Here is an 82,248-nt window from a genome sequence, read left to right as displayed (position 1 = left end):
AACCTGACGATCGTCTCGTCCCGGTCGGCCTGGGTGGCCTGGTCCATGCCGGGGGCGAAGTGCAGCGCGTAGTAGAGCACGGCCGGGATGATGCCGGCGGCGCCGTTCGTGGGGGCGGTGACGACGCGGCCGCCGGAGGCGTTTTCCTCGTTTACGGCCAGCGCGATCAGGTTGACCCATTCCTGCCAGTACTTCGGGTCCCGGTAGTCGGGGTCCTGTCCGCGGGTTTCCTTCATGAGCCGTTCGTGCCAGTCCGGGGCCCGGCGGCGGACCTTGAGCCCGCCGGGCAGCAGCCCGGTGCGTTTGAGGCTGACCTCGACGCAGCCTTCCATCACCGAGTAGATGTGCAGCAGCCCGTCGCGGATTTCCGCTTCGGTGCGGGAGGCGCGCTCGTTGACGAACATGATCTGCCCGATCGAGAGGCCCTTGGACTGGCAGCGGCCCAGCAGTTCCGCGGCCGTGCGGAACGGCAGCGGCAGTTCCTTCTTCGACTCGTCGAGTTCCTTCAGGGCCGCGTCCTCCTCGCCCTCGCGGACAATGAAGCCGCCGCCGACGGAGAAGAACGTGGCGCGGTGGAGGACTTCGCCTTCGGCGCCGGAGACCGTGAACGTCATGCCGTTGGTGTGCCGGGGCAGGATGGTCAGCGGCCGCAGGATCATGTCCTTCACCCCGTACGGCAGGGCGACCGAGCCGGCCAGCTGCAGAGTGCCGGTCTCAGCGATCGTGGCCAGCCGTTCCTCCACTTCCTCGGGCAGGATCAGTTCGGGGTGGAAGCCTTCCAGGCCGAGCAGGATCGCGGTCATGGTGCCGTGCCCGTGGCCGGTGGCGGCCAGGGAACCGTACAGGTCCACGCGCAGCGACGCTACCTTCTCCAGGTTCCCGGAGGCCTTGAGTTCCTCGGCGAAGAGGGCGGCGGCCCGCATGGGCCCCACGGTGTGTGAGCTGGATGGCCCTATTCCGATGGAAAAGAGGTCGAAGACTCCAACAGCCATTGTCGGTTCCTAACTAGGTCTTGCTGTGGCCCGGCAGAGGGTCCTGCCGGAAGGCGCTGCGGGCGCTGGTTGGCGGCCGCATGCCGGATGCACGACGCCGGGCGGCGGCTTGTGGCGGCAACCCGGCGTCGTGATCTGTACTGCTGTTAGTTCTGTACTGCTGCTACTTCAGTCTTACGTCGCCTGGGCGAGGTTTTCAACCGAGGGGTAGAGCGGGTGGGCGGCGGCGAGGGCCTCCACCCGGGAACGGAGACCGGAGAGGTCCGCGCCGGCGTCGGCGATCAAAGCCTCGGCGATGATGTCGGCAACCTCGGCGAAGGCCGCCTCGCCGAAGCCGCGGGTCGCCAGCGCCGGGGTGCCGATCCGCAGCCCGGAGGTGACCATCGGCGGGCGCGGATCGAACGGCACAGCGTTGCGGTTGACGGTGATGTCGATCGCCGCGAGCCGGTCCTCGGCTTCCTGCCCGTTCAGCTCACACTCGCGCAGGTCCACCAGGACCAGGTGCACGTCGGTGCCGCCGGAGATCACGTTGATGCCCTTGGCGGTCACGTCCGGCTGGACCAGGCGCTCGGCGAGGATCCGGGCGCCGGCCAGGACGCGTTCCTGGCGCTCCCTGAACTCCTCGGACGCGGCGATCTTGAACGCCACGGCCTTGCCCGCGATGACGTGCTCCAGCGGCCCGCCCTGCTGGCCGGGGAACACCGCGGAGTTGATCTTCTTGGCGATCTCGGCGTCGTTGGACAGGATGATGCCGCCGCGCGGACCGGCAAGGGTCTTGTGCGTCGTGGAGGTGGTGACGTGCGCGTGCGGGACCGGGGACGGGTGCAGCCCGGCCGCGACCAGCCCGGCGAAGTGCGCCATGTCCACCATCAGGTAGGCGCCCACCGAGTCGGCGATCCGGCGGAACTCGGCGAAGTCCAGCTGCCGGGCGTACGCGGACCAGCCGGCAACGATCAGCGCCGGCTTGTGCTCCAGGGCCAGGGCCTCGACCTCGGCCATGTCGATCCGGTGGTCCTCCTCACGGACCTGGTACGGGATCACGTTGTAGAGCCGGCCGGAGAAGTTGATCCGCATGCCATGCGTCAGGTGCCCGCCGTGCGCCAGGTTCAGGCCCATGATGGTGTCGCCCGGCCGGATCAGGGCATGCATCACGGAGGCGTTGGCCTGCGCGCCGGAGTGCGGCTGCACGTTGGCGTACCCCGCGCCGAACAGGGCCTTGACCCGATCGATCGCGAGCTGTTCGATCACATCAACGTGCTCGCAGCCACCGTAATAGCGCTTGCCCGGGTAGCCCTCGGCGTACTTGTTGGTCAGCACGGAGCCCTGCGCCTGCATCACAGCCTTGGCGGTGTGGTTCTCCGAGGCGATCATCTCCAAACCGTCCCGCTGCCGGGTCAGTTCGGCGTCGATCTTCGCGGCGATCTCCGGATCCAGCGCGGACAGGTCCGCGTCCAGGCTCGGCGAAACGACCTGCTCAAACGCCAGCGTCTGGGTGCCCGCGGCCGCCGTTGCGCCGCTCACAGCTCGCCACCGTTCTTGGACGCGTACTCCTGGGCAGAAAGCAGCGGGCCGTCGGACTCGGCAGCGACCTTGAAGAGCCAGCCGGCACCGTACGGGTCGCTGTTGATCAGCGCGGGGTCATCGACGACGGCGGGGTTGATTTCGGTGACCTCGCCCGTGACCGGGGCGTAGAGGTCCGAGACGGACTTGGTCGATTCGACCTCGCCGCAGGTCTCCCCCGCGGTCACGGCGGAGCCGACCTCCGGCAGGTCAACGTAGACGATGTCGCCGAGGGCATCCGTGGCGACGGCGGAGATGCCGATGGAAACAACGTTTCCGGCCTCGCGGGCAACCCACTCGTGCTCGTCGGAGTACTGCAGTTCAGGGGCAACTTTTGCCATGTGTTTTTCCTTTACGTTTGAAAAGTCGTGGGCCACAACAATTGTGGTGGGTTGGGTGGCGGATGAGGCAATTCCTCCGCGTGCTCGCTCGTCCCTCGCTTAGACGCACGCTTCCGGAATCCCCTCACCCGGCGCTATTCAGTTCAGTTTTTGGGGCCAGCCGTTTCCCCGGAAGAAACAGTGGCTTTTCGATATCTTCCAGAGCCGGGGTGCTCCGAGGCTTCAAGGGTGTCATCAAGCTCAACCCCCAATGATCGGGCTTGGGACAGTCCTACCCCGCGGCAGGCGCTACATCCCCCAGCACTTTTGCTTTCGAAGGCGCCCCAAACGACGCTTGGAACTCGAGGTGAGTTGAACCCGAGGTGAGCTGCAGGGCCCCTTCGGGCCCGACATCCGGGAGCATGCGTCTAAGGGAGCGTTACGTCCGCTCAGCGGGCGTCTTCGCGACCGAGCATGCAGAGGATGCCGGGTCCGACGGGCTGACGCAACCACAGTCACGCAGCCCCCGGGACAGCTTCGGCTACTTTTGGCGCTTGTAGAAAGGCAGTGCGACAACTTCGAAGGGTTCGGCCTTGCCGCGGAGGTCGATGTCCAGTGCGGTGCCGGGCTCGGTGAATTCGACGTCGACATAGGCCATCGCGACCGGGTAGCCGAGGCTCGGGCTGGGCTGGCCGGAGGTGACTTCGCCGACGACGTTGCCGTCCTTGAGGACCGGGTAGTGGCCGCGGCCGGCCCGGCGCCCGAGGCCCTTGAGCCCGACGAGCTTGCGGCCCGTCGTGGCGCCGGCGCCGGTTTCCTTCTTGGCGGCCAAGGCGGCCTTGCCGATGAAGTCGCCTTCCTTGGACAGGGCGACGACGGGGCCCAGGCCGGCGGCGAACGGATCGCCCTCCAGGGAGAGCTCGTTGCCGTAAAGCGGCATGCCGGCCTCGAGACGGAGCGAATCGCGGGACGCGAGCCCGGCGGGGGTCAGCTCGCCGTCCTCTGCGATGGCGACGAGCGCCTGCCAGAGGGCGGCGGCGGCGTCGTTCGCGACGAAGATCTCGAAGCCGTCTTCACCGGTGTAGCCGGTGCGGGCCAGCAGGAGGTCCTGGCTGGCTCCAGCGAACATGAACGGGACGTCCACGGCGGCGTAGTACTTCAGGCCGGTGACGAGCTCGTGCTGCGCGGCGGGGACCAGGCGCAGCAGGATCTCCTGGGCCTTGGGTCCCTGCACGGCGATCAGCGAGGTCTCAGCAGAGGCGTCCTGGACGGTGACGTCGAATCCGCCGTCCTTTCCGGAACCGGCGCGCTCGGCCAGGGCCGCGGCGACGACCTTCGCGTTGCCGGCGTTGGGGACCACAAGGAATTTCTGGTCGCCGCGGCGGTAGGTGATGAGGTCATCGATGATGCCGCCGTCCTCGTTGCAGATCAGCGAGTACTTGGCCTTGCCAATGGCCATCGCCGAGATCTTGCCCACGAGGGCGTAGTCCAGGAAGGCTGCGGCGTCGGGGCCGGTGACCCAGACTTCGCCCATGTGGGAGAGGTCGAACAGGCCCGCGGACTTGCGGACGGCGTGGTGCTCGGCGAGTTCGGAGCTGTACTTCAGCGGCATCTGCCAGCCGCCGAAGTCCGTGAAGGAGGCGCCGAGCTTCTTGTGCTCTTCGTAAAGTGCCGTGTAATTCTCATTCATCGGTGGCTGTCCCTAGCTGTCAGAGTCGGAGTTGGCGGAGTCGTCGGAGTGGACTGCTGTGTCTTCTTCGAAGGCCTCGAGGGGCGGGCACGAGCAGATCAGGTTGCGGTCCCCGGCTGCGCCGTCGATGCGGCCGACGGGCGGGAAGTACTTGTCCTGCTTGAGCGTGTGGACCGGGAAGACGGCCTGCTCACGCGGGTACTCGCGGGTCCAGTCGGTGCTGATCACGGCAGCGGCGGTGTGCGGGGCGTTGCGCAGCGGGCTGTGCTCCACGGTGAAATCGCCGTTGGCCACCTGGTCGATCTCGGCGCGGATGGCGACCATGGCCGTGATGAAGCGGTCGATCTCGCCCAGGTCCTCGGATTCGGTGGGCTCCACCATCAGGGTGCCGGCCACCGGGAACGCCAGGGTGGGGGCGTGGAAGCCGTAGTCGATCAGGCGCTTGGCCACGTCCTCGGCGGTCACGCCGGTCTTGGCCGTGAGTTCGCGCAGGTCCAGGATGCACTCGTGGGCCACCAGGCCGCCTTCGCCGGTGTAGAGCACCGGGAAGGAGTCGTTGAGGCGGGCCGCGATGTAGTTCGCCGCGAGCAGCGCGGACTTGGTCGCCTCGGTGAGGCCGCGGCCGCCCATCAGCTTCACGTAGGCCCAGGAGATCGGCAGCACGCCGGCCGAGCCGTAGCGGGAGGCGGAGATCGGGGTGCCGTCGGCGCCGTTGGCGGGATCAGCAGCGTTGCCCGGCATGAACGGGGCCAGGTGCGCCTTGGCCGCGACCGGGCCGACGCCCGGTCCGCCGCCGCCGTGCGGGATGCAGAAAGTCTTGTGCAGGTTCAGGTGCGAGACGTCGCCGCCGAACATGCCGGGCTGGGCCAGCCCGACCAGGGCGTTGAGGTTGGCGCCGTCGATGTAGACCTGGCCGCCGGCGGCGTGGACCGCGTCGCATACCTCGCGGACATCGGCGTCGTACACCCCGTGCGTGGACGGGTAGGTGATCATGATGCAGGACAGCGCATCCTTGTGCAGCTCGATCTTGGCGGTCAGGTCCGCGTGGTCGATCGTGCCGTCCGAAGCCGTGGCCACGACCACGACCTTCATGCCGGCCAGCACGGCGGAGGCGGCGTTGGTGCCGTGCGCGGAGGCCGGGATCAGGCAGACGTTGCGCTGGGCATCGCCGCGGGAGAGGTGGTAGCCGCGGATCGCCAGCAGCCCGGCGAGCTCGCCCTGGGAACCGGCGTTGGGCTGGATGGAGACCTGGTCGTAGCCGGTGATCTCGGTCAGCTGGCCTTCGAGGTCCTCGATCAGTTCACGCCAGCCGGCGGTCTGGGATTCCGGGGCGAACGGGTGGATGGAGGCGAACTCCGGCCAGGAGATGGCTTCCATCTCGGCGGTGGCGTTCAGCTTCATGGTGCACGACCCCAGCGGGATCATGGTCCGGTCCAGGGCAAGGTCGCGGTCCGAGAGGCGACGGATGTAGCGCAGCAACTGGGTCTCGGAACGGTGCGTGTTGAACACCGGGTGCTGCAGGTAGTCGGAGGTGCGCTCGACGGCGGGGTCCAGGCCGAACGCAGTGTCCGTGCCTGCAGCCGCGGCAGTCACGGACGCGCCGAACGCGGCTATGACGTCGGCGACGACGGCAACCGTCGTGGCCTCGTCGGCGGAGATGCCGACGGTGTCGGCGTCGATGGCGCGCAGGTTGACGCCCTTGGCGTCGGCTGCCGCGATGATCTCAGCTGCCCGGCCCGGCACGGAGACGGTGATGGTGTCGAAGAAGGAGGTGTGCAGCACATCCAGGCCGGCGGCCTTCAGGGAGGCGGCGATGGTCTTCGCGTGGACGTGGACCGACTGGGCGATTGCCTTCAGCCCGTCCGGGCCGTGGTAGACGGCGTAGAAGGAAGCCACGATGGCCAGCAGGGCCTGGGCGGTGCAGATGTTGGAGGTGGCTTTCTCGCGGCGGATATGCTGCTCGCGGGTCTGCAGGGCCAGGCGGTAGGCGGGAACGCCGGCGTTGTCCTTGGAGACACCCACGAGGCGGCCGGGCATGGAGCGCTCGAGCCCCTTCTGGACGGCCATGTAGGCAGCGTGCGGTCCGCCGAAGAACAGCGGCACGCCGAAGCGCTGGGCGGATCCGACGGCGATGTCAGCGCCCTGCTCGCCCGGGGACGTGATCAGGGTCAGGGAGAGGAGATCTGCCGCGACGGTGACGAGGGCGCCGCGTTCCTTGGCGTCGGCGATCACGGCGGTGTGGTCGAACACGCGGCCGGAGACGCCCGGCTGCTGCAGGACGACGCCGTTGATGACGCCGTCGGGCAGGCCCTTGGAGAGGTCGGCGACCTCGACCTCGAAGCCGAGGGCCTCGGCGCGGCCCTTGACGATCGCGATGGTCTGGGGCAGGCAGTCGGCGTCGAGGACGGTCTTGCCGTCGTGCGCCGTCTTGTTCTTATTCGCGCGGCGCATCATCAGCACGGCCTCGGCCACGGCGGTGGCTTCATCCAGCAGGGAGGCGTTGGCGATCGGCAGGCCGACCAGGTCCTGGACCATGGTCTGGAAGTTCAGCAGCGCCTCCAGCCGGCCCTGGGAGATCTCCGGCTGGTAGGGCGTGTACGCGGTGTACCAGGCCGGGGCTTCGAGGATGTTGCGGCGGATCACCGGCGGGGTGAGCGTGTCGTAGTAGCCCTGCCCGATCATCTGCACGGCAGTCTTGTTCTTCGACGCCAGCTTGCGCAGCTCGGCGAGGACTTCGACCTCGCTCAGGGCCGCGGCGAGCGCGAGGTCGGCGTCCTGGCGGATGTCCTTCGGAACGGCGGTGTCCACCAGGGCGTCGACGGTGTCGTAGCCGACAGCCTTCAGCATGGCGTCGACGTCGGCCTGGCGGCGCGCGCCGATATGCCGGTCAACGAAGGACGTGGAGGCTGGGGTAACAGTCACAAGGAACTCCATAACTCAGGCGGCGCAGGGTACGCCACATTGATTCGGGTTCCTCCCCGCTCTGTATTGGACCTGAGAGTTTCCGCGCAGCCCGCGTTTCAGGGCTCCGCTTGCACCGTCGGTGAGCACAGCATGTCCGGGACACGCCTGCTACTTTCCAGAGATGCCTTGCCGCGGCGGTACATGGGCCTGAGAGATTCCTGGGGAGGGTTTGCTCCTACGGCGCCTGCTTGTACCTACTTGCAGGACTCTCCCGCCGCAGATCAAAGGCGTATTTAATTAGGTGTTCAATCGGGGGTGACTACAGTCACAGCTCTCATTGTCCTATGCCGGGCGCGCGTCCGCAAACTCCCTCCCGGCGGCGGACCCAGGTTACGGGCCACGAGCCACCCGGCGGCGAATCCGGCGGCGCGAATTCGCCGGAAAGCCCCGGAGTCGCCGCAACTTTCCGGCGTACTCGAACGCTTCCGGCGAATTCGGCGGGGAGTAGAGGGTCGGAGGGGGTGGGTGTGGGCTTCAGCCGCGCAGGCGCTCGACGGCGGCCAGGAGGCTCTGGACGTCCGCCTCGACTTCCGGCGGCGGCCCGCCGGGACCCCGCGCCAGCATGGCGTTGAAGTACAGCCCGTCCCCCATGCACAGGACGGCCTTCGCCATGGCGGGCCCGACGTCGGCCGCCAGCAGTTCCAGCCAGCTCGCCTGGCCGGCGGCGAAGCGGCGGAGCGTTTCCCCGTGTGCCACCTCGGCGAGCCGCGTGGCCGCCACGAAGACCCGGTCCATGGGCGTGTCCGCCCACACCGAGGACTTGATGAAGTACGCCGCCGCCCCTTCCGGGGCTGCCGCCATGGCCGCAACATCGGCAGCCAGGAGCCGGTCCAGCCGTTCCAGCAGGACCGCGATCATGGCCTCTTTCGTCGGAAAATGGTAGAGCAGGCCGCCCTTGGAGACGCCGGCCCGGCGCGCGACGGCGTCCAGCGTCGCGGCGCGTTCACCGACTTCGATGAGCAGGGATTCGAAGGCATCGAGGACGGCCTCGCGGGCGACGGGTTTCCTGGGCATGCCTCCCATCATGCCTGTCCGCGAGCGCATTTCTTAACTGTACCGTCCAGACGGTACAGTTATCCTTATGAGCATTTCATCGATCACCGTAGCCACCAGCACTCCTGCGGCCACCGGGCCCCGGGCACCGTGGCGTGACTGGGTGGCGCTGGCCCTGCTGATGTTCCCCGTCCTGCTCGTGGCCGTGGACAACACCGCGCTCACGTTCGCCCTGCCGGCCATCGCCAGCAGCCTGACCGCCTCCGGCGTCGAACTGCTCTGGATCGTCGATGCCTATCCCCTGGTCTTGGCCGGACTCCTGGTCGCGATGGGTTCCCTGGGCGACAGGATCGGCCGGCGCCGGCTGCTGTTCGTGGGCAGCGCAGGCTTTGCCGCGGTGTCCGCCGTGACGGCGTTCGCGCCGAGTGCGGAATGGCTGATCGCCGGCCGCGCCGGGCTTGGCCTGTTCGGCGCCATGCTGATGCCATCCACGCTGTCGCTGATCCGGAACATCTTTCCGCAGCCCAACCGGCGCAGGCTGGCGGTGGCGATCTGGGCCGCCGGCTTCTCCGGCGGCGCCGCCCTCGGCCCGATTGTCGGCGGCTGGCTGGTGGAAAACTTCTGGTGGGGCGCCGTCCTGCTGGTCGCGGTGCCGATCATCCTGCCGCTGCTGCTGCTCGGGCCGGCGCTGATCCCGGAATCCCGCGATCCGAAGCCGGGCCGGGTGGACGTGCCCAGCATTGCCCTGTCCCTGCTGGTCATGGTGCCGGTGGTCTACGGGATCAAAGCCCTTGCCACCCACGGGCCGGCTCCCGAGGCCTTCGCGAGTATCGGAACCGGCCTGCTCATGGGCTATGTGTTCATCCGGCGGCAACGCGCGCTTGCCCGTATCCACAGGACAGACCACAGCACCGCGCCGATGCTCGACGTCAGCCTGTTTGGCAACCGGATCTTCAGTACGGCCATTGTGGCCAACGTCCTGGCACTGTTCTCCTTCAACGGCTTCATTCTCTTCCTGGCCCAGCACCTGCAGCTGCTGGAGGGCCAGTCCCCCTCGGCCTCCGGCGTCGCCATGGTCCCGGCCCTCATCGCCACGGTTGTAGCGGGGCTGCTCGTGGTCCCGCTGGTGCGCAAGGTGCGGCCCGGCTTTGTGGTGGCCGGCGGCCTGCTGCTGAGCGCGGCGGGCTATTTCGTGGTGGCATTCGGCGACCACAGCCAGGGCCCGTCGCTGCTCCTTGCCGCCCTGCTGGTGCTCTGCCTGGGGGTGGGGGCCGCGGAGACGATCTCCAATGACCTGATCCTGGGTGCGGCGCCCGCCGACAAGGCAGGGGCAGCCGCCGCTATCTCCGAGACGGGCTACGAAGTGGGGTCCCTGCTGGGTACGGCGATTCTCGGCTCAATCCTGACGGCCTCCTACCAGGGCAACCTCCGGCTTCCCGCGGGCGTGTCCGAACTCGCCCCGGCGGCGGCCACCAGCCAGGCCGGTGAAACCCTGGCCGGCGCTGTGGATCTGGCCCGGATGCTTCCGGCGCCCCTGGCCGAGGCGGTGACGGCGGCCGCGCGCACCGCCTTCGACTCGGGCGTGCACGTCACTGCGTCCATTGCACTGGTCCTGATGTCCGGGGCCTGCGTCCTGGCCGCCGTCGTCCTGCGGTCGGTGCCGAAGGCCCAATAGGGCTCAGCGGCCGCCGTCAGCGTCACGCCGTCGTCAGCACGAAGGGGTTCCAGCCCATAAACAGCAGCGTCCGGCGCCGGGTATCCTCCCGGCGCCGGACGCTGCTGTTTCTTGGGGGGCTGGTGGGAGCCGGTCCCTACTTACTGTCCGGGGTGGTCACGCTGGCGGTGGCCCGCATGGTCTCGGCATTCACCATCCAGGCGTACTGCTCAAACTTGGCGATGAACTCGTGCAGCAGATCCGCGGTGGTGGGATCTTCCTCGTCCACTTCGTCATGGACCTTGCGCATGGTGCCGACGGCCGCCTCAAGCGCGGCGACAATCCGCTCGATGGCGTCCTTCGTGTTGATCAGGCCCTTCGGGAACTCGGCCAGTGCGGTGGACTTGGAAACCGTGGAGCTTCGGCCGTCCGGGAGGGCGTGGAGGGCACGCATGCGCTCGGCAAGGTCATCCGCGAATCCCCGGGCGGCGTCGATGATTTCATCCAGCTGGAGGTGAAGGTCCCTGAAGTTGGTCCCGACGATGTTCCAGTGTGCCTGCTTGCCCTGAACGTGGAGTTCGATCAGGTCCACCAGTACTGCCTGCAGGTTGGTCGTCAATGTTGGTGATGCTTTCATGAATCCTCCTCGATAGAACCGGTGCCGTGCGGGCCGCGCATGCCATTGCTGGCACCCCGGCCGATGCTTCCGACGCTACCGCAGCGCGGCGCCGGGCCGCGATGCTTCTGGGAGGAATTTCTCGGTCAGCTTACTAAGTCGGCTTACTAACCGTTTTGGGGGCGGTTTAGACGGCCTCGTTGAGGATGGGCCCACGCGGGAACACGGCCCGTGTGATGCCGCCGGAGGTGGATTCGGACAGCTGGGTGAGGTAGTCGTTGCGCCGCCTCGGGGTAATCCTGGACTGGGGCTGGAACGGCTGCTCGGGGTCGTCGGCGTAGTGGGCGCTCAGGCCGTCGCGCATGAGCCGGATGGCTTCCGAACGCTGCTGGGACACCGCTGCGTGCGTGGATCCGAGTTCCGCGGCCAGGTCTTTGACCGTGCGGTCTCCGAAATAGATCTCCTCCACCACGTAGCGCATCCGTTCCGGAAGGGATTTCACGGCGGCCCGAAGGTACTGGAGCCGTTCGTCCGCGAGCACGGAGTGTTCCGGGGTGAGGGTTTCGGCGGCCAGGGTGTCCACCACGGCCTCGTCGAGGGGCGTCAATGTGCGCGAGGCATCCGCGAGCGCGGCCTCCACAACGCTCTGCTGGACGCCCAGGGCAGAGGCGATCTCGTCCACTGTGGGGGTGCGGCCCAGGGCGGACGCCAGGGTTTCCTGCACGGACATGGTTTCCTTGATCCGGCGGCGGGCGGATCGGGTGGCCCAGTCGCTGGCCCGCATCTCGTCTGCGAAGGCGCCAAGGATGCGCCGGCGCGCGAAAGCGCCGAACGGCACCCCGAGGCCTGGATCGAACGAATCGGCCGAGGTAATCAGGGCAATAGCGCCGGCTGACGCCAAGTCATCGCGAGAAAGGTGTGACGCCTTCGAGCACAAATCTGAGACGAGATACCCCACCAGCGGAAGGTGCTGCGTGACCATCTCGTTGCGTTCCACGCGATTCAATACTGTGTCCCCCCATGAGACCGGATCCGAAGGGTCCTCGACCCTTAAAACGCCGAGAGCCGCACCCAAAACCGACCGGTGCTCCCCCCCATTGGAGTCAGCGTTCGCAAGTAGGGCGCAGCACCCATGGAGGAAACCTATCACCTGTTCCAAGATCTGCGTGTACCCTCAGGGAAAAGCTGTGCGAAAAATGCGGTGACCGCCCCGAAGCTGTGATTCACGGGGCGGAAAGAGAATGGGGCACATGAGCGCAAGTGATCTCTCCGCGGCACTGTGGCAGGAGCGGCGGCAGCTGGAGCTACTCCTCTTCAGGCTGGAAACGCAGCGCCTGCACGTCGTGGCCGGGAATCTGGAATGGCTGAGCTTCATGGCCTCCGAGATTGAAACCGTGCTGGACCGCCTGCGCTTCGAAGCCCTGGCCCGGAGCGTCGAGTCCGCTGCCGTGGCGGCCCAATGGGGCCTGCCGGCACAGACCACGCTCGTCGAACTGATTGCGGCCGCGCCCGCCGGGCCATGGCCCGAGATCCTGCGCGAGCATCTGGACGCCCTGCACGCACTCCTGGCCCGGCTGGGCGAGGCTTCCAGCGTGAATGAGGACGCGCTGCGGAGCCTCCCGATGCCGGGACGCGCCGGCCCGGCGGGTACGGCCGGGCTTCTGGACCAGCTGACCATGGGAGGAAACCTGGAGCGGTCCCTCGCCGTGCTCCGGCGTTCAGCCCAGCCGCTCCTGGCCCAGTATCTCGGCGGGGACCATGTCTGATCCGGTGCGGGTCCTCAGCCGTCGGCGGGAGTGGCGCGCGGCGGCATGAGGCCGCGCAGCGCTTCCTCGGCGTCCGGGCCCGCTTCCGCCGCCGCGAGGTTCGCCGCCGCGATGGCTTCGATGACTTCCCGGCGCTGGATCGGCACACCGCGGGGCGCCTCAATGCCTATCCGAACACCGTCGCCGCGGCCTTCCAGAACAGTGATGACGATGCCGTCGCCGATCATGATCTGTTCGCCCGGCTTGCGTGTAAGTACCAGCATCCTCTCAATCTACCCTTCAGTCCGGGGAGCATCGTACGATTCCCGCCGGTTCTGCCATGTCGGTTCGGGCCCGGCGGGGCGCCCGTCGATCCAGCCCACGGGCAGTCCCAGGCCATTGACGCTTTCAGGCGACCCGGTCTCCGAGGCGCCGACCACCGCTACCGCGGTCACGTTGAGCTGGGCGGACAGCACGCCGACCCAACGCGCCGTGTCCTCGTGCTTGCGTCCGGCATCGACCACAACCCAGACCTGGTCGGCGGAGAGCGCCGCCACGGACGGCACCCGGGCCAGGGCGTTGCGGGCTTTGCCCAGTCCGAACGCCACCAGGACGGTGCGCTCCGTCACCACGGCATGGGCGCGCGCGGCCGTGGCACTTTGGCGTCCGTCGACGTGCAGGTGGCCATAGGCGGAGAGCTCACCGGCGGTGCGCACATCGGCACCTCCGGAGGCCATGGACATGGCCAGGGCGGTATCCATCGCGTCCTCCCCCAGCCCGATCAGGAGCACGAGATCGCCGACGCCGGTCAGCGGACCCGGAGCCGGGGCACCCGCAGCGTTGCCCGGCGCGACGGCGGACGGGTGCACGACGGCGCCGGCAACGGCCGCCGCCGGGTGCGCGGGGCTCCCGACGTCGGCGGCGGGCGCTGCGGCGGGCGGATCTGTGGGGGTCCGGAGCCCGGTACCGAGCTGTTCCAGCAGCTCGGCGAAGTCCCGCGATTCGGTGGACACACCGGCAGGAGCGGGCCGGTGCAGGCTCAGCTCGGCGGCGTCCGCCTCCTCCAGGAGTGCGGCGATGGCGGCGCCCTGCAGGTGATGGGTCGGGGCGGCGGGCCGTGCCGGCCCTCCGGCCGGGCCCGCCTGCGCTGCGGTCCGGGCCGCCGGCGGGGCCGGTGCTGCCGCCGCGGCTCCGGCGTCGTACTTCCCGGCGGGGGTCCCGGCGCCCGGAACGGTGCCCGGAACAGTGCCCGCGGAAGCCGCCCCGGCGGTGGTCTCCCCGGCGGTGGTCTCCCCGGCGGGACCACCAGTCGCCGGGCCGGAATCGGCCCCGGCCAGGATGTCGGCGTCAGGCACTACCTCGCCGGTGACGACCTCGTGTTTGGACTGGAGCTCGATCATGGCCTCGTAGCGGTCCTGGGCGAAGAGGCCGGCGATTCCGGGGCTGCTGACGCGTTCGGCGGACACGATCCGGGCCGCCGGACCGTACAGCTGTTCCGCCTTGCGGCGGATTTCCTCGAGCGAGGCTCCCTTAAGCCGATAGCGGTTCGGCATGGCGCACCACTCCTACTGTTTCGATCCGGACGTTGGCGGAGGTCACCTCGCGGTAGGACAACACGGGCACGGATCCCGGCTGCGCCCCGACGAGGCGGTAGATGGCGGGCCGGAGCGCGGGTGCACAGACAAGCACGGCCTGGCGGTTGGCGGCGGCCGCGGCGTCGACGGCGGACCGCACCGAGCGCAGGACGGCGTCGAGCCGTTCCTGCCCCATGACGATCTGGCTGCCGCCCTCCGCGGGCCGCATGTCCTCGAGCATGTGTTGTTCCAGGACGGGGTCGATCATGATGACGTTGAGCACCTCGCCGTCCATGAACTTGGCCGTGAGGGCGGGGCCCAGGGCCTGCCGGGCGGCTTCCACGAGCGATTCCGGATCCGTGGAAATCTTGGCGCGGAGCGTGAGGGCCTCGTAGATCCGGGCGAGGTCGTTGATGGGCACCTGCTCATCCAGCAGGCCCTGGAGGACGCGCTGCAGCTCGGCGAGGGATAGCAGGGCCGGGGTCAGTTCGTCGACGGCGGAGGGGCTCTGCTTGCGCACGCCCTCGGTCAGCACCCGGACGTCCTCGCGGGACAGCAGCCGGGCAGCGTTCGCCGCGACGATCGAGGACAGGTGGGTGACCAGGACGGAGACCCGGTCGATCACTGTGGCACCTGTCATTTCGGCGTTGTGGCGCATCTCCCCCGGAATCCATTTCCCGGCGAGCCCAAACACGGGTTCGATCATCGCCGGGCCCGGGAGCGAGTCCAGGTTCTCGCCCAGGGCGAGCATCTGGCCGCTGGGGGCCGTGCCGCGGCCGGCTTCCACGCCGGCAATCCGGATGGCGTAGGTCGCCGGCGGCAGGTCTACACTGTCCCGGGTGCGCACCGGCGGGATGACCAGGCCAAGTTCCATGGCGATCTTGTGCCGCAGGGACCGGACCCGGGCCAGGAGGTCATCGGAGGCGCCGGAGACCATATCCACGAGGTCAGGTGCGAGCAGGATCTCCACGGGGTGGATGCGCATGTCTTCCAGCAGTTTCTCGTTCGGATCCTGTTCCGGGAAGTTCAGCGCGGTCGACTCAGCCTCCCGGGCCGTTTCCGCCAGCTGTTGGCTTGCCGCGGTCCGGCGGGAGGCGATGAACAGGCCGGCGCCTACGACGACGAACGGAATCGGGGGCATACCGGGGATCAGTGCCATGGCGACGGCGGCGACGCCGGCGATCATGAGGGCGTTCGGTGACTGCAGCAGCTGGGTGGAGGCCGTCCGCCCCATGTCGGACTCGGCGTTGGACCGGGTCACGATCATGCCGGTGGAGACGGCCATGAGCAGTGCCGGGATCTGGGTGACGAGCCCGTCGCCCATGGTCAGCAGGCCGTAGGTGTTCAGGGCGTCGCCGATTTCCAGGCCGCGCTGGACCATGCCGATGGCGATGCCGCCGACGAAGTTGATGATGATAATGATGATGCCCGCGATGGCGTCGCCCTTGACGAACTTCGAGGCGCCGTCCATGGCACCGTAGAAGTCGGCCTCGGCAGAGACTTCGGCCCGCCGCTCCCGGGCCTGGGTGTCGGTGAGGAGGCCGGCGTTGAGGTCGGCGTCGATCGCCATCTGCTTGCCGGGCATGGCGTCGAGGGTGAAGCGCGCGCCCACCTCGGCCACGCGCTCGGCGCCCTTGGTGACCACGACGAACTGGATCACCACGAGGATGAGGAACACGACGGCGCCGATGATCATGGAGCCGCCGACCGTCACCTTGCCGAAGGCTTCAATGACCTGCCCGGCGTATCCGTTGCCCAGGACCAGGCGGGTTGAGGCGACGTTGAGGCCGAGCCGGAACAGCGTGGCCACCAGCAGCAGGGACGGGAACACCGAGAAATCCAGCGGTTTCTTGACGAACATGCTGGTCAGCAGGACCAGCAGTGCCAGCAGGATGTTGCAGACGATGAGGAAGTCGAGCAGCGGCGCGGGAACGGGAACCACCAGCAGGAGCACGATCCCCACGATGCCGATGGGCACCACCAGCCGGTTCAGCCTGTTGTTCATGGTGCTGTCCTTTCACAGACGCTGATTCCCGAAGATTTCGTGCCGTGTTGCACGCTGTGGAGCCTGCCGTGTTTCATACGGTGGCCACCGTGGTGGTCATGCGGTGCATCCCGGCGGCGGCGCCCCGGGCCTTGAGTGCCATGACGAACGCGAGGACGCCGGCCACCGCCCGGTAGAAGTCCACCGGGATCTCGTCCCCCAGCTCACAGGCCCCGTGGAGGGCCCTGGCCAGCGGGATGTCCTGGACCATGGGCACGTTCTTTTCCTCGGCTTCTTCCCTGATCCTCGCAGCCACGTGGCCGGCGCCCTTGGCAACGACGCGGGGTGCGGATTTTCCGGGCTCGTATTTCAGGGCCACCGCCACGTGCGTGGGGTTGACCAGGACGACGTCGGCGTCCCCGATCGCCGCGATCATGCGGTTGCGGCTCATAGCCATCTGGCGCGCCCGGCGTTGGGACCGGATCAGCGGATCGCCCTCGCTGTTCTTGTTTTCGTCCTGGATTTCCTTCTTGGACATCCGCGTCTTCTTGCGGTTGCGCCGCATCACGACGAAGAAGTCGGCCGCGGCCAGCACGATGCCGGCGGCCACCGCGAACTGGACCAGGGCGGCTATCCCGCCGGCGGCGGCCTGCACTACCCCGGCGACGGGCAGTCCGCCGGCGGTCAGCAGCACCGGAACCAGTCCCTGCACGACGGTGTAGAGCACCAGCCCCACGACGCTTGCCTTGAGCAGCGCCTTGAGGCCGCCCCACACGGCCTGCGCGCCGAACAGCCGCTTGATCCCGGCGAGCAGGTTGAAGTGTTCGAATTCGAGCCTGAATTTCTTCAGGTGGACACCGCCCTGGAGGGCCGAGCCGGCGAGGACGGCCAGGAATACGACAACCAGCAGGGGTCCGACGATCCCGGCGATGGACGCGAAGCCGGCTTCCAGCGCCCGGACGGCTTTGCCGGGGTCCGGGGCGGACACGATCCCGCGGATGCTGAAGAGCTGGTCCGTGGCGGCGTTGGCGGCCCGGTCCACCGTGCTGGGCAGCATCAGCGCGGCGGCGCCGACGCCGAGCCAGGCGGTGAGGTCCTGGGAACGGGACAGCTGGCCCTTGGAGCGGACCTCCCGCATTCGTTTCTCGGTGGCTTGCTCGGTCTTTTCCTGTGAATCCGCCATCAGCCCACCCCCAGTACGGCTTTGGCGGCCTGCCCGGCGAGGCTGGAAACGAGTCGGGGCAGGGCCAGGAACATGAAGCCGGCCAGCGTCAGGGTGAGCAGGATCTTCAGCGGGAAGCCGAGGGAGAAGGCATTCAGCGCCGGGGCCACGCGGGTCAGCAGGCCGAGCCCGACGTCGGCAAGGAACAGGACCACCAAGAGGGGGCCGGCGATCTGCACGGCGGCAAGGAACATGCCGGACACCGCCGCGATCATGGCCTGCACCGGCTGGGCCAGGTCGATCCCCCCGGCCAGCGGCAGGGCGGCAAAGCTGCCGGTGAGGCCGGTGATGACGAGCTGGTAGCCGTCGGAGGCGAAGAGCAGGGCCAGCGCCGCCATTTGCAGGAGACGGGTGAACTGTGCGCCGTTGACCATCATTTGGGGGTCGTAGGCCTGGGCCATCTGGAACCCGCTGAAAAGGTCGATCAGGCTGCCGGCGGACTGGATGGCGGAAAAGATGACGAGGACCAGGAAGCCCAGGACCAGCCCGGTGACGAGCTCCAGGACCACACCGGTGACGAACCCGGCGGTGTCCCGGGGCATGTAGCCGCCGGCCAGGCGCTGCGTCACCGCCAGGCCCAGGCCCAGCCCCAGCATGGCTTTGACGCGCCCCGGAATGGCGTGGTGCGAGAAGGGCGGTGCCACGACCAGGAAGGCGGTCATCCGGACCGTAGCCAGCAGCAGGACTTCAAGCCAGGCCGGGTCGATGGGGATGCCCACCTCACAGGCCTCCGAGCAGGGACGGAATCTTCGCGAAGAGGTCGTTGGTGAAGCCCACCATCTCCGAGATCATCCAGTGTCCGCAGACAATCAGGGCCACGGCCACCGCGGCAGCCTTCGGCACGAAGGACAGCGTGGCTTCCTGCAGCTGCGTGATGGACTGCAGCAGGGAGATGGCCAGGCCCACCACCAGCGCCGTGACCAGCACGGGCGCGGAGAGCTTGGCGGCCACGATCATGGCCTGGAGGCAGATGTCCAGGACCGCGTTGGCGTTCATCCTGAACCCGCATAGCTCTGGATGAGCGCGGTGATGATCAGGCCCCAGCCGTCCACGAGCACGAAGAGCAGGATCTTGAAGGGCAGCGAGATCATGACGGGCGGGAGCATCATCATGCCCATGGACATCAGGGCCGCGGACACCACGAGGTCAATCACGAGGAACGGGATGAAGATGACGAAGCCGATGATGAACGCGGCACGGAGTTCGGAGATCATGAACGCCGGGATGAGGGTCTGCAGCGGCACGGCCTCAGGCGTGGCCGGGTTCTCGGCTCCGGCGGCACGGGACATCAGGGCGATGTCCTCCTCGCGCGTGTGGGCGAGCATGAAGTGCTGCAGCGGACCCGATGCGGCGCTGACGGCACCGTTGAAGTCCAGTGTGCCGTTGAGGTAGGGCTGGACGCCGAGGGTGTTCATCTCGTTGATGACGGGCCACATCACAAAGATCGAGAGGAACAGAGCCAGCCCGGCCAGGACCTGGTTCGGCGGGATGGAGGGCAGGGACAGCGCGTTGCGGGTCATTGCCAGGACCACAAAGATCTTGGTGAAGGACGTCATCATCAGCAACAGCGAGGGCGCAACGGCCAAGAGGGTGATGCTGATCAGGGTCAGGACAGCGGAGGAAGGTTTCCCGTCCATCCCGTTGATCTGGATGTTGATGTTCCCGCCGTCGGGATTGGCAGGGTCGGCCGGGGGCACCGGCGCAACAGGGTCGATGGGTGCGGCGTGGCCTGCCGAGGCGTTGAGCCACAGCAGGAGGACGGCAAAGAGCACGGCGGCGAGCCCCAGGGCCAGGAGCCTGAGGGGTCTTGCGCCAGCTGGTCGCGGGCGGGTGGTGCTGGTGGGGAGCGGGAAGATCAATTGCGGCGTCCGCTCCTGAGCGCGGCGGCAGCCTGCTTCCAGGTGGAGCCGGACAGGATGGAGCCGTGCAGCGGCGGATGGGCCGACCCGCCGCCGGCGCTGACGCGGCCGGCGTGGCCGCGGGCCGCGGAGCCGCGGTGAAGGGAGCTGCGGCGGGACGGCGGCAACTCCCGGACACCGTTCTGACCGTCGGCGAAATCGTCGGCGTCGACACCGTCCGCAAAATCGTCGCCGTCAGCGGCGGCATCACCTGCCGGCATGGCCGGCTGGCTGCTGAAGTGGTTGCCGGCGAGCGGGCTGGCGTCAGCGAGGATCCGGGCGAAATCGCCCAGGCCGCGGCTGGTGCCGGGGACCGCGACTTCTTCGGGTTCGGGCGGAATGTCCCCGGTGTGCAGGACGTTGACGGCGTGCTCGGTGACGCCCAGGAGGAAGCGCTGCCCGGCGGCGTCGACCACCACCACGGAGGCTTTTTGTCCGAGGCTCTGCCGGCTGACGATGGTCAAGGCGCGGTCAGCCCGGCGCCGTCCGGTGCCCTTGCCCAGCCGGTGCTGCAGGAACCACATGAGGCCAAGCACCGCGCCCAAGGCCACGACTACCCGCAGCCCGAGGATCAGTGCGTCCATTCAGCTGAGCCCCTCGGCCACGTCGAGGATCCGGGTGATCCGCACCGCGTAGTCCTGGTCGAGGACCACGACTTCGCCGTGCGCGATCAGGCGGCCGTTGAGCAGGACGTCGGCCGGGGCGCCGGCGGAGCGGTCCAGTTCGATGATCTTGCCCGGTTCCAGCGACAGGACGTCCCGGACCGACATCCGGGTGCGTCCGATCTCCACGGTCAGGGCCATTTCAATGTTGTTGATCCGGCCGAGCCGGCCGGCCACGGTGTCCCCGCCGGCGAACAGGTCCCCGCCGCGTTCCTGGCTGTTGCTGTGTTCGCGGAGCCGGACGGCGAACCAGGCCGCAGCGTTGCTGCCGTCGGAGAGTTCAAAGACGGCCGTGTCGGGATCCGAGAGGAGCCCTGAGACGTCGGATTCACGCAGGTCGGACAGGACACCGGCCCCAAAGACTGAGCTGGCGCTTTCCATCGCGGGGCGCAGCACGTCGGTCACGGAGACGTGGCCCAGCTGGGACCCCGCGCCGGCGGCCTCGTCAAGGAAGGTGCGGTCGCTGAGCATGAGGGCGAGGTCGGCGGTCACCGCGCCGACGAAGGTCGCCGTGACCGCCTGCCGGGCGTAGGCCGCCGCGGACCGGGCAGGCACCAGCGCGACAACCTTCAGGGCCACCGGGCTCGGGAGCTCCTCGACGAGCCGTTCCGCCGACATTTCGTGCTTGGTCAGGGTGATGCTCATCGTTGGTTCTCCTCGATTGTGACAATTACTGCGGCCGCGCGGGAGCCGTTGCGGGCCGGGGCGGCAGTGGCCAGCCGGGTTCCGTCCAGGGTGAGGTCAAAGGGCCGGTTCTCCAGGTGCGGCAGTGTCAGGACGTCACCGACGGCGAGACCCAGGACCTGGCTCGGGGTAACGAACGACGTCGAGAGCCGTACGGACAGTTCCACCGGGACCTGCTCCAGTTGGGCGCTGACGCGGGCGGCCGCGTCTTCGCGGGAGTCGGTCGGGTTGACCTTCTTGAGCCGTCCCAGCAGGATTCCGGCCGGAACGGCCAGGGTGGCGGGCGCGTTGACGTCGCCGACGCTCATGGTGAAGGAGGCAACGATCATCAGTTCGCTGGGTGCGGCGGCCTGGGCGAACTGGGAGTTGTATTGGATGGTGTCCACCCGGACGGCCTCGCTGAGCAGCGGGCCCAGGGAATAGCCGAGGTCTTCGAGGGCCTCGTCCATCAGGCCCTTGATCAGCGCCTGCTCGATCTGGGTGAACTTGCGGTCCGGCATGGGCGAATCGTTGGTGGCGCCGAGCATGCGGTTGACCCAGCCGAGGGCGGCCGGGCCGGGGAACTGCACCACGAGCTTGGAATCGTGCGCCTCCACGGTGCACAGGACCATGGCGGTGACGGCGGGCAGCGAGGCGGCGTACTCGTCGTAGCTGAGCATGCTGACGTCTTCCAGGCGCACCACGGACTTGACACGGACCTTGGCGGTGAGCTGGGTGCCCCACTGGCGGGCGAAGGTTTCGAAGGCGAGCTCCAGCACCCGGCTGTGTTCGCGCGCGAGCGTCGCAGGACGGCGGAAGTCATAGACGCTGACGGTCCGCTCCCGTGCCACTTCCCGCTCATCCAGAACACTCACGGTTGCCACTATCGGCATGGGAACTCGTGGCGTAAGCAGAACGCCTTAGGCAAAACACAGAGGCAAAAATACAGGCAAAACTCCGGCAAAGAACCCAGGCGATCCGCCGTAGCCCCGAACGGCTACTTCTCGCTGAGTTTCAAGGCCTCCGGAATCAGTGCCCGGACGACGTCGGGCTTGTCGGAAATGACCACGATGTCCACCCGGCGGTTTCGCTCCATGAGCGCCGGCGTGGAGTCGTCGTTGACCTGGCGGGCAGAACCGAACGCGACGGCACCGATCGTGCCGGGGGCTATGCCGCCGCGGTCCACCATGTACCGCAGGACATTGACGGCGCGCGCCGAGGACAGTTCCCACGTCGAGGGGTAGGCCGTGATGCCGTTCGCGGCGTGGCCTTCGACCATGATTTCCATGCCGGCCGGTTTGAGGACCGGTGAGATGACCTGCAGCACCCGGGAGGCCCGGGAGGTAAGCTCGGGCCGGTCAGGTTCGAAGAAAGCCTGCGATCCGACGAGCTTGACCGTCAGGCCGCGCTGGTCGATCTGGAACTCGACGTTCTCGCTCAGCCCGGCTGCCGCCAGGCCGGCCTGCATTTTCTGCTGCAGCGCCTTGAGTTTGTCCACTTCCTTGATCGCTTCAGCCATATTCTCGGGGGATGCGGTGGCCGCGCCCTTGACGGCGGCGAACGCCTCGAGGTCCTCTTTCACGAGTTCCGGCGGCACCACTGTGCCCGACGCCGTATCCACCGTTTCCGTCGCGACTGCGCCGAATCCCGTGGCCAGGGAGTTGCGGAGCTTTTCAAACTTGTTGGCGTCCACCGTGGACATCGCGAAGAGGACGATGAACATGCACATCAGCACGGTGACCATGTCCATGTAGGACGCCATCCAGCGTTCGTCGACGTGGTGTTCTTCCGGCTTCTTCCGCCCGCGCCGCCTCGGGCTCACGCTGCCTCGTCCATCCTGTCGGACTTGTCAGCGCCGGCCTTCTTGCCGGAGCTCTTGAGCTGGTGCTCGGGGACCATGGCGCGGAGCCGTTCGGCCAGCAGAAGCGGCTGGGCACCGGACTGAACCGACAGCATGCCTTCCATGAGCAGCGTCATCCGTTCGATGTCCAGTTCCGAGAGCCGGGCCATCCGGGCGCTGAAGGGAAGCCAGATGAAGTTGGCGGACAGCAGGCCCCACAGGGTGGCGACGAAGGCTGCCGCGATCATCGGGCCGAGGTGGTCCGGGGTGGAGAGGTTTTCCAGGACGTGGGTCAGGGATACCACGGTGCCGATGATGCCCACGGTGGGGGCATAGCCGCCGAGACTCGCGAAGAATTTGGAGTTGGCGTGATCGCTCCGGGACTTGGAGTCGATCTCGTCCTCCATGAGCATCCGGAGGTCCTCGGCGTCGGTGCCGTCGGCGATGTTCTGCAGGGCACGGGCAAGGAAGGGGTCCTTGACGCTGGCCGCTTCCTCTTCCAGGGAAAGCAGGCCCTCGCTGCGCGCCTTTTCGGCGAAGCGGACCATCTGGTCAATGCTTTCCTGCGGCTTGGCGGTTTTGCCGAGGAACATCTTGGGGAGGGCTTTGAAGGCCTGGACGACGTCTTTGAGGGTGTTTCCGGCGATCCCGACGGCGAGCGTGGCGCCGAAGACCAGGATCATGGGGGCCGGGAGGAGCAACGCCGACAGGCTGGCGCCCTCGAGCGACACCATGGCGATAACGGAGCCAAAGGCGAGGAGCAGTCCGATGACTGTTGCGGGATCCATCGTTACTTTCTGGGTTGCGCGGGCGCCGTGGGACCGGCGCCGTCGTCGTAGGGGTCGTCGTCCGGGTCTTCAGTCCGGACCAGGCTGAGGGGATAGCCGGTGATGGCCGGAAAGTCCCGGGCTTTGCTCAGGATGTAAGCCCGGTACTCTGCGATGAGCTCGACCACCTCGGCGAGGCTTTCGAGCACCACGTAGGCGGCGCCGTCGAGTGTCACCAAGTGCGTATCCGGGCTCTCGTGGATGCGTTCAATGAGGTCCGGATTGACCGCGAAGCGCGTTCCGTTGAGGCGTGTGACGACGATCATGGGCCGATTCTGCTCTGTGAGGGGAAGGGTGTTCTCCTCCGTACTGTCGGCAGCCGGGGCCCCTTCGTTAGGCGCCGTCGTCAGGCGCCTTGTCAACGTGCCGGTGCCCGGGGGCGGCCGGCGCAGCAACATTCCCCGTGCCAAGGCCGCCCCGCGGTATTAGGGTGGGATCTGACGGGGCCACCCGGCCCGCCCCGTTGGACGTCTGCTCCACCGCAGTTCGTCCCGTGCAGTTGGCCCAGTGCCAGGAAACGACGGCCGCCCGCCTCATCAGGAAGGCCAGCCATGGCGTCATTTCCGGATTTTGAGCAGCCGTTGAACCCGTTTCCCCGCTACGCAGCCATGCGGGACAGTGAACCCGTTTTCCAGGACCCGGACACGGGCGTCTGGCACGTGTTCCGCTACGACGACGTGCAGCGGGTCCTGTCCGAGCACGCCACTTTTTCTTCCCGGATGGGCGGGGACAACCCCTCCGAAACGGGCCAGCTCTTCGCCGCCAGCCTGGTCAACACGGACCCGCCGCGGCACCGCCAGTTGCGTTCGCTCGTGACGCAGGCGTTCACACCGCGGGCAGTCGAAGCGCTCGCCCCGCGCATCTCGGAACTGACCGGCGAGTTGCTGGAGCCGGTGGTGGCCGGCGGCGCCACGGACCTGATCGAACAGCTCGCCTATCCGCTTCCGGTGATCGTGATCGCCGAACTCATGGGCATTCCGGCCTCTGACCGGGACCGGTTCAAGCTGTGGTCCGACGTGATCGTGAGCCAGACCCGCCCGGGCGCCGACGATTCCGTCCACACGGCAGCCAACCGGGAAATGGCGGAGTACTTCATGGCCATGATCGAGGAGCGGCGGCACCGGCCGGGCAATGATTTGATCAGCGCGCTCCTCGCGGCCGAGATCGACGGGCAGAAGCTCAGTCCCATCGAGTTGCTGGGATTCTGCAGCCTGTTGCTCGTGGCGGGAAACGAGACCACCACCAACCTGATCGGCAATGCGGTGCTGTGCTTCACCGAATCGCCGGGCACGGCGGAACGCCTCGTCGCCGAGCCTGCCCTGCTCCCGCACGCCATCGAAGAGGTGCTGCGCTACCGCTCCCCCGTCCAGTCCATGTACCGGCTCTCAGCCGTCGACACGACCGTGCGCGGCCGCACCATCCCGGCAGGCTCGCCGATCATTGCCTGGATCGGCTCGGCGAACCGCGACGGGGAGCAGTTCCCGAGCCCGGACGAGTTCGACGTCGAACGCTCACCCAACCGTCACCTCGCCTTCGGGCAGGGCATCCATTTCTGTCTGGGGGCGCCCCTGGCGCGGCTGGAGGCCAGGATCGCGCTGGAGGCCGTGCTCTCACGGCTGCCGGGGCTTGCTGTGGACCCCGACGCGCAGTTGGAGCGGATGGAAAGCATGATCGTCTACGGGGCGAAACAGCTTCCCGTGACCTGGCAGGCTGCCTGACGGCGGGCACGGCGTCAGGGGCGGCGATCGTGACCGTCTCCGGTGGCCTCGAGGGCGGCCCCGAACCATGTCGGCAGGTGGCGGAGCAGGTCGTCCTGGTCGTCGCCGATCCATGCGACGTGGCCGTCCGGCCGGAGCAGGACCGCGGGCGCGTCCAGTTCCCCGCTGGTGTCCGCGACGTGGTCGATCCGGTCCGCCCATCCTGCCACGGAGAGTTCGCCGGTCTGGTCCAGCAGGAGCCCGCGGCCTTTGCGGGTGAGTTCGTAGAGACGGCCCCGCGACAGAGGAATGTCGCGCAGTCGCCTGCCGAGCAGCTCGGGTCCTTCGCCGAAGTCGTAGCGGACCCCGATCGCGGTAATCTTCTCGGCCAGGAAACGGCTGACGTCCTCGAAGTCCATCAGCTCGCTCAGCAGCCGCCGCACGGCCTGCGGGCCGGGCTCGGTGGACAGCAGCTCGCTCTGGGCGCGGGTGATGGTCAGCACGCCTTCGGCGACCGGGTGACGCTCGTCGTAATAACTGTCCAGCAGCCCGTCCGGCGCCCACCCTTTGACCTCGGCGGCGAGCTTCCAGCCGAGGTTGAAGGCGTCCTGGATGCCGAGGTTCAGTCCCTGCCCTCCCAGTGGCGGGTGGACGTGCGCCGCATCGCCGGCGAGCAGAATGCGGCCCACCCGGTATTGCTCGGCAAGCCGGGTGGCGTCGCTGAAACGGGACAGGGAGCGTGGTGAGTGGACGCCGAAGTCGGTGCCTGCGAACGCCCGCAGCTGCGTCCGGAACTCCTCCAGCGTCGGCGGGACCGAGCGGTCCTCGGCCACGGCCGCCGCGGGCACGACGGCGCGGTACAGGCCGTTTCCGGCGGGGCCGATGCCGAACCCCTTGTGGGTCTTGCGCACCTCCTCGGCCACCGCGGCCAGCTGGTCCGGCGCCGCGGTCACCTTCACCTCGCCCAGGAGCCACTCGGTCTTGGCCGGCTCGCCGGGGAAGCCGATGCCGAGCAGTCTGCGCACCAGGCTGCGTCCGCCGTCGCAGCCGACCAGCCAGCGCGAGCGCAGCCGTGTGCCGTCAGCGAGTTCGACGCTCACCGCGTCCTCGTCCTGCTCGACCCCTGCCACCTCGCAGCCGCGGCGGATCTGGGCGCCGAGCTCACCGGCGCGCTCGGCCAGCAGGCGATCGGTGACCGGCTGGGGGATGCCAAGGACGTAGCCGTGTGCGGTGTCCAGGTTCACCGGCCGGGGCTTGTCGATCCCGGCGAAGCGACCCACGCCGCCGGGATACTGTTGCCCGTGGGCGAGGAACCGGTCCAGCAGCCCGCGCTGGTCCATGATCTCGATGCTGCGCGGGTGCAGGCCGAGCGAACGGACCGCCTGGCTCGGCTCCGCGTCCCTCTCCAGCACGAGCACGTCCACGTCGTGCAGCCGCAACTCGCTGGCCAGCATCATCCCCGTCGGGCCGCCGCCGCTAATGATCACGTCGAAAATATGGAACCCCAATCCCAGGAACTCACTTCCCGGATTGCCCGGCTGCGTCCCGCACCCTGAAATGCGGGGGTGAGCCCGATCAGTACTCGCCCTTGATCACGAAGTAGGAGCCGCGAATAACGCCCGCCAGCTTCGACTTTTGGCGGGCGAACTTGAAGCGCGGCGCCAATTCCTCCGGAACTTCCATGCCGTCGGCAAGTTTGAACCCCACCGCTCGCTTCCCGCCGTCCTCGATGCTGTACATGACGTTGACCGACAGCCCCGACTCGTAAAAAACATAGGCCATCCGCAAACCGTCGACTTCGAAGGCGGTCGCCTCCAGCGGGCGGGAGCCGATCACGATCTCGCGTTCGTCCCGGAGGATGCGGCTCACCCGGTCAACCACGTCAGGAACTTCGCCCGCGGGGCTCACGGTGAAGGCGTGGCCGTACTTATTCCGGTAATAGCGGGCCTCGTTGGCGCGCAACCCGGCGAGGGCCTCGGAGACGGGGGATGATTCCAAGCCGACGGTAGAAACGGTCTCGAAGTCAACGATGTACGGCATGTGCCCTCCTGGACAGACGTGTTGGGACCAATGCTAACGCGACGACGTGCTGCCGGACGCCGGAACGCAAACGCCCCCTGAGGGTGTGATCCGGGGAGACAGCTCCGGGTCCGGCAATACCGGGAACCCGAAGCTGTCCCCCGAATCCTTAAGGGACAAGCATGATTCCGCTCATTAGCGCTTGAGCTGGGTCAGTTCCTGGAGAACCTCATCCGAGGTGGTGATGATGCGGGCGTTGGCCTGGAAACCGCGCTGCGCAACGATCAGGTTGGTGAATTCCTGGGACAGGTCCACGTTCGACATTTCCAACGAGCCGCCGGTCAGGGTGCCAAGGCCGGGGTCGCCCGCAGCACCGAGCTGCACGCCGCCGGAGTTTCCGGTTGCGACGTAGGAGGAGCCGCCGGCCTTCTCCAGGCCGCCCGGGTTGGTGAACTTGGCGAGGGCGATCTTGGCGAGGACCTGCTTGATGCCGTTGCTGAACGACCCGACCAGGGAGCCGTCGCTGCCCAGCGTGTAGGACTCGAGCTTGCCGACGGGGGCACCGTTCTGGCCGCTGACGGTCAGCGAGCTCATGGCGGCGTAGCCGGAAACCTTGGAGACATCGATGGTGATGCCGTTGACGGTGACGTTGCCGCCGGCGGTGGGCTTGCCGTTCGTGTAGGTCACAGACCCGGTGGCTGTGGTGCCGTTGTCGTCGGCCGCGATGTTCCAGGTGCTTCCGGCCTTGGTGAAGGTCATTGACACACTGCGTTCGGTGCCGGCGGCGTCGTAAACCTTGACGAGACGGTCCAACTTGGTGCCGTCGACGGCGTCGCTGGGCAGGTTTCCGTCCAGCGTCACCGAGTCGGTCTTCTTGGCCACCATGGTGTTGGGGTTCAGCGTAATGTCGCCCACGGGGCCACCCGCGTTGATCACACCGTTGGTGGCGGTCCAGCCCTGGAGGATGCCGCCGTCGGGGCTTACCAGCTGGTTGGCTGCGTCCGGGCTGAACGCGCCGGCGCGGGTGAAGAGCTGGCTGCCGCCCTTGCTGGTGACGAAGAAGCCGTCACCGGAAATCATCAGGTCGGTGGCCCGGCCGGTGCTCTGCGATGAGCCCTGGGAGAAGTTGGTGGTGACGCCGGCAACCCGGACGCCCAGGCCGATCTGGGCGGGGTTGCTGCCGCCCGTCGCGGCCTGCGGGCCGGTGGCGCCCTGCTGCAGCTGGGACAGGGTGTCCTGGAACTGGGTGGAGGAGGCCTTGAAGCCTGCGGTGTTGACGTTGGCGATGTTGTTGCCAGTAACGTCCAGCATGGTCTGGTGGGCGCGGAGGCCCGAGATTCCGGAGTACAGCGAGCGGAGCATGGGAACTGCCTTTCTACGGGTGAAGAACTGGTTAGGAAGCGGCCGGAGCGGTAAGCCCGGTGATGGAGTCGAGGGGAACGGAAAGGTCGCCGATCGTGACGGACGGAACCGATCCCGCATAGCTGACGGAACTGGCGACGCCGGTCCCGGTGGTGCCGTCCGCGAGGGTGTAGCCGACCGAGTGTCCGATCAGCTGGGCTGCCGCCGTCCGCATCTGGAGGGAGAAGCCCTCCTTGCTGTTGGTGGTCAGTTCGGTCATTTTTTCCATCATGGAGAGCTGAAGGGTCTGGCTCATCATCTGGTTGGTGTCCATGGGCGCGCTCGGGTTCTGGTTCTTGAGCTGCGTCACGAGCAGGGACATGAACACGTTGGCATCCATGGTCTGCGAGGGTGTCCGCACGGCAGAGGCCTGGGTGGCCTCCCCCGCCGCCGTTACCGGCTGGGATGCGATCGGCTGAATCGTCATAAGTCGCGTTCCTTCGTGTCAGACAAGAATGTCGAGGGTGGTCTGGGGGCCGTTCAACAGCCTGGCGGTGCGTATGGCTTGATCATCGGCCAGCGCATCCCAGCGGTTTCCGGGCCGCGGCCCGTTCCGGTCGCCCGGGCCGGAGCCGCTGCCGCCGGGGCCCGAGCCGCTGCCGCCGGGGTCCCGGCCGGTGCCGAACTGGCCGCCGGTCCCCGTCCGGTCCTGGCCCGTGCCGTGCTGGGCCCCGTGCTGCCCGAAACCGGGACCGTTGTGGTCTGAGAGGTCAAGGCTGGCCGCGAATCCGGCGCCGTGGAGTTCCCTGCGGAGTTCGGGCAGGATTCCGCGGACGGCTTCACGTCCCGCATCGCCCGGGGCGAACAGCTCAATCCGGACGCCCGCTGCGTCGATCTGGGCCCGGACCGTCAGTGGACCGAGATCTTCCGGACTGACCTTGAGGGTCATGATGTGCTGGCCCTGGGGTGCCCCCACGAGGGTGAAAAGCGGTTTGGCCAGCTGGGACTGGAGGGGCGCCGCGAAATGGGGTACCGGCGGGGACGCCGACTGGAACGCCGGCTGCGCAGCGGCCTGGGCAGCCGGCTGGGGCACGGCCTGGGCCACGGTTGCCGCCGCGAGAGTCGGCTGGACGGGGATGGTGGCCGCCGCGGGGGCTTCGCTTTCCGGATTGGACCGAGCCTGGGCGGCGTTGGGCACCGGTGCCGCGACTGGTTCCGTCAGGACGCCGGCGTGGAAAGGAGCGGGGGCGTGTGCGGGTGCGGTGCCGGTTCCGGGTCCGGTTCCGGGTCCGGTTCCGGGTCCGGTTCCGGTGCCGGTTCCGGTGCCGGTTCCGGTTCCGGTTCCGGTTCCGGTTCCGGTTCCGGTGGACATGCTGCCGGAGGATCCGGTGCCGGCTCCGGGGCTGCCGGATGGCGCCGGACCGGACGGGGGCGTGCCGGGTGAGGTGGTCGGCGACGTCGGCGCTTGTCCGGGCGCGGAGGGAGCGACGGCGGCGACGTCTGATCCGTTGACCGCCCGCGCGGACACAGCCGCGGTGGTGGCCGCCGGCGACGCACCATGACCAGACCCAAGTCCCTGGGCGGTCTGCGCCGCCGCTGCCGCGCCCGGTGCCGCGGCGGCGGCCGGAGGTGTGGCGCCGGCCTGAACCGGGACTGCCTGCGTTGGCCCGGCAGGTGCAGCAGCCTTGGGTGGGCCACTGAGCACCGGAACGGGACCGGTCGCAGGGGTGGTCCCCGCGGCGCCGGTGGCAGTCGAGGCCAGCGGCGCGGCCGCGACAGTAGCCAGCGGCGCGGCCGCGACAGTAGCCGGTGCGGCGGCCACGGCGTCGACGGGCGCAGCCGTCGGGGCAGGATCGTTCCCATTGACCGGCCGGTTGACCGGTCCGCCGGCGGCGGCCTTGGGCCCGGCCAGCGGGACCGCGCCCGCCGTCTGCGAGGCCGCAGCGGCGTTCGGCTTACCGTCCGGCGTGGTCCCAGCGGGGACGGCGGCCACAGTCTGGCGCCGCGTTGCGGCCAATCCCGGGGTCTCGACGGCCGGGGAATGCGCGGCGGCGGCCGGCAACTCGTCGGGAAGGACCGCCGAGGCCGCGGACGCAGTGATGGCCGGGGCGGCAGTACGGGAACCATCGTTGCTGTCCGACGGCGGGGCAACCGCCTGCGCCGACTGTCCGGGCAGCGCAGCCTGACCAGCCTGACCACGTTGTGTATAGGAGACAAACTGGGCCGGCGGGAATTCGGCCGTGCCGTACTGGGCCGGCGGGAATTCGGCCGTGCCGTACTGGGCTGGAACGTGCGGGGCCGGAACGTACGGGGCCGGAACGTACGGGGCCGGCCCGGGGCTGGTGATACCGGACGAAGCAGCGTCGGTCCGCGGCGCGGTCCCGGAAGCAACGTCGGTCCGCGGCGCGGTCCCGGAAGCAACGTCGGCCCCCGTCACAGTGTTCGCAGCGGTGCCGCTCAGCGAAGCGGGGTCCGTGGCGCCGTCGGGCTGCGGCAGTTCGGCCGCCGTGTCATCGGCCGCCGGTACAGCCTTAGCGGCGCCAGGCTCTGCCGCGGTGCCGTTGCCCGCTGCGCCCTGGACGTCGTTGAGGACTGCGTCGAAGGACGCGGCGGCTGTGTTTCCGTTTTCGCTGCCGGGCCGCGGGTCCGCGCCCTGCCGGGCCGCCCGGACAGTCGCCCCCAGCGCGGCCGCAAGCTCCATCGATGCCGCCGCCTTCATGATGCAGCCCCTGCGGGAACGATGCGCCGGATGGAGGTCAGGTTGGACTGCTGCTCCCAGGCGTCGCGGATCTGGATGGTCTTGCCCGGCACGGGTGCGTCAATCGCCTTGCCGTTGCCCAGGTAGATGGAAATGTGGTTGCCGCCGAAGCTCACCAGGAGGTCTCCGGGTTTCGCTTCTGCGAGGGACGCCACCGGGGTGCCCTGGCGCATCTGGTCGCTCACCACACGGGGAAGCTCCACGCCGAGGTCCTTGAAGACCCGCTGGGTGAAGCCGGAGCAGTCCATGCCGGAGGCCGGATTGGTGCCGCCCCACACATAGGGAACACCGATGTACTTCTTCGCCACGGCCACCACGTCATTGCCCGTCGCGGCCCCACCGGTATGTACGGTTCCGGCTGCCTGGGCGCCGGTGAGCGCGGCCGTCCCGGCCGCCGCAGCGCTACCTGGTCCGAATGTGCCGCCAATGCCCAGTGACGTGCCCAGTGAGGAGCCCAGGCCCAGGCTGTCCGTGAGGGAGGCGGCATCCGTTGCGCCACTGCCGCCCAGTGCCGCGGCAAGTGCCTGGGTGAACGTGGCGGAGTCGCCGGTGCCGGTTGCGGACGCGAGCGAGGTAGCCGCAGCCTTGGCAGCGGCTGCGCTGGTTTCCGTGGCCGCAGGCCGGCTCAATTCCGCGATCATCGACTGGATGCCCTGCATCCGGCCGATCGCTTCAGTCATGCTCATGGCTTCACCTGCTGCTCATCGCGGTGCCAGAGCGTCGAGGCGATCTCGTCGAGGGCCGACTGCTCGGCGCGCAGGTCCGCGGAGTTGACCTCGGCGTCGTGCCGGGCTTGCAGCTTTTCCAGCCCCACGGACCGCGTGCGGGCAGCGATGAACTCGGCCCGGGCGTTGGCTTCGTCGGCCTCGGCCAGGTGGGTGAGGTTTTGCAGGTCCGCGAGCATGCTGTGCGCGGATGACCGGGCGGCCGCCACGGCGCGCAGTGAGGCCGAGCTGGAGATGGGGTCATCCGTGGCGGCAAGTTCGCGGCGGGCGGCGGCTTCGCGGACCCGGACGGAGCTGGAACGTGAGCGGGCGCGCGCCAGCCCGGTTGCCGCCTGGTCCTGCTGGAGCTGGCGGAGGCGCAGGAGGCCGGCCAGTGAGAATTCGCGGTTCATGCTGCTGCTCCCAGGATCGAAGTGAGGTGGCCGAGCCGTTGCCAGGACTCGGGGTGGGCCGTGGATTCGTCCATCGGCTGCTGGAGGAAACCGCTGACGTCGTGCTCGTGGTTCAGCGCAGCGTCCACCAGCGGGTTGGTCCCGGCCTGGTAGGCGCCGACGTCGATCAGGTCCTGTGCCGCCTTGCGGGCCGCGAGGACCCGGCGGAGCGTTGCGGCGGCGTCGAGGTGTGGCCGGGAATTGACCTTGCTGGCCACCCGGGACACGGATCCGAGCACGTCCACGGACGGGAAGTGCCCGGTGACGGCGAGTTTGCGGTCCAGCACCACGTGGCCGTCCAGGATGGAGCGGGCGGCGTCGGCGATGGGCTCGTTATGGTCATCGCCGTCCACGAGCACGGTGTAGATGCCGGTAACGGAGCCGGTCTCGGCCGTGCCGGCACGCTCCAACAGCCGGGCCAGGATGGAAAAGGTCGACGGCGGGTAGCCGCGGGTGGCAGGGGGCTCGCCGGCCGAGAGGCCAATCTCGCGCTGCGCCATGGCCACCCGGGTCAGGGAGTCCATCATGAGCACCACATCCTGGCCCTGGTCGCGGAAGGACTCGGCGATGCGGGTGGCGGTGAAGGCCGCGCGCATGCGCATCAAGGCGGGTTCGTCGGAAGTGGCGACCACCACCACGGAGCGCGCCAGGCCGGCGGCGCCGAGGTCGTCTTCGAGGAACTCGCGGACTTCGCGGCCGCGTTCGCCAACGAGGGCGATCACCGAGACTTCGGCGTCGGTTCCGCGGGCGATCATCGAGAGGAGGGAGGATTTGCCGACCCCGGAGCCGGCAAACAGGCCCATGCGCTGGCCCTTGCCGAGCGTGGTCATGGTGTCCAGGACGCGCACGCCGGTCTGCAGCGCGGTGTCGATGCGGGCGCGTTTCATGGCGTTCGGTGCCTCGTTGTCGATCGGCACGCGCGGCCCGCTGAGCAGCGGACCCTTGCCGTCGATCGGGCGTCCCAGGCCGTCAAGGACCCGGCCGAACAGGCCCCGCCCGGTGGGAACCAATACCGCGCTGCCTTTGGCGCGCACCGGGTCACCGGCAGCCACGCCGGCCAGTCGGCCCAGCGGCATGCAGCGCACGGAGCCGTCCAGCGCCGCGACGACTTCGGCGTCAAGGCCCGGGTTCCCGCCCACGGTCACGAGGTCACCAAGGGCGCAGTCCAGACCCGACACTTCCAGGCCCAGCCCGATGACCGAGGTGACGACGCCGACCCGTTGCGGGGCGGCCGCGGCCAGCGCGGCGGCATAGTCGGCGCCCTTCGGCCGCCACTCGGCGATCATGCGTGGCCCCGGTAGGCGCCGGCACCGAATTCGGCCCGGCCGGATTCTCCCGGCACGGTGTCTCCCGGCACGGCGTCTCCCGGCACGGTGTCTGCCACCAGTGCATCTCCCAGCGGGCCCTCTGCCGACGCTGCCTCTCCCAGCAGCGCCATGCGGGCACGTCCCAGGGCGGTGCGGAGGCTGGCGTCGAACCAGCCCTGCTGGTATTCGACCTTCGCGTCGCCGCGGCCCAAGGCGGGGTCCGCGATGAGCGGCAGCCCGGCTGGCAGTTCCTGGCCTTCCCGGCTGAGGACGTCGATGTCCGCCGGGTGCAGCCGGATTGCCAGTACCGTGGCGGAGTCATTCCCGGAGAGGGCGCGGGCCAGGGCGGCCCGGGCGGTCCGGGTGCCTTCGGCCAGTTCGTAGCCGAGGATGGCCTCGGCCAGTTCCAGCGCCGTGCGGGCCAGGATTTCCTCGGCGTCCTGCAGCGCCTGCACGTTGCGGTGCGCAAAGTCTGTCCTGGCGACGGCGAGGGCGCGCACGGCACGGTCCAGGTCCTGCTGTCCGGCGGCCAGGGAGGCAGCCTGCTCGGCGGCCATCCGGTCCCGCCAGCGGCGCTGCTCTTTCGCTGCGGCGCGCACACCGGCGGCGTAGCCCGCGGCGTGGCCTTCGGTGTAGCCGGCCTGTTCGGCGGCCGGGCCGTTGGCCCGCAGTGACGGGAAGACGACGCGCGCCGGGGCGTTGGCCGCGCCGTTGTCAGTAGACATAGTCTTCTTCGTCCCCGCGCTGGATGGTGATCTGGCCTTCGGCCTCGAGCTCGCGGATGGACCGGACGACGGCGGCACGGGCCTCTTCGATCTGCGAGGCACGCAGGGGTCCCAGGGCGGCGATCTCGGATTCGAGGATTTCCAGGTTGCGCCCGGAGACGTTGGTGGTGATGGTTTCCAGGACCGGCTCGGAGGCACCCTTCATCGCCATCGCCAGGACGGCCGCGTCGAGTCCGCGCAGCACCAGCTGCACGTCGCGGCGTTCCAGCTTCACGATGTCGTCGAATGTCACCATCTGGGCCCGGATCTCCACCGCGAGGTCGGGATCGAGCAGGTCCAGGCCGTCCAGCACGGACCGTTCCGTGCCGGCGTCGGTCCGGTTGATGATCTCCAGCAGCGGCTGGATGCCGCCCACCACCTTCGAGGCCTGCTGGGACACGGCGGCGCCGCCGCGGAGTTTGAGGGTGTCGGCGACGATCCCGATCGCCTCGGGCGCGCCGGATCCCATGGTGGCGATGCTGAGCGCGACGTCGGCGCGCAGCGAGCCGGGCAGCCCGGACATCACGGCCGAGGCCTTGCGCGGGCTGAGGTGGGCGAGGACCAGGGCGATGGTCTGCGGCAGTTCGCCGTCGATCAGGGCCAGGATCTGCACGGGTTCGATGTCTTCGAGGAACTCGAAGGACTTGCCGGCCATATTGACGGTCAGGCGGTTCATGAGCCCGGCGGCCCGTTCCGAGCCGAAGGAGGCCTCCAGCAGGCCCTCGGCGAGTTCCCGGCCGCCCCGGGCCTGGCGCGTGGTTGTCATCGCGGCCTGGTGGAAGTCCTTCATGATCTGCTCGGTGACGTCAGAGTCCACCTTGCGGAGCTTGACGATCTCCCCGGCAATCTCCTCCGCCTCAGTGTCCGTGAGCTGGGCCATGACCTTGGCGGCGTTCTCGGGGCTCATCTGCATCAGGACGACGGCGGCGCGCTGGGTGCCGGTCAGGGGCGTATCGGCGGGTTTCATGCCGGTTGCCTGTCATCCATGAGGCTGCGCAGGTAATCGGCGGCCCGTTCCGGGTTGGCGGCGACCATGTTGTCGATTTCAAACCGGCGGCGCTCGGATTCCAACTGTTCGGTGCTCGGGCCCGGAAGCGGGGGCAGGGCGGTGATCGGGATCGCCGACGTCGCCGGCGGAAGCGCCACCACAGGCGGGGCCACCGGCATGATCTCCAGGTCCAGGCGTTCGCCGAGGTCCACGGGCTCGCGCTTCTGGCGGCGCCGCAGGATGATCGTGACCACCAGGGCCAGGATCAGCAGGCCCAGCAGGATACTGCCTGCGGTGACGAGGGTTCCGAAGAACGCGGCCTGCTTCTCGGCTTCGGCGTTGGCCTGGGCCTCGGCGAGCGCCTTGGCGGCGTCGTCGGCGGCTGCGGTGCTGAACGGCACAACCTCGACCGTGACAATATCGCCGCGCGCGGTGTCGGCCCCGGCTGCGGAGGTGACGAGGTTCTTCAGCGACGCCAGGTTCAGGCCGCCGGCGGCGGCCTGGCTGACGGCGACGGAAATGGTCTGCCGCTTGATGGCACCGGCCGGGATGGTCCGGTCCTCGGTGACCTTGTTGACCGCGTTGTTCTTGGTTTCGGTGGAGGAATCGAAGTTGCCGTTGCCGCTCGTGCCGCCGGGAACAGCGATGTTGTCCGGACCGAGGACGCCCGCGGCGCCTCCCCCGGTTCCGGTGTATTTCTCGGTCTTGGACGATTCACTCAGCGGCAGGGCGCCCTCGGCATTGGAGAAAGTCTCGCTCTTCTGCTGCGCCGATTCGCCCGTCACGTCGGCGGCGACGGCGACCGTGGAGTTGCCTGGGCCCACCACGCGGTCCATGACCGCGCGGACGGCGTCCGAGGTGCGCTGCTGGTAGTCGCTGGCCTGCTTGGTGGACGATCCTGCGGTCCCGCCGCCGACGGTGGAGAGCACGTTTCCCTGCGAATCGACCACGGAGACGTTGGAGGGCTTGAGGTTTTCGATGGCGGCGGAGGTCAGGTGGACGATCGCCTGCACCTTGTCACCGGTCAGGGCAGCGCCGGCGTCGGTCTCGATGAACACTGAGGCGGTGGTGTCCGGGGCCTTGGACACAAACACTGTTTTCTCGGGGATGGCGAGCCGGACGGCGGCGGTCTTCACGCCGTCCATGGCGGAGATGGTGCTGGCAAGTTCGCCCTCGAGGGCGCGCTTGTACGTGACGGACTGCTGGAATTCCGAGGACGTCACGCCCATCTTGTCCAGCAGGGAGTAGCCGGTGGCGGCGGCAGTCGGCAGGCCCGCGGCCGCTGCCTTGAGGCGCTCGTCGTAGACCTTGTCCTGCGGCACCAGGATGGTGGATCCGCCGTCGCTGAGCTCGTACTGAACGTTGTCCTTGCGGAGCTGTTCGACGATGCCGTTGGCGTCGGTGGTCTGGAGGCCGGAGAACAGCGGGGTCAGCACCGGGCGGGTAAGCCAGGCGGACAGGGCAACAATGCCCACCACCAGCAGGGCAGCGCCGATCACGGCGATGGTGCGCTGGCCGGCGGTGAAGCTCTTCAGGCCCGCGCCGAAGCGCTGGAAGAAAGCGTTAATCTGCGGAGGCATCAGGCCTGCATCCTCATGATCTCGTTGAACGCGTCAACGCCCTTGTTGCGCATGGTGGCCATGAGCTCCAGCGTCACCTGCGCCCGGGTCGCGGCAAGCGTGGCGTTGTGGATGTCATCCAGGTTGCCGGTCACGGCGGACACAGCCAGCTGGTTCGACGTCGACTGCAGCTGCTGGAGGTTATCCACCGCGCCGGTGAGGGAAGTGGCGAAGGCGGAGCCGTCAGTGCCGGCCACGGGTGCCGCTCCGGCGCCCGTCACATAGTTTGTCGGCAGGACGCCCTGGACGGGGGCGATGGGGGCGACAGTCATTAGGAGCGTCCAATCTCAAGGGCGGCCATGTAGGTTTCGCGGGCGCGATCCACCACCTGCGCGTTGGCCTGGTAGCCGCGCTGGGCGATGATGAGCGCACCCATCTGTTCGGCCATGTCAATGTCCGGGTACTTCACGTTGCCGTTGGCGTCCGCCAGCGGGTGATCCGGCTGGTAGACGACCCTGCCCTCGGCGTTGCCGAGCTGGGTGCTCTTGACGTACACGCCCGAGCCCTGCGAGCCCTCCGCGGCCTCGACGTACCGGGCCTGGAAGGCGGGGCCGGACGTGGCGGAGGCGTTGTTCATGTTGGCGAGGTTGTCCGAGACGGCATCGAGCCACTTGCGGTGGACGGTGAGGGCGGAGCCGGCGATGCCGATCATGTCGAAGGTCATCAGCTGGTCCTCAGGGCCGAGCGCACGGCGGTGAACTCGGTGTTGACGGCGCGGGCGGCGAACTGGAAACGCAGCACGGTGTCGATGTTGGACAGGGTCTCGGTGTCCAGGTTGACGTTGTTGCCGTTCAGCTGCGTGGGCTCCAGGGACTCCGCCGTGGTTGCCTGGACGCGGCCGTTCCCGGACTGCACCGACGCCGCGAGGGCGTCCTCAAAGCTGACGCGCTTCGCGTGGTAATTCGGCGTGTTGACGTTCGCGATGTTGTTCGCGATGGTCCGCTGGCGCAGTGCCAGCCCGTCCATGGCGCTGGCCAAGGCGGCGGAAGTCACGGATTCGAGCACAGAGTCCTGCCTGGGAAAGGTGGGGGTGGCCGATCCGTGGCCGGTAGTCGAGCGATCCGTGCTCTTACAGTGGTTATCGGCACTGGTCAGCGCCGCGTTAGGCGAAATCAAAAAGACTATTTCAGATGTTTTGGAACCTAGGATTCTTAGCCGTTGACATCCAGGTACAAGGCGCCGGCGGACTCTCCCACCCCGGGCACGGAAGATACCGCCTGCAGCTGACGGGCTACTCCCAGCCGCGCCTCTTCCAGCCGGAGTGCAACGCGTTCCTGGGCCGCCGCCAGTGCGACGGCGCGACGCCGGGCGGTCGCCGGCAACGGCCCGGTCATCGAAGGCGGTGACCATCGCTTTTCCGGCCGGGGTTCCGCCACCGATCCCGCGGGCGCGGACAGCGGGCCCAGCGGATCCTTCAGGGTCCGCTCGGCGGCCTGCACCGCCATTTCGAGCACATCCAGGACGGCCATCCAAGCGGCCAGGGTGGTGTCTTCAGGGATCTTGCCGGGAAGGGATGAAGCGGCGTCGTTGGATCCGGCTCCCCCTAAGCCGATATCCGAGTAGGCCTGTTCAGCCAAAGCCGAGACTCCCGCCGCCTGTTCCGGGCCCGGTATTCCAGGCCCCTGCTGCCGGGAAACCGGCTGGAGCTGCGGCGGGAAACGCCGCGGGGGTTGCGGGCACCGGTACCGCGGCGGCGGCCTCGTGCCAGGTCTGCCGCAGGGGTTCCAAGAGTTCAATCGCTTCCCGGGTCAGGGCCACGTCCCGCTGGATGTTCGCGTTGATCAATGCCGTGGAGACGTAGTTGTAGACCCCCAGAAGCCCGTTGGCACCGTCCCATGCGTCGACCTTCAGCGAGGAGGACAGCTCGGCCACAATGGCCTGGGCGTGCAGCAGGTTTTCCGATGCCGTGGTCCAGTCGGCGGCGTGCTGCGCCGTTTCCGCCCGGCCCAGGTCCAGCAGGAGGCGGTCGTAGAGCATGGTGAGGAGGCGTGCCGGCGGAGCCGACAGGACCGAGTCCGCGAGGTACTGGTTCCGCTGGCCGGCATTGCCGTAGCCGCCGCCGAAGGAGGTCAGAGTCATGATGAAGAGCTTCCTGAGGAGAGTCCTGCGAGTTGGGAGGACAGCCAGGACGACTGCGCTTTCATGCCGCTGAGAGCAACTTCCAGCGCGGAGTAGGTCCGCTGCAGCGTGGTCCGACGCATTTCCAGGCGGTCGTCCCAGTCGGCGATCTGGTCGGTGTAGTCCTTCGCGGTGGATTGCTGTCCCTTGATCTTGGTGCTGAGCAGCCCAGTGGCGGGATCGGAGGCCTGCTTGGCGGCGTCCGCCACCCGGCCCGCGATGGTGGCCACGGCCGCCATTGTTCCGGCCGGGTCCTTCGCCAAGGCATCGCCGAACTTGGTGGCGTCGAATTCCGTCGTCCCGGTCTTGGTGACGCTGATGCCAAGCTCAGACGGCGACTTTCCGTTCAGGGGCTGGGACGCGGCGGCGAGGATCGCGGCGTTGACGTTGCGGATGGTGCTGTCTCCGGTGAACACGCCGCCTGAGGTGACGGGGTTGCCGGAGGCGTCGGTGCTGCTGACCACGGCGCTCTTGGTGGCGATCTGTGCCAGGACTCCGTTGACGGAGCTGACCAGGTCAGAGGCGGCCTTGCTGATCTGGGCGTTGTCACGGGCGACGGTGACGCGTGTGGGATTGGCAGAGACCTCGGAGACGGTGATCGAGACTCCGCTGAGGACATCCGCGAAGGTGTTGGTGGCGGAGCTGAGGGTCGCTTCGGCAGCTGTTCCCGCCCACAGCTTGATCTGCGCGTCCTGCGCAGGCTGCACTTTGGTCAGCCCGGCGGTGCCGTCCGGATCGGCGATGCTGAACCCGCCGGCGACGCCGGTCTTGGACGAGGCAAATTGCAGCCGGTACTCTCCGCCGCCGACGGAAACTTTCGATGCGACAATGCCGGCGCCGGAGAGGTTCACGGCGGAAACGACGTCGTCCAGGGAGGAAGTGAGCGGAGTGACTGTGATGGCATGGCCGCCTTCACCGGTGACGGTCATGGTGGTGTAAGGCCAGGCAGCTAGGTTCTTGCTGACGGAGACCTGGGTCTGGGCCAGCTGGGAGACGGTGAAATCAACAGCACCGGGTTTCGCCCCGGTACCGACTGTGGTGGTGACTTTGGCGGAGCTGCTCGAGGCCGAATACAGTTCCAGGCTTTTGGGGTTGGAGAGCTTGCCGGCCTTGGTTGCGAGGTCCGCGACGGCGGTATTGAGTCCTTGCAGGGCCGAGATGCGGGTTTGGACAGTTGCGGCCTTGTTCTTGATGAGGCTTTGCGGGATTGCTTCCACGGCCATGAGGGAATTGATCAGGGCAGTGGTGTCCAAACCGCTGGAAAGTCCGTCGATAGAAAGTCCCATGCCTACAACTCCTTAGAACAATGGCCGGCTGAATCAGTAATAGCTGGTGGTACTGCACAGCGCCCGGGGAGAAGATTTCCCTCCCCGGGCGCCACGTGCAGGCTGAACTACCTAGCGGAAGTCACCGGAGTGATCGCTTCCCGCTGTGGTTTAGCGCAGGAGCTGCAGTACACCCTGGTTGGACTGGTTTGCCTGGGCCAGCATTGCGGTGCCGGCCTGGGACAGGATGTTGTTGCGGGTGAACTTGACCATTTCCTCAGCCATGTCCGTGTCGCGGATACGGGAGTTGGAAGCCGTCAGGTTTTCCTTGGCCACGTTGATCGTCTGCACAGCCGACTCGAGGCGGTTCTGGGTTGCACCCAGATCTGCACGAGCCGTGGAGACCTTGGTGATCTGAGCATCGATCAGCTTGATCGACGCCTGCGCGTGGTCTGCGCTGTCGAACTTCAGACCGCCGGTCAGCGCTGTGCCAGTGCCAGCGGCAACGACGCCAGCAGCGGCGTCGGGGTCGCCAACGGCCGCATTCACCGTGCCGCCATTCAGAGCAGAAACCACGATGCCGACACCGGCCCCGTTGGCATCCTTAGTGACCGAAACGCTGAAGTTGGCAGCAAAGTTTGAGTCAGCGCGCAGGGCAGAGGCATATTCGTCGACGCTCTGGAAACCGGTGCCATTCGGGTTCGCAGCCGTGTCTCCGATCTGGTCTTTCAGAGCGGCCGTAGTAATGGCCGTCGTCGTCACGGCGCCCGTCGCATCGGTTACGGTTTTCGTAAACGTTGCCGGACCCGTGCCCAGGGCGGTGAGGTCTGCAATGTCGAAGCTCGATCCCGTGATGGACAGGTTTCCGCCGGCGAGGTCGCTGGCGATAGTCTTCACGTTGGCGGCGCCGACGTTTACGTCGATCCTGCTGTTGGCGTCCGAGTTGGCGCCGACCTGGAGGCTCACCTTCGAGTTGGAACCGTCCAGCAGCTGAGCGCCGTTGAAGTTCGTGGAGCCGGCGATGCGGTCCAGTTCCTTGACCAGGCTGTCGGCTTCGGTCTTGATGGCCCCGCGGGACTCAGCGTTGTTCGTATCGTTGGCTGCCTGGACGCCCAGGTCGCGCAGACGCTGCAGGATGGAGTGAGCCTGGTTCAGGCCGCCTTCAGCGGTCTGGACAAGGCCAATGMCGTCCTGGGCGTTACGGGAAGCAACCGTGAGGCCGCCGATCTGGGACTTCAGGCCCTCGGAGATCGCCAGGCCGGCCGCGTCGTCACCGGCGCGGTTGATGCGCAGGCCGCTGGAAAGCTTCTCCAGCGACTTGGACAGGTCGGTCTGGGTGTTGCTGAGGCTGCGGTAAGCGTTGTTCGCAGCCATGTTGGTGTTGATCTGCATTCCCATGATGTTTCCTCCATGATTGGGACGATGTGCGATGGCCCATCCGTGGGCCTTCAGAAGTAGTTATCGCCATTTGGCCAGCACACGTAAGGAAGATTCCAAAAAGAGTTTTCAGTTCAACGCCCCATCTGGTCCCGACTGTTATCAGCCTTATTGCCGCTAACGAATCCTGCGCCCCTGCCGATAGTTTCTACGAACCCTGCTGGAGGCTTAATCGTCCGCACGATGAAATCGACGCCCCGGCACCACCGCACCAGTCATTTGCACCATTCACACATGAGGGAGCCGTCCGGACCATGGCCATCCACGAACTTTCAGCCCTGCTGTGGCGGGAGCGTGAACTCCTGGACGTTCTCACCTTCAAGCTGGAGGAAGAGCAACTGCTGCTCACTGCCGGCAAATCCCGCTGGCTTCCCCACGGCACAAAGGAAGTCGAGCAGGTTCTGGAACACCTCTCCAAGGCGAGCCTCGCCCGCACCATCGAAGCCGCCGTCGTGGCCGAAACCTGGGGACTGCCCACTGACGCGTCCCTGGGTGAACTCGCCGCTGCCGCGCCGGAAGGCGCCTGGTCCGAAATCCTCACGGCCCATCTGACGGCCTTGACCCACCAGACGGCCCTGATCAAGGAACTGCGCGACTCGAACGAGCAGTACCTGCGCACCGCGGTCCGTTCCACCCAGGAATCCCTCGCCGATCTGCGGCCCACCGCTGCGGCCGGCACCTATGACGCCCAGGGCAAGACCGGGGAAACTGCAGCCTCGCGTATTTTCGACAAGCAATTCTAAGGAAGCGACCATGAGTACCTTCGGCGCGCTGAACACCGCCTACCGTGGCTTGACCGCCGCCCAGCAGGGCATGAACGTGGCCGGGCAGAACATCGCCAACGCCGCCACCGAGGGTTACACCCGGCAGCGCGTCCAGCAATCGTCAATCGTGGCTCCCGCGCAGGGCCTGTTCGGTTCGGGCCGCCCCGAAGCCGGGAATGGCGTCTCCGTGGACGGCATCGCACGCTTGGGCAGCAGCTTCCTTGACGGAAGCGTCCGCTCGACGGCGGCCCAGTCCGGCTACGCCAGCGCCCGGTCCTCGGCGCTCCAAGGGATCGAGGGCATCCTTCAGGAACCCGGCGAAAACGGCATCTCCACCGCGCTCCAGGGCTTCTGGTCGGCCTGGCAAGGCGCCGCCAACCACCCCAACGACTCCGCCGCCAAGGGGCTGGTCCTGCAGGCCGGCAACGACCTCGCCAGCAAGGTCTCCTCTTCCTACCGCTCCCTTGAGGGCCAGTGGAGCAGCGTCCGCGGCCAGGCCCAGGGCGCCGTGGACGCCGTCAATGCCGCCGCCACGCAGGTGGCCGCCTTCAACACCAGCATCCGCTCGACCCTCGCCGCGGGAGGATCGGCCAACGAGCTGATCGACGCGCGGGCCAAGCTCACCGAGACCATCTCCCGGCTGACCGGCGGCACCGTCAGGGAACAGGCCGACGGCACCGTGGATGTCCACGTCGGCGGAAACGCCCTCGTGATGGGCAGCTCCGTCCGGGCACTCGCCCTCTCCGGAAGCCAGACTGCGGACAAGCTCGGCACAGCCGTGCAGCTTGAGTGGGCGGACCGGCCGGGCGCGGCAATTGCCGTCGCCGATGGGGAAATCGCCGGCGCGTTGTCCGTCCTGGCGCCTGCCGCGAACGGCGGCGCCATCGATTCGGCCGCACAGTCACTGAACAAGTTCGCCGGCGACCTGCGGGATGCGGTCAACGCCCTTCACTTCGGCGGACGGACCTCTGACGGCTCCTCCTCCGGCAACTTCTTCAACCCTGCCGCCGCAGGCCCCGCCGCCCTCGCTCTCGCCGTTGTGCCCAAGGCCGCCGCGGAGATCGCGGTCGGCGTGGCGGGTGCGGGGAACCTGGACGGCAGCCTCGCCGACAAAATCTCACAGCTTGGCACCGGGCCGGGGTCTCCGGACAGCGCCTGGGCAAACATCGTCACCGGGATCGGTGTGCAGTCACGCGGCGCCCAGCAGCATGAAGCGTTGAGCTCGGCAGCGGAAATCTCCGCGCAGTCCAACCGCTCCTCGCAGGCGTCCGTCAGCCTGGACGAAGAAAACGTCAGCCTGCTCACCAACCAGCACGCATACCAGGCCGCGGCCCGCGTCATGACGGCTGTGGACGAAGCCCTGGACGTCCTGATCAACCGCACCGGACTGGTAGGAAGGTAGACATGCTGAACCGGGTAACCAACCTGACCATGAGCACAACCGCCCAGCGGACCCTGCAGGCCCAGCAGTCCAAGCTGGCCCAGCTGCAGGAAAAGGCGACCACGCTGGACAAGATTTCGCGCCCGTCTGACGATCCTGCCGCCACGGCGCAGGCTCTCGATACGCGCGCGCGGCTCGCCGCCAACGCCCAGTACGGCAGGAACATCGACGACGGCGCCAGCTGGCTCAACGCGGCCGACTCCGCCCTCAGCCAGGCCACCAACGTCATGAACCGCATCCTCGACCTCACGGTCCAGGCCGGCAACGGCGCGCTCAACCAGGCGGGCAAGGACGCGATCGCCGTCGAGCTCGAAGGGCTGAACAAGGATCTGCTCTCAACCGCCAACAGCAAGCACCTTGGCCGGAACATTTTTGCTGGAAGTTCGGACGCGGCCACGGCCTTCAGCCCAGCCATCCCGGCCGACCCGAGCATCCCAGGAGACACCGGAACTCCCCCGGTCTTCAACGGCGTCGCCGGCGGCTCAGTGGAACGGCGCATCAGTGCCGACAGAACCGTCCGGGTCGACGCCGACGGCGCCGCGATCTTCGGCAGCGGCTCCGGCTCCGTCTTCGACGCCGTCACCAAGACCATCGAGTCACTGCGCAAGGGCGAGGATGCCACTGTGAACCTCACCAACCTGCAGGCATCTTTCAAGAACATCGTCAGCGGGCGTGCTGAAATAGGAACACGGCAGGTGCAGCTGGAACGCGCCGGCAACGTCAACACCGAACTGGAGGCCACCTTGGATGCACAGAAGATGGGCATTGAAAAGGCAGATCTCGGCAGCGTCATCATGGACCTGAAGCTTCAGGAAACCAACTACCAGGTGGCCCTCGCGGCGACGGCCCGGGTGCTTCAGCCCACCCTGATGGACTTCCTGCGGTGAGCACCCCGGTCATGGACACTCCGGTCGCCATCCTGCCCCTCACATTCACCGCACCCATGCCTGGCTTCGAGGAGCTGCACGATTTCGCGCTGCGGAGCGTCGAGGGCGCGGCCGGACTGTACGCCCTGGAGGCCGGTTCCAGCCCGGTGCGGCTATTCCTGGCCGATGCGGCCGTGTTTGCACCGAGCTACTCTCCGCCGATCGCGGCAGCCTCGCTGGAGGCCCTCGAACTCGACGGGCGGGACGCCGCCCAGGTACTGGTCGTGGTGAACCACTCGCCCGGTTCCACGACCGTCAACCTCATGGCCCCGATCGTTCTGAACCGTGCCACCGGGCGCTGCACGCAGCTGGTGCTGGACGGCCGGGACTTCCCGCTCCGGGCCGAGCTCGGCTCGCTCTAGCCGACCCGCCCGGCAAGGCGCGCAGCCCTGCCTTGCGACCGGCTCCACCAGCTTCACCAGAAATGGGCCACGTCCACCACGAGCCGGGACCCGGTGCCCGGCCCGGGCAGGGCCAGGGCCCGGAACGGCAGCCGGGCGCGGACCCCCAGGCCAATGGTCGAATAGCCTTCGAAGCTGCCCGCCCACGCCACCTGCCGGAAGGTCTGGTACCCAGCCACGTCAGCCAATTCATTCTTGTTCGGCGGGTTGTAGGTGGGATTGCCGGCGTCGTCATATGCGGGAGCATTGACCGTGAGCTGAATGAAGGCCTGGCCCCGCAACGGGACCGGCAGGCCGGACCCGTCCTGCACCACCGCGGGTACGTAGCGGACGCTGTAGCCTGCCACGGGGCCGTTGAGGTCAATGACCAGCCGGTCAAAGCAGTAGTGCTGACCGGTGCGGACGTCGACCACCTTGGCCTGGCTCATGGCCGGATCCATTTTGCTCAGCGACCCCCAGGCCAGTCCGCAGTACGGGTCTGCGGCGGCCGGCGCCGGCGCAAGAATCCCGAGCGCGGCGGCCATCAGAACAGCCGCGAGCAACGCGTTGACCTTTTTCAACTGGATCTTCTTCAACTGGGTCTTCTTCAAGGCCGCCACCCCCTGGTGCTGCCTGACCCTTGGGCTGGCGGAACAGTCAGCGCAGGTCAGACGCTTTCAGCGTAGGCGGGCCCGGCCCGGCGGGCGAGGTCCTCCACAGTTTCGGCGCCCAACCGTTAGCGTGGCCCGCTGCTGGTCACGGACGGATTGCACGGACCCTGTTCGTGAAGGTCGTTCACGAACAGATAACACCGCCAGCAGCAGGCCTGGCCGGGAACGGCGAAGCGCCGGCACCCTCGCGGGTCCGGCGCTTCGTACGGCCTGTCTGTTGCCGGAAGGTTTTAGCCTTCGCAGTCGCGGCAGTACTTCATGCCGTTCTTCTCAAGGGCCACCTGGGACCTGTGACGGACCAGGAAGCAGGAGGAGCAGGTGAATTCATCGGACTGCTCCGGAACAACAATGACCGTCAGCTCTTCGCCGGACAGATCCGCACCGGGAAGATCAATGCCTTCAGCGGTGTCGTTCTCATCGACGTCGATCACAGCGGTCTGCGCGCCGCCGCCGCGGGACGCCTGAAGGGCCTCCAGCGACTCAGCGGGAGATTCTTCTTCTGTCTTGCGTGGGGCGTCGTAATCGGTAGCCATATCGGGGTTCACTTTCGTTGCTGCGCAGCGCCATTTCAGGCACCTCAGTGAAGCAGTTTAGGACATTATGCATGGAGTAGAGCAATAGTGTGGCCTATCAGACAGAATGAGTCGGACGGGCCCTGGAAACCCGGGCAGCGGCCCCCGGCCGGGGCCCCTCCGCGCGGCGGCCGGGCAGTGCAGGTGCGGCATTTCAGTCGACCGGCCAGACCACGAGCGTCTGCCACTTCGCTGGATCGGGTTCGACGCCGGGATCGGTAAGGTAGTACTCCCACATTGCTGCTCCCGGGCTCGCGCCGTCCTGCCGCATCCGCGCCATGATCGCGCCGTAAGTACGCTGCAGTGATTCGTAGGGACCGATGTGCATCGCCTCGTAGGCCTGGCCTGCGGGGAGGGTGCCGGCGACAACCGCCGTGTCCGCGCCACTGGGGTTCGTGAAAGGCGCGGCGAGGGGGAACCCCGCTTCGACGTCGACGACGTCGGTCGGCATGCCGCGGTACAGCGCGAACGGGGGTCCGGCCAACTGGACATGCTGCTCCTGCACCGCACCCATGACGGCGGCGAAGGCACGGCCGAAAAAATCCCGCAACGCATTCATCGGGACTGTCTCATGCACCACCGCCGTGGGCTGTTCCTTGAGTTGGGCGGCCCTGATGTCCGGGGCCGGCCCCGGGTTCGTTTGAGTCATACCCCAGACTCTGCCGGGACTAATCCACGGTCTAGGGCCTTACGGCCCGCAGGGGAGGTCCGCGCCGTGGTCCAGTAGCGGTCCGGCTGCCGGCCCGGGGACGGCGCGGGTTCCACCCCGAATAAATAAATGAACTTTATTCATATTAGGTCTTGCCCCGTGCGGCCATCACCCTCAAACTAAATGAACAACGTTCATTAATGTGACGCCCGTCTCACTGGAGTAGCCATGATCGAAATCACGTCCCTCGACACCCCGCCCTCCCTCGCCCGCACGCTGCCCTCCAGCCGGCCGGCTCTGCGGATCGGCGTCGTGCAGCATCGCTGGCATCCTGACGCCGCGGCCCTGCACGCCGAACTGGACGAAGGCATCGGGCGCGCCGCCCGGCTGGGAGCAGCCGTCGTCTTCCTCCCCGAGCTCACGCTGTCCCGCTATCCCGCGGACACGCTTCCCGAAAATGACGCCGCCCGCGGCGGGACCACGCGCCCGCGGCCCTCGGACATTGCCGAGGATCTGTTCACCGGCCCCACGTTCCGGTTCGCGGCGGACGCGGCCCGGAGGCACGGCATCTGCGTCCACGCTTCGCTGTACCAGAAGGCGGAGAACCCGGACGGCACAGACGACGGCCTGGGCCTGAACACCGCCGTCCTGGTGTCCCCCGGGGGCGAACTCCTGGCCCGCACCCACAAGCTCCACATTCCCGTCACGGCAGGCTACTACGAGGACAAATTCTTCCGCCAGGGCCCGGACGGCGACGATGCCTACGAGGTCCACTCCCCCGCCGAACTCGGCGGCGCACGGTTGGGCATGCCCACCTGCTGGGACGAGTGGTTCCCGGAGCTGGCGCGGATCTACTCCCTCGGCGGCGCGGAACTCCTGGTCTACCCCACAGCCATCGGCTCCGAGCCCGACCACCCCGACTTCGACACCCAGCCGTTGTGGCAGCAGGTCATCGTCGGCAACGGCATCGCCAACGGGCTGTTCATGGTGGCCCCCAACCGCTGGGGCAGCGAAGGCACGCTGAACTTCTACGGTTCCTCCTTCATCTCCGATCCCTACGGCCGGATCCTCGCCCAGGCACCGCGGGACGAATCCGCGGTGCTCGTCGCGGACCTCGACCTCGACCAGCGCCGGGACTGGCTCACGCTTTTCCCCTTCCTGGCCACCCGACGCCCGGACACGTACGGGCGGCTGACCGAACCGGTACGCCCCGACGCCCCGCTCGGCGCCGACACCAGCAAGGCCACCGCATGAGCGCGTGGCGGATGCCGTCCGAAACGGCGCCCCAGGACCGTGTCTGGATGGCGTTCCCCACCGGCGGCTACACCCTGGGCGAAACAGCGGCAGAAGCCCACGCCGCCCGCTCCGTCTGGGCCGCCGTCGCGAACGCCGTCGTGGAATTCGAACCGGTCACCATGCTGGTGGCGCCGGCGGATGTGCAGACCGCGGCGGACTACCTCCACCCGGATATCGAGGTGGTCCCCGCCGCGCTGAACGACGCCTGGATGCGGGACATCGGCCCCACGTTCGTCCTCGACGACGGCGGCCGGCTCGGCGCCGTCGACTGGGTCTTCAACGGCTGGGGCGGCCAGGACTGGGCCGCCTGGGACAAGGACGCGCTCGTGGCGTCGGCCGTCGCGGCCCGCTCGGGGGCCAGCCACCTTGTCTCGCCGCTGGTGAACGAGGGCGGCGGCATCCACGTCGACGGCGAAGGCACCGTCCTCGTCACCGAGACGGTCCAGCTCGATCCGGGCCGCAACCCCGGGCTCAGCAAGGCCGACGTCGAAGCCGAGCTGGGCCGGACCCTGGGCGTAAGCCACGTCGTCTGGCTTCCCCGCGGCCTGACCCGGGATTCGGAACGGTTCGGCACGCGCGGCCACGTCGACATCGTTGCGGCCATCCCGTCCCCGGGCACCGTGCTGGTCCATTCCCAACAGAACCCGGCACACCCCGACTTCGAAGTCTGCCGGGCCATCATCAGCCACCTCGCCACCACCCGGGACGCGGCCGGCCGCGAATGGAACATCATCGAGGTCCCCGCCCCGGAAACCCTGACGGATGAGGAGGGGTTCGTCGACTACAGCTACATCAACCACCTGGTGGTCAACGGCGGCGTCATCGCCTGCACCTTCGGCGACCCGATGGACGAAAAAGCCTTGCGCATCCTTGGCGACGCCTACCCCGGCCGCAGGGTAGTCGGCATCGACGCCCGCGAGCTCTTCGCCCGCGGCGGCGGCATCCACTGCATCACCCAACAGCAACCATCCGTCCCCCAGAAAAAAGGTCAGCAATGAGTCAGACTATCGGCCGCGAAGACGGCACCATCACGCACGACGTCGTCGATCCGGCCGGTTCCAAGCACGGCATCTCGGGCAAGGGACTCAAGGGCGGCCAGCTGGGCCTTCTCGCCGTCGTCGTCCTCGGCATCTCCTCCGTGGCACCCGCCTACAGCCTGACCAGTTCGCTGGGACCCGCCGTCGGCGCCGTGGGCCTGCAGCTGCCGGCGATCTTCATTGTCGCGTTCATCCCGATGATCCTGGTGGCGTTCGCCTACCGTGAGCTCAACGCCGATTCACCGGACAGCGGCACCACTTTCACGTGGGCCACGAAGGCGTTCGGCCCGTTCGTCGGCTGGATGGGCGGCTGGGGTCTGCTGGCCGCCAACATCATCGTCCTGTCCAACCTGGCCGGCGTCGCGGTGGACTTCTTCTACCTCTTCCTGGCCCAGGTGTTCAACAACCCGGACCTCGCGGACCTGACCTCCAACACGGCCGTAAACATCGCGACGTGCCTGGTGTTCGTGGCACTGGCCGTCTGGGTCAGCTACCGCGGCCTGCACGCCACCAAGCTGGTGCAGTACACCATGGTCGGATTCCAGGTCCTCGTCCTGGGCATCTTCGTCGTCATGGCACTCACCCACGCCGCCTCGGGCGACTCGGGCACCGCGATCGCCTTCAGCTGGGACTGGTTCAACCCGATGAAGATCGGCAGCTTCGAGCAGTTCGCCGCCGGCATGTCACTGGCCGTCTTCGTCTACTGGGGCTGGGACGTGTGCCTCACCGTCAACGAGGAAACCAAGGGCGGCAAGGGTACCGCCGGCCGGGCAGGAACCACGACGGCGGTCGCCGTCCTGGCCCTTTACCTCGTCGCGATCGTGGCCACCATGATGGTTGCCGGCACCGGAACCGACGGCATCGGCCTGAACAACCCGGACAACCAGTCGAATATCTTTGCGGCACTGGCTTCCCCAGTCATGGGTCCGCTGGCCATCCTGATGTCCCTGGCCGTTCTCTCCGGCACCGCGTCGTCCCTGCAGTCCACCATGGCCTCTCCCGCACGCAGCCTGCTGGCGATGGGCCACTACGGGGCACTGCCGCCGCGCTTCGCATCCGTCAGCAAGCGGTTCGGGTCCCCCGGTTTCGCAACGGTGATTGCCGGTGCGATCTCCGGCGGCTTCTACGCCGTCATGAAGGTAGTCAGCGAGAACGTCCTCAATGACACCATCATGGCCCTGGGCCTGATGATCTGCTTCTACTACGGCCTCACGGCCTTCGCCTGCACCTGGTACTTCCGGCACAGCCTGTTCTCCAGCGTCCGCAACTTCTTCATGCGGCTGCTGTTCCCGGTCCTGGGCGGCCTGGTCCTCACCGTGGTCTTCTTCCAGACCGCCGTGGACAGCTGGGCACCGGAATTCGGCAGCGGCTCGGAGGTCTTCGGCGTGGGCCTGGTGTTCATTCTGGGGATCGGCATCCTCGCCCTCGGCGTCGTGATCATGCTGGTCGCCGCGAAACTGCATCCGGGCTTCTTCCGGGGCGAGACCATCCGGAAGGACACCCCCGCCCTGGTGGTTCCGGAGTAGCCTCCCAGCAACGACCCGCCGGCCCGAATGAGCTCGGAGCCGGCGGGTTTTTGCGTGCGTCCGTCGCCCGCGTAGCTGCCAGACATGTTGAGGAACACCTCCCCGTGCTAGATTCACGCTGTCTGCATTTCCGCGGGCTCTAGCGCAGCCTGTTCCGGGCGCGGCAATTTGGGGGAAATTTTTATGCTGCTATTCGACCGCGTCCGGCCTCTATCAATTCCGTTGTTCCTTGGTGTGGTCATGATGCTTTCCCTGACACCGCTTGCCCCCGCATCCGCCGCGCCGGATACGACGACGGCGGTCAGTGCAGCGTCCGCCGAGCCGTTGACGACGGCCCCCGTGCCGACGGTCAAGGGCACAACAAAGGTCGGCTACACCCTGACCGCGGTCCCGGGCATCTGGGGTCCGGCACCCGTCACTCTGACGTATCAGTGGAAGGCGAACGGCGTCGTCATCATTGGCGCGACCGCCGCCGCCTACAAACTGGCCGCGGCGCAGGCCGGCAAGGCCCTTACCGTCACCGTCACCGGAACCAAGACCGGCTACACCACCGCCGCGAAGACCTCGACCCCCACCGCAGCCATCGCCGCCGGCTCGCTCGGGCCGGCCCCGGTGCCGACGATCACCGGAATGACAAAAGCCGGCTACACTCTGACCGCAGTCCCGGGCACGTGGGGTCCGGCTCCCGTCATCCTGAAGTACCAGTGGAAGGCGAACGGCGTCGTCATCATTGGCGCGACCGCCGCCACCTACAAACTGGCCGCGGCGCAGGCCGGCAAGGTCGTCACCGTCACCGTCACCGGAACCAAGACCGGCTACACCACCGCCGTGAAGACCTCGGCCGGCACAGCGGCAGTCACGCCCGCAGGACCCGGCGTCGACGTGTCCTGGCCGCAGTGCGGCAAACCGCTGCCCAAGGGCCAGAGCTTCGCGATCATTGGTGTGAACAACGGCCTGGCGAACAACACCAACTCGTGTCTGGCCACCCAGCTGTCCTGGGCCGCCACGTCCACCGGCGGGACCGGGCAGCCTCTCGTGGCCCTGTACGTAAATACCGGGAACCCCGGGACGGCCGGCTCCTGGTGGCCCACCAGCAACACCTATGCCGGGAAGACCGTGGCCAACCCGTACGGCACGTGCACCAAGGGCTCGGTCGGTTCGGCGTGCTCCTATATGTACGGTTACGCCAAGGCCTACGACGACGCCATCATCCGCGGGGTCAAGAACCCGGCCTCCTACACCTGGTGGTTGGACGTCGAGACCGAAAACTCCTGGTCAACGAACAAGGCCGCCAACAGAGCTGATCTGGAGGGCATGGCCGCCTACTTTGCCAGCATCGGAGCCAAAACCGGGCTCTACTCGACCGGCTACCAATGGGCACAGATCATCGGCACGGTGCCCTCGACAAGCAACCTTTACGCCCAGCGAAGCTGGCTCGCCGGCGGGAGCTCCTTCCAAAACGCCAGCAGCATGTGTTCGGCAGCGCCGCTGACAGGCGGCGGGAAAGTCACCATGGCCCAGTACATCTCGGGCGGCTTCGACTACAACAAGTCCTGCATCTGAGTTCCAGCCTCCGGCCAGCCCGGATTCAGTAGTCCGGATAGAGCTCCTCGGACGCTGTAACTGGATTGAGGGGCCCGGCAATCAATGCGGGGTCACCGAGTGCCGCTTCCGCGAGCGCTTCGCACGTCGAGAAGCGGACATCGCCTCGTTCCAGCGCAGTTTCGATCACGGTCCGCAGCGCCTCCAGCCGTCCTGCCCGCCCAGTGAGGAACGGGTGGCAAGTGAGCATGAAAAGAGCACCATGACGTCGCATTGCGTCGATCTCATGAATCCACATGTCCGCCACGACAAGTGGCGACTGGATGATTTCACCGATCTTGGGTTCCGGAAGGAAGGCATACTGCTCCCAGTCATCCAGACTCCAATGTGGGGGGAGCTCCGCAACTGTGCCTGCGGGGGTTTCGATGAGATAGGGGACGTCCGCGTCCATCAGGCTGGAATCGTATTTCAGCCCGTATTCAGCCACCAACGACGGTGTCTGCCACGAGGGCTCCCACAGTGCGGCGCGATGCCCCTTTGGAGAAATGCCGAAACGCCCGAGTGCAGCTAGCGCCAGATCGAAGTCGGCGCGTTCGTCGTCGAAACTCATGTTCACCGCGGTGCGGTGAGTGTGTGAGTGGTGCGCGATCTCATGACCCGATTCCAGGACCTGTTCCACCATGCGGGGATACCGCTCCGCGGTTACTCCTGGAATGAAGAATGTCGCCGGCTGCTGCACATCCTTCAACATCTGGAGAATCCGGGGAACACCCACCTTGGGTCCGAACGCCTGGTGGGTCATCGCCATCGCATTGTCGGCGTAGCGCCGGCCGGCGGCCAGGACGGGCGACTCGGCGTCGACGTCGAAAGTCAACGCGGCAACGCAGGCCGCCCCCTGCCTCCAGCCGCTTTTATCGAATGTCATGTTCGTCCCTCTTCGAAGAAATGGGTTGGAAGAAATGAGTCAGAAGAAATGAGTCAGAAGAAAGGGGTCAGAAGTCATGGGTGGAGAGCCAGTCGGCATAGTCGCCGAGGGCCCGATGCAGCGGCCAGACCGATTCGTAGCCGAGATCCGCGGCTGCGGAAGCGATGCTGAAGTGGCCCTGCAGATCCAAGGTTGGATCCGTCCCGGGCCCGATCTCCACGGAGGCGTCCGGGAATGCGATTCGAACTTCTTTGACGACGTCGCTGAGTGTCCAGTACTCGCTGCCGGAGATGTTGTAGGCCAGGGGCCTGGCCCGGGCCGTTTCTGGTGCCTGGACTGCCGCCAGGACGGCAAGAGCGACGTCGCGGACGTAGACAAGGTTGTAGCGGTGGTCGGCCCCGTGGTCCTGTGAGAATGAACCGTCGCGGACTACGCCGCGCATAATGTCCCGCATGACTTCATCCATGCGGTTTCCGGGTCCGTAAACCTGGCCGATGCGCAGGGAGATGACGTCGACTCCATACCTGTCGCCGTAGACCTGTCCGAGCCATTCCCCGGTAACCTTCGTCACGGCGTAAGGCGTCGTCGGATTTACTGGCTCCGATTCGAGAACCACCGGTGCTGAGGTCTTTCCGTACACGCACTCGGAAGAGAAGTTGATGATCCGTTTGACGCCGTGGAGTCGTGCCGCCTCGAAAACCGCCACCGTTCCCTCGACGTTGGCAGCAAACGTAGCCAGGGGAAAGCTCAGGGAATAGGTCGGGTGGGATATGGCGGCGGTATGGACGATGGTGTCGACGTCGTGCTCCTTGAATACTTCGAGGAGACGGGGGATATCGAACAGTTCGCCCTGGACGGAAACGACGTCGGGGCGTGGCGCCTCGATGAAGTCCCGGTTGTAGCTGACTGTTTGATGGCCGGCGTCGGCGAGTTCGTTGACGATGTGGCGTCCGGTGAATCCGGCACCACCTGTGACCAGAACAGAGCTCATGTGATGTTGCCTTTCACTAGGTGCGTTGGATGTGGGATTCAATGTCCGAGTGGGAACGTCGTGGTCCGACCACCATCGACAACAAGGTTTGTTCCCGTGACATACGAGGATTCAGGACCCAACAGCCACAGCGCCGCGGCTGCAATCTCCTCGGGCAGGGCGAACCGGCCAAGCGGCACGGACACTTCGTCCCGGGCGCGTTCTTCTTCGTTCGCGAACTCGGCCGCAAGCATCGGGGTATCTGTCGTGCCCGGCGACAGTGCGTTGACCCGGACGCCGGCCGGTGCGAGTTCGGCGGCCAGTGACCGCATCATCGACAGCACGCCGCCCTTGGTCGCGGTGTATGCGGTGTAGCCTGCCTGGCCGACGAGTGACAGCTCGCTGGCAGTGCAGACCAGCGATCCACCGCCGTTGGCCGAGAGCGTCCGCGCCGCTGCCCGGGCGAAGTGGAAAGTGCCGGTCAAGTTCACCCGGATCAGTCTCTGCCACAGCTCGTCGGATGTTTCGGCGATGGGCGCAACACTGGAGATTCCTGCGGCGTTGAAGGCCCCGCTCAGGGGCCCGAGTTCTGCTTCCGCCCGGGCGAAGGCCCCATCGACCTGTTGGGACTCAGATACGTCGGCTTCGATGAAGATCACAGCGCCCGAGACTTGGCTTTTTGCGTCTTCAAGCAGACGGTCCGGGAGACCGACCGCTGCAACCTTTGCCCCTTGCGCCAGAAGGGCCCGGGTGGTCGCGAGACCGATGCCGGAGCTGGCTCCGGTGACAAGGTAGGCCTTGTCCTGAAAATGGCTCATGTCTCCTCTTCCCCGTTGGATGTGGAAAGGCGGGCAGCATGCCCCCGGTCACGATTCGGGGGCATACGCCGGATTTGCCGGTTTAACCTTGATGGCTGATTTAGCCAACGAGCGCACGAGTGTGGTCGTTAAGGAACATGCCGCGGGGGTCGAACTCCCGGCGTATCTGGATGAAGGTGTCAAGCTCCGGGTAGAGACGCTCCAATCGGCTCCTCGTCATGAAATGGATCTTTCCCCAGTGCGCGCGGGGCTCGAATTCCTGCAGCACCGCATCCGCATCCCGGAAGAAGGGCCAGTAGTCGGTCCCGGGTTCGGTGGTCAGGGTGATAACGGTGGTGTCGCGTCCTTGGAACTGGGACATGTAGCCTTCGTCGGCTTTCACCCAGCGGACCTCAACGGGGTACTTCTGGTCGGAATGCTTGGTGCGGATCAGCTCCTGGACAGCCTGGACGGCCGCCAGGCCGTGTTCGCTGGGAACGAAGTACTCCAGTTCATGGAACGGTGTGGTGAATCCGCCCGGGTAGATGCGGTACGACCGGTCCAGCCGGGCACCTTCCGTGCGGGAAATTTCACGCTCGTCCTGGACCTGGGCGACGTTGTACCGCTTGGTGTAGCTGCGGTTTGCCATGCTCTGGCCCGGCGAACCGGGCAGGTCCAGGAGCTCACAGGAATCGTTGTCCGGGCACCAGAGGAACGAGTAGTGCCGGTTCCCGTCGATGTCGGCCTGCCAGGTTGCCGCGGTTTCCGCCCACGTGGGATAGGTAATCTCCTCCTGCAGGTAATAGCGGTCCTCGACCGCCAGTTCGACCTCCAGGAAGATTCCGAGCGTCCCCAAGGCGACCTGGGCGGCCCTGAGTTCGCGGAGTTGCCCTTCGCCGATTTCGACGATTTCGCCGTAACCGTTGATCAGCCGGACCCAGCGCAGTGCCGATGAGAAGCTGCCCAGGTTCTTTCCGGAGCCGTGGGTGCTGGTCGCGAGTGCCCCGGCGATCTGCTGCTTGTCGATGTCGCCCTGGTTGCCCAGTGCCAGCCCCTGCTCCCACAGCGGATCGCCAAAGGCGTTGATGGTGGTGCCGGCCAGGGCCCTCGCACGGCGCCCCATGAGGTCGGTTCCGGTGATGGCCGAGAGTGCGGACATGTCCATCAGGACTCCGCCCGTCTGGACAAGCGGTGAGGACGAATGCCCTGAGCCGACTGCACGTACGGGGAGGCCTTCGCGGATGGCGAACCGGACGGCGTCGAGCGCCTCCTGTTCGTTCCGCGGCCGGACGGTGAAGGCCGGCGTGGCGCTCTGGTTGCCGCCCCAGTTGGTCCAGGTTACGTCTGTCCCGAACGGAGCGGACGGGGTTGCGGCGCGCGCCGACGACGCGGAGTGGGGATGATTCGTGGTGGTCATTGCTGGGCTCCGATGCTGTTCTAAACGCTCATGCGCCGTGGTTGATCATGACGTGCTTGGTCCGGGAGTAATCGTCCAAGGCATACAGCGAGAGGTCGCGTCCGTAGCCGGATCCCTTGAATCCGCCCCACGGAACCTCGCAGGCCAACACCAGGTGTGAATTGACCCAGACGGTGCCGAAATCGAGCTGCTTCGGAATGCGGAGCGAGAGGCTCGAATCCCGGGTCCATACCGAGGCGGAAAGCCCGTAGGGACTCTCGTTGGCCCGGGTGATGGCCTCTTCAGTGGAGCTGAAGGACTCGACGGTGACCACTGGGCCAAAGATTTCGTGGGTAGCAATATGCGCCCCGGCCGGGACGTTGCTGATTACAGTGGGTTCAATGAAGTAGCCGGGGCCTTCCAACGCCGAGCCGCCGATGGCCACCTGAAGGCCCGCAGCTTTTGCCTCGGCAAGCGCTTCCTTCACGCGTTCGAAGTGCGGGCGCGAAATCATGGGACCGATTTCCACATCTTCCCCTGCGCCCGGAGCGCCGACGACGAGCGTGCTGACTTCGCGTACCAGGTGTTCGGTGAACTCCTCGGCCACGGACTCGTGCACGAGCACACGGCAGGCGGCGCCGCAGTCCTGGCCGGCATTCCAGAAGCCGGCGTTTCGCACGCCGGCGGCGGCCGCGCGGAGGTCGGCGTCGGGGAAGACAACAACCGGGGCCTTGCCGCCGAGTTCCAGATGGACGCGCTTGACGGACCTGGCCGCGGTCTCCGCCACTGCCTGTCCGCTGACGACGCTTCCCGTCAACGCAACGAGGGCGACATCAGGGTGTTCGGAGAGTCGCTGCCCAACGGTTCGGCCCTTTCCCGTCACGACGTTGAGGATGCCGTCGGGGATGCGTCCGGCGACAAGTTCTGCCAGCTTCAGCGTCGAGAGCGGCGTCTGTTCCGAGGGTTTGAGGACGATGCTGTTTCCGGCGGCGAGGATGGGCGCGATCTTCCAGGCAGCCATCAGCAGCGGGTAGTTCCAAGGGGTGATGACGCCGACGACGCCGACGGGTTCCCTGAGGATGACCGAGGTGTGTCCGGTGGCGTAGTCGCCGCCTGCCATGGAGGTCAGTGTGCGGGAAGCCCCGGCCATGAACCGGAAGGTGTCGATGGTGCTGGAGACATCGTCCTCCGCGACGGTTCGCGGTTTGCCGGTGTTGGCGGACTCGATGATTTCGAAGGCTTCACGGTTGGCTTCAATGATGTTGGCGATCAGGGAGAGCACCTCGGAGCGTTCCTTCGGTGTCGTGGTGCCCCAGGACTTCTGGGCCGCCACGGCTGCTTCAACCGCAACGTCCACATCCGCGGCCGTGCCGGCAGGAACCGATGCGATGACCTGTTCCGTGGTGGGGTCGACGACGTCGATCAGCCGGGTCGCGGAACCGGAAACAAACGTTCCGCCGATGAAGTGCCCCGCCGGAGGCAGGAAGCTGGCGCAGCTTTGCTCCTCGGAGGAACGTCGGACTGTGAACTGCTCGGTGTCAGTGAGTGTCATGATATTTCGCCTTTGTTTTCTGCGCCGATCGCGGCGCCGGGAGTTTGGTGTGGGGGCGGGCGGTCTGTGCCCGGGGTGCGCGGTGTGCCGGAGCGGGCGTTACGCCCGCGGCGCCTCAATCAGGTCACCTGCGAATGCGGGCGACTGAAAGGGGGCGGCTTCCGGCGTTTTCCGGAACATGCGTGCCGCGAAGTAGTACAGGGGTGCAACAACCACCAGGCCGACAATCCAGGAGAGGTCCACGCCGTTCATCGCTGCGGCAGCGGGGCCCGTGAACATCGCTGTCGCCGAGAACGGAACCTGGATCAGTGCGCCGGCAACATAGGCTCCGATCGCCACCCAGTTGAACCTTCCGTACACTCCGCCGTCGCGCTTGAAGAAGTCTTCAACCCGGTAGTCGCCGTGCCGCAGGAGGTAGTAATCGACCAGGTTGATGGCCGTCCAGGGAACCAGGACGTACATCAGGAAGGAGAGGAAGTTCGTGTAGAAGAAGATGAAATTGTCACGGGCGAACAGCGCGATCATCAGGGCTAGGGTGAAGAGGAGGATTGACGCAATGGTCCGGGTCTTGGCGTGGGGCAACCAGGCCGGCCTGAACGTCTGCCCAATGGTGAGGGTGCACAGGACCCCGCAGTAGAGGTTCATGGCGTTCGACGCCGCAACGCCAAGGCAGAAGATTCCGATGATCACCATGGTCCATGGCCCGAGCAGGGCTCCCAGGCTCCCTACTATTTCGACGCTGCTGCCATCGTTGATCAGCGCCAGTGCGAGCGTTCCCACCAGGGCACCCAGGACCATCGGGAAGAGTGTTCCCAAGACGCAGCCTGAATAGGACGCCCAGAACGCCGGGGCCGAGCCGGTGCCCTGAGGCATGTAGCGGGAGTAGTCCGAGACGTAGGGAGCGTAGGCGAGCTGCCAGAGGGCGGAGACGGAGATAGTGGCCATGAAGCCGACCCAGTTGAAGTTTCCCTGGTCCAGGAAGCTGGCCGGCAATCCGTGGACGGCCAGGATCCAGACGAAGGCCAGCACCAGCGCCAGACCGGCCACGATGCTCAAGATGCGTGCATAGGCGTGGATGAGCCGGTAGCCGAAGATGGTGGCCACGACGCTCACGACGCCAATGACAATGATGCCTGCATCGACGCTGATGCCCGGGGTGACTGCGGCCAGCGCTTGGCCGCCAAAGACGAGGTTCGCCGCAAAGAACCCGATGTACATGACCACCACGATGACCACGATCAGCAGTGCCCCGTACGAACCGAACTGGCCGCGGGTCTGAATCATCTGCGCCACGCCCAGCTGCGGGCCCTGGGCCGAATGCAGTGCCATGAAGATGCCACCGACAACGTTCCCAATGATGATTCCGACGATTGCCGGCACAAAGCTGAGCCCGAACACCGTCGTCGCGAGTCCCCCGGTCACGATGGTCATGATCATGATGTTGGAACCGAACCAGATGGTGAAGAGGTCCCGGGCCTTGCCATGGCGTTCGTGGGCCGGGATGGGTTGAATGGTCTTGTCCTCGAGCCGGGGTACTTCGGCTGTGACGGCGTGAGTGGGTCGAGCGTTCATGATGCGTTCCGGGAGTTCATGGGAACCTCTTTGTTCTGTCCCGGCGCTTCGTCGAGCACGGGATCTGATGTATCAATCATTCGTGACTTTTGTCACAGTGGTAATCCGGCGATTGAATAGTTGCCGTAGACCTGTTCATACATATGTATAAATCAGGCGCGAGAGCCCAGCAGTTGTGGTCAGACGGTGGCCGCTTGCAGCTCCTCAGTGACGTTGGCGGTGGCCTTGCTGCGGTTCACCATCAGGGCGAGGAGGTCGAAGACCAGCGTCGCCGCGGCGACTGTGGTGATGTCTGCATGGTCGTAGGCCGGAGCGACCTCGACGACGTCGGCGCCCACGATGTTGATGCCGTTCAATCCGCGGAGCAGCGCCAGCAGTTCGCGGGAGTGGAGCCCGCCCATTTCCGGAGTGCCGGTGCCCGGGGCGTAGGCCGGGTCCAGGACGTCGATGTCGATGGAGACATAGACCGGGGTGTCGCCCAGCCGGTCCTTGACGCGCTGGATCGCGGCCGGAACCCCGATGACGTCCAGGTCCGAGCAGCGGATGATCTGAAAGCCGAACTCGTGGTCGCGAAGGAAATCGTTGCGGTCATAAACCGGGCCGCGGATGCCGACGTGCATCGACTTGTCCTCGACCAGAAGGCCTTCCTCGAAGGCCCGGCGGAAGATGGTTCCGTGCGTGACCGGCTGGTCGAAATAGGTGTCCCAGGTATCCAGGTGTGCGTCGAAGTGGAGCAGGGCGACGGGGCCGTGGACCTTGTTCAAGGCCCGCAGCATCGGGAGCGCGATCGTGTGGTCGCCGCCGATGGAGATGAGCCTCTTGCCGGAGCCGGCGTCGCCAAGGAGCGGGAGGGCCTGTTCCTCGATCTCGCGGACTGCGCGGGCGATGTCGTAGGGGGTACAGGCGATGTCGCCGGCGTCCACAACCTGGGCTTCGTACACCGGCTCAACGTCGAGCTCAGGGTGGTAGCCGGGGCGCAGGAGCCGCGACGCTTCACGGACAGCGGCCGGACCGAAGCGGGCGCCGGGGCGGTAGGAGGTACCGCCGTCGAACGGGACACCGACGATCGCAATGTCGTAGTCCGGAACCCGGTCAATCTGAGGAAGCCGGGCAAAAGTGCCCAGGCCCGCATAGCGGGGAACTTTTGTTGCGTCGACGGGGCCGATTGGCTTGTGCGTGGTCATGACTGGGGTCCTCCGGTTGCTGTGGTTTCAGTCGGCCTGGCAATTTCTTCCTGCGCCGGTCGAGGTCTATGCCTTAACTATTAGTGATCGGCGTCACGCGGTACATCCGCCGATTGACTACAAAGAGCCGAGAGGCTTATACATATGTATAAGCGGCCTGGGGGCGGCCCCCGGACTCATGAACAGGAACCGCGCATGGCGATCACCGTGGCCGAACTGCTTGCCGAACCCCAGCTGGGACTGAGCCTTCTGGCGGGCTCCGCCGGTCTGGGCAACCGGGTCACCTGGGCCCACACCTCCGACCTGCCGCGCCTGTGGGAATGGGTCACCGGCGGCGAGCTCATGATGACTAACGGGCTCTCCATTCCGGCCGATCCCGAGGGGCAGGTTGAGCTTGCCGAGGCACTGGTGAACGCAGGTGCCAGTGCACTGGCGATCGGCGAGCAGATGCATGCCCCTGAACTCTGTCTCGAGTTCCTCGATGCCTGTGACCGCTTGCCGTTGCCGCTCATCAGCATCCCCTACCCGCTTCCGTTCATCGCCATCGCACGTTCGGTCGCTGAGTCTTCGTTGCTCGAAGAGTCCCGCAGGCTGCGCCAGACGGCCCGTATTTATGACCTGCTGCGGCTGGCGGGGCCATCTGAGGGCAACTGGCTGGGACTGATCCTGGGTATCGAAGCCGAACTCGATGCCAGCCTCTTCGTCATTGATCGACGGTGCCTGCACGCTTGGCATCCCGGAGGCCAGCCGCTGCCACCGGGCCTCAAGCAGCAACTTGAACCGCTGACCAGCAAGTCACCGGTGGCCAGCAAGAAGTTCCAGTGGCATCGGTTGGGGGAAGGCCACCTTCTGATGATGGATATTCCGACTCACGCCAACGCGCTTCTGGTGGTGCTGCCGAAATCCGAACCGCTTCCGGACGCGGTAGTGCTGCTCCATGCGGCCACAGTCCTGGGACTCGAGCTGTCGCGGACGGTGCTGTCTCTCGAGAACCAGCGCCGGCTGGGTGCGGAGTTCCTTTTGCAGGCCTTTGACGGGCGCCTGGGCATAGCCGACATTGAAAGCCGACTGCCTGAGTTCGGGATTTCGTCACGGGAATTCCTCATCATCTCTATGTCCAGCGACGACGGTGAGCGCCTGGCAGGGATCCACGTTGATCTCTGGCGACACGGCTACCCGACGGCGTGCCAGCGCAGATTCGACACAATCCATTTGGCTGTCGCAGCAGACTGCACCGATGATCTGCTGCGACACACGGTCCCCCTGGACGTCAGGATCGGGATCAGCCGGCCGTCCGCGGCCGCTGGTGTGCAGAGAGCTCTTCAGGAATCGATGTGGGCACTTGGGACGGCGTCAAGCACGGGCGAGCGGTTGGTCCGCTATGCCGAGGGACCCTCGTGGCTCGGGCTCACCAGCTTTGAGGAAGGCCACGCCCTGGTCCAGCGGCTCCTCGGACCCATTTTCGAGTATGAACAGCGGGAAAACGGGGACCTCATCGTCACGCTCAAGACGTTCCTCGACACGCAACGGTCCTGGCAGAAAACGGCAGCCGCCCTGTTCGCGCATCGGCAGACCATCATCTATCGAATCCGAAAGATCAGCGAGCTGACGGGCCTCGATATGACCGAAACCTCCACTCTGGCGCAACTGTGGTTTGCCCTGCAGATCCATGAAGCCATGGACCTCCACGACAATCCGCGGCGCCTGCCGTCGGCTGAGGTCAGCACTCCACGACGGCAGTACCGCTGACCACGACGCTCACCATCACGTGTCTGCCTCACCACGGAACCGGGCGGACCATGCGCACGGCCGCCCAGCTCAGTCTGCTCGGCTACACCGTGGTCCCGCACATCGCGGCCCGCAGCCTGGCGGATCGCACCCAGCTGGCCGGCATCATCCGGGAATGTGCTGGGTACGGCATCCCGGAAGTGTTCGCGGTTGGCGGTGACGCCCCGCAGCCCGCGGGTCCCTTCGCCGATGGCGGCGAGCTGCTGCGCGAGATCGCCGAAATCAGCGGCGGCCAGATGGCCGTTGGGGTCGCCGGGTATCCGGAGGGTCATCCCGGCATCGGCCCGCTGCAGCTGCTCGAATCATTGTTGGCCAAGCAGGAACTTGCCTCCAACGTCTTCACGCAGATGTGCTTCTCGGCAGACAGTATCCATAGCTACACGGCGATGCTGCGTCGCGAGGGAGTCATGCTTCCGGTCCTGGCCGGGGTTGCCGGGGCCGTCCCAAGAACCAGGCTGATTGCACTGGCAACGAAGATCGGCGTCGGAACGTCCCTTCGGTTCCTTAGCCGGAAACGACCGCTCGCCCGCCGCCTCCTGAGCGGCGAACGCTACTCGCCCGGCACTCTCATCAACGAGCTGACCGCCCAGCCTGTCGTCGACGGCATCCATCTCTACAGCTTCAATTGTTTTGACGAGTTACCCGGTACCGTCGCCGCTTCGTCGACGTAACCCTCCGCCACCGGGCTGGAAACGTTGACTGGAAATGCGTCGCCCGGCTAGTCGCCTGTTTTAGGACATAAGAAAACCCCTCCGTCCCGGCCAAATTCGCCGGAGCGGAGGGGTTCGTGGGGCCCCCTGTCGGATTCGAACCGACGACCCCCGCTTTACAAGAGCGGTGCTCTGGCCAACTGAGCTAAGGAGGCATTCCTGCTTCCCGACACAACTCCGGGCCACAAAATGGCGCGGATGCCAGGACGCTAGACAAGATTAGCCCACCGACGCCCGGTGAGAAAAACCCAGAGAAAAACGCGCAACGCCCCTCCCGCCCAGCGAAGGCCACAGCGAAGGCCGCAGCGAAGGCCTGAAGCGACGACTAAAAGCAATGGCCCGGCCCCGGAACGATCCGGGGCCGGGCCATCAACTTGTGGCCTTCAACTGCGCGCCTTCAACGGCATGTGCCCTTGTGCGGTTACTTCTTGGCGTCGACCGCGGCCTGCAGGTACTGGTCGAACGGGGTCTGGGCGCTGTCGCCGACACCCCACTGCTTGCCTTCAACGAACACGGTGGGCGTGCCGGTGATGCCGATTACCGTGGCCTCCTGGGTGGTGTGCTTCACCCACGGACGGTAGGTCTTGCCATCCACGCACGTCTCGATGCTCTTGGCCCCGGCGTCGGTGGCCAGCGTCTTCAGCTCGTTGTCGGAGAGTCCGGCGCTGCCTTCGGCCGGCTGCTTGGCGAACAGCAGGTCGACGAAGTCCGAGTACTTCTCCGGGGATTCGTTGACCACGCAGGCTGCGGCGTTGGCCGCGCGCGAGGAGTAGTTCGTGGTGGACCGGCTGTCAAGGAATCCGAGCGGGCGGTACTCCACGGTGATCTTGCCCTCGTTGCGCAGCTTGGTGAGCGTCTCGTTGTACTGCGCCTCGAAGTTCTTGCAGACGGGGCAGATGAAGTCGATGTAGAGGACCACCTTGACCGGCTTGCCGGCCTCAGCCTCGGCGCCCGGGGCCGTGACCGGAGACAGCGGCGTGGCCGGAGCGGACGGGAGGTCGGACAGCTTCACGGTTGCGGGATCGGTCTTCGCCACCTCGGTGTTCGCCAGCAGGGTGACACCGCCGTGGATGTTGCCATTGGCCGGCGTGGGTCCCTCGTCTGCAACCGGGGCGTTGTTCTTGATGTTGGAGGTGACAACCAGCGCGACGATCACGATGATGGCGACGACGGCGGCAACGATGCCCCAGCCGATCAGCAGCTTGTTGCGCTTCTCCTTCTTCAGCTGCGCATCGCGGATCTCGCGGGCTTTCTCGCGCGCCGCGGCAGTGCGCTCTGCCTTAGACAGTCGGGGTTCGTTTGCGGGGCTCATTGGTTCCTCGGGTCGTTCGGCCAGGGACGGTCCACTCAGTGGCAACGTCATCATTTTAGGGGAGAAACCCGAGAACTTGCGCTTTCAAGTTTCCCTTCCGCCTGCCCAACGGACGAATAGCCCGGAAGATTCCGGGCGGCTAGGGTTGATGAAGAGCCACGAGCGGACCCCAGGGGGCACCAATGGAAGCAACGGACAGCGCCGGCCACGGCACACAGAGCACCACTGACGCGGCGCAGACCGCCACAGACGGCGCCGCCACGGGTGCCGCGGCAGGGGATCAGTTCGACTTCATGGTGGTGTCCAACCGGCTGCCCGTCGACCGCTGTTCTGCCGACGAGGCCGGCTGCGAGGATGGCTGGCGCCGCTCCCCCGGCGGACTCGTGACAGCCCTGGCCCCGATGATGACCAAGACCGACGGCGCGTGGGTGGGCTGGCACGGGGCCCCCGATGAGACGGTCAAGCCTTTCAGCCACGGCGGCATCGACCTGATCCCCGTCCAGCTGAGCACCGAGGACATCGAGCTTTTCTACGAGGGCTTTTCGAACGCCACGTTGTGGCCGCTTTACCACGACGTGATCGCCCCGCCGGAGTTCCACCGCACGTGGTGGGATTCGTACCGGAAGGTCAACCGGAGGTTCGCCGACGCCGTCATCCGCCATGCGGCCGAGGGTGCCACCGTCTGGGTGCAGGACTACCAGCTCCAACTGGTTCCCAAGCTGCTCCGGGAGGCCCGGCCGGATCTGAAGATCGGGTTCTTCAACCACATCCCCTTCCCGCCGCCGGAGATCTTTGCCCAGCTCCCGTGGCGCCGTGCGATCATCGACGGCCTGCTGGGCGCGGACCTGGTGGGCTTCCAGCGCAGCAGCGATGCCGGAAACTTCATGCGCTCCGCACGGCGCTTCCTTGGCGCGAGCGTCAAGCAGCAGCAGGTCCATGTCAGGGGCGCCGATGGCGAGACCACCCACATCGCGAGGGCCCAGGCGTTCCCGATCTCCATTGACGTCAAGCAGATCAGCGAGCTGGCGAAGAAGCCGGAGGTAATCGAGCGGGCGCAGCAGATCCGCCGGGACCTCGGCAACCCCAAGACCATCCTGCTCGGCGTCGACCGGCTCGACTACACCAAGGGCATCCGGCACCGGCTCAAGGCGTACGAGGAACTGCTGCAGGACGCCAAGGTCACCGTCGAGGACGCGACCCTGATCCAGGTGGCCAGCCCCAGCCGTGAGCGTGTGGAGCAGTACCGCCTGCTCCGCGAGGAGGTCGAGGGCACAGTGGGCCACATCAACGGCACCTTCGACACCATGGAGAGCACGGCCGTCCGCTACCTGCACCACAGCTACCCCATCGAAGAGATGGTGTCCCTGTACCTGGCCGCGGACGTCATGCTGGTCACCGCCCTGCGCGACGGCATGAACCTCGTCGCCAAGGAATACGTCACGGCCCGGACAAACAACGACGGAGCGCTGGTACTGAGTGAGTTCGCCGGCGCCGCCGACCAGCTCAAGCAGGCCCTGCTGATGAACCCGCACGACATTGACGGCCTCAAGGACACAATCATGAGGGCCGTCAACATGCAGCCGGCCGAGGCATCACGCCGCATGCGGGCCATGCGCAAGCAGATTCTGGACCACGACGTCGACCTCTGGTCCTCCGACTTCCTGAAAGCCCTCGCCGAAAAGGTTGTACGCGATGACTCCTGACGCCGCCGGAACCCACGACTCAGAGACCAACACTCCAAACCCGGCCCCACTCTCACTCTCCCCTGAGCTGCTGACAGCCGTGCGCCGCGTCGCCGGCACCGGGCACCTGCTCGTGGCGATGGACTTCGACGGCACCATGTCACCGCTCGTGGACCATGCGGCCGACGCCCGTGCGCTCCCGCGCTCCGCCGCCGCCTTCGCGGCCCTGGCGGAACTTCCCTGGACGACGACGGCGCTCATCTCCGGCCGGGCGCTGGACAGCCTGCGGGCCGTCGCCTCCCCGCCGGAGGAGACGCTGCTGATCGGCAGCCACGGCGCAGAGGTCTGGATGGGGCCCGGCTCCTCGGAGCTCCTGCTCGACGACGCCCAACGCGAACTCCTGGCCGAAGTCCGCCAGGAGCTTGAGGGAATCGTGGAACAGGCCCCGGGGACCCTTTTGGAAGACAAGCCGGCCGGCGTCGTCCTGCACACGCGGCTCGCGGCGGACGACGTCGCCGAGGACGCCGTCGCCGCGGCGCGGGCGGTCCTGCAGGACCGCAGCGGCGTCTACCTCAAGTCGGGCAACCGCGTCCTGGAGACCTCCGTCGTGAACGCCTCCAAGGGCGAGGGCATTGCCTTCCTGCGGCAGGCTGCCGGAGCGACGGCTGTGGCTTTCGCCGGAGACGACACCACCGACGAGGACGCCCTGGCCAGCCTCGTCCCGGGCGATCTCGGGGTAAAGGTGGGGCTCGATTTCACCCAGGCCGAGTTCCGGGTGGAGGCGCCTGTGCACATCTGCGAACTGCTGGAGGCCCTCCTGCGGGAGCGGAAGAAGGCCCTCGGCTCCGGGAGCTAACCCGGGCCTACGGAGCGGTCAACCGGGCGTCGGTCACGACTCAGGTTCGTAGCCGATCAACCAGTGCAGTCCGTGACGGTCGAGGACCTGGCCATCTGTTGCGCCCCAGGGCTTCGGGGCAAGGGGGTCGATCACCCGGCCGTCAACGGCGAGCCTGTCGAACCACTCGTGGAGAACTGCCGGTTCGGCGGTCCCCAGCAGCGAGAGCATGAGGCCTTCGAACCGGACGCTTTTCTCCCCGGCGGCCGCATCCGACCCCGCCAATGCGACTGCGCCGTTCAGCTGTCCGTGGGCAATGGCATCCGGCGGGCCATCGCTGCGGTTGAACTCCTCGTAGGTGAACAAGGCAAGCTCTCCGCCGAAGACGTCGGCGTAGAAGCCAAGTGCTTCACGCGCCGTGCCGGGGAAACTGACATAGATCTGCAGTGCCGTCATGCGCACAGCATACATACCCACTTCTGGCGCCATGTGACTGACCCCACGTGTGACATCCGTAACTTTTTAACCCATTTGGCATATATCTGACATACTCTGTTTGTGATGTGGCGCACAACTACCGTGCGGCGTCACTGGATACTCCTCGGCTTCGGCCGAGGAGTATGCGTATGAAATCCCACAATTGAATTAACAACTGCATAAAACGACCATTCACTACGGATCGTCCGGCACGTACCTGCCGGTGAAGGGATTGATAACTGTGGCTACAGTTACTTTTGATAACGCAACACGTCTGTACCCGGGCACCGAGAAGCCCGCTGTTGACAAGCTCAACATTGATATCGCCGATGGCGAATTCCTGGTCCTCGTTGGACCCTCCGGCTGCGGAAAGTCGACCTCCCTGCGCATGCTTGCGGGTCTCGAGGACGTCAACTCCGGCCGCATCCTCATCGGCGACCGCGACGTCACGGACGTCCCGCCGAAGGATCGCGACATCGCCATGGTGTTCCAGAACTATGCCCTGTACCCGCACATGACCGTGGCGGACAACATGGGCTTCGCTCTGAAGATCGCCGGCGTCAGCAAGGAAGAGCGCGCCGAGCGCGTCCGTGAGGCCGCCAAGCTGCTCGACCTCGAACCGTACCTGGACCGCAAGCCGAAGGCCCTCTCCGGCGGCCAGCGTCAGCGCGTTGCCATGGGCCGCGCCATTGTGCGTAACCCGCAGGTCTTCCTCATGGATGAGCCGCTGTCCAACCTTGATGCCAAGCTGCGCGTGCAGACCCGCACCCAGATCGCGTCCCTGACCCGCCGCCTCGGAGTCACCACGGTCTACGTGACCCACGACCAGGTCGAGGCCATGACCATGGGTGACCGCGTCGCCGTGCTGAAGGACGGCCTGCTGATGCAGGTCGACACCCCGCGCAACCTGTACGACAAGCCCAAGAACGTCTTCGTGGCCGGCTTCATCGGCTCCCCCGCCATGAACCTGCTCGAACTCCCCGTTGTCGACGGCGGCGTGCAGTTCGGCGGAACCGTTTACCCGGTACCGCGCGACGTCCTCGAGGAAGCCCACGGCCAGACCGTGACCCTCGGTTCCCGCCCGGAAGACCTTGAGACTGTTGCCCAGGGTGAAGGTCTCCAGGTCGAGGTCGACGTCGTCGAAGAACTCGGCGCCGACGCTTACGTCTACGGCCACACCACGCTCGACGGCCAGAGCCACGACATCGTGGCCCGCGTCGACGGCCGCCGCCCCCCGATGAAGGGTGAGTCCATCTGGGTCCGCCCCCAGTCGGGCCACGTACACCTGTTCGACACCAAGACCGGCCTGCGCCTCGGCGACTAGTCCCCACCGGCTCCCTAACCTCGCTTCGCGTCGGTCAGGGAACCCTTCCGGCGTGGGCCCACCCACCGGCTCCCTAACCTCGCTTCGCGTCGGTCGGGGAACCCTGCCGGCGTGGGCCCATCCACCGGCTCCCTAACCTCGCTTCGCGTCGGTCAGGGAACCCTGCCGGCGTGGGCCCACCCACCGGCTCAGCAGACGGCGGTCCTCCCCAGTGGAGGGCCGCCGTCGGGCGTTAACAACCCTGCTTTAGGTGCGGCCCGCCAAATACGGAAGAATTGATTCATGACCGAGGAAACCCCATGACCGAGGAAAACAGTGCCCAGTGGCACGACGAGCCCACCGACTACGGTCAGATCGGGAAACTGCCCCGGTTCGAGGCCGCCAGCGCCAATGACCAAAAGGCCGCGATGGTGTCCAGCTCGCTGAGCATCACGGCCGCCGCCACCGAGCCCGAGCTGCTGGACCTGCCCTGGCACATTGCCCTCGAGGACTGGCCGGCCGAATATCTGGCAGCCCTCCCCCGCGGCATCTCACGGCACATCGTGCGCTTCGCCCACCTCGGCGGCTCCGTGATCGCCATCAAGGAAACCTCGGAACACGTGGCCCGCCACGAATACCACATGCTGCGCAAGCTCGCCCGGCTGGACGTTCCCGGCGTGGAGCCGGTGGCGGTCATCACCGGACGCACCACCCCGGAGGGCCGGCCGCTGAACCCGGTGCTGGTCACCCGGCACCTGAAGTTCTCCATGCCCTACCGTGCGCTCTTCTCCCAGATGCTGCGCAAGGACACCCTGACCCGGCTCATCGATGCCCAGGCCCTGCTGCTGGTCCGGCTGCACCTGATCGGCTTCTACTGGGGCGACGTGTCGCTCTCCAACACCTTGTTCCGCCGCGACGCCGGCGCGTTCGCCGCCTACCTGGTCGATGCCGAGACCGGCGAACTGTACCCGGATTTGTCCACCGGCCAGCGCGAGTACGACCTCGAAATCGCCCGCGTCAACATCGCCGGGGAACTCATGGACCTCCTCGACGGCGGCCTGATCGAGGAGAAGGTGGACCCCGTGGCCACCAGCGAGCTGATCATGGACAGCTACCGGCGGTTGTGGACCGAGCTGACGGCAAAGGAATCGTTTGAGATCGGGGAACGCTGGCGCGTGGCAGCCCGGATCCGGCGGCTCAACGAGCTGGGGTTCGACGTCGAGGAATACGCGATCAAGACCACGCAGAACGGCTCGACCATCCAGCTCCAGCCGAAGGTCGTCGACGCCGGGCATCACCAGCGCCGGCTGCTGCGCCTGACCGGCCTGGACGCCCAGGAAAACCAGGCCCGCCGGCTCCTGAACGACATGGACTCGTTCCGGGCGGACAACAACCCGGGCATGGACGAGGAATACAGCGCGCACCTGTGGGTCAGCCAGATCTTCGAACCGATCGTCCGGGCCATCCCCCGCGACCTCTCCGGCAAGCTCGAGCCGGCCGAGGCGGTGCACGAGGTCCTGGAGCACCGCTGGTACATGTCCGAGAAGGAGAACCGGCACATCCCCCTGGCGGAGGCCGTCCAGTCCTACATCGACAACGAACTCCGCCACCGCCGGGACGAGGCCGCGATCATGCTCAACCCGGACACGGGGTTGCTCAAGATCCTTGAGGTGGAGACCGAGGAATCACGCTACGGCGCCGACGAATCAGTAGACGAATACCCCGACTCCGACGACTAAGCCGCGCGCCGGGCATGTTGTGGCACGCCCGGGCTAAATCGCCTTCAGCTAAATCGCCTTGCCGGGGTTCAGGATCCCGGCCGGATCGAAGAGTTCCTTGATCCGGCGCTGCAGCTCCCGCACGGGTTCCTTCTGCTCCAGGCCAAGCCAGCGCAGCTTGTACTGCCCGATCCCGTGTTCGCCGGTGATCGTGCCGCCCATGGCCAGGGCCACGGCAATCGACCGGTCCAGGGCGGCGCCCAGGCGGGCCATGGCATCGGGGTCCACGGAGTTGTCCACCCGGTCGACCCAGAAGGTGGGGTGCAGGTTGCCGTCACCGGCGTGCGCCACGACTTTGAGCTGCACCCGGTGCTCCGCCGCCATGGACTCAAGTTCGGCGACGTAATCCACCAGCCGCGATCGCGGCACGGCCACGTCCTCGCCCACCCGGTATTCGTCGTCCACCTCGGTCCCTCTGCTGTTGCGGCGCAGTTCGACAAGCTCCTCTGCCTCCGCGTTGGCCTCCATGGTCACCACCGCTCCTCCCGCCACCAGGACCGGGCGGATGGCCGCGGCTTCCGCTGCCGCACCGAAGCCGTCGGTCTGGATCAGCAGCAGGGATGCCCCGCGTGCGGCCAGGTCCGAGCCGTGGATCTCGTCGAGTTGGGCGAGCGAGCCGCCGTCGAGCAGTTCCACGATGGCCGGCTGCACACGGGCCCTCCCCACGGCTAGGACCCCGGCCGCGGCGCTGCGGAAGTCCGGGTAGAAGGCGGCGATGGTGTGAACGTCGCGCGGCAGGTACTTCAGCCGTACGGTGACACCGACCACGATCCCCAGGGTCCCCTCCGAGCCGACGAACAGCCCGGTGAGGTCATAGCCGGCGACGCCCTTGAAGGTCTGGTGGCCGGTATGGATGAGGGAGCCGTCCGCGAGGACGACGTCGAGCGCCAGGACAGAGTCGCGGGTCACCCCGTACTTCGCGCAGCGCAGCCCGCCGGCGTTGGTGGCCACGTTGCCGCCGATGGTGGACATCTTGAAACTTGCAGGATCCGGGGCATACATGAGCCCGTGCACGGCGGCGGCCGCATTCAGGTCGGCGTTAATGACGCCGGGTTCCACGACGGCGGTCTCGTCGTCCGGGTTGAGGTCCAGGATGCGGTTCATCCCCTCGAGCGTGAGCACCACGCAGCCCGCGCTCGCGTGGGCGCCCCCGGAGACCCCCGTACCGGCCCCGCGCGCCACAAGCGCGACGCCAAGGTCGGCGCAGGCACGCACAGTAGCCTGCACGTCGGCCACCGATTCGGCGCGGACCACCGCCTGCGGGAGCTGATAATCCAGGACGGGAGCCTGGTCCACGGCATAGGCGGCCAGGGTGGTCGCGTCCACGGCAATTTTCGCCGCGCCCAGGGCGGTGGTCAGCTCGTCGATGATGCTGCGCATGCGGTCTCCAGTTCGGTCGAATCCGGTTCCCAGTCTAAGACTGCGGGAGCGGCAGCCGGGTCCCGGGCAGCACCCATGCGGCAGCGGCCGGACCCCGGGTGCGGATCAGGGCGGATCGGGCGGCCTCATCCGCCCTGATCTTCCCGGCAGACGCGTCCGGCGATGGCTCCGGCGCCCCGCCCGGTTCCCCGCGCGGCTCCCGCCGCAGTTCCACCATGACCTCGCCCGCCGCGTAGGCAGGCCGCCCGGCGAGGGCCGCGAACTGGCCCCCTGAGAGTGTTCCGGGAGCCAGTTCCGCCTCCGCCCCGGCCCGGGCCACCACCACGAGCACGGCGCTCTTCCCTGTTTCACGCACGAACGCCAGGACGTCCCCGCGTGCGTACAGCCAGCGCACGCCGCCGCCCGTCAGTGCGGGCTGGTCCCGGCGCAGCGCGGTGAGGGCTGCGTAGTCCGCCGTCAGGTCGGTGAGGATGCGGTTGGGGTCGTCCCAGGGCATGGGCGTCCGGGAGGACTCCCCGTTGTCGCCTTTGAGTCCGAACTCGTCGCCGGCGAACACCACGGGAACGCCCGGCAGGGTGAACATCAGCAGCGCGCCGAGCCGCTGGCCGCCGTCGATCATCACGGTGGCCGCCCGCGCGGTGTCGTGGCTGTTCAGGGCGTTCATGTTCTGCTGACGGACATCCCAGCTGAACGCGGAAGCGAGGTCCAGGTGCGTGGCCAGGAAGTCCTCCGCGGCGGTCCGGTTGGGGCCGGGCAGCGGGGTTCCAAAGAAATTGACGTGTCCCGCGTCCCCTGCGAGCCAGGACCACAGCGGGCGGGTGAAGTTGGAGTAGGTCATGGCACCGTGCCAGTGCTCGCCGCTGAAGTCGGGTGCCGCGTCATTCGTGGCCTCGGCGAGCAGAGCCGCCTCGGGGTTGATCGAACGGACGCGGTCCGCGATCAGCCGGGCGACGTCGTAGTTCAGATCGGTGCCGCCGAGCCTGCCGGTCATGTTGCCGACGTCGATCCGCCAGCCGTCCAGGTTGAACGGCGGCCGGAGCCAGAGCGCCACCGGGGAATCGTCGTCCAGGACGAATTTCTCGCGCAGGCCCGGGGAGGCCCAGTTGAGCTTGGGCAGCGACCTGACGCCGTACCAGGACTCGTACGCCGTGTGGTCGGCATTGAAGTAGTAGTACCCGGCTTCCTCGGAGGCCGGGTCGGCCAGGGCGCGCTGGAACCATTCGTGGGCGTCGCCGGAATGATTGGCCGTGAGGTCGCCCATCACCCGCAGGCCGCGGGCGTGGGCGGCCTGGACGAGTTCCACCAAGGCCTCGTCCCCGCCCAGCAGCGGGTCCACCATGGAAAAGGTGGCGGCGTCGTAGCGGTGGTTGGAGCGGGCCGGGAAGAACGGCGTCAGGTAGATGACGTCGGCCCCGAGCGCCTGGATGTGGTCCAGCCGCTCGGTGATGCCCCGGAGGTCTCCGCCGTAATACTGGTACGGGGTCTGCGGACCGAAGCCCTCGACCTCGGTGGTGTCCCACCCGCACGGCACGGCCCAGTCCGGGAACGCCTCGTCCGGGGAAGTCTTTTCCGGCGCCGGCTGCGACGGCGTGGAGCGGGCGAAGCGGTCCGGGAAGATCTGGTACATCGTTCCCCGGCGCAGCCATTTGGGGGCGGGCCGGAACGTGGTGAGGCGGAAGTCGGCGTAGTCGGAGACGTCCCGGCTGAATAGGCCCTGCGCGTTGAGGGTCCAATACCGCGGGCCGACCTCGATCAGGAACCGGTAGCGGGCCACCGGGTTGGTCACCACCATCGCAGCCTCCCACCAGGCCCACCCGTCGACGTCGCCAAGGTTCCTGGCCGGATCGTAGCGGGGTTCCCCGTCGTGGATGGACCGGAGCCACACCCGGGCGGGCCGCCCCCAGACGGCCGGCACGCGGAGCCGCAGCCGGACGTCCGCCCCCGGTTCCACGTGCCGGGGCGCGTGGAGTGCCGAACCGTCGTGGTGCGGCAGCGGGCCGGCGCTGCCTGGCAGCGTCATGCCTAGCCCTTCACCGAGCCCGCAGTGAGCCCGCTGACGATGTAGCGCTGCAGGAACAGGAACAGGGCCATCACCGGGATGGCGCTGAGCACGGCGCCGGCGGCGAAGACGCCCCAGTTCTCCGAGCGCTGCTGCGCCACGAAGGAGTACAGCCCGACGGCGAGGGTCTGGCTGTCCGGGTCCGTGAGCACCACGGAGGCGATCACGAACTCGCCGGAGATGCCGATGAACGTCAGGAGGCCCACCACCGCCAGGATCGGCGTGACGAGCCGCATGATGATGCCGAAGAAGATCTGCGCGTGGCTGGCGCCGTCGATCTTCGCCGCCTCGTCCAGGGACTGCGGCACGGTGTTGAAGAAGCCGTACATGAGGTAGGTGTTCACGCCCAGGGCGCCGCCCAGGTACACCATGATCAGGCCCAGCTGGCTGCCCAGGCCGAGGGCCGGGATGACCTCGGAGATGCCGCTCAGGAGCAGGAAGATGGCGACGACGGCCAGCAGCTGCGGGAACATCTGGAGCAGCAGCAGGCTCAGCAGGCCGATCCGGCGCCCGGTGAAGCGCATCCGGGAGAAGGCGTACGCCGCCATGGCGCCCAGGAACACGGTGGCCGCGGAGGTCACGCCGCCCACCACCATGGTGTTGCCGAACCAGCGGGCAAAGGGCCGCGAGGGCATGTCGAACAGGGCGGTGAAGTTGCCAAAGTCGATCCTGCTGAACAGCGCGTTGGAACCCACCAGGGTGCCGGTGGAGTTGAGCGCTGCGGAGAGCACGTAGAGCAGCGGGAAGACCGCGAAGACCGTCACGATGCACCCCACCAGGTGGCGCCATCCTTTGTCCTTGAACCAGACGCCGAACGGGCGCCGGCGCTGCAGCGACTTGAGGTATTCGACGTCGGTCGCACCGGTGGTGATGTTGCCGGGGCCGGTCCCTCCAGCCTGCCGGGTTTTCTCTGCCGGAGCGGCGGTGCGCGATGCTGACCCGTTCATGCGTTCACGTCCTCGAGTGCCTTGGTCTGCTTGAAACTGATGGCCGAGACAGTGGCCACGATGATGAAGATGATGATCGCCAGCGCGCTGGCGAGGCCGTAGTCACGGCCAGTGCCCTGCCCGAATGCCACCTTGTACACCAGGGTGATCAGGATGTCGGTGGCTCCGATGTCCCGGTTGGTGTCCTCGAAACGGGGTCCGCCGCCGGTGAGCATGAAGATCACGTTGAAGTTGTTGAAGTTGAAGGCGAAGGAGGAGATCAGCAACGGCGCGATCGAGACCAGCAGCAGCGGGAGCTTGATAGAGCGGAACACCCGCCACGGGCCGGCACCGTCCATCCGGGCGGCCTCGTCCAGCTCGCTGGGCAGCGACTGCAGCGCGCCGGTGCAGACCAGGAACATGTAGGGGAAACCCAGCCAGAGGTTGACCACCAGCACGCTGATCTTGGCCAGGAACGGGTCGGTGAGCCAGCCGATGGATGCCCCGCCGAACAGGTTCTGGTTGAGCCACCCGAATTCCGGGTTGAGGATGCCGGACCAGACCAGGCCGGTGAGGAAGGCGGGGAAGGCGTACGGCAGGATCATCAGGATCCTGTAGACCTTCTTGCCCCTGAGGTCCTCGCGGTTGAAGGTGATGGCCAGGAACAGCCCCAGCGCAAAGGTCAGAGCGACGGAAGCCAGGGCGAAAGTGAAGGTCCAGAGGATAACGCCGAGCAGCGGGCCGCGCAGGCTGGCGTCGGTGAAGGCGCGGGCGAAGTTTTCCATCCCGACGTCGATCTTCCAGCCGGTGGAGAGCGTCTCGCCGTTGCCTGCCGCGAAGGCGCCCTTGCCGTTGTCGCGGTAGACGGCACCGGAGGCGGTGTCCGTGAAGGTGTCGGCAGCGGCGTCGTACTTCAGCGACGGCTTGAACTGGTAGGCGTTGCTGCCGTCCGCGGTGCGCAGGGTGCCGTCGGCCGGGTTGGCGGACACCGGGACGGTGATGTCCAGGATGCTCTGCTGGTTGGCAACGATCTCCTGGAAGTTCAGGGTTCGGTAGCCGGCCAGGGCGTTGGCCTTCCCGGTCGAGTCCTTGCCGGCGCCGGGGGCTTCCGCGAGCGGCGTCTCGGTGTTACCGAGCGAGACCTTGCCCTGCGGGTCGGTGAAGAGAAGGTAGAAGGAGTTGTCCTTGGTGAGCACGGCGGCCTTGTAAGCCGGCGACTCGGGCACCCGCTTCTGCGCGGTGAGCTGGATGGCGGCGATCGCGTCACCCTTGGTGCTGTTGTGGCCGTCGCCGTAGTTGGTGAACGCGATGTAACCGCTGAACATGACCACGAAGACCTGGAATACGAGCAGGAAGAGCACGCCCGGGGCCAGGTACTTGGCGGGCAGGCCGCCCTTGCGCAGGTAGATCCAGTTGATCACGAGCACGACGGCGGCGGAGACTCCCAACGCCAGCCAGGACTGGCTCAGGAAAAGCATCATCAGGATGTAGACAGCGAGGGCGTCCACGAGGCCCAGCAGCACGATCTTCGCGATGGTTCCCTTCACCCCCTCGGGGCCGCTCCGGCGTGGGTGGGCGCTGCCGGCCCGCCGGGCTGAGGTTGTGGGGGCGGCGTCCGGGGCGGACGACAATGCGGGGTCTATGTCCTCGCGGAGTTCGGTATCTGACATGGCTGTCTACAGTCCTTGGGAGAAGCTGGGGTGATGCAGGAACGGGCCGGGCGGCCTCACGGCCGCCCGGCCCGGTGCCGCCGGTTACTGGCGCTTGGGGAAGCGTCAGGAACCGGCGCGGGGACTAACCCTTGATCTTGCTCTTGATGCTGGCGGCCATCTTGGCCCAGTCAGCGGCGGGATCGCCCTGGCCCTTGATGAGGGCGAGCTCGGTGGCTCCCCAGTCGGCCCAGACGGCACTCATTTCCGGGATGGCCGGCATCGGGACGCCGTTGGCGCCGATCTTGCCGAAGGCGGCGACAACCGGGTCGCTTGCTGCCTTCTCGAAGGAGGCCTTCAGTGCCGGCGGGCGGCCACCGGCCTTGTACATGGAGTCCTGTGCGGCCCCGGAGGTCAGGTAGTTGGTGACGAACTCGTTGGTGGCCAGGGCGTTGGCGCTCTTGGCGCTGATGAAGAAGCCGTTGACGCCGATGAACGGCTGGGCCGGCTGGTCGCCGGTGGTCGGCAGCTCGTCGACAGCGAACTTGATGCCCTTCTTCTGCACGTCCGGCACGTTCCACGGGCCGGTCAGGTAGTACGGGGACTCGCCGGCCAGGAACTTCTCCTTGGCGATGTCACCGGTGATGTTGGAGTTGATGATCTTTTCGCCCTTGTCGCCCCAGGCGGCCAGCTTCTTGGCGAACTCGACGCCGGAGGCGTCGCCGATCAGGAGCTGCTTGGGGTCGTAGCCGCCGTCGGCTGCCTTGCCGAAGACCTGCGAGCCCATTGAGGCCTGCAGCGGGTAGAGGTGGTACGGATCGCCCTGCTTCGGGTCCATGCCCACGAGGAACGGGAACTTTGCCTTGCCGTCGGCCACGGCCTTCTTGCCGTTGGCGACGACCTCGTCCAGGGTCTTGGCGCTCTGGGCAACGAGGTCCGTGTTGCGGAGCAGGGCGATGTTCTCGATCGCATACGGGACGCCGTAGACGGAGCCGTTGTAGGTCATGGCCTTGATGGAGGAGTCCTGGAACTCGGACTTCTTGTCCCCGAGCTCCACCGGAGCGATCACGCCGTTCTGGACGAACTTGCCGACCCAGTCGTGCGGGCCAACGATCAGGTCCGGGCCCTTGCCGGTCGGGACCTGGGTGATGAAGTCGTCGCGGACAGCGGCGAAGTCCTTGACGACGAGCTTGACCGCGATGCCGGTATCGGTCTGGAACTTGGCCGTGATGTCCTTCAGCGCGGGCGCGCGCTCGGCATCGACCCACATGGTGATCGTGCTGGCGCCGGAGGCCTTCAGGTCAGGCTTGGCCGTCGCGGTCGCGGGTGCGGTGGCTGCGGCGCCGCCGCACGCGCTGAGGGCCAGTGCGGCCACTACGGAAATAGCGCCCGCGGTGAATACGCGGCGGCTCGTTCCGTTCGTGAGGGTGTTCTGCACCTTCATTGGTGTCCCTTTCATAAATTCCTGCATCCACGCGTAAGGCCCTGGAAGTCCATTCCAGAGCCCCGTGGCATCGTCGGTGATGTGGCTCACAACTGCAAGCGCTTCCAAAGTACACGCTAGGTACCACTTTGAAAAGTCACCGCACCGGCCCGGGGCGAGGGGCTTCGCTGGCTGGCCGGACGCCGGGCCGGGACAGTCCAACGACTGGCCGAAACTGCCCGATTCGAATGTGACTGGAAGCGTTTTCATTTTCCCGGTGTGGGACTTACGATTACCGTCATGTCCGTTGATTCAGTTCTCCTCTCCCCCGCCGCGCAGGCCGGCCCCCTGACGGGTCCGCTGACCCCGGTGCACGCCGCAGACCACATCCCGGGATGGTGGCGGTCCGCCGTCATCTACCAGGTCTACCCTCGCTCGTTCCGGGACCTGAACGGCGACGGCATCGGCGACCTCGCCGGAATCACAGCCGAGCTTCCCCGGCTCGCCGACCTGGACATCGATGCCGTCTGGCTTTCGCCGTTCTACCGGTCTCCGCAGCGCGACGCCGGCTACGACGTGAGCGATTACTGCGACGTCGACCCCCTGTTCGGCACGCTGAACGACTTCGACGCCATGATTGCCGAGGCCGCGCGGCTGGGACTGCGGATGATCGTTGACCTGGTGCCCAACCATTGCTCGGACCAGCACGCGGCCTTCCAGGCCGCCCTGGCCGCTCCCGCCGGCAGCCCGGAGCGGGACATGTTCATCTTCCGCGACGGCAAGGGAACCTTCGGCGAAGAACCGCCGAACAACTGGCAGTCCCACTTCGGCGGGTCGGCGTGGACTCGGATCACCGAACCCGACGGGACCCCGGGCCAGTGGTACCTGCACCTCTTCGACTCCTCCCAGCCGGACTTCAACTGGGACAACCGCGCCGTCCACGTGGAATTCGAGCGGGTCCTGCGCTTCTGGCTGGACCGCGGCGTCTCCGGTTTCCGGGTGGACGTGGCGCACGCCCTCGTGAAGGCCACCGGCCTGCCGGAGTGGGGCGGCCGCGCCGACGGCAGCAGCTCTGACGGCTTCCCCGGACGCGACGCTCCGATGTTCGGCCAGCCTGCCCTCCACGACATCTACCGCCAGTGGCGGCTGATTCTCGCCGAGTACGGCCCCGACCGGATCCTCTGCGCCGAGGCAAACGTTGACCCGCTCCCCCGGCTCGCCGACTGGGTGCGCCCGGACGAAATGCATCAGGCCTTCAACTTCCCCTACCTCCATGCCGGCCTGGACGTGCATCGCATGCGCCACGTCATCACCGAGTCACTGACGTCGCTGGACGCCGTCGCCGCCCCCAGCACGTGGGTGCTCTCCAACCACGACGTCGTCCGCCACGCCACCCGCTTCGGATACAACGGGCAGGCGCCGCGCGACGGTGACGGAATCGGCACCTGGGATCCGCAGCCGGACGAGGACCTCGGACGCTCCCGCGCGGCAGCGGCGTCCCTGTTCATGCTCGGGCTGCCCGGCGGGGCTTACCTCTACCAGGGCGAAGAACTCGGCCTCCCGGACGGGATCGACATCCCGGACACCCGGCGCCAGGACCCCACCTTCGCCCGCACCGGCGGCGCACGGCTGGGCCGCGACGGCTGCCGCGTCCCGCTGCCCTGGCGGGCCGGAGAACTCCACGCAGGATTCGGCCACGGGCAGGACCCCTGGCTGCCGCAGCCGGAAAGCTTCGCCCGGCTGGCGCGGGATGTGCAGGCCGCTTCGCCGACGTCGCACCTAAGCCTCTACAAGCGCATGCTGGAGCTCCGCCGCCGGCTGGACCTGGGCCGCGGCTCACTGTCCTGGTACGAGGACCTGTGCACGGACACGAGCCTTGCCTTCCTCAACGGCTCCACGCTGGTGCTGCTGAATGTGGGGTCCGAGCCCTTGGAACTGCCCACCGGGCGGGTGCTGCTGCGCAGCTCAACGTCACCGGAGGCCGGCTACGACGTTGGGGGCATGGACAGCGCCGGCGATCCGTTAAGCTCAGGTGAAACTGTTTGGCTGGAAATCTACATCGAGGACACGGAGGGCTAGGCATGCCCGGCATCAAGGACGTCGCGGAACGGGCCGGCCTCTCCATCGCCACCGTTTCGCGCGCCTTGAGCGGCAAAGGCAACGTTTCCCCGCGAAGCCGGGAACGCGCCCAGACCGCCGCCGCTGAGCTTGGCTTCGTCCTGTCCTACCACGCCTCCAGCCTGGCCTCCGGGCGCAATCACAATGTCGGCCTTGTTGTCCCCTCGGTCCACCGGTGGTTTTTTTCCTCGGTGGTCGAAGGTGTCTCTGCCACCCTGCTGGACGCCGGCTACGACCTCACGCTGTACAACGTCAGTGGGGGGCAGGAGCGCCGGCACAGTGTTCTGAACGACTTCCTGCTGCGCAAACGCGTGGATGCTGTGATCGCAGTGTCCTTGGAGCTCTCCGAGGCCGAGATCGACCAGCTGCTGGCCATCCACCGTCCGATCGTCGGGATCGGCGGCCCGTTGCCTGGCGCGTCGACCATCCGCATCGATGATTCCGGCATCGCGGAGGCCGCAGCCCGCCACCTGATCCAGCTCGGCCACAGCAAAATCGCCCATATGACCGGCGATGCCGCCTACGACCAGGATTTCCGCCTTCCCGGGACACGCCAGGCGGGCTTCAAGAAAGCCATGCGCGACGCCGGGCTGACGGTCCGGCCGGAGTGGCAGATCTCCGCCGATTTCACGATCCAGGGCGCCTATGCCAACGCCCGTACGCTGCTCGGCACCTCACCGGAGCGCCCCACGGCCGTCTTTGCCGCCTCCGACGAGATGGCGATTGGGACGATCCTCGCTGCCCGGGATTTCGGCCTGCGGGTGCCGCAGGACCTCTCCGTCATCGGCATCGACGGCCATGAACTTGGTGAGGTCTTCGGGCTGACCACGTTCGATCAAGACGCGCGGGGCCAGGGCGCGCTGGCCGTGCGGCGCTTGTTGGCCAGGCTCGACGGCGCCGGAGACGCGGCGGCCCCGCACACCGAATACCCTACGCGCTTTGTCATCCGGTCCAGCACCGCTGTTCCGCCCCTTGACCAAGGACCGACCCGCTAGTCTCCGGCTATTTTCTCCGTGGCGGCGTTCCTGCCCAGTTCCTCGCTCCATGGCCTGGCCGTCTGCCCAGAACGGCCCGGAAAGCCGGGGAGGCCCCACGGGTTCTCCGCCCCGGTCCTCCGAGCAACTGGGAAGCAACGCCTCGATCCGGCCCACAGGCCAAGCAAGCTCAGGCGCCGGCGCCGCCCATGAAGCGAACAAAACGGTCCAGGACGCCGGGCCAGCCGGCCGCGTAGTCTGCCCGGGCGGCCGCGGGATCCTCGGCGCCTTCCCAACCGCTGTGAACCAGGCGGAGCTCTGTTCCCTCGCCGACCGCTTTGAAGGCCACCCGGAGCTCAGTGGACCATATGGCAGTGGTCCCAGGGTGCCAGCTGGCATGGAAGGACAACGGCGGCTGCCAGTCGTCAATGGATCCCCACACGGCTGTCCGGCCATCATCAGCGGTCTCCATGATGAGGCTCTCCTCGAACTCCACGTAGGAGCCGGCGCCATAGACGCTGTGGTCCTCCAGCGGCCACCAGAGGTGCGTATGTTCGGTGAATCCCACAAAGGCCCGGGCGACGGCGCCGGGTACCACCACCGTGTAGACAACCGGCTCCAGGCCGTCGGCTACCTCCGGCTCGGGGCCATCAGAAGGGTCAACGGGAGCATGGCTGAAGAGGTTATCCATGGGCAACAACTCTACCCGCGCCGCCCAACCGGGCCCGCATGGGGTTTCGGCTTGAGTATTTCGTATGGGTCGTTAAATGCGGGAGGACCCCCACCTTGTGGTGGGGGTCCTCAACCGTTAATGGTGTTCCGGCGGTGACCTACTCTCCCACACCCTCCCGGGTGCAGTACCATCGGCGCTGTGGGTCTTAGCTTCCGGGTTCGGGATGGGACCGGGCGTTTCCCCCACGCTATGACCGCCGTAACCCTTGCTCCGCCACCGTGCCCGCTG

76 protein-coding genes, 1 tRNA gene, 1 rRNA gene and 2 riboswitches are annotated in these 82,248 nt (G+C 67.0%); of the genes, 19 read left to right on the top strand and 59 right to left on the bottom strand.

Features of this window, described 5'->3' with window-relative positions; translation table 11 throughout:
• From AC1DKN_RS19400 to AC1DKN_RS19375, 6 genes are all read right to left on the bottom strand, one after another.
• On the bottom strand, positions 1-992 hold a 992-nt coding region (locus tag AC1DKN_RS19400), incomplete at its 3' end, for an L-serine ammonia-lyase (protein ID WP_476872229.1).
• A 174-nt stretch (positions 993-1,166) separates the two neighbouring features.
• Positions 1,167-2,513, bottom strand: coding sequence for a serine hydroxymethyltransferase (gene glyA / locus AC1DKN_RS19395; RefSeq protein WP_476872228.1), 1,347 nt, complete (start codon positions 2,511-2,513; stop codon positions 1,167-1,169).
• Positions 2,510-2,893: a glycine cleavage system protein GcvH gene (gene gcvH, locus AC1DKN_RS19390; RefSeq protein ID WP_230007215.1), complete on the bottom strand. Its 384-nt coding sequence runs from the start codon at positions 2,891-2,893 to the stop codon at positions 2,510-2,512. The genes glyA and gcvH overlap by 4 nt, the downstream gene beginning before the upstream one ends.
• Before the next feature lie 520 nt (positions 2,894-3,413).
• On the bottom strand, positions 3,414-4,562 hold the full coding sequence (gene gcvT, locus AC1DKN_RS19385; protein ID WP_476872227.1) for a glycine cleavage system aminomethyltransferase GcvT: 1,149 nt from the start codon (positions 4,560-4,562) through the stop codon (positions 3,414-3,416).
• A 12-nt stretch (positions 4,563-4,574) separates the two neighbouring features.
• Positions 4,575-7,496 (bottom strand): aminomethyl-transferring glycine dehydrogenase, encoded by a 2,922-nt coding sequence (gene gcvP, locus AC1DKN_RS19380; RefSeq protein ID WP_476872226.1) that lies wholly within the window; start codon positions 7,494-7,496, stop codon positions 4,575-4,577.
• 39 nt (positions 7,497-7,535) lie between these two features.
• Positions 7,536-7,650, bottom strand: a riboswitch (glycine riboswitch).
• A gap of 1 nt (position 7,651) precedes the next feature.
• Positions 7,652-7,750, bottom strand: a riboswitch (glycine riboswitch).
• A 250-nt stretch (positions 7,751-8,000) separates the two neighbouring features.
• Complete coding sequence (locus tag AC1DKN_RS19375; protein WP_079555622.1) at positions 8,001-8,540, bottom strand: TetR/AcrR family transcriptional regulator; 540 nt, start codon at positions 8,538-8,540, stop codon at positions 8,001-8,003.
• Positions 8,541-8,607: 67 nt separating this feature from the next.
• Here AC1DKN_RS19375 and AC1DKN_RS19370 point away from each other — a divergent pair, with 67 nt between their 5' ends.
• A complete protein-coding gene (locus AC1DKN_RS19370; protein WP_476872225.1) occupies positions 8,608-10,194 on the top strand; it encodes an MFS transporter in 1,587 nt (528 codons plus the stop codon).
• A gap of 136 nt (positions 10,195-10,330) precedes the next feature.
• Here the strand turns inward: AC1DKN_RS19370 and AC1DKN_RS19365 are convergent, their stop codons facing one another.
• Positions 10,331-10,810, bottom strand: coding sequence for a Dps family protein (locus tag AC1DKN_RS19365; protein WP_028275324.1), 480 nt, complete (start codon positions 10,808-10,810; stop codon positions 10,331-10,333).
• Positions 10,811-10,976: 166 nt separating this feature from the next.
• The gene (locus tag AC1DKN_RS19360) at positions 10,977-11,795 is read right to left on the bottom strand and encodes a sigma-70 family RNA polymerase sigma factor (RefSeq protein WP_026538956.1); all 819 of its coding nucleotides are present in this window, start codon (positions 11,793-11,795) and stop codon (positions 10,977-10,979) included.
• Between the two features lie 244 nt (positions 11,796-12,039).
• Between AC1DKN_RS19360 and flgN the strand changes: the two genes are divergently transcribed.
• Positions 12,040-12,555, top strand: coding sequence for a flagellar export chaperone FlgN (flgN, locus tag AC1DKN_RS19355; protein WP_476857540.1), 516 nt, complete (start codon positions 12,040-12,042; stop codon positions 12,553-12,555).
• Between the two features lie 14 nt (positions 12,556-12,569).
• Here flgN and AC1DKN_RS19350 read toward each other — a convergent pair whose 3' ends face one another.
• The 13 genes from AC1DKN_RS19350 to AC1DKN_RS19290 all read right to left on the bottom strand — a co-directional run bounded on the left by AC1DKN_RS19350 (position 12,570) and on the right by AC1DKN_RS19290 (position 23,470).
• Positions 12,570-12,818 carry a carbon storage regulator gene (locus AC1DKN_RS19350; RefSeq protein WP_026538957.1) on the bottom strand — a complete coding sequence of 83 codons (249 nt, stop codon included), beginning with the start codon at positions 12,816-12,818 and terminating at the stop codon, positions 12,570-12,572.
• Positions 12,819-12,827: 9 nt separating this feature from the next.
• Positions 12,828-14,087, bottom strand: coding sequence for a hypothetical protein (locus AC1DKN_RS19345; RefSeq protein ID WP_476872224.1), 1,260 nt, complete (start codon positions 14,085-14,087; stop codon positions 12,828-12,830).
• The gene (locus AC1DKN_RS19340) at positions 14,065-16,113 is read right to left on the bottom strand and encodes a flagellar biosynthesis protein FlhA (protein WP_476851538.1); all 2,049 of its coding nucleotides are present in this window, start codon (positions 16,111-16,113) and stop codon (positions 14,065-14,067) included. Before AC1DKN_RS19340 ends, AC1DKN_RS19345 begins: the two co-directional genes overlap by 23 nt.
• A 73-nt stretch (positions 16,114-16,186) precedes the next feature.
• Positions 16,187-17,275 carry an EscU/YscU/HrcU family type III secretion system export apparatus switch protein gene (locus tag AC1DKN_RS19335; protein ID WP_476872223.1) on the bottom strand — a complete coding sequence of 363 codons (1,089 nt, stop codon included), beginning with the start codon at positions 17,273-17,275 and terminating at the stop codon, positions 16,187-16,189.
• The gene (locus AC1DKN_RS19330; RefSeq protein ID WP_476872222.1) at positions 17,275-18,033 is read right to left on the bottom strand and encodes a flagellar biosynthetic protein FliR; all 759 of its coding nucleotides are present in this window, start codon (positions 18,031-18,033) and stop codon (positions 17,275-17,277) included. Before AC1DKN_RS19330 ends, AC1DKN_RS19335 begins: the two co-directional genes overlap by 1 nt.
• Position 18,034: 1 nt before the next feature.
• The gene (gene fliQ / locus AC1DKN_RS19325; RefSeq protein ID WP_079555610.1) at positions 18,035-18,310 is read right to left on the bottom strand and encodes a flagellar biosynthesis protein FliQ; all 276 of its coding nucleotides are present in this window, start codon (positions 18,308-18,310) and stop codon (positions 18,035-18,037) included.
• Positions 18,307-19,173 carry a flagellar type III secretion system pore protein FliP gene (fliP, locus tag AC1DKN_RS19320; RefSeq protein ID WP_476872221.1) on the bottom strand — a complete coding sequence of 289 codons (867 nt, stop codon included), beginning with the start codon at positions 19,171-19,173 and terminating at the stop codon, positions 18,307-18,309. The genes fliQ and fliP overlap by 4 nt, the downstream gene beginning before the upstream one ends.
• Entirely contained in the window at positions 19,170-19,796 is a 627-nt protein-coding gene (fliO, locus tag AC1DKN_RS19315; RefSeq protein ID WP_476851541.1) for a flagellar biosynthetic protein FliO, read from the bottom strand. Before fliO ends, fliP begins: the two co-directional genes overlap by 4 nt.
• On the bottom strand, positions 19,797-20,519 hold the full coding sequence (gene fliN / locus AC1DKN_RS19310; RefSeq protein ID WP_028277087.1) for a flagellar motor switch protein FliN: 723 nt from the start codon (positions 20,517-20,519) through the stop codon (positions 19,797-19,799).
• Positions 20,516-21,412, bottom strand: coding sequence for a flagellar motor switch protein FliM (locus AC1DKN_RS19305; protein ID WP_223914317.1), 897 nt, complete (start codon positions 21,410-21,412; stop codon positions 20,516-20,518). The genes fliN and AC1DKN_RS19305 overlap by 4 nt, the downstream gene beginning before the upstream one ends.
• 122 nt (positions 21,413-21,534) lie before the next feature.
• On the bottom strand, positions 21,535-22,359 hold the full coding sequence (locus AC1DKN_RS19300) for an OmpA/MotB family protein (protein ID WP_079555607.1): 825 nt from the start codon (positions 22,357-22,359) through the stop codon (positions 21,535-21,537).
• Complete coding sequence (locus tag AC1DKN_RS19295) at positions 22,356-23,165, bottom strand: motility protein A (RefSeq protein WP_028277084.1); 810 nt, start codon at positions 23,163-23,165, stop codon at positions 22,356-22,358. The genes AC1DKN_RS19300 and AC1DKN_RS19295 overlap by 4 nt, the downstream gene beginning before the upstream one ends.
• A gap of 2 nt (positions 23,166-23,167) precedes the next feature.
• Positions 23,168-23,470: a flagellar FlbD family protein gene (locus tag AC1DKN_RS19290; RefSeq protein ID WP_018775806.1), complete on the bottom strand. Its 303-nt coding sequence runs from the start codon at positions 23,468-23,470 to the stop codon at positions 23,168-23,170.
• A gap of 285 nt (positions 23,471-23,755) precedes the next feature.
• On the opposite strand from AC1DKN_RS19290, the gene AC1DKN_RS19285 reads away from it, so the two are divergent.
• On the top strand, positions 23,756-24,922 hold the full coding sequence (locus AC1DKN_RS19285; RefSeq protein WP_476857546.1) for a cytochrome P450: 1,167 nt from the start codon (positions 23,756-23,758) through the stop codon (positions 24,920-24,922).
• 14 nt (positions 24,923-24,936) lie between these two features.
• On the opposite strand, the gene rox is transcribed toward AC1DKN_RS19285, so the two are convergent.
• The 18 genes from rox to AC1DKN_RS19195 form a co-directional block, all read right to left on the bottom strand.
• Complete coding sequence (gene rox / locus AC1DKN_RS19280) at positions 24,937-26,397, bottom strand: rifampin monooxygenase (RefSeq protein ID WP_476872231.1); 1,461 nt, start codon at positions 26,395-26,397, stop codon at positions 24,937-24,939.
• 79 nt (positions 26,398-26,476) lie between these two features.
• Positions 26,477-26,941 carry a phage tail protein gene (locus tag AC1DKN_RS19275; RefSeq protein ID WP_223914319.1) on the bottom strand — a complete coding sequence of 155 codons (465 nt, stop codon included), beginning with the start codon at positions 26,939-26,941 and terminating at the stop codon, positions 26,477-26,479.
• A gap of 174 nt (positions 26,942-27,115) precedes the next feature.
• Entirely contained in the window at positions 27,116-28,282 is a 1,167-nt protein-coding gene (locus tag AC1DKN_RS19270) for a flagellar hook protein FlgE (RefSeq protein ID WP_028277079.1), read from the bottom strand.
• Between the two features lie 31 nt (positions 28,283-28,313).
• Entirely contained in the window at positions 28,314-28,748 is a 435-nt protein-coding gene (locus tag AC1DKN_RS19265; RefSeq protein ID WP_018775811.1) for a flagellar hook assembly protein FlgD, read from the bottom strand.
• 18 nt (positions 28,749-28,766) lie between these two features.
• The gene (locus tag AC1DKN_RS19260; protein WP_476872220.1) at positions 28,767-30,980 is read right to left on the bottom strand and encodes a flagellar hook-length control protein FliK; all 2,214 of its coding nucleotides are present in this window, start codon (positions 30,978-30,980) and stop codon (positions 28,767-28,769) included.
• Complete coding sequence (locus AC1DKN_RS19255) at positions 30,977-31,705, bottom strand: C40 family peptidase (protein WP_476872219.1); 729 nt, start codon at positions 31,703-31,705, stop codon at positions 30,977-30,979. Before AC1DKN_RS19255 ends, AC1DKN_RS19260 begins: the two co-directional genes overlap by 4 nt.
• Positions 31,702-32,136 (bottom strand): flagellar FliJ family protein, encoded by a 435-nt coding sequence (locus AC1DKN_RS19250; protein ID WP_026538968.1) that lies wholly within the window; start codon positions 32,134-32,136, stop codon positions 31,702-31,704. The genes AC1DKN_RS19255 and AC1DKN_RS19250 overlap by 4 nt, the downstream gene beginning before the upstream one ends.
• Complete coding sequence (locus AC1DKN_RS19245; RefSeq protein WP_223914323.1) at positions 32,133-33,461, bottom strand: FliI/YscN family ATPase; 1,329 nt, start codon at positions 33,459-33,461, stop codon at positions 32,133-32,135. Before AC1DKN_RS19245 ends, AC1DKN_RS19250 begins: the two co-directional genes overlap by 4 nt.
• Entirely contained in the window at positions 33,458-34,207 is a 750-nt protein-coding gene (locus AC1DKN_RS19240) for a FliH/SctL family protein (RefSeq protein WP_476872218.1), read from the bottom strand. The genes AC1DKN_RS19245 and AC1DKN_RS19240 overlap by 4 nt, the downstream gene beginning before the upstream one ends.
• Positions 34,197-35,213 (bottom strand): flagellar motor switch protein FliG, encoded by a 1,017-nt coding sequence (gene fliG, locus AC1DKN_RS19235; protein WP_028277075.1) that lies wholly within the window; start codon positions 35,211-35,213, stop codon positions 34,197-34,199. Before fliG ends, AC1DKN_RS19240 begins: the two co-directional genes overlap by 11 nt.
• Positions 35,210-36,814, bottom strand: coding sequence for a flagellar basal-body MS-ring/collar protein FliF (gene fliF, locus AC1DKN_RS19230; protein ID WP_028277074.1), 1,605 nt, complete (start codon positions 36,812-36,814; stop codon positions 35,210-35,212). The genes fliG and fliF overlap by 4 nt, the downstream gene beginning before the upstream one ends.
• Positions 36,814-37,125: a flagellar hook-basal body complex protein FliE gene (fliE, locus tag AC1DKN_RS19225; protein WP_028277073.1), complete on the bottom strand. Its 312-nt coding sequence runs from the start codon at positions 37,123-37,125 to the stop codon at positions 36,814-36,816. Before fliE ends, fliF begins: the two co-directional genes overlap by 1 nt.
• Positions 37,125-37,517, bottom strand: a complete 393-nt coding sequence (locus AC1DKN_RS19220; protein ID WP_028277072.1) for a flagellar basal body rod protein FlgC — start codon at positions 37,515-37,517, stop codon at positions 37,125-37,127. Before AC1DKN_RS19220 ends, fliE begins: the two co-directional genes overlap by 1 nt.
• The gene (gene flgB / locus AC1DKN_RS19215; RefSeq protein WP_028277071.1) at positions 37,517-37,858 is read right to left on the bottom strand and encodes a flagellar basal body rod protein FlgB; all 342 of its coding nucleotides are present in this window, start codon (positions 37,856-37,858) and stop codon (positions 37,517-37,519) included. Before flgB ends, AC1DKN_RS19220 begins: the two co-directional genes overlap by 1 nt.
• Positions 37,859-38,004: 146 nt before the next feature.
• Positions 38,005-38,430 (bottom strand): hypothetical protein, encoded by a 426-nt coding sequence (locus AC1DKN_RS19210; RefSeq protein ID WP_051533238.1) that lies wholly within the window; start codon positions 38,428-38,430, stop codon positions 38,005-38,007.
• The gene (locus tag AC1DKN_RS19205) at positions 38,423-38,932 is read right to left on the bottom strand and encodes a flagellar export chaperone FliS (protein ID WP_476872217.1); all 510 of its coding nucleotides are present in this window, start codon (positions 38,930-38,932) and stop codon (positions 38,423-38,425) included. Before AC1DKN_RS19205 ends, AC1DKN_RS19210 begins: the two co-directional genes overlap by 8 nt.
• Positions 38,929-40,257: a flagellar filament capping protein FliD gene (gene fliD, locus AC1DKN_RS19200; RefSeq protein WP_476872216.1), complete on the bottom strand. Its 1,329-nt coding sequence runs from the start codon at positions 40,255-40,257 to the stop codon at positions 38,929-38,931. Before fliD ends, AC1DKN_RS19205 begins: the two co-directional genes overlap by 4 nt.
• 150 nt (positions 40,258-40,407) lie before the next feature.
• The gene (locus tag AC1DKN_RS19195) at positions 40,408-41,634 is read right to left on the bottom strand and encodes a flagellin N-terminal helical domain-containing protein (protein WP_476872215.1); all 1,227 of its coding nucleotides are present in this window, start codon (positions 41,632-41,634) and stop codon (positions 40,408-40,410) included.
• A gap of 293 nt (positions 41,635-41,927) precedes the next feature.
• Here AC1DKN_RS19195 and AC1DKN_RS19190 point away from each other — a divergent pair, with 293 nt between their 5' ends.
• From AC1DKN_RS19190 to fliW, 4 genes are read left to right on the top strand one after another with little or no spacing between them, the layout of a single operon-like run.
• The gene (locus AC1DKN_RS19190) at positions 41,928-42,416 is read left to right on the top strand and encodes a flagellar protein FlgN (RefSeq protein WP_476857557.1); all 489 of its coding nucleotides are present in this window, start codon (positions 41,928-41,930) and stop codon (positions 42,414-42,416) included.
• A gap of 10 nt (positions 42,417-42,426) precedes the next feature.
• Positions 42,427-43,839 carry a flagellar hook-associated protein FlgK gene (gene flgK / locus AC1DKN_RS19185; protein WP_476872214.1) on the top strand — a complete coding sequence of 471 codons (1,413 nt, stop codon included), beginning with the start codon at positions 42,427-42,429 and terminating at the stop codon, positions 43,837-43,839.
• Positions 43,840-43,841: 2 nt separating this feature from the next.
• Entirely contained in the window at positions 43,842-44,765 is a 924-nt protein-coding gene (gene flgL, locus AC1DKN_RS19180) for a flagellar hook-associated protein FlgL (protein WP_476872213.1), read from the top strand.
• Positions 44,762-45,166 (top strand): flagellar assembly protein FliW, encoded by a 405-nt coding sequence (gene fliW / locus AC1DKN_RS19175; protein WP_476872212.1) that lies wholly within the window; start codon positions 44,762-44,764, stop codon positions 45,164-45,166. The genes flgL and fliW overlap by 4 nt, the downstream gene beginning before the upstream one ends.
• Positions 45,167-45,219: 53 nt before the next feature.
• Here the strand turns inward: fliW and AC1DKN_RS19170 are convergent, their stop codons facing one another.
• From AC1DKN_RS19170 to AC1DKN_RS19160, 3 genes are all read right to left on the bottom strand, one after another.
• On the bottom strand, positions 45,220-45,765 hold the full coding sequence (locus tag AC1DKN_RS19170) for an AMIN-like domain-containing (lipo)protein (RefSeq protein ID WP_476872230.1): 546 nt from the start codon (positions 45,763-45,765) through the stop codon (positions 45,220-45,222).
• Between the two features lie 320 nt (positions 45,766-46,085).
• A complete protein-coding gene (locus AC1DKN_RS19165) occupies positions 46,086-46,388 on the bottom strand; it encodes a DUF4193 domain-containing protein (protein ID WP_018775830.1) in 303 nt (100 codons plus the stop codon).
• A 193-nt stretch (positions 46,389-46,581) separates the two neighbouring features.
• Positions 46,582-47,076 carry a GyrI-like domain-containing protein gene (locus AC1DKN_RS19160; protein WP_290370286.1) on the bottom strand — a complete coding sequence of 165 codons (495 nt, stop codon included), beginning with the start codon at positions 47,074-47,076 and terminating at the stop codon, positions 46,582-46,584.
• Between the two features lie 228 nt (positions 47,077-47,304).
• Here AC1DKN_RS19160 and AC1DKN_RS19155 point away from each other — a divergent pair, with 228 nt between their 5' ends.
• The 4 genes from AC1DKN_RS19155 (at position 47,305) to AC1DKN_RS19140 (ending at position 52,498) form a co-directional block, all read left to right on the top strand.
• Positions 47,305-48,330, top strand: a complete 1,026-nt coding sequence (locus AC1DKN_RS19155; RefSeq protein WP_476872211.1) for a nitrilase-related carbon-nitrogen hydrolase — start codon at positions 47,305-47,307, stop codon at positions 48,328-48,330.
• Positions 48,327-49,370, top strand: a complete 1,044-nt coding sequence (locus AC1DKN_RS19150; protein WP_476860117.1) for an agmatine deiminase family protein — start codon at positions 48,327-48,329, stop codon at positions 49,368-49,370. Before AC1DKN_RS19155 ends, AC1DKN_RS19150 begins: the two co-directional genes overlap by 4 nt.
• A complete protein-coding gene (locus tag AC1DKN_RS19145) occupies positions 49,367-50,935 on the top strand; it encodes an APC family permease (protein WP_476872210.1) in 1,569 nt (522 codons plus the stop codon). The genes AC1DKN_RS19150 and AC1DKN_RS19145 overlap by 4 nt, the downstream gene beginning before the upstream one ends.
• 240 nt (positions 50,936-51,175) lie before the next feature.
• The gene (locus AC1DKN_RS19140) at positions 51,176-52,498 is read left to right on the top strand and encodes a hypothetical protein (RefSeq protein ID WP_476872209.1); all 1,323 of its coding nucleotides are present in this window, start codon (positions 51,176-51,178) and stop codon (positions 52,496-52,498) included.
• Positions 52,499-52,523: 25 nt separating this feature from the next.
• Here AC1DKN_RS19140 and AC1DKN_RS19135 read toward each other — a convergent pair whose 3' ends face one another.
• The 7 genes from AC1DKN_RS19135 to speB all read right to left on the bottom strand — a co-directional run bounded on the left by AC1DKN_RS19135 (position 52,524) and on the right by speB (position 60,873).
• On the bottom strand, positions 52,524-53,402 hold the full coding sequence (locus AC1DKN_RS19135; RefSeq protein ID WP_476872208.1) for a polysaccharide deacetylase family protein: 879 nt from the start codon (positions 53,400-53,402) through the stop codon (positions 52,524-52,526).
• A 67-nt stretch (positions 53,403-53,469) separates the two neighbouring features.
• Complete coding sequence (locus AC1DKN_RS19130) at positions 53,470-54,393, bottom strand: NAD-dependent epimerase/dehydratase family protein (protein ID WP_476872207.1); 924 nt, start codon at positions 54,391-54,393, stop codon at positions 53,470-53,472.
• Positions 54,394-54,431: 38 nt separating this feature from the next.
• On the bottom strand, positions 54,432-55,190 hold the full coding sequence (locus AC1DKN_RS19125; RefSeq protein WP_476851559.1) for an SDR family NAD(P)-dependent oxidoreductase: 759 nt from the start codon (positions 55,188-55,190) through the stop codon (positions 54,432-54,434).
• Between the two features lie 100 nt (positions 55,191-55,290).
• Positions 55,291-56,586, bottom strand: a complete 1,296-nt coding sequence (locus AC1DKN_RS19120) for a D-arabinono-1,4-lactone oxidase (RefSeq protein WP_223914341.1) — start codon at positions 56,584-56,586, stop codon at positions 55,291-55,293.
• Positions 56,587-56,614: 28 nt separating this feature from the next.
• Positions 56,615-58,117 carry an aminobutyraldehyde dehydrogenase gene (locus tag AC1DKN_RS19115; RefSeq protein ID WP_476872206.1) on the bottom strand — a complete coding sequence of 501 codons (1,503 nt, stop codon included), beginning with the start codon at positions 58,115-58,117 and terminating at the stop codon, positions 56,615-56,617.
• A gap of 99 nt (positions 58,118-58,216) precedes the next feature.
• Positions 58,217-59,689 (bottom strand): purine-cytosine permease family protein, encoded by a 1,473-nt coding sequence (locus AC1DKN_RS19110; protein WP_230007952.1) that lies wholly within the window; start codon positions 59,687-59,689, stop codon positions 58,217-58,219.
• 179 nt (positions 59,690-59,868) lie between these two features.
• Positions 59,869-60,873: an agmatinase gene (speB, locus tag AC1DKN_RS19105; protein WP_223914344.1), complete on the bottom strand. Its 1,005-nt coding sequence runs from the start codon at positions 60,871-60,873 to the stop codon at positions 59,869-59,871.
• A gap of 195 nt (positions 60,874-61,068) precedes the next feature.
• Here speB and AC1DKN_RS19100 point away from each other — a divergent pair, with 195 nt between their 5' ends.
• The gene (locus AC1DKN_RS19100; protein WP_476860113.1) at positions 61,069-62,622 is read left to right on the top strand and encodes a PucR family transcriptional regulator; all 1,554 of its coding nucleotides are present in this window, start codon (positions 61,069-61,071) and stop codon (positions 62,620-62,622) included.
• 50 nt (positions 62,623-62,672) lie between these two features.
• On the top strand, positions 62,673-63,332 hold the full coding sequence (locus AC1DKN_RS19095; RefSeq protein WP_476872205.1) for a methylenetetrahydrofolate reductase: 660 nt from the start codon (positions 62,673-62,675) through the stop codon (positions 63,330-63,332).
• Positions 63,333-63,449: 117 nt separating this feature from the next.
• On the opposite strand, the gene AC1DKN_RS19090 is transcribed toward AC1DKN_RS19095, so the two are convergent.
• Positions 63,450-63,526, bottom strand: a tRNA-Thr gene (locus AC1DKN_RS19090).
• Between the two features lie 266 nt (positions 63,527-63,792).
• Positions 63,793-64,683, bottom strand: a complete 891-nt coding sequence (locus AC1DKN_RS19085; protein ID WP_476872204.1) for a DsbA family protein — start codon at positions 64,681-64,683, stop codon at positions 63,793-63,795.
• Positions 64,684-64,976: 293 nt separating this feature from the next.
• Here AC1DKN_RS19085 and AC1DKN_RS19080 point away from each other — a divergent pair, with 293 nt between their 5' ends.
• Positions 64,977-66,386, top strand: coding sequence for an alpha,alpha-trehalose-phosphate synthase (UDP-forming) (locus AC1DKN_RS19080; protein ID WP_476851841.1), 1,410 nt, complete (start codon positions 64,977-64,979; stop codon positions 66,384-66,386).
• Positions 66,376-67,221: a trehalose-phosphatase gene (gene otsB, locus AC1DKN_RS19075; protein WP_476872203.1), complete on the top strand. Its 846-nt coding sequence runs from the start codon at positions 66,376-66,378 to the stop codon at positions 67,219-67,221. The genes AC1DKN_RS19080 and otsB overlap by 11 nt, the downstream gene beginning before the upstream one ends.
• Positions 67,222-67,254: 33 nt before the next feature.
• Here the strand turns inward: otsB and AC1DKN_RS19070 are convergent, their stop codons facing one another.
• A complete protein-coding gene (locus AC1DKN_RS19070; protein ID WP_476872202.1) occupies positions 67,255-67,656 on the bottom strand; it encodes a VOC family protein in 402 nt (133 codons plus the stop codon).
• A gap of 262 nt (positions 67,657-67,918) precedes the next feature.
• On the opposite strand from AC1DKN_RS19070, the gene AC1DKN_RS19065 reads away from it, so the two are divergent.
• Complete coding sequence (locus tag AC1DKN_RS19065; protein ID WP_018775851.1) at positions 67,919-69,001, top strand: ABC transporter ATP-binding protein; 1,083 nt, start codon at positions 67,919-67,921, stop codon at positions 68,999-69,001.
• A gap of 299 nt (positions 69,002-69,300) precedes the next feature.
• Positions 69,301-70,719 carry a DUF4032 domain-containing protein gene (locus tag AC1DKN_RS19060; protein WP_476872201.1) on the top strand — a complete coding sequence of 473 codons (1,419 nt, stop codon included), beginning with the start codon at positions 69,301-69,303 and terminating at the stop codon, positions 70,717-70,719.
• Between the two features lie 48 nt (positions 70,720-70,767).
• Here AC1DKN_RS19060 and AC1DKN_RS19055 read toward each other — a convergent pair whose 3' ends face one another.
• From AC1DKN_RS19055 to AC1DKN_RS19035, 5 genes are all read right to left on the bottom strand, one after another.
• A complete protein-coding gene (locus AC1DKN_RS19055) occupies positions 70,768-72,138 on the bottom strand; it encodes an FAD-binding oxidoreductase (protein ID WP_476872200.1) in 1,371 nt (456 codons plus the stop codon).
• A gap of 34 nt (positions 72,139-72,172) precedes the next feature.
• Complete coding sequence (locus AC1DKN_RS19050; RefSeq protein WP_476872199.1) at positions 72,173-74,158, bottom strand: glycoside hydrolase family 13 protein; 1,986 nt, start codon at positions 74,156-74,158, stop codon at positions 72,173-72,175.
• Positions 74,159-74,160: 2 nt separating this feature from the next.
• The gene (locus AC1DKN_RS19045) at positions 74,161-75,144 is read right to left on the bottom strand and encodes a sugar ABC transporter permease (protein ID WP_476872198.1); all 984 of its coding nucleotides are present in this window, start codon (positions 75,142-75,144) and stop codon (positions 74,161-74,163) included.
• The gene (locus AC1DKN_RS19040; protein WP_476872197.1) at positions 75,141-76,793 is read right to left on the bottom strand and encodes an ABC transporter permease subunit; all 1,653 of its coding nucleotides are present in this window, start codon (positions 76,791-76,793) and stop codon (positions 75,141-75,143) included. The genes AC1DKN_RS19045 and AC1DKN_RS19040 overlap by 4 nt, the downstream gene beginning before the upstream one ends.
• A gap of 124 nt (positions 76,794-76,917) precedes the next feature.
• Positions 76,918-78,216, bottom strand: a complete 1,299-nt coding sequence (locus AC1DKN_RS19035) for a sugar ABC transporter substrate-binding protein (RefSeq protein ID WP_476872196.1) — start codon at positions 78,214-78,216, stop codon at positions 76,918-76,920.
• Positions 78,217-78,495: 279 nt separating this feature from the next.
• Between AC1DKN_RS19035 and AC1DKN_RS19030 the strand changes: the two genes are divergently transcribed.
• Positions 78,496-80,274, top strand: a complete 1,779-nt coding sequence (locus AC1DKN_RS19030; protein ID WP_476872195.1) for a glycoside hydrolase family 13 protein — start codon at positions 78,496-78,498, stop codon at positions 80,272-80,274.
• Positions 80,275-80,276: 2 nt separating this feature from the next.
• A complete protein-coding gene (locus AC1DKN_RS19025; protein ID WP_476872194.1) occupies positions 80,277-81,308 on the top strand; it encodes a LacI family DNA-binding transcriptional regulator in 1,032 nt (343 codons plus the stop codon).
• 169 nt (positions 81,309-81,477) lie between these two features.
• Here the strand turns inward: AC1DKN_RS19025 and AC1DKN_RS19020 are convergent, their stop codons facing one another.
• On the bottom strand, positions 81,478-81,978 hold the full coding sequence (locus tag AC1DKN_RS19020) for an SRPBCC domain-containing protein (RefSeq protein ID WP_230007238.1): 501 nt from the start codon (positions 81,976-81,978) through the stop codon (positions 81,478-81,480).
• 126 nt (positions 81,979-82,104) lie between these two features.
• Positions 82,105-82,221 (bottom strand): 5S ribosomal RNA (rrf, locus tag AC1DKN_RS19015).
• Positions 82,222-82,248 lie beyond the last annotated feature (27 nt).

The organism is Arthrobacter sp. 01N444 (assembly GCF_056399305.1).
The sequence above is the reverse complement of the archived record's forward strand: the minus strand, read 5'-3'. Positions and strand labels throughout refer to the sequence as shown.

Bases quoted from the DNA above. Each gene is read 5' to 3' on its own strand.
- gcvH (WP_230007215.1), bottom strand. From the start codon at position 2,893: ATGGCAAAAGTTGCCCCTGAACTGCAGTACTCCGACGAGCACGAGTGG.
- gcvT (WP_476872227.1), bottom strand. From the start codon at position 4,562: ATGAATGAGAATTACACGGCACTTTACGAAGAGCACAAGAAGCTCGGC.
- gcvP (WP_476872226.1), bottom strand. From the start codon at position 7,496: ATGGAGTTCCTTGTGACTGTTACCCCAGCCTCCACGTCCTTCGTTGAC.
- AC1DKN_RS19375 (WP_079555622.1), bottom strand. From the start codon at position 8,540: ATGCCCAGGAAACCCGTCGCCCGCGAGGCCGTCCTCGATGCCTTCGAA.
- AC1DKN_RS19370 (WP_476872225.1), top strand. From the start codon at position 8,608: ATGAGCATTTCATCGATCACCGTAGCCACCAGCACTCCTGCGGCCACC.
- AC1DKN_RS19365 (WP_028275324.1), bottom strand. From the start codon at position 10,810: ATGAAAGCATCACCAACATTGACGACCAACCTGCAGGCAGTACTGGTG.
- flgN (WP_476857540.1), top strand. From the start codon at position 12,040: ATGAGCGCAAGTGATCTCTCCGCGGCACTGTGGCAGGAGCGGCGGCAG.
- AC1DKN_RS19350 (WP_026538957.1), bottom strand. From the start codon at position 12,818: ATGCTGGTACTTACACGCAAGCCGGGCGAACAGATCATGATCGGCGAC.
- AC1DKN_RS19345 (WP_476872224.1), bottom strand. From the start codon at position 14,087: ATGCCGAACCGCTATCGGCTTAAGGGAGCCTCGCTCGAGGAAATCCGC.
- AC1DKN_RS19340 (WP_476851538.1), bottom strand. From the start codon at position 16,113: ATGAACAACAGGCTGAACCGGCTGGTGGTGCCCATCGGCATCGTGGGG.
- AC1DKN_RS19335 (WP_476872223.1), bottom strand. From the start codon at position 17,275: ATGGCGGATTCACAGGAAAAGACCGAGCAAGCCACCGAGAAACGAATG.
- fliQ (WP_079555610.1), bottom strand. From the start codon at position 18,310: ATGAACGCCAACGCGGTCCTGGACATCTGCCTCCAGGCCATGATCGTG.
- fliO (WP_476851541.1), bottom strand. From the start codon at position 19,796: ATGGACGCACTGATCCTCGGGCTGCGGGTAGTCGTGGCCTTGGGCGCG.
- fliN (WP_028277087.1), bottom strand. From the start codon at position 20,519: ATGAGCATCACCCTGACCAAGCACGAAATGTCGGCGGAACGGCTCGTC.
- AC1DKN_RS19295 (WP_028277084.1), bottom strand. From the start codon at position 23,165: ATGGATCCCGCAACAGTCATCGGACTGCTCCTCGCCTTTGGCTCCGTT.
- AC1DKN_RS19290 (WP_018775806.1), bottom strand. From the start codon at position 23,470: ATGATCGTCGTCACACGCCTCAACGGAACGCGCTTCGCGGTCAATCCG.
- AC1DKN_RS19285 (WP_476857546.1), top strand. From the start codon at position 23,756: ATGGCGTCATTTCCGGATTTTGAGCAGCCGTTGAACCCGTTTCCCCGC.
- AC1DKN_RS19275 (WP_223914319.1), bottom strand. From the start codon at position 26,941: ATGCCGTACATCGTTGACTTCGAGACCGTTTCTACCGTCGGCTTGGAA.
- AC1DKN_RS19270 (WP_028277079.1), bottom strand. From the start codon at position 28,282: ATGCTCCGCTCGCTGTACTCCGGAATCTCGGGCCTCCGCGCCCACCAG.
- AC1DKN_RS19265 (WP_018775811.1), bottom strand. From the start codon at position 28,748: ATGACGATTCAGCCGATCGCATCCCAGCCGGTAACGGCGGCGGGGGAG.
- AC1DKN_RS19260 (WP_476872220.1), bottom strand. From the start codon at position 30,980: ATGAAGGCGGCGGCATCGATGGAGCTTGCGGCCGCGCTGGGGGCGACT.
- AC1DKN_RS19255 (WP_476872219.1), bottom strand. From the start codon at position 31,705: ATGAGCATGACTGAAGCGATCGGCCGGATGCAGGGCATCCAGTCGATG.
- AC1DKN_RS19250 (WP_026538968.1), bottom strand. From the start codon at position 32,136: ATGAACCGCGAATTCTCACTGGCCGGCCTCCTGCGCCTCCGCCAGCTC.
- AC1DKN_RS19245 (WP_223914323.1), bottom strand. From the start codon at position 33,461: ATGATCGCCGAGTGGCGGCCGAAGGGCGCCGACTATGCCGCCGCGCTG.
- AC1DKN_RS19240 (WP_476872218.1), bottom strand. From the start codon at position 34,207: ATGTCTACTGACAACGGCGCGGCCAACGCCCCGGCGCGCGTCGTCTTC.
- fliG (WP_028277075.1), bottom strand. From the start codon at position 35,213: ATGAAACCCGCCGATACGCCCCTGACCGGCACCCAGCGCGCCGCCGTC.
- fliF (WP_028277074.1), bottom strand. From the start codon at position 36,814: ATGCCTCCGCAGATTAACGCTTTCTTCCAGCGCTTCGGCGCGGGCCTG.
- fliE (WP_028277073.1), bottom strand. From the start codon at position 37,125: ATGACTGTCGCCCCCATCGCCCCCGTCCAGGGCGTCCTGCCGACAAAC.
- AC1DKN_RS19220 (WP_028277072.1), bottom strand. From the start codon at position 37,517: ATGACCTTCGACATGATCGGCATCGCCGGCTCCGCCCTCACCGTCCAC.
- AC1DKN_RS19205 (WP_476872217.1), bottom strand. From the start codon at position 38,932: ATGACTCTGACCTCCTTCGGCGGCGGCTACGGCAATGCCGGCCAGCGG.
- fliD (WP_476872216.1), bottom strand. From the start codon at position 40,257: ATGGGACTTTCTATCGACGGACTTTCCAGCGGTTTGGACACCACTGCC.
- AC1DKN_RS19190 (WP_476857557.1), top strand. From the start codon at position 41,928: ATGGCCATCCACGAACTTTCAGCCCTGCTGTGGCGGGAGCGTGAACTC.
- flgK (WP_476872214.1), top strand. From the start codon at position 42,427: ATGAGTACCTTCGGCGCGCTGAACACCGCCTACCGTGGCTTGACCGCC.
- flgL (WP_476872213.1), top strand. From the start codon at position 43,842: ATGCTGAACCGGGTAACCAACCTGACCATGAGCACAACCGCCCAGCGG.
- AC1DKN_RS19165 (WP_018775830.1), bottom strand. From the start codon at position 46,388: ATGGCTACCGATTACGACGCCCCACGCAAGACAGAAGAAGAATCTCCC.
- AC1DKN_RS19160 (WP_290370286.1), bottom strand. From the start codon at position 47,076: ATGACTCAAACGAACCCGGGGCCGGCCCCGGACATCAGGGCCGCCCAA.
- AC1DKN_RS19155 (WP_476872211.1), top strand. From the start codon at position 47,305: ATGATCGAAATCACGTCCCTCGACACCCCGCCCTCCCTCGCCCGCACG.
- AC1DKN_RS19150 (WP_476860117.1), top strand. From the start codon at position 48,327: ATGAGCGCGTGGCGGATGCCGTCCGAAACGGCGCCCCAGGACCGTGTC.
- AC1DKN_RS19145 (WP_476872210.1), top strand. From the start codon at position 49,367: ATGAGTCAGACTATCGGCCGCGAAGACGGCACCATCACGCACGACGTC.
- AC1DKN_RS19140 (WP_476872209.1), top strand. From the start codon at position 51,176: ATGATGCTTTCCCTGACACCGCTTGCCCCCGCATCCGCCGCGCCGGAT.
- AC1DKN_RS19135 (WP_476872208.1), bottom strand. From the start codon at position 53,402: ATGACATTCGATAAAAGCGGCTGGAGGCAGGGGGCGGCCTGCGTTGCC.
- AC1DKN_RS19130 (WP_476872207.1), bottom strand. From the start codon at position 54,393: ATGAGCTCTGTTCTGGTCACAGGTGGTGCCGGATTCACCGGACGCCAC.
- AC1DKN_RS19125 (WP_476851559.1), bottom strand. From the start codon at position 55,190: ATGAGCCATTTTCAGGACAAGGCCTACCTTGTCACCGGAGCCAGCTCC.
- AC1DKN_RS19120 (WP_223914341.1), bottom strand. From the start codon at position 56,586: ATGACCACCACGAATCATCCCCACTCCGCGTCGTCGGCGCGCGCCGCA.
- AC1DKN_RS19115 (WP_476872206.1), bottom strand. From the start codon at position 58,117: ATGACACTCACTGACACCGAGCAGTTCACAGTCCGACGTTCCTCCGAG.
- AC1DKN_RS19110 (WP_230007952.1), bottom strand. From the start codon at position 59,689: ATGAACGCTCGACCCACTCACGCCGTCACAGCCGAAGTACCCCGGCTC.
- speB (WP_223914344.1), bottom strand. From the start codon at position 60,873: ATGACCACGCACAAGCCAATCGGCCCCGTCGACGCAACAAAAGTTCCC.
- AC1DKN_RS19100 (WP_476860113.1), top strand. From the start codon at position 61,069: ATGGCGATCACCGTGGCCGAACTGCTTGCCGAACCCCAGCTGGGACTG.
- AC1DKN_RS19095 (WP_476872205.1), top strand. From the start codon at position 62,673: ATGCGCACGGCCGCCCAGCTCAGTCTGCTCGGCTACACCGTGGTCCCG.
- AC1DKN_RS19085 (WP_476872204.1), bottom strand. From the start codon at position 64,683: ATGAGCCCCGCAAACGAACCCCGACTGTCTAAGGCAGAGCGCACTGCC.
- AC1DKN_RS19080 (WP_476851841.1), top strand. From the start codon at position 64,977: ATGGTGGTGTCCAACCGGCTGCCCGTCGACCGCTGTTCTGCCGACGAG.
- otsB (WP_476872203.1), top strand. From the start codon at position 66,376: ATGACTCCTGACGCCGCCGGAACCCACGACTCAGAGACCAACACTCCA.
- AC1DKN_RS19070 (WP_476872202.1), bottom strand. From the start codon at position 67,656: ATGACGGCACTGCAGATCTATGTCAGTTTCCCCGGCACGGCGCGTGAA.
- AC1DKN_RS19060 (WP_476872201.1), top strand. From the start codon at position 69,301: ATGACCGAGGAAAACAGTGCCCAGTGGCACGACGAGCCCACCGACTAC.
- AC1DKN_RS19055 (WP_476872200.1), bottom strand. From the start codon at position 72,138: ATGCGCAGCATCATCGACGAGCTGACCACCGCCCTGGGCGCGGCGAAA.
- AC1DKN_RS19050 (WP_476872199.1), bottom strand. From the start codon at position 74,158: ATGACGCTGCCAGGCAGCGCCGGCCCGCTGCCGCACCACGACGGTTCG.
- AC1DKN_RS19045 (WP_476872198.1), bottom strand. From the start codon at position 75,144: ATGAACGGGTCAGCATCGCGCACCGCCGCTCCGGCAGAGAAAACCCGG.
- AC1DKN_RS19040 (WP_476872197.1), bottom strand. From the start codon at position 76,793: ATGTCAGATACCGAACTCCGCGAGGACATAGACCCCGCATTGTCGTCC.
- AC1DKN_RS19035 (WP_476872196.1), bottom strand. From the start codon at position 78,216: ATGAAGGTGCAGAACACCCTCACGAACGGAACGAGCCGCCGCGTATTC.
- AC1DKN_RS19030 (WP_476872195.1), top strand. From the start codon at position 78,496: ATGTCCGTTGATTCAGTTCTCCTCTCCCCCGCCGCGCAGGCCGGCCCC.
- AC1DKN_RS19025 (WP_476872194.1), top strand. From the start codon at position 80,277: ATGCCCGGCATCAAGGACGTCGCGGAACGGGCCGGCCTCTCCATCGCC.
- AC1DKN_RS19020 (WP_230007238.1), bottom strand. From the start codon at position 81,978: ATGGATAACCTCTTCAGCCATGCTCCCGTTGACCCTTCTGATGGCCCC.